We start from the raw sequence: 115,343 nt of genomic DNA, 5'->3' as shown, positions 1-115,343 counted from the left end.
TATTATTAAAATAGCTCAAAACTACAATTTAACAAGAGAGAGCTTTTTTCTTGCTGCATTACGTTCGTACCAAGAGGCACACAATAACTATTTTGAAGATATTGAAACAAAGGTTACTGACTTTATTAAAGCATACCAAATAAACCCAAACAAAGCTATTACTTCAAGAGACTTAGAAGAAATTTTAATTGAAGAATATGGTTATACTATTGATAGTGAAGAACTATCTAAACATCAAAAACTATCTGAATTAAGAAACATCTATATTCCAAAAAATAAAACATTACTTATATATAATGATATAAACGAAGCGCAGAAAACATTCATTTTTGCTAAAGAAATAGCTTATAATTATTTACAGATAGAAAACAGATTATACACCTTTCCTTGGATTAAATTTGACAGTTTTGATGAAGTATTAAACAATTTTGTTGCTTCCTACTTTGCTGGTGCTTTAATTATTCCGAAAGATGATTTAATTCAAAAATTAACACAGCTTTTTTCTTTAGAAACCTGGCAACCTATACAATTGCACAAAATTATTAGAAGCTATAACTGTTCTGATGAGACATTCTATCAACGTTTAACTAACATCCTACCAAGACATTTTAATATTAAAAATTTATTCTTTTTGCGTTTTACACATAAAGAAGGCTCTCCTGTACATAGACTTTCTAAAGAGTTACATATTACTCAGCAACAATCTCCTCATGCAAATCGTAATAACGAACATTATTGTAGAAGATGGATTGCTATCAAAACAATTCAGGATTTAGAAGTATCAGAAGAAAAAAAATCTGCTTACGGAATTCAGATATCTTCATACGAAAACTCTCAAAAAGAATACTTAGTACTTTCTGCAGCTACTGCAGACCCTTTTAAAGAAAAAATTAATCGTAGCGTGAGCATAGGCATGTTACTTTCTCCACACTTAAAAAGAAAACTTCATTTTTTTGATGAAGATACTTTTATTAAAAAAACAGTGGGGGTAACTTGTGAAACTTGTGCTGTACAAAATTGTAACGAACGCGTAGCTGAACCGTATATTTTAATGAAGCAATCTAGAAACAAAGAAATAGAAAACACTGTTGAAAACATCATTCAATCGTACACCTAAACACCTTGTTTTATACATTGATTTTCTTATTTTAGCACACGCAAACAAATAACTTACCATGGATCTTAACTTCAATAAAAACGAAGACCACAATAAACTTTTAGTATCAGATTTACGCAGACGCTTTGCCAAAGTAAAATTAGGTGGCGGACAAAAACGTATTGATAAACATCATGAGAAAGGAAAATTAACTGCTCGTGAACGTATTGATTACTTATTAGACGATAAATCTAAGTCTATTGAAATTGCTGCATTTGCAGGTGAAGACATGTATCAAGAACACGGTGGATGTCCTTCTGGAGGTGTAGTTGTAAAAATGGGATATGTTAGCGGTAAGCAATGTATTGTTGTTGCTAATGATGCTACAGTAAAAGCAGGCGCTTGGTTCCCTATTACAGGAAAAAAGAATTTAAGAGCACAAGAAATAGCCATTGAAAATAAACTACCTATTATCTATTTGGTAGATTCTGCTGGAGTGTACTTACCAATGCAAGATGAAATTTTTCCTGATAAAGAACACTTCGGAAGAATTTTTAGAAATAATGCTGTAATGAGTAGCATGGGAATTACCCAAATTGCTGCCGTTATGGGAAGCTGTGTTGCTGGTGGAGCTTACTTACCTATTATGAGTGATGAAGCTTTAATTGTAGATAAAACAGGAAGTATTTTCTTAGCCGGTAGTTATTTAGTAAAAGCTGCTATTGGTGAAACCATTGATAATGAAACGTTGGGTGGAGCAACCACACATTGTGAAGTATCTGGGGTTACCGATTACAAAGCAAAAGATGATAAAGATGCTTTAGACACCATTAAAAACTTAATGGATAAAATTGGAGATTACGACAAAGCTGGTTTTAACCGTAAAGAAGCTTTCCCTCCAAAAGAAAATGAAGATGATATTTTCGGAATTTTACCAAAAGCTCGTAATGAGCAATACGATATGATGGAAATCATTAAACGTTTGGTAGATAATTCTGAATTTGAAGAATACAAGGCCGGTTACGGTCAAACAATTATTACAGGATACGCTCGTATTGATGGATGGGCTGTTGGTATTGTTGCCAACCAACGTAAAATTGTTAAATCAAAAGGTGCTAAAACGAAACCTAGCGAAATGCAATTTGGTGGTGTAATTTATAACGATTCAGCCGATAAAGCTACTCGATTTATTGCTAACTGTAATCAAAAGAAAATCCCGTTAGTTTTCTTACAAGATGTTACTGGTTTTATGGTAGGAAGTAAATCTGAACATAGCGGAATTATTAAAGACGGAGCTAAAATGGTGAATGCTGTAAGTAACTCTGTAGTTCCTAAGTTTACGGTGGTTATTGGTAACTCTTACGGAGCAGGAAATTATGCTATGTGTGGTAAAGCCTATGATCCACGTCTTATTTTTGCATGGCCTAGTGCTGAATTAGCTGTGATGAGTGGAGCCTCTGCTGCCAAAGTATTATTACAAATTGAAACAGCTGCTTTAAAGAAAAAAGGAGAAGAAATTACTCCTGAAAAAGAAGCTGAATTATTTGACAAAATAAAATCGAGATATGATAATCAAATATCTCCTTATTATGCTGCAGCAAGAATTTGGACAGATGCTGTGATTAATCCTCTAGATACTAGAACTTGGATTTCTATGGGAATAGAAGCTGCTGACCACGCTCCTATTGAAAAGCCTTTTAACTTGGGAGTGTTACAAGTTTAAAACATAGAAAGCAGCATGAAGAGGAAGGTATTTTGGGCTATTATTGCCCTTGTAATTGGTTTTGTAATCTATCAGGTTTATATTTTCACCTTATCTGAAAATGACAATATAAAATCTATTTACTTAGTTCCTGATGATGCTGTTTTTATAGTTGATACTGAAAGACCTATTGATACTTGGGATGAAATAAGTTCAAGTCAAATTTGGACACATCTTCAAAAGAATCAACAAATCAATAAACTATCTGAAGGTATAAATAGTTTAGATGAAACCTTTAAAGCAAAAAAGGAAATTTTCGACTTTATTGGAGAACGTAACCTAGTTATTTCTGTACATGTATTTAGCCCAAAAAAATACGGGTTATTATATATTGCTGATTTACAAAAGTTTTCTAAACTTATCTTTTTAAAAAGGGCTATCAGTAATTTAGCTGGCGAAGGTTATAAAGTTACCAAACGAGTATATAAAGAACATGAAATTATTGAACTTTACAATAAAGAGACACGGGAAACCTTACACCTTTCCTTTATCAAAAATCAGGTAATTGCTTCCTATACTCATATTCTCGTTGAAAAATCAATAGACCAATACGTATACCCTGTTATTGGTCGTGATGTAAATTTTGTAGAAATAAAAGAAAAAACAAATAACGATGGCTTTTTTAACATCTATCTTCAACATAAATATCTAAAAGACTATTTAAATTGTTTTACAAGTTCTAGCAATTTAGATTTCTTAAACAAAGAAACTTTTTTCTACACAGGGTTAGATATATCAATTATAGAAGGAGTTATAGTTCAAGCCACAGGTTATACAAATGTTGATAGCAACTCACAAACCTACCTAAAAGTATTACAAAAATCTGGAGTTGGTAAGCGTAGTGTTGCTAAAATAGCTCCTAAAAATACATCTTTATACCTTAGTTTCGCTTTTGATGATTTTAAAACATTTAATAGCAACTTAGAAAAGCTTCAACAAGAAAATCCAGCTGAATTTAAAATGTATACTGATCAGCTAGCTATGATTGAGGATAAATTAGATATAAATGTGTCTGAAAATATTTATAGTTGGATTGGTAGTGAAATAGCTTTAATTCATTTTAATACTGAGCTCTCAAAAAACAAAAAAGATATTGCCGCTATTATTAAAACTGATGATATTGATGATGCTAAAGAAAATCTTCAGCTTATTCTTTCTAAAATTAAAGAAAATACCCCTTTAAAATACAAGCAAATAAATTATAGAGGCTACCCTATTAACTTTTTTGATTTAAAAGGATTCTTTAAAATGTTAGCTGGAAATATGTTTTCTAAAATGGAAAAGCCTTACTTCACCATCATTGATGATTTTGTTGTTTTTAGTACTAGTCCTAATACTATTAAAGAAATCATTAATAATCACTTAATAGGGTACACACTTGAAAGTTCTGAAAAGTTTAACGATTTTAATTATCATTTTGAAAAGAAATCTAGTGTATTTGCTTATGTAAACACTCCTAACTCATACAAAGATCTTTTAAGCTTGGTTGATAATAAAACCCGACGTCAACTTCAAAAAGACAAACCTTTTATTACATGTTTTTCTCAAATAGGCTTACAACTTATTTCAGAAGAAGATCTATTTAAAAGTAATCTTTCCTTTGTTTACGAGCATCCAGATGAAATTGAAATCAACAATAAAAAGGAAGAGGAATTAAAAAAGAAGTTACTTGAAGAATTAATTCCTTATAAAGACTCTATAAATACTCAAAGTTCAGCAAACTTTTTCAATCTTCCTCCTATACATCCGTCAGATTTAAGTGCTAAATCATATAAAGAATTTTATGGAAACGGAAACATCAAATTTGAAGTAGATTTAAACGATGGTTTAAAAGATGGTTCTTATAAATCTTACTATGAAAACGGAAATATAAAAGTCAAAGGGCATTATAAAAATGATAAGCAAAGTGGAACTTGGAAAGCTTATGACGAACAAAAAAGTAATGTAATTTTCAAAAAACAATTTTAATTGTAATATTTTATAGCATTAATTACATTTGCCAAGCAAAATTAAAACAGAATACACATGGGAAGAGCATTCGAATTTAGGAAAGCAAGAAAGATGAAACGTTGGTCAGCTATGGCTAAAACCTTTACTCGTATTGGTAAAGATATTGTTATGGCAGTTAAAGAAGGAGGTCCTAACCCCGAAACCAACTCTCGTTTACGTGTAGTTATTCAAAATGCGAAAGCTGCCAACATGCCAAAAGACAATGTTGAGCGCGCTATTAAAAAAGCATCTGATAAAAACACAGAAAACTATAAAGAAGTATTATTTGAAGGATATGCGCCTCACGGAGTGGCTGTTTTAGTTGAAACTGCCACCAACAATAATAACAGAACAGTAGCTAATGTTCGTGCTGCTTTTAATAAGTGTAACGGTAACTTAGGAACTTCTGGTTCTGTAGCTTTTATGTTCGACCATGTTGTGAACTTCAAAATCAAAGAAGAATCATTAACAATGGACTTAGAAGAGTTTGAAATGGAAATGATTGACTTTGAAGTTGAAGAAGTATTTACTGATGAAGAAGATAATTCTATAATGTTATACGCTCCGTTTGGTCAATTCGGATCTATTCAAAAATATTTAGAAGAAAACAATATTGAAATTATTTCATCTGAATTTGAACGTATTCCAACTACAACTACTGCCCTTTCTGAAGAACAAAAAGAAGAGGTAAATAAACTTTTAGAAAAATTAGAAGAAGATGATGACGTTAACAACGTGTATCATTCTATGGAAGAATAATTATACTTCATCTCTATAAAACCTAAAAATCCAACGATAATATCGTTGGATTTTTTTATATATTTACTCCAACCAAACCTCTCATAATCATGATATTCTACGGAACTAAAGGGACACATTTACACAGCGAAAAAGTTAGCGGTGTAAAATGTACCCATTGCGAACAGCAAAATGCTCATACCATTAGTATTTTTGGTAAATATTTTTATATCTACTGGATTCCAATTTTTCCTCTGGGTAAAAAAGGAGTTTCTGAATGTAACCATTGTAAAGCTACTTACGAACGTAAAAACATGAGCGAACAGTTAAAATTAGCTCACGACAATGTAAAACGGAATACCAAAACTCCATTTACACACTGGATAGGTTCTCTTTTGGCTGGTGTTCTTATACTTTTTGTAATTTACTCTGTAAAACAACATGATAAAGATGTCGATATCTATATCAATAATCCCAAAGTAAATGACATTATTAAATATAAATCTTCCAAAAAAGCTTACTCTACTATAAAAGTTACAAACGTAACTACCGATTCTATTTTCTTTGTGGCTAATTCAATGGAAATTAGTAAAAGGAGTAAACTTTATAAAATAGATAAAGAAGAAAATTACAATGCTGAACGATTTGGTATGAGTTTATCTGACTATAAAGATGCTTTTGACAACAATGATTTTTTAGATGTTAATAGATAACAAGAATTATTTAAACTATTTAGATTCTAACTTTTACAAATAGTAAACTCAAAATCTAATTTTTTTTTTTATTATTTGTACTTTCGCACGGTCATACCAAAACAAACTAGTCTATGGATTATAGAATGACTATCATCATTCCAGTTTTTAATGAAATTGATAATTTAGATAGAATACACAGTACATTCACTGATTACTTTTCTAAAAGCAAAACTAAAAGTAAAGTTTTATTTATTGATGATGGTTCTACCGATGATAGCTTCAATAAAATTTCTAAAATCTGCACAAACAACCCTGACTTTGAATACTTAAAATTTAAAGAAAACTGCGGATTAAGTGCTGCTATAAAAGCAGGAATAGATCATATAAACACCGAATTAATCGGGTACATTGATGCCGACTTACAAACTACTCCTTATGACTTTGACATCTTATTAGAAGATATTGATAATTATCAAGCAGTTATTGGGTATAGAGGTAAAAGAAAAGATACTTTAAGTAAAAAAATACAATCGTTAATTGCTAACAGCATACGCCGTAGTTTAATTAACGACGGAGTTATTGATACTGGTTGTCCGTTAAAAGTACTTCGTACTGATATTGCTAAAAAAATTCCTTTCTTTAAGGGAATGCACCGTTTTATTCCTGCCTTAATTTTATTACAGAATGGAAAAATAAAGCAGTTAAAAGTGCAACATTTTGAGCGCATAGCAGGTACTTCTAAATTTAACATTTTCAATAGATCTTTAAAGGCGTTACGTGATACTTTTGCTTACCGATGGATGCGAAAAAGTTATATAAACTACACTATTGAAAAGTCTAAAATTAGCTAATGAGCGACTGGCTTTCATATAAATATTTTGTATACATTATCGGTTTTGCTGCTCAGATTTTATTTTCAGCAAGATTGCTATTACAATGGATTCAATCTGAAAAAGTAAAAAGAGTATTAACACCTGAATTGTTTTGGCAATTAAGTTTAATTGCTTCCTTTTTACTATTTGTTTACGGTTGGTTACGAGACGATTTTGCCATTATGTTAGGGCAATCGCTAACCTACTTTATTTATATTAGAAACATGCAATTACAAGGATCATGGATAAAACTACCTAAATTCGTACGTGGTTTTTTACTTATTTTTCCTTTTTTGATTGCCTTATACTCTTTTAAGAATAACCAAATTGATGTAGAGCGATTGTTCCGTAATGAAGATGTTCCTATTAACTTACTAATCTGGGGAAGTATTGGTCAAATTATTTTTACGTTGCGTTTTGTGTATCAGTGGATTTATTCTGAGCGTAAGAAAGAATCTTCATTACCATTAGGGTTTTGGTTATTAAGTCTCGTTGGCTCTCTAATGATTTTAAGCTACGCTATTATCAGAAAAGACCCTGTATTATTTATTGGTCAATTATTCGGTTTTGTTATTTATATCAGAAACGTTTTTATCTTATTAAAACAAGATAAAGTGTTAAAAACTAACTCATAAACTTATTCTATTTTCAGAATGAAAAACAAACTAACTTTTAATATCTTTTTAGTAATCGCAACTATTAGTTTACTCATTAACGTGGGTTCGTATGGGGTTATTGAAAGTAGCGATGCTAGATATGCCGAAATTGGTAGAGCTATGCATGTCTCTGGTGATTATATGCATCCTAACCTGTTAGATGTTCACCATTATCACAAACCTCCATTTACCTATCAAATTACAGCGTTAGGTTACAAAATATTTGGTATTAATGCTTTTGGAGCTCGTTTCTTTCTACAACTAGCTGTTTTACTTCAACTTATATTAGTGTATCGTTTAAGTATTTCATTATTCAACAATAAAAAAACGGCACTTTGGTCTGCTATTATTTATTTTAGTTTTCCGTTGGTTTTAATGTCTTCACGAAACTTAACAACCGACGCTTTTTTAGCAACCTTTGCTTTATTAAGTATTTATAGCTGGGTAAAATATCGCCAAACGGGAATTATAAAATGGCTCTATGCCTTTACCTTGAGTTTAGCTTTAGGCTTTTTAACAAAGGGACCTGTAATATTTATTGTTCCGGTAATTTTTATTTTATTTTATAATCGTACAGAAAAATCGAAAAGAAGCTTTTCTATACATCATATTGCAGCATGGTCATTATTTTTAGCTATTGCAGCATCTTGGTTTGTATATTTAGGCTATAGTAATCCTGCCTTTTTAGATTATTTCTTAGGAAAACAAACCGCAGATAGATTCTCTAAAAATGCCTTCGGAAGAACAGAACCTTTTTGGTATTTCTTAGCTTTTGCTCCACTAGTTGGTTTACCATGGTTTTTAGCATTCATTTATTTACTTAAAGATCAAAAAGAGCTATTGAAAACAAAAACAAGTCATTTCGCTATGCTAATGGCATTTATAATTCCTTTGATTTTCTTTTCAATTTCTTCTTCAAAACGAATTTTATACATCTTACCATTATATGGCTTGCTTGCTATTTTAATAGCCGATTTATTTTCACGAATCAATACAGAAAAAATTAAACCTATCAATGGTTTTATTCTTGGTTTTTCTAGTTTAATTCTATTAACTTTTATAGTAGCTCCATTTATCAATACTGGAATGAATTTTCCGTATTATTTAGCTATTGCTAGTTGTACTGTCGCAATCATAGTATTCTTTATTTATAAATCTAAAGAAGAAGTTAAATTTAAGCCCGTACTTACCTCTTTTGTTGTGACGGTATTTTTATTGATCAGTGCTTCAACTATTTTAGCTAAAAATGAATTAAAAGTAAATGCTTCAAAACCTGTAACAGACTTTATTATTAGTGAAAATCTTAATTCTAGAGATATTTTAGTCTATAACATCAGAAAGTCATCAATTGCTTTTGGGTTGAATAAATCGATTATTTCTTTATACGATGGGCATGAATCTTTAAACAGAGAAACTCAGTTTGAAACTGATTCAAATTGGAAAAATCACTTAATCAATCTTAAAGATGCTACTGAGTTAGAAAGTTTACATGAAATTGTAGAAAAACCTAGTGTGCTAATACTTTATAAAAAGCAACTTCCAGAAAGGTTAGATTGGTTAGCATCCAAATATTCCTATAAAAAAGAAATGGGAAAATGGACTATCCTATACTAACGATAAAGTTATAAAAAATTTATATTTGAGTAATATTTATAAAAAAACAGGGCTTTTAGCCCTGTTTTTTTGCTTTTAATTATATGTTTTAATCAATCTAACGAATTCTGACCTATAACCGTCCTTATCTTCTCCTAACTCTCCCTCTACCAACTTAAGAACATCTTCTATTTTAGATTTGTTTTTGAATTTTGATTTACTTAACTGCATCCCAAATAATGCTACTGCTGAAATAAAGTTCATATCATTTGTGGGTGCCAATACTTCATCTTTTACAATTTTTACTAACTCTATACTTTTTGTTTCTTTTGGTAGTTTATACCTAAACTTCACAGTTAGCAATTCATCATCAAAATTATCTAACTTCTTATTTTGAGTGTATTTTAACTTAGGTAAATTCTTTAAAAATTTACTTTTTACTCCTACAGGAATTACCTCATACAATGCTGTTACTGTGTGACCACTTCCCAATTCTCCTGCATCTTTTGTATCGTCTACAAAGTCTTCATCATTTAATAATCTATTTTCATATCCTATTAAACGATACGCTTGCACTTTCTTTGGATTGAATTCTACCTGAATCTTCACATCCTTTGCTATTGTATGTAAAGTACCTCCAAACTCTTTACCTAATACTTTTTGTGCTTCTTGCATCGTATCGATATATGCATGATTTCCATTTCCTTTATCTGCTAAAATTTCTAGTTTATCATCTTGATAATTTCCATAACCAAAACCTAACACTGATAGAAATACTCCTGATTTTCTTTTTTCTTCTATTAACTCTTCCATCTCAGCATTGCTTGAAGCTCCTACATTAAAATCACCATCCGAAGCTAAAATAACACGGTTATTTCCATCTTCTATATAATTTTCCTTTGCTAGTTTATACGCCAACTCAATTCCTTCCCCTCCTGCTGTTGAGCCTCCTGCTTCTAATTGATTCAAAGCCTCTACTATTTTTCCTTTTTCATTTCCTGATGTAGGTTTTAAAACTACTCCTGCTGCCCCTGCATATACAACTATAGCCACTCTGTCTTTTTCTCTCAACTGATTTACCAACAACTTAAAAGCTGATTTTAATAACGGTAGCTTATTTTGTTCTGACATAGACCCTGAAACATCTATTAAAAAAGTTAAGTTTGATGCTGGTAACTTCTCTTGCTTGTACTCTTTTCCTTTTAATCCGATTCTTATCAACTGGGTGTCTTTATTCCATGGAGTAGTAACAACTTCTGTATTGATTGAAAAAGGGTGTTTTCCTGTAGGTTGTGGATACTTATAATCAAAATAATTAATCATTTCTTCAATCTTAACTGCTTCTTTTGGTACTTTTTGACCGTTATTTATCATTCTTCTTATATTACTATAAGAAGCTTTATCAACATCAATAGAAAATGTAGACAAAGGAGAATTAATTGGGCTTTTAAAAACATTCTCGTTTCTTCCTGCATACGAATCTCTACTTTCGATTTGATTATGCCCTCTTATTTTAATTTTGCCCACTGAAAATCTTTTTCTTTTAAAAATACCAAGCCCTTTCGTAATTACAACTTCTTCTAAAAGATTATCGCTCTTCATTATTATATTAATCACAGAACTTTCTTTTACCTTTTCTTCTAGAGTTTTCATACCTACAAAAGAAAACACTAGTACGTCTCCTTTATTAGCAGAGATAGAATATCTTCCATCAAAATCAGTTTCTGTACCATTGGTAGTTCCTTTTATCACAATAGTAACTCCAGGTAATGGACCAGACTCATCTGAAACTACACCTGTTATTGTTCTTTGTTGTGCTACAAGTGTTATTGAACTCAACAATAACATTGCATAAAATAGTTTTTTAAACATAGCTTTTCGTTTTAAAGTTTACTTAAAACTACTCAACTCTATACTTCTATAAAAACATAAATGAGGGAATAGACTTATTGGAAAAGTGAAAGATACTTTTTAGTGAGGTAAAATTTTAGCGAGTGTTTTTTTACGTTGGATTTTTTTTGTTTCTGTCTCAACAAATTCTTCTACAAAATAAATTTCTTTAGGAGTTTCGTATTTAGAGAGCTCATTAAGATTTCTCACTTTGTTCGAAATGACACTATCTTTCTCTCCTTCTATTACTAAAATTAATTTCTCTCCTAGTTTTTGATCAGGAACACCAGCAACAAAAAAACGATTTGAGATGATTTTAGATAGTTTTTCCTCTATTTTTTCTGGATGCAGCTTAACTCCTCCAGAATTAATTACATTGTCATAGCGCCCTAACCATTCAAATTCTGTTTCAGAAATTAAATGAACTACATCATTTGTTACAATTCTTTCCTCAGATACTTTAGGCGCATCAATTATCAAACAATTTCGATTGTCTTGTGAAAGGTATACGTTGGGTAATGTTTTATAGTGAGGTGTTTCATTATCAATAGATTGCTTCGTCATTCCTCCTCGCAATGGTGCACAGTTATTTAAACTCTTAACTGCGATATGTGTAATTGTTTCCGTCATTCCATAGGTAGCGAAAACTTGAGTAGACAGGTTCTGAATTGCTGAAATCAAGTCATTAGATACCACTCCTCCTCCTACAATTAGTTTTTTAACCTTATGTAAATCTTTTAACGAGTTTTGCAACTGCATTGGTACCATTGCAGAAAAATCATACACTTTATCCATTCCTTCCAATGGATTAGAAATTGCTTCTACAACATCAAGCTTCCACCCTAACGTTAATGCTCGGACTAACATCATTTTTCCTGCAATATAATCGGTAGAAAGACATAATAAAGCAGTGGTATTTTCTTTCAAACCAAAAAAAGTTCCCGTTGCCTCAGCTGAGTTTTTCATAAACTCTTTTTTTAACGGAATTGGTTTCGGTCTTCCTGTAGATCCTGAAGTTTGAACTATAATAAAATCTTCAGTATTAAACCAATCTGATAAAAATGAAAAGACAGAATTATTTATTCTTTTAGAAAAACTTAAGAGTTCTTCTTCTGAAGAAAAAGACTCTCCATTTAACTGAAAACTTTTATGAAAGGTATTTTTTTTCACAATATCATGATCAATTCATTATTGAATTTCTTTAGTAATCACTGGTTTTTCAATCTTACCAAACAACTTTTCTTTCCAGTTTTTCCAGCCATATTTTTTTTGCAAAAACATTATATATAACGGATAAATGAAAAACACAGGAATAATCATTTGATATATTAAATTCGGTTCAGAATGATCAATAAATAAGGCGTCAGTTTGAAAAACTGCCCAATTTGAAGCTACTAAAACAGCCGCTGCAATATTATTTGCTGCGTGAATTCCTAAAGCTAGCTCTGCTCCTTCATCTAACAAGGTGATAATTCCGAATAAAAAACCTGTACCAATATAAAAACCCATAATTCCGTAACCTAACTTGGATACTTCTGGATTTAAAATATGCATTAAACCAAACAACGTTGAAGTTACGATTAGTGGAACCCATCTAGTCTTAGTTAAAATTCCTATTCCTTGCATTAAATAACCTCTAAACAACAACTCTTCTAACGATGTTTGAATCGGAATTAAAATGATACAAATCGTTAATAATAGAAAAAACGGAACTGGTTTAAAATTCCACACGAATTCTTCTGGTGCTAACAAATAGCCTATAAAGAGAAAAAATACCGTCATTAAAAACCAAGTAACAAAACCATAAAAAAAGCGATTCCAATCTACTTTCTTTCTACTTGTTACTACAGAAGTGAATGACCGTAAATGCACGAACTTCACAAATACTATCAACAAAACTAAAAGTACTGCAAATGGTATTAAATTTTCAATTAGGAAAATATTTTTGTTTCCTTGAAAATTGGCTGTATCTTCCATTAACCCTTTATATACTTCTGGTAATAAAAAATAGATTGCGAAGTTTAATAAAAAAGGAGACATTACTATTAAAATTGTAAGTAACCACCTCCACCAACTATTTTCGCCTTTATATACTTGTTGTATAAAATCCATTGTTAAATATTAAAGTCCCAATGTTTATTCGTGTTATAACCTAAGCTACCATTTGTAACTTCTAACGGACTTTCTATGTTATTTGTAAACAAACTTCCTGTTCCCAGTCCTTGTGGTAATGGATTATTCAACGTGTACGTCCATTGTGCTATGGCATTTAATCCAATATTACTTTCTAATGCCGAAGTAATCCAATTACCTGCATTATGGTTTGTTGCTATTTGAATCCATTCGTTACTTCCTTGAAAACCTCCAACCAAGCTTGGTTTTAAAATAATGTATTGAGGTTGAATTGTAGTAATACATTTTTCTTTTTCTTCGGAAGTAAACACGCCTATCAACTCTTCGTCTAAGGCAATTGGCAACGGAGTTTCCTCACACAATCTCGCCATTTCTTGCCACTGACCTTGTTTGATAGGTTGTTCTATTGAATGTAACTCTAACTCGGCTAATCTTTGTAATTTTTCTAAGGCTTTTTTTGGTAAGAAAGCTCCGTTAGCATCTACTCTTAACTCTATTTCTTTGGCTGAAAACTCTTTTCTGATAGACTGCAACAATGCTATTTCTGTATCGAAATCAATAGCTCCAATCTTCATTTTTATTGTTGTAAATCCTTGCTTTAACTTATCCTTTATTTGTTGTTGCATAAAGGATTTGTCACCCATCCAAATCAATCCGTTTATTGAAATTTGCTCTTTTCCTTTAGAAAAATCTGATGGAAATAATTCAAACGGATTTTCACTTTCTAATGATAAAAAGGCTTGTTCTAATCCAAATTGAATCGATGGGAAGCGTACCAATTCTGTCAATAAAATATCTAATCCAAGATTAATATTGTTACATACCCACTGCAATTTCTCCTCATAATCAGGTCTGTCATCAGCACTTAGTCCACGAAATAAACCACATTCACCAAAGCCTTGTTTTCCTTCTCTTTCTAAAACTAAAAACCAAGTTTCTTTGGTTCTTAAAATTCCACGAGAAGTTCCACTAGCTTGTTTAAAATTCAATAAATATTTTTGATAGATAGCTTTAATCAACTGTTTATTTTTTTAGTTATGAGCTTCAGATGCTTTTTTAAATTCGTCTAAATATTGTTGACTCATTTTTTTCAATGCTCCTTTAAAATACGGGAACAAACAACTCATTACGTACGACTCACTTGTACAGGTAGTTGTTTGTACTATCTTAGTTATATTTCCTTCAGAAGTAAATACATAATCATCTGTTTTTAACATATTTTCTGCATCGAAATGAAAAGTAAGTCTTTCATTTTCTTCAAAAGCTAATACTTCTTCAGTCATAGTCACCAATTTCCCTTGGTTTTCAACTACAACTTTATATGTACTTCCTACTTTATTTGGCTTTTCTTCTAATACATCAATCGATTTTACTTCTGGCATCCATTGCTTCATCAATTCTACATTTTGAAAGTCGGCAAAAACTTCTTTTACAGGCTTGTTAACCGTTATCTCATTCGTGTATACGACCTCTTGAACAACCAATCCTGTTAAAAAAAACGCAAGAATTAAAGCAGTTATAATTCCTAAAATTATTTTGATTTTTTTCATACTTCTAACCTAAAACAACCTCTTAAATAGTTATTGTTTCTCCAATTTCTAAAATCACTAATTCTTTTTTAGCTTGTGTAAACTTTTCTTTCGCATCATCAACATCAATTGTTATTGGAGGGAAAGTGTTAAAGTGACAACCTATTACTTTATTACAAATTACCAAATCACTTGCTATAATAGCATCATCTACTCCCATTGTGAAATTATCTCCTATTGGAAAAATTGACGCTGTAAGGTTTGTTCCCATCGGTATTAACTGCATATCCATAGTAACAGCTGTATCACCTGAAACATATAACGACTTTTCTCCTGCTGTAATTACAAATCCACCTGGTTGACCACCATAACTTCCATCGGCAAAAGACGAAGTATGAATAGCATTTACATATTTAGCAGAAAATGTATCGTTTGTATAAGTACCTCCATGATTTACTGGGTGTCCTTTTAAATCCTTAGCACCATAATACATAACAATTTCGTAATTTGAAACTATCGTAGCTCCTGTTCTTTCTGCAATACGCTCAACATCTAATACATGATCTTGATGCGCATGTGTAAGTAATATATAGTCTGCTTTTACTTCATCAACATTAATGTGCGATGCTAAAGGGTTTCCTGTTATAAAAGGATCAATTAACACATGAGTTCCATTAATTTCTACTCCAAAACACGCATGACCGTAAAAAGTGATTTTCATCTATTTGTTTTTAGTTTTAATATGATAAGATATTACCTTAAACTCTAAGGTTCTATTCTTTCTTTCGTTTAATTCGCTTTTTTATAAATATAATTAGGATGATGATTAACAATATGAATGGCCAAATATTTACCAAACCAATAAAGAACCATTTTATATTATCTATTCCACTACCAAAAGCTTCTGTTAAGCGTTTTCCATAACTTTTTGAATATGCTTTGCTTATTTCTGTTTTATAAAATCGGATTGTTAAGGTTGAATAGGATACCTGGTTTTGCAAATACTTCAGGCGACCTTCTATCGATTCTATTTCTGATCTTACATTGTTTAATTCTCTTTCTACTTCTATAATTTCTTTTACTGAAGACGCTTTTTTTAATATCTCACTATAACGCTGTTCTAACTCTTTTTTTACTTTTAAACGAACTTCAACATCTAAGAACTGCTCAGTTACATCATTTACCGATATATTCTTATTATCGAATCGTGAAACTTTTGATGAAATTTCATTTAAAAAATCATCAAAACTTTTAGAAGGAATTCTAACCGTTAAATTTGTTGTTATGCTTTGTGAAGATTTGTATTCATTATCCGTAGCAATATAACCGTTGTATTTTTTTAATACTTGTTCTATATGGCTTCTTGTTGCAGATAAATCACTTGTTTCAAAAGATACATCTCCTGTTTTAATTAATTTTCTTTCAACTACTGGAGCTTCATTATTTCCTTTTAACTCAACTGATTCTTCTACTTCTTCTATAGTCGCTACATCTCTTAAAGCACTGTTACTGCCATAAGATTCAAGGTTTTTACTCCCGTCATTACAAGCTGTTAGTAAAACAAAAGCTACAAAAAGATTTAAAATTTTTTTCATCATATTTTTTCAGGGAAGTTACAAAATTTGCCCCAATCCAAATAAAATTGAAAATAAAAAGGTACTTAAAGCTACTTTTTTTAGCTCACCATCTAACAAAGCCTCTTCTTTATTTTTGTATACAAAAAATAGGTGTTTAGCTAAAGGAATGTAAGCTATAATAAATAAAAATTGAGTTGGTGAATGATACTTTGTAACTACGTATAACAATGCAAACACGAAAGATGCTATAATTAAAAAATAATGATACATTTTTGCCGATTCTGCCCCCATTTTTACCACTAGCGTATTTTTTTCTGACACCGCATCATTCTCTCTATCTCGCATATTATTTAGATTTAGTACCGCAGTACTTAACAATCCTACGGTAATTGCTGGTAGAAAGATTGTAAAGTTTAGCTGTTTTGTATACAGGAAGTAAGTTCCAACTACGGCTAACAATCCGAAGAAAACAAATACAAAAACATCTCCAAATCCGCTATAACCATAGGCTGATTTACCTACCGTGTATTTTATTGCCGCAACAATAGAAGTAATTCCTAATCCGAAGAAGATAACCGAGTATAAAAAGTTGTCTTTTCCAAAAGAGATATAAATGAGTAGCAAAGCAATAATAGTCGTAACGACCCCTGTAACAATCATTGCATTTTTCATTTGTTTTGGTGTAATTGCTCCTGAAGCTACCATACGTGCTTCTCCTTCTCTTTCATTATCCGTACCTTTTACTCCGTCTCCATAATCATTAGCAAAATTAGACAATACTTGAAAACCAATTGTTGTTAGAATTGCTAGCCAAAATATTGAGGATTCCAGAATACTTTTTCTTCCAACACAAATAGTTGTATTAAAAAGGGCTGAGGACACTTTCAAAAAAGAGTCATTTAACCCTAGAAAAGCTCCAATAATTATTCCTGAAACAGAAAGTGGTAGAGTACGTAAGCGAGCCGCTTTTATGTAGTTTTTAATCATTCTTAAAAAATAAGATTCCCGCTTTCGCGGGAATAACACAATTTATATTTTTTGCTATTACAAATTATTTGCCTCTGCAATTAATTCAGCAATATCTTTTACTTCTATTTGTGCTTCTTTCTCTTTAAATTTAACACCGTCAGTCATCATGGTATTACAATAAGGACATCCCGTAGCAATAATCTGCGGATTTGTTTCTAAAGCATCTTCTGTTCTTAACACGTTGATATCCTTATCTCCTTTTTCTGGTTCTTTAAACATTTGTGCTCCTCCAGCACCACAACATAATGCCGTTGATTTATGACGCTTCATTTCCGTCATTTTTACTCCTAAACGACGAATTAATTCACGCGGACTTTCATATACATCATTTGCGCGACCTAAATAACATGGATCATGATACGTTAAACGCTTACCTTTTAAATTTTCATCTTCAACAGTTAAACGTCCTTCTTTAATTAACTTGCTAATATATTGAGTGTGATGATATACTTTATACTTTCCTCCTAATCCTGGATACTCATTTTTTAAGGTATTAAATGAATGTGGATCACAAGTAACAATTGTTTTTACTTCGTAAGCGTTTAAAACTTCAATATTAGTAACAGCTTGCATTTGAAATAAGAATTCATTTCCTGCACGTTTTGCTGCGTCCCCTGTTGAACTTTCTTCGGTACCTAATACAGCAAAATCTACATTAGCTTGTTGTAATATTTTTACGAATGCTCTTGTTATTTTTTTTGCTCTATCATCATAACTTCCTGCAGCTCCTACCCAAAACAACACTTCTGGTTGCTTTCCTTGAGCCATCATATCTGCCATTGTTGGTACGTTCATAATTCTTTATCGTTTAATTGTTGAACTGTTTTGTTTAGTTTTTTTGAGAATCGAATAATTAATGATTATTCTTCGTCTTTCCAGTTTAATCTATCCATTTGACTATACTGCCATGGAGCTCCGTTATTTTCTATATTGGTCATCATCATATTCAACTCTTGAGGAGCTGCTGATTCTTCCATTACTAAATAACGACGCATTTCCATAATGATTGATAAAGGATCGATATTTACAGGACATTCTTGCACACAAGCATTACAACTTGTACATGCCCATAATTCTTCTGGAGTAATATAATCGTTTAATAATTGCTTTCCATCATCAACAAACTTACCTCCATTTGCATCCATATTTTTCCCAACCTCTTCTAAGCGGTCACGAGTATCCATCATAATTTTTCGAGGAGATAATTCTTTCCCCGTTAAATTTGCAGGACAAGAAGAAGTACAACGTCCACACTCTGTACAGGTATATGCGTTCATTAACTGTACCCAGTTTAAATCGGTAACATCAGATGCTCCGAATTTTTCTGGTTCACCCTCTTCTGCTCCTTCTTCCGGCATAGCATACGGATCTGCATCTGGATCCATCATCATTTTTACTTCTTTAGTAACAGCTTCTAAATTATTAAACTGTCCCTTTGGATTTAAGTTTGCAAAAAACGTATTAGGGAAAGCTAATAAAATATGTAAGTGCTTAGAGTAGTATAAATAGTTTAAGAAAATTAAAATACCTACAATGTGTAACCACCATGCAGATTTTTCAATTGTGTGTAATGCTTCTGGTGAAAAACCATCAAACCAAGGCGCTACAAATTGAGAAACTACATTCCCTACTCCTGCTTCTTGGAAATAAACATCAGTAGCGTTCATGACCAAAAATAAAGTCATTAATACCATTTCGAAATATAAAATAATATTTCCATCGTTTTTTGGCCACCCTTCCATTTCCTTATTCCAGAAACGTTTTACTTTTTCAATATTTCTACGGAACCAAAAAACTGTAACCGCTAGCAATACCAAAAGAGCTAATATTTCAAAACTACCGATTAAAAAACCATATAAAGCGTCTCCTATAATTGGTTGAAAAACACGATGTGTACCTAATAAACCATCAATAACGATTTCTAACATTTCGATATTGATTAAAATAAATCCTACATACACGACAATATGTAAAATACCAGAAACAGGACGGCGTACCATTTTATATTGTCCTAAAGCAATTTTTGCCATGTTTTTCCAACGCTCTGGCTTTCTATCACTTCTATCAATATCTTTTCCTAATTTAATGTTGCGTATCAACTTACGAACATTCATTACAAAATACCCGATACCTGCAATTAAAATAAGTGCAAAAAAGATGTTTGGTACGTATTTCTCCATCGTTCTTTAATTATTAAGTTTTTTAGATTTTATAAATATAAGCTTATTTATTACTTACATTTTTCTCGTTATTCTCTTCGTTATATGGCTTTGCTTTTTTTCCAAACAATGAAAAATGTACAAAACGTTTTGGGTTTAGTTTCATTTCTCTTAACAACTCTTCTAATTCCTTTGAAGCATTCGTTAAGTTAGTGTACATTTTTTCATCGGTCATTAACTTACCTAAAGTACCTTTTCCTGACTTCATATCAGCTAACAAAGTATTTACATTCACTAAAGTTGTTTCTAACTTTTTAACAGTTTCTCCTAAATTAGCTTTCGCTAAATCTTCTGAAATTTTCGAAAAATTATCAGTAATATTTTTAGCGTTCTGTAATGTAGAATCTAGATTAGATTTATTGTCTGCTACTAAAGAGTTTACTGAAGATAATGTCTTACGAACATCATAAATAGTTCCTTCTAATCCTAGAATACTTCTATTTAAACTTTTACGAGACTTTTCATCCAGAACTTGGTTTATACCTATTAATAAAGAGTCTGCTCCAACTAAAACATTTTCTAGTTTTGCTTGAATAGGATTTAATTTTTCTCCTACTGATGAAAATATATCTGATTCAACCTCTCCTTTTAAATAGTCTCCAGATTTAGCTATTTCTCCATCATATTTAGGAACAATGGCTAAATTTTGACCTCCCATTAAACTAGCTGAATAAATTTTAGCAATACTATTTTTAGAAAATTCAAAATCGGTATCTAACGATATTTTCACTATTAGTTTACCTCTTTTTTCTGGTTGCTCATTAAAGTAAATTTGATCTACCTTACCTACTTTCAACCCATTAATTGTAACTAAACTCGCCTCATTAAGACCGTTTATGTTATTGTACTCTACAAAAAATTGTCTTGTATTAGCACTGAACAAATCTTGCCCTTTTAAAAAGTTATACCCCCAAATAAATAAGGCTATAACAATTACAGCAACAATTCCTGTTTTTAGTTCTTTAGACATATAAAATATTTATACGAGCGAAAATAATAATAATTTTGGGAGTATAAATATAGAACACCTCTAAATTAACGGTTTTTCAATGCTTCTTTGATAGAAATTCGTTTTCCGTTTTTAAAAGCCACTACCCATGCATCTTTATATCCATTACTTTTTACTTCTGGCAACAACTTTTTTATTCCTGAAAGACTTGGTGAATTTCCGTAATAATATTTGTAGTAACCATCTATAAATAAAACCTCTACATTTTTCACCCCTTTAAAAGTACTTGTAGATAACTTTTTTTTAGAAGCTGCAATTTGAATTTTAAATTCGACCTCTGAAGATTTTTTCTCTGGAGTTTTAGTTACTTTTTTAATTGGCTCCTCCTTTTTCTCATTTGTTTGAGTTACTTCTTTCTTCTCTACAGGTTTAGTATTTTCTTTCTTAACCGTTGGTTTTGATTCTTCTTTTTGAATCAATGGCGCATTTACTGTAATGGTTTCACTAATTGTATTCAGTTTTAATCTTTCAAAATACTTTTTTATAGCTTCAGCTATTGACTTTGCCATTTGAAGTTGTCCTTTTCTTGAATTAAGAAAACTCCCTTCCGCTTTATTAGTTAAAAAACCTAACTCTATTAAAACACTAGGCATTACAGTTTCTCGCAACACTAAAAAATTAGCTTGCTTTACCTTTCTATTATTTCTTTTAAGGGCTACAAAGTTATTTTGTACCAATCCTGCTATTCCTAAACTATTTTCTAAATTTTCTTCTTGAAGTACTGATAACCCTATTACCGATTCAGGAGAATTAGGATCATAATCATAGTTTTGCTTATAATTATCCTCTAATAAAATTACAGAGTTTTCCTTTTTTGCTATCTCTAAATTTTCTTTATTTCCACTAAGACCTAACACAAAAGTACTCGCTCCATGAGGATCTGATCTTCTAAAAGCATCGCAATGTATTGATACAAATAAATCTGCTTTCTTATCATTTGCTATTTTAGCTCGGTTGTGTAACTCTACAAAAACATCTTTTTTCCTTGTATACTCAACTTCAATATCTTTTGATGTTGATAACTCTTTTCCTACATCGAGTGCTACTCTAAGAGCAATATGTTTTTCTCTAAATCCGTTTCCTAAGTTACCTGGATCTTTTCCTCCATGACCTGCATCTAGCACAACTGTATATTTTTTTTGTGCAAAAACAGATGATATCTCTCCTAATAAAACAGTTAGAGAGGTTATAACAATTAATGATATTTTTGAGATATTATATTTACGGAAATTTAAGAATTGCATCAATAAAATTTAACTATTTTTGGATTTTAAAATAAGAGCGTTCAAATAGTACGCCAAAGTTTTTAAATATAACACAAAAATAGTATTAATAATATTGCGAGCAAATCCTACTTACATACTTTTAGCTTTCTGTCTTTTTTATTTTCAATTAAGCTCTGCTCAAGAATTTGGTAAGAAAGAAATTAATTCTATCAATCTTAAAAAAGATTCTATTTCTTCAAATCCTAAGGACTCTTTAATCGCGTTAAAAAACAATGCTCTTATTGGTAAAAGAGATACTATTGCTAACGACTCTATAAAACCAAAAGAAGTAATAGATGGTATAATTACACATAACGCTGAAGATTACACCATACAAGACGCCAAAAACAAAACTGTTACCTTATACAATAAAGCCCATGTAACTTATACCGATATTGATTTAAAAGCTGGTATAATTATACTAGATTATAAAAACAACATGGTGTACGCCAAGGGTATTAAAGATAGTACTGGTTACCATCAAAAACCTCAATTTAAACAAGGTGGGCAAGAATCTGAACAAGATTCTATTCTTTTTAACTTCAAAACAAAAAAGGCTTTAGTCTACGGAGTAAAAACAAATCAGGCGGGAATTATAACTTACGGAGAAAAAACCAAACGCATAAACGACTCTACCATATATATGCGTAGATTACGTTTTACAACCTCTCAAAAAGAAAATCCTGATTACTACATACAAACAAATAAAGCAAAGTTAGTTCCTGGTAAAAAAATTATTGTAGGAGGAAGTAATTTAGTATTAGCAGATGTCCCCACTCCTGTTTATTTACCTTTTGCTTACTTTCCTATGACTAATAAGAGAACTTCCGGTTTTATTATTCCTTCTTGGGGTGAAAGTAATAACCAAGGTTTTTTCTTACAGAACGGAGGTTACTATTTTGCTGTTAGCGATTATTTTGATTTAACAACTTTAGCAGATCTATACACCAACGGTAGTTGGGGCTTAAATGCTACCTCTAATTATTATGTACGTTATAAATTTAGTGGAAATTTTAGTATTCGCTATGAGAACATTATACGAGGCATTCGTGGTTTGAGTGATTATAACAAGTCAACAAATTTTAATATTCGTTGGACACATAATCAAGATTCTAAAGCAAGTCCGAACTCTCGTTTTTCTGCCTCTGTTAATTTAGGTAGTAGTAAATACTATCAACAATCTTTGAATGAATTTAATAGTTCTCAGTTTTTAACTAACACCTTAAACTCTTCTATTTCATATTATACAAAATTTGTAGGTACACCTTTTAATTTAAGTGTAACTGCAACCCATAATCAAAATACGAATACTGAAACTATCTCCATGACTTTACCTTCTTTACAGCTAAACATGGATCGTATTTATCCATTTGCAGGTAAAAATGGTGTAAAAAAGAATCCTATTCAAAAAATGGGATTGAATTATAGCATGCAAGGTCAGTATCAAATCAACACTACTGACGATGAGTTTTTTACTCCTAAAATGTTTCAAACAGCTAAAAAAGGAATACAACACAATTTGAGCACTAATACAAGCTTAAAGGCTTTTAAATACTTTACTTTATCTCCAAGTGTGAGTTATAAAGATGTTTGGTATTTTGATCAAATTAAAAAGAGATATGATCCTACAGCTGTAAACAAAGATGGTAATTTAGGAGCTGCAGTTAACGATACTATTAGCGGTTTTACGCGTTACAATGAATATAACTTTGGAGTTTCATTATCTACCAACATTTATGGTACATTTAACTTTAAAAAAGGGCGTTTAAAAGCAATCCGTCATACAATTAGACCTTCTATTTCATATGGATATCGTCCTAATTTTGCTAAAGATTATGATTTACAAGTACAACAAAGTTCTGATCCTAATGACTTGCTAACCTATTCTCCTTTTGAAGGAGGAATATACAACACACCTGGACGAGGAATAACAAACTCAATTGGAATTTCGATAAACAATGTTTTAGAAGCCAAAGTAGCTCCGAAAGACCCTGACAGTGATGAAGAAGATAAAAAAATTACGATTCTTAACAATTTAAACTTCAGCACAAGTTATAATATAGCTTTGGATAGTTTGCGATGGTCTCCTGTAAGAGCAAACGCTGGTACACGTCTTTTTAAAGATAAACTAGCTTTAAACATGAATGCTACTTTTGATCCTTATCAAGTAAACAGCAAAGGCGATAGAATTAATAAATTTAACGGTGGTCTTCTTAGAATGACTAATTTGGGAGTAACAGCAAACTACTCTATTTCTAGTAAAGATTTTGAAAAAAATAAAGACGGTAAAGATAATTCTGATAACAAAAATGGAAATGGAGCCCAAGATACCCCTGATGTTTTTGGTGAAAGTATAGGCGCAACTAATGGCTTTCCTAACAACAGCAATAAAAATAACGAAAGTGAAACAAAAGAAACTGAGTTATACAGAGCTAAAATACCTTGGACCCTTAATTTAGCTTACTCTATGAACTATACTAACAACGGACTAACAAGTCAAATAGGTAACAACGCATTAATGTTTAGTGGTGATGTTGAGCTTTCTCCTAAATGGAAAGTTAACTTTTCTTCTGGATACGACATTAAAGACAATGCTTTCACCTATACAAGATTAGGTTTTTCGAGAGATTTAGATAGTTGGCGATTCAACTTTAACTGGACTCCTTTCGGTATTAACTCTTCTTATAATTTCTTTATTGGGGTTAAATCTTCTGTATTAAGTGACTTAAAATGGGATAAAAACAAACCACCAGATAGAGTTTTATTCTAAAGTAAGAAAAATCTAACTTTTCCTTTTTAACAAAGCAAACAACTTTATAAACTCAAACTAAAATGAAAAAAATAATCACAACTGATAAAGCTCCAGCTCCAATTGGACCATATAATCAAGCTGTACTTAGCGGAAATACTTTATACACTTCTGGACAAATAGCAATTAACCCTGAAACTGGTGAGTTAGTTTTAGATTCTATTGAAGCAGAAACAAAACAAGTAATGCAAAACATGAAAGAAGTATTAGCTGCAGCTGATATGACGTTTGAAAACGTTATTAAAACTTCTATTTTTATTTCAGATATGCATAACTTTTCAAAAATTAATGCTGTTTATGGTGAGTATTTTGATGATGCTACTGCTCCTGCTCGTGAAACTGTGGAAGTAGCTAACTTACCTAAGTTTGTAAATGTAGAAATTAGTATGATTGCTGTTAAGTAAATTTAGTTTGATTCTTAACCTTTAAAAAGCTAACTTCGCTATCAGTGGATATAAGTCATTAAAACGAACTCATATCCTCAAACTTGTTACCTTGCATTTGAACTCACATAAATCTACAGAAGTTGAATAATAGAATTGAAATACCATTAAGTAAAAAGAAAATAGCAATGCTTTTATTAGGTTCAATTGCATTTGTTGTCGGCGGAATTTGGATTGCGACCAATCCCGAAAGGTTTATTCCTAACATTTTCAGAATAACTGACCCAGAAATTATCAGAATTGGAGGAATTACTGGAATATTGTTTTTTAGTGCAACAGGAATTTATGGAATTAAAAAACTATTTGACAAAAAAATTGGACTAATTGTTGACTCGGACGGAATAACTGACAACTCAAATGCGTCAAGTATTGGACTTATCGAATGGAACGACATTTCTGAAATCAGAACAAAACAAATAATGTCGACAAAATTCTTGCTGATTGACATTGTAAACCCTGAAAAATATATCGGAAAAGCTAAAAACGGACTACAAGCCAAACTTATGAAAGCAAATATGAATATGTACGAAACACCTCTTTCGATTACATCCAATACGCTGAAATATGACTTTGGAGAACTTGAAAAACTTATACAAACTGAATTTAAACGGAATAAAAACGCAAGGTAACACCGGCTATAGTTCATTGCTTCTGACTTTCCTCTCGGAAAGTCCTCGCAAATTTGCTATCTTCGGTTTACGGCGGAAAATCCTCACGGATTTTCACGCAACGAAACCATAGCCAAACCGATAGCGAAACATTTCAATAAATCACTAAAAAAGAGAAACAATTATATGTTTCTCTTTTTTCTTTTAAATCGCTTTGATTAATAATTCCGCTGTTGATGGATTTGTAGCTAACGGTACATCGTGAACATCACACAAACGCATTAACATAGAAATATCTGGTTCATGTGGGTGCTTTGCTAAAGGGTCTCTAAAAAACAACACCATTTGACATTTCCCCTCCGCTACTCTACCTGCAATTTGTGCATCACCACCAATAGGTCCTGATAAAAATTTTGTCACTTCAAAACCTGCTTTTTCCGCTTTTTCTCCTGTTGTTCCCGTTGAAATTAACTGAATTCTTTTTTGATGTAAAATTTCTTTGTGTTCGTTTAAAAACTGAACCATTTCAGCTTTCATTCCATCATGTGCTATAATTGCTATTTCCATAAATAGTGTTTAAAAAAATATTCCCGCCAAAAGCGGGAATACAATATTACAAAATATTTTATGCTTTTATAAAGAAGCTGAATACTCTAGTAAATCTACAATTTTAGTAGCATATCCAAACTCGTTATCGTACCAAGAAATTACCTTGAAAAAGTTTTCGTTTAACTCTAAACAAGCATCAGCATCAATTACTGATGTTCTTGTTTCTGAAACAAAATCTTGTGACACTACCTCATCTTCAGTATATCCTAAAATCCCTTTTAACTCACCTTCAGAAGCATCCTTTAATGCTTTTAAAATCTCCTCTAACGAAGTAGCTTTTTCTGTTCTAAAAGTCAAATCTACTAAAGAAACATCCGCTACAGGCACTCTTACTGCCATACCTGTTAATTTACCTTCTAGTTCTGGAATAACCTTTGTTACAGCTTTTGCTGCTCCTGTTGATGTAGGTATAATATTGTTAACTACTGAACGTCCTCTTCTCCATTTTTTGTTAGGTCCGTCAACCGTGTTTTGTGTTGATGTTGCTGCATGAACCGTAGTCATCAAACCTTCTTTTAACCCAAAGTTATCGTGAATTACTTTTGTTAATGGGCCTAAACAATTTGTTGTACATGAAGCATTTGAAAAGATATTTTCATCAGCTGTTAATTCTTTATGGTTTACCCCCATAACATACATATTAGCATCTTTAGAAGGCGCTGAAATAATTACTTTCTTTGCTCCTCCTGTAATATGCATTGCTGCCTTATCTTTATCTGTAAAAAAACCTGTAGATTCAATTACATATTCTGCTCCGGCTTCATTCCATTTTAAATTTTCAGGATTTCTTTCCGCAGTTATTCTTATTGTTTGTCCATTTACAACTAAGTTTCCATCTTTTACTTCAACATCTCCTTCAAAACGTCCATGAACAGAATCATACTTCAATAAATAGGCTAAATAATCTACATCTAACAAATCGTTAATAGCCACAACTTGAATGTTGTCTCTTTTCATTGCAGAACGGAATGCTAATCGACCAATTCTTCCAAATCCGTTAATTCCTATTTTTATCATTATTTAAAATTTTATATTCGTGTTTAAGTGGTCATAATATCAGATACGCGTAATAATTCGGTATCAATATTATGTTGACCTTTGATTGCTTTTTCTAAATCGGTAGAAATTACTTTATTATCTTTCAACCCTACCATCAAATTTGTTTTTCCGTCAAGTAATAATTCAACAGCACTTACACCTAATCTACTTGCTAAAACTCTATCGAAACAAGATGGAGAACCTCCTCTTTGCATATGCCCCAACACAGAAACCCTCACCTCATATTCAGGTAAATTTTCCTCTACATAATCAGCCAGTTCAAATACATTTTTTCCAGTTTTATCTCCTTCAGAAACTACTACTATACTTGATGATTTTCCTGATCTTCTACTTTTCTTTAACGATTCTAACATTCTTTCTAACCCTAAATCTTCTTCAGGAATTAAAATCTCTTCAGCACCTGCACCAACACCTGCATTTAATGCTATAAACCCAGCATCACGCCCCATAACCTCAACAAAGAAAAGTCTATTATGAGAAGAAGCTGTATCTCTAATCTTATCAATAGCCTCTACAGCTGTATTTAAGGCTGTATCGTAACCAAGCGTATGACTTGTTCCTGAAATGTCATTGTCTATTGTTCCTGGAATTCCTATAATAGGGAAATTGAACTCTTTATTAAAAATAACTCCTCCCGTAAAAGAACCATCTCCTCCGATTACTACTAAAGCATCTACATTATTCTTTTTTAAGCTTTCATAAGCTTTTTGTCTTCCTTCTTTAGTTCTAAAATCTTTTGATCGAGCCGATTTTAATATCGTTCCTCCTTTATGAATAATATTATTTACACTCCTAGCGGTTAAAGGAATTAAATCTCCTTCTATCAATCCTTGGTACCCTCTATAAATCCCCATACAGTCTGTACGATAATAGGCACAAGTCCTTACAACAGATCGTATCGCGGCATTCATTCCTGGAGCATCCCCTCCAGAAGTCATCACTGCTATTTTTTTTATTTTTCTCATAAAACGAATATCAAATTTACTCAATTTTAGTCATTTTTAAGTAAAAAACAACAAATTCATTTTTGCATTTTAATTGAAATTTAACGTTTCATTTTATTTGGTTACTTTAAGTCAAAAAATGAAACCAACTGTAATCTTTCATTGCTACAATAAAAAAGAGCCAGTTAAAAAACCAGCTCTTATACTTTAAAAAAATAATTTTATTTACTGTATTGCTTTATTGTATTTAGAAACAACATCTTGTACTTTTTCATTATCAAAAACAGTAGGATATAACTCTTTTATGATGGTATGATACTCAAAATCGATTTCTAAAGCACTTTGTAGGTGGGTTAAACTATATTCTTCCTTTCCTAAAATCATAAATAAACCACAAAGCCTATATTCAATTTCAGCAAATTCTTTATATGTCTTTTTAGCTTTTATTAAAGTAATTAATGCTTCATTAAACTCACCTAAAAACAACAGAATGTCTGCTAATGCTACATAAATTTCAATTTCTCTATCACCGAGAGCCAAACTTGTATTGAAAGCTTTTACTGCTTCTTCATAAAAACCTAGCTTTAAATTAATATCACCATAGCGTCTCCAATACAGTACATTTCCTTCATCTATTTGAATTGCTTTGTTGATGTAGTGTAACGCTTTTTGATAATTTTCTTGATTATAACAAGCATTGGTTAATAAAATCCACCCACGATCTAACAACGGATCTTCGTGTACTGCTTTTTTATAAAAGCTTATAGCTGCATTAACATTATCTAGTTTTTCATAACATTCACCTATTCTTACATAAGCGTATGCTGTTGGATCATCAAGTTCTAATGTTACCGAATAATTTTCTATAGCTTCTTCATAACGTTTTAACTCTTCTAAGGTTTTTGCTTTTTCTAAGTATCCTCCTATAAAACTATCATCAATAAGTACCGCATAATCAAAAGCTGTTAATGCTTCTTTAAACATTCCCAACTCAAAATATTGCTTTCCTAATTGATGCCACGCTACTTCACAATAGGGATTTCTATCTAAATAAGCATTTAAAAATCGTATTGCTTCTTCGTGGTTTTCTTCCATATCAAAACAATACACAATATTGTATAGCGAAGAATAATCCTCATAATCTACCTCAATACATTTTGCAAAGTTTAAACGCGCATTTTCAAAATCATCTAGATATAAATATTCCATACCTATCATAGACCAGATATCTGCAGGATCTTCAATATACTGCAATGACTCTTTTAAAATTGCTATGGCTTCTGTATGCTTTTTCTTTTTAGATAAGATAATAGCCTTCTGAATAAACACCTCATCGTTATGAGGTTCTACTGCTTCTATGTTAGATAGCATCTTGATTGCTTCAGGCAATTTATCTTCAAAAATTAAAATTTCTACTTTCATTAATTTTAATTGAATTGAAGAAGGATGCTGTTCCAACCCTAGTTGTACTGCTTTTTTAGCCAATGATTGTTTTCCTATATTTAAATAATGCTCTACGATTGTTTCAAACTCGACTGCATCAAAAAAATATACTTCATTGGTTTTCAACATAGATTCAAATTTTGATAATGACATAGGCTAAAGATTTGAATTCACATTAAAGTTACTACAAGAACAATACCCTTTTAACAAAAAAACTAATTGTTTTCAACAATTTAATTAACAAAATATACGTTAAGAGCTTATTAACTCTAAGATATTTGAAAGAACCAATTATTTTTCTATATTTGAAAGAATTAAAAAATTCAAGAGAATTTAACATCTAATTTTAAACAAAAAATCATGAGTAAATTTGACGAAAAAGTAGCACTTTATAAGAAATTTATGGACGATAGAGATATCCGTTCAAACACCGAATTATTAACCGCAGTAACTAAAGGTTTAGGTCCTTCTATCTACAAAAATGATGCTGAAACAGTATCTGGTAGCGATTCTAAAGAGTTAGAAACAGTAAAGAAAAACTTCTTAATGAAAAAATTAGGATTAGACGATAGTCCTGCTTTAGACAAAGCCATTGATGAAGTAATGGAAAGAATTGGAAGATCTGAAAGAAACAAATACCGTGCAGTAGTGTACTACATGTTAGTTAAGAAATTTGACAAAGAGTCTGTTTACGGAATGTAATACATACGTCTTTTTTAAATAAAAATTAAATCCTGTATTTACTTTTGAATACAGGATTTTTTTATTTTAGCCACCAACAAACAACTTATACTTATGTCGCAGTTTATTAGCGTTTTTGACATGCTTAAAATTGGGGTGGGACCTTCTAGCTCTCACACTTTAGGTCCTTGGAGAGCAGCACAACAATGGATACAAAAATTAAAAGAAACAAATGAATTTCTTTTAATTGAAGAAGTCAAAGTAGACTTGTACGGTTCTCTTTCTTTAACAGGAAAAGGACACGCGACTGACTTAGCTATTTTATTAGGATTAAGTGGAGCTGATCCAGAATATGTTCCTATTGAAAGTATTGACGTTATTATTAGCGATATTCAAAATAAAGAACAGTTGTTTTTCAACAACGAAAGAAACATTCCATTTTTAAAAGATTCTGTAAAATTCAACCGAGAATTTCTCCCTTTTCATGCAAACGGAATGACCTTTAGAGGTTATGCTCAAGGTGAAGAAATTTCTACTGAAACCTACTACTCTATTGGTGGTGGTTTTATTGTACAAGAAGATGATCATTTAGCAGAAGACATTGAAATTAACAAACAAAACTTCCCTTTTCCAATAAACAGAGCTACTGAGCTTGAAGCCTATTGTGAAAGAGAGAATTTAAATATTTCAGACATTGTTTATCAAAACGAATTGGTAATTAATTCTGCTGAAGAAATTGATAAAGAACTACACCGTATTTGGAATACAATGCTAGAGTGCATGTATATTGGTTGTCATACACAAGGTACTTTACCTGGTGGATTAAACGTAAAGCGACGTGCGTTTGAAACACATCAAAAACTAATTAAAGATGCTGAATACACCAATCAACAAGAATGGATAACTGCCATTCGAAGTACCGAAGTTAAATTCCGTGAAATTTTAAAATGGGTAAGTTGTTTAGCTTTATCAGTAAACGAAGTAAATGCTGCATTAGGAAGGGTGGTTACTGCTCCAACCAATGGAAGTGCTGGTGTAATTCCTGCCGTTTTAATGTACTATTTAGTAATTGAAAACCATGATGCAGATTTTGAACACGTTAAAAAATTCTTATTAGTTGCTGGAGAAATAGGTAGTATCTTTAAGAAAAATGCTACAATCTCAGCTGCTATGGGTGGCTGTCAAGCAGAAATTGGCGTATCATCTGCCATGGCTGCTGCTGCTTTAACCGAGTTGTTAGGCGGAACACCATCTCAATGTTTAGTAGCTGCTGAAATAGCTATGGAGCATCATTTAGGGCTTACATGTGATCCTATTGGTGGATTGGTACAAGTTCCTTGTATTGAACGTAACGCTATGGGAGCTATCAAAGCAATTAACGCTGCTGAATTAGCTTTAGAAACCAATCCGAAAGAATCGAAAGTTCCTTTAGATAAAGTAATTGACACCATGTGGGAAACTGCTAAAGACATGAACCGAAACTATAAAGAAACTTCTGAAGGTGGTTTAGCAGTTACAGTACGTTTAGCAGATTGTTAGTATTACACTATCTTAATTGGTTCTCCTAAAAACTTAGGCTTTACATTAAAGAGGATATCTACAAACACTTTTACTCTAGCTAGATATTCTCTTAACTGAACCTTTAGTGCTTTTTTTCCGGAAACTCCTTTAGCATTAAACCCCACTACATTAATATCAAAATGTTTAGCTAAATACAAAGCTCTTTCGTTATGAAATTGTTGAGAGATAATTGTTACTGAAGTTTGCCCGAAAATTTCTTTAACTCGCACAACCGAATCTAACGTTCTGAAACCGGCATAATCTAAAAATATTTTATCTTCAGGAATACCCAACGCTATTAAATCATTTTTAAAATCGGTAGGTTCATCATATCCTTTAGAACCATTATCTCCACTTACAAGGATAAAGTCAATTTTTCCAGATTTATATAATTCCACAGCTGCATCCAAACGAAATTGATAATATAAGTTTATTCTACCATCTGAAAGATACTTTACAGTTCCTAGCAACAGTCCTACTTTATTTTTAGGGATATTTTCTGTAGAATTAAATAGTTTTCCTTCTCCATTATTTTCTATAATTCTGTTAGAAAAATAAATAACAGCAACTATTAGTAAGCTTACTATAAGAAAAAACCTAGCAATTTTTTTCCGTTTCATTTATCTTGTAAATACTAATTCCGTTTCGGTAGACATTTCTTGAGAAAACCCATATCCATCCACATCAAAACCTTTTAATTCTTCTAATGTTTCAATGTTATTATCAATTATATAACGTACCATTAATCCACGTGCTTTTTTGGCAAAGGTCATAATAGTTTTATACTGTCCGTTTTTAAAATCTTTAAATACAGGAGTAATCATTGATACTTTCAAAACTTTTTTAGGAAGCGCTTTAAAATATTCTGAACTTGCTAAGTTTATTAACAATTCATTATCTGTCAATTCTTCATTTAAAGATTCTGCTAAAGTAGTATCCCAAAACTTGTACAAATTGTCTGCTCTTCCTACTTTTAATTTAGTCCCCATTTCTAAACGATAAGGCTGAATTAAATCCAACGGCTTTAACAATCCGTATAAACCTGACAAAATTCTTAACTTATCTTGCAATGTAGGAATTTTGTCTTGAGAAAGGGAATTTACATCAATACCTCTATACACTTCACCCGTAAAAGAGAAAACTGCTTGTTTTGCATTATCAAGTGTAAAAGGAGGCTGCCATTCTTGGTTTCTATCATAATTTAAACTTGCTAAATCATCAGAAATCTTCATCAACTCTCCTAGCTTTTTTCTAGAAATAGTTTTTAGTTTCTTATTTAACTTTTCAGATTGCTCTAAAAACCTAGGTTGTGTATAAACATCTGTCGTTGCCTTGTTTTCAAAGTCTAACGATTTGGCAGGTGAAATAATAATCTTCATTCAATAAATATTTATGGTAAAAATAAGAAGCAATTTTAAATTCATCAATTACTTTGAGTAATTAATATTGATACTGGTATTGATAAATTAAATGTTCTACTAACTATTAATTCTCAATCCATCATAAGCTAAAAACACATTTTCAGGAAGCTCATTTTGCACCTCATCATGCAGCCCTAACAGCTCGCTTATGTGTGTTAAATAGGTTCTCTTAGGCTTAATTTCTTCAATAAAACGCAAAGACTCTTCTAAATTAAAATGTGTATTGTGTGGTTCTTTTCGTAAACCTGTTACAATTAAAATATCTAAACCTTCTAATTTCTTTTTTTCTTCTTCTGAAATTGTTTTGATATCTGTAATGTAGGCTACATCATTAAAACGATATCCTAAAATTGGTAAGTTTCCATGCATCACTTCAATAGGAGTCACCTCTACTCCATCCAACATAAAATTTTCTCGATGTGAAATAACTGTTGGCGCCACACTTGGTGCACTTGGATACCTGTTTTCAGTAGCAAAAACATAATCATAACGCTTTTTTAAAACATTCAGAACTCGTTCTAATAAATAAATTGGAACAGATCCCATTTGAAAACAATACGGGCGAATTTCATCCAATCCTGCAATATGATCAGCATGTTCGTGAGTAAATAAAATCCCGTTAATAGATTGTACTTCTTCCCTTATCATTTGTTGACGAAAATCAGGTCCGCAATCAATTACGTAATTGATATTATTCCAAGACACTAAAATAGAAGAACGTAACCGCTTATCTTTCGGATTACTAGACAAAGCTACTGGATGTTTACTTGCAATCATTGGAACTCCTGTTGATGTTCCTGTTCCTAAAAAAGTTATTTTTAATTGATTTTTTTCCTTCATTTCTACTACAAAAGTACAACAAAAATTGTCTGTTCGTTCCTAATTTCAGTACATTTGTAATACGTAACAAAAAACTAGAAAATGGCAATTACGTTAAAAGGAGATCAAAAAATAAATACGGTACCAACTACGACAATGAAAGCGTTAAAAATTAATTTAAACGCTCACATTTATGGAACTTTTGCTGAAATTGGTGCTGGTCAAGAAACTGTTCGTAACTTTTTTAGGGCTGGTGGGTCTTCAGGAACCATAGCAAAAGCAATGAGTGCATATGATAAAGATTTCTCTGATGCCATTTACGGTATTGAAAAAGACAACCGTTATGTTACGGAACCTCGATTAAAGAAGATGTTGAAACATGAAATGGATTTGATTGAGGAACGTCTTACCCGTCAAAAACATCCTGACAAATTATTTTTTAGTTACGCTAACACTGTGGCAACCATAAACTTCTCAAAAAAGTTTAAAGGCCATGGTTGGGTTGGTATTCGTTTTCAACTAGATCCTTTAGAAGATTATAATGAAATTGTTTTACACCTTCGTTTTAAAGAAACAGATGCTCGTCAACAACAAGAAACCCTTGGTGTTTTAGGGGTTAACCTTATTTATGGAGCTTACTATTTAAACGATAACCCTAAAGATTTATTAAAATCTTTTTATGACAATATTGATAAGGATCGCTTAGAAATTGACATGATTAATTTCTCTGGACCTCGATTTATGTATGTAGACAATCGTTTAATGAGTTTACAACTTGTTAAAAACGGGATGACTAATGCCGTTATGTTTGGCCCTGATGGAAACAACATGCTACCAGCCCAAGTACTTTACAAAAAGAATATTTTAGCCCTACGTGGCAGTTACCGTCCTGTTACTAAAGTAAACATGGATATGTTTGAGCGCTCTAAACAGTTGTTCTTTGAAGAGAAAAAAGTAGACCCTGAAAAAACAAAAATAATCTTTGAAATAACCCTAAGTAATCTTCGTGCTGAAGGTGAAATTAATGAACGTGATTTTCTTGATAGAGCTGAACTACTTTGTTCTTTAGGCTTGAATGTAATGATTACAAACTACCAAGAGTATTTTAGATTGGTAGAGTACTTTAGTGAATTCACCAAAGAACGTATGGGGCTAGCTATGGGAGTTTATAACCTTATTCAAATTTTTGACGAGAAGTATTACCGAGATTTAAGTGGTGGTATTCTTGAAGCTTTTGGTAAATTATTTTATCGAGACCTTAAAGTTTATATGTATCCATACAAGGATGAAGAAACGGAAGAGTTTATTACTAGTGAAAATTTAAAAGTACACCCAAGAATGAAAGAGCTTTATAAGTTCTTTAAAAATAATGGTAGACTTATTGATATTAAAGATTTCAACCCTGAAATTTTACATATTTTCTCTAGAAAAGTACTACAAATGATTAAAGACGGTGAAGATGGATGGGAAGACATGCTTCCTAAAGGAGTTCCTCAAACCATAAAAGAAAAACGTTTGTTTGGATATACAAAAAGGTTGAAATAATTATTTTCTACCTTTTTTAAACCTTTTACTATCTTTAAAGTCTAACGACTAAACTATCTTTAGTTGATTGACGAAATTACTCTTATAGACCAATTGCAGCAGTCTAAAACAAAAGAGACTGCTTTCAGGCATTTATTATCGCAATATAAAGAGCGATTGTACTGGCATATCCGAAAAATTGTGATTTCTCACGATGATGCTGATGATGTTTTACAAAATACTTTCATTAAGATTTTTAAAAATATAGACAACTTTAAACGAGATAGTAAACTATACTCTTGGATGTATCGGATTGCAACCAATGAAGCTATCACTTTTATCAATAAAAAAGCTAAAGAAAAAAACATTGATATTAATGATTATCAACAACAGTTAGTTTCAAGCTTAGACAGTGACCTATTATTCACAGGTGACGAGGTACAACTAATTTTACAAAAAGCAATTGCAACACTACCTCAAAAACAACAGTTAGTCTTTAACATGAAGTATTTTGAAGAAATGAAATATGAAGAGATTTCTGATGTTTTAGAAACCTCTGTAGGCGCCTTAAAAGCTTCATATCATATCGCCGTTAAAAAGATTGAAAAATTTATAAAAAACTATAATTAAACCTTTTAACTAAAACATAGTCTTACTAAAGTAATGAACAAAAAGTTAAAACATAGCATAGATTTTTTAAACCAAAAAGTTGGTAAAAACACTGGTTTTTCTACTCCTGAAAATTATTTTCAAGAAGTAGAAGAAAACCTTTCTTCTATAAGTTTTATTACTAACTTTCCTAAAGAAAGAACGTTTACAACTCCTGATAATTATTTTGTAAGTGTAAACGATTCTATTCTCGAAAAATTAGCTCCTAAAAAAAACAAAGACGTAAAAATTATTTCGCTTAAAGAACGGTTTTTACAATACATACCAATGGCAGCTGCTGCTTCAGTATTACTTTTTATCGGAATTAATTATTTCAGCACTCAAAAAACAACTTTTGATGATATTACCATTACTGATATTGAATCTTGGTTCGAAAACGGATATGGAGAGACCTATACAGAAGAACTAGCTACAGCTATAAATACTTCTGATATTGAAGACGACTTATTCGCTTCTATTAGCGATGAAAGTCTAGAAAATTATTTACTTGATAGTACAACACCCTTAAACGACATAGAATAAGATGAAAAAAAACATACTTTTACTCTTGTTTTTACTCATAGGCAACTTGGTTACCCAAGCCCAAACAAGAAAAGGAGATTCCGAAAAAATTCGCGCATTTAAAGTAGCTTTTCTTACTGAAAAGTTAGATTTAACAGAAAAAGAAGCTGAGAAATTCTGGCCTTTATACAATGTATATGATAAAAAAATGATGCAACTGTATAGAGATGAACGACGTAGTATTAAAAAGAGAATTATGGTCGATGGAGGTCTCGATAATTTATCAGAAAGTGAGTCTAAGCAAATAATTGAAAAAATTAACGCTGTTTCAAAAGAACAATACGAAACTAAAAATGAATTTTACTCTAAACTGACTAAAATTCTACCCTATAAAAAAATACTTCGCCTTGAAGTTGCCGAATACGAATTCCACCGTAAACTTATACGTAAGCTTAAAGGTGAAAAGAAAGAAGACAAAAAATAAAAAAGGAGGCAATTTTGTGCCTCCTTTTTTATTTTTTATCAACTAAAGCTAAACAAACATATAAATCAGGTTTATTAGCTGTAAATTGTCTTAGCCAAATGGTTAGTTCATCTATTTCATAAGGAAGTAATCTCCCTAAAGCTTTTTCTAGCTCTTTACAAAACAAATCTGCGTTAAAACTAACCTTTTGAAGTACAGTTTTCGTGTACTCATACATAGCTCTTGCCATATTATTATTGGGGTTAAAGTTGTTTTATATCTGAACGTAATTTACAAAATTATATTCTTTACCGATGTTAAAATTTATCAAAAAAAAAAGCGAGACCATCATCTCGCTTTTATAATTCTCTACTTATAACATTACTTATAAGCTGTTTACTTTCTCTATTAAAGCATTTGCTCTAGACTCTAATTCAGCACTTACTGATTTGTAGTGAGCCTTTTTATTCTCAACATTTTTTGCGTTTACTTTTGAAATTAAATCATCAAAAGTTACAATAACCTCATCAACAATAGCATCTGCTTCTGCTTTTTTAACTTCAGGGTTTAACTCTGTAGCTATTTGACAGATACTGATAATGTCTCCTAGTGTATAGTTGATATCTTTCTTTAAATTTTTTACGCTTGACATAATTATAAATTTTGATGCAAAATTAATCGATTTTATCTAATTCTTGCTGAAATTTTTCAAAAAACTGTCCAACATGGTATCCATCAACTAAAGCATGATTTACATTGATAGCCACAGGAAGTAATATTTTTTCTTTTTCTTTTTTAAGTTTTCCAAAAGCTAGTTGAGGCACACTATTATCCTTATTACCAGAAAAAGGCTCTTTATGCCCCGTAAAACTCACCCAAGGAATTGCCGAAGAATGTATACAGCCTAACGAATATCTGGGAGGTAATAAATTTATTGAATTGTTTATTCGTTCCTTTTCTTCTAAATAATTTTGATTAAAAACCTCAAAATCTTCTGAATAATCAAAATAAGAAAAACCAAAAGTAGTATCTGGTCTAGCTACTGTTGTAGAAGCATTAATTACATCATAAATAGTAACCTTATCATCTTCAATTCTATATTTTAAATTCTCAACTGAATTTATAGCTTTCATACACGCATGTAGATATCGAACAAAAAATGAATCTCCTTTTTCTTTAGCTAATTTATATGTTTTTGATACTTCTACATCGGCAACCACCCCAAAAGTTGGATCTGCCATAGTTCTAAAATGTTTAAAAAGCTCTTTTCTATTCCAGTTTTCAATATCTAAATACTTCATCTATAAAAACTTTAACACATCTGTAATACTAGATACTGTTTTGTAATCATCCGATTTTTGCTCTTCACTTACTTCTTCGTGTGCCCATGTAGTATGAAAAGGCACATGAATAGCTGTTGCTCCAATTTCCAACAGTGGCAATACATCTGATTTTAGTGAATTTCCTATCATTAAGAACTCTGACGGATTAATATCTAACCGTTTTACTAGTTTTTTATAATCGGCTTTTTTCTTTTCACTCATTACTTCTGTATGGTGAAAATATTTTAAAATTCCTGATTTAGCCAACTTGCGTTCTTGATCTAATAAATCACCTTTGGTAGCAACAATTAGTTTATACTTTCCATGTAATTCTTCTAACACCTCTTCTACCCCATCTAGTAATTCTATAGGTTTTTCTAACATCTCTTTTCCTATTTCAAGAATTCCTTCCATAGTTCTTGGAGCTATTTTATAGTTAGAAATCTCTAAAGCACACTCAACCATTGATAACATAAAGCCTTTTACACCGTAACCATAAATTTTAAGGTTTTCTATTTCCTTTTTAAATAATTCTTGATGGATTTTGTTTTCGGTTTCATAATCTGATAACAATTTTGCAAAATCATCTTCGGCATCACGAAAATAAGTTTCGTTTACCCAAAGTGTATCGTCTGCATCAAAAGATATTATTTTAATATTATTCATAAATTAATGAAATTATACATCAAAGATACGTATTTATACACCGACAATAAAAGTTTATAAATACCAGGTTGACAAAACTTTAACATTAATTAATTCTTTGTTTTGTACAATCTTTAAAAAGTTTTACTATTTTTGAGCCATTATGAAGGCGCTTTTAGGCACATACACGTTTATTTTTAACACGATCAATTCGATTTCGTGTAATGCCCGTATGCAAAAACAGTATGTATATGTGACTCAAAGCACCCAAAACAATAGATATAAACATCGATTTTAATAAAATCAATTTTACTATAAACTTACAAAGGTGCTTTTTATAAAAAGCACCTTTTTTATTTACTAATATTTTAAATTTTAATCATTATGAACACATTAAAAAACAACATCCGATTTAACAAACACACAGCAGCAATTATGTACTCAGTACAAAATCCGTTTTACAGAGATCCTGAATTACTAATACTTAATCCATAATTATCATGCAATCATTAAACACTACACAAAACATAAAAGATCAGTTTATTGTTAGCAAAAAACAAGTTAGCAAAAACAAAGTATTAAAGACTTCTATCTTATTTGATAAGATTGAGTCTAATCTTCAATCTTCACTTAATTTACACAAAAACTCATCTAATTTGAGTTTTAAAAGCATTGATTTTGATCTTCTAGAAAATGCTTATTTAAATGATAAACTTATCATTAAAAACAATGTAAAAAAATTGAGTACTACTGAAGTTGTTTTAAACATAACAGTATCAAAAAAAGAAGAAAAGAAACAAGATATTATCTGTAAAGCTGTATTTAGCTATACTGTAAAAGAAGCTTCTTGATGACTTGGAAGATTGTTCTAGAATCAATCAATCCTTTATTAAGTTAGTCTGGTTTGTTATAAGCTTAGGGTAATACTACCTTAAGCTTATTTTTATTGAATATACGTTTCTAATAATTTAGACTGTTCTTTTGAAGAGATTGTAACAGTATCAATACAAGCTGGTATTAAAATGGTTTCTCCCATTTTTATAACTTCTTGTTGATTCTTATAATTAAATATTACCTCACCTTCTACACACATATAAATTACAAAGCTATCTTTTGAAGATAATTCAACTGTTACCTCTCCTTTTACAGGTAAAATATTTGTTGTGAAATAAGGACAAGAAACTACTTTATTAGAGGTATTACTTTCTTTTAAATAAGACGTTTTATAATTTTCTTTAGCAGTAAAATCGATCGTTTTTAATGCTTTCTCAGTATGTAATTCCCTATAATTACCATCAATATCTTTTCTATCCCAATCATAAATACGATAAGTAATATCTGAAGTTTGCTGTATTTCTGCAATTAACAAACCTGCTCCAATAGCATGTACTCTTCCTGGAGGTACAAAATACACATCGCCTTTAGCTACTTGGTCTACATTTAAAATATCAAGCAATGTTTTGTTTTCTAAATGATGTAAATACTCTTGTTTAGTAGCATCATTTTTAAATCCAATGATAATATTGGCATCTTCATCTGCTTGAACAACATACCACATTTCGGTTTTTCCAAAAGAATCCTGAATTCCTGCCAAATCATCATCAGGATGAACCTGAATACTTAACACCTCTTTAGCATCGATAAATTTTATTAACAAAGGAAACTCGTCTCTAAAAGTTTTATAAACATAATTACCTACTAAATCGTACTTATATTCTTTTAAAAGACTTCTTAATGTTCTCCCTTTTAGGTTACCATTACTAACGATTGATTCATCTCCATCTACATCAGAAATTTCCCAACTCTCACCAATATTGGATCCGTCTGAGTTTTTATGAAATAGTTGGTTTAGTTTTTTTCCTCCCCAAATTTTTTGTTTTAAAATTGGGGTAAATCGTAGTAGTTGGTCTATCATAAATTAGGCACCTCTATAAGTTACGTAGTTTCTAGGAGTTTCGTATAATGTAACTTCTAAGTCTAATTTTTCAGGAATACTTACACGTAACTTATTATAAATTACCACAGATATATTTTCTACTGTAGGATTGACATTTTTAAACTCTTCAACTTCAATATTTAAGTTTTTATGATCTAAAACATCTTCAACCTTCAACTTAATTAAATCTTTCAGTTTACCTAAATCATACACATAACCTGTTTCTTGATCTATCTCACCAGTTAATGAAACAATTAACTCATAATTATGACCATGATAATTAGGATTGCTACATTTACCAAAAACCTCATGATTTTTCTCGTCAGACCATTTAGGATTAAATAACCTGTGTGCAGCATTAAAATGCGCTTTTCTATGAACTGTTACTTTGGGCATATTAAATATACTTAGATATTTTATCGTAAGATTCTTTAAAAATTATTTTAAACCAAGCTGTATATTCTTCTGGATGATTTTCTATATCATTTTTCACCTCTTCTAAAGGCATCCATTTATATGAAGCTACTTCTTCTGGGTTTACAATAGGTTCGTCGTTAAATCTACCAATCATTACATGATCATATTCATGTTCTGTCAAACCATTATCAAATGGTGCTTTATAGATAAAAGAAAATACTTCTTCTAACTCACAAGAAAATCCCATTTCCTCTTGTAGCCTACGTTTTCCAGCCTCTATATTCGACTCTCCATCTCTTTGGTGTGAACAACAAGTATTTGTCCATAGTAAAGGTGAATGATATTTTTCAACAGCACGTTGTTGTAACATCAATTCATTTTTATCATTAAAAACAAATACCGAAAATGCCCTGTGTAGTAAAGCTTTTTCATGTGCCTCAATCTTTTCCATTAATCCTATCGGATTGTCTTGCTGATCAACTAAAATTACTTGCTCTTTCATCTAGAAAATTTACGAAAAGCAAACTTACGAAATTGAGACCAGTTCAACAATTAAAACCTTTTGAACAGTTCGCTTTAAAATGTATCTTTGCAACCTTAAAATTTATAGATGAGTTTTTTAGAAGAAATACAGAAGAGACGTACATTCGGAATTATATCACACCCCGATGCTGGTAAAACTACCCTAACTGAAAAGTTATTACTTTTTGGTGGAGCAATTCAAGAAGCTGGTGCGGTAAAAAATAACAAAATTAAAAAAGGAGCTACTTCCGATTTTATGGAAATTGAACGCCAACGTGGTATCTCGGTAGCCACTTCTGTATTAGCTTTCATTTATAAAGACAAAAAAATAAACATTCTTGATACACCTGGTCACAAGGATTTTGCTGAAGATACCTTTAGAACTTTAACTGCGGTTGATAGTGTTATTGTAGTTATTGATGTTGCAAAAGGGGTTGAGGAACAAACCGAAAAATTAGTAGAGGTTTGTCGTATGCGTAAAATTCCAATGATTGTTTTCATTAACAAGTTAGACCGTGAAGGAAAAGATGCTTTTGATTTATTAGATGAAGTTGAGCAAAAATTAGGTTTAAAAGTAACTCCTTTAAGTTTCCCTATCGGAATGGGATACGATTTTAAAGGAATCTATAATATTTGGGAAAAGAAATTAAACATCTTTTCTGGAGACAATAAACAAACCATTTCTGAAGGTGTTGAATTTGATGATATAGATAATCCTGAGCTAGATAAAATTGTTGGAGAAAATTCTGCAAATACACTTCGTGAGGAATTAGAATTAGTGAATGAAGTATATCCAGACTTTGATCAAGAAGCTTATGTAAATGGAGATTTACAGCCTGTTTTCTTTGGTTCCGCTTTAAACAACTTTGGAGTGAAGGAATTATTAGATTGCTTTATTGATATTGCTCCAAACCCACAACCAAAACAAGCAGAAGAACGTTTAGTTGATTCAAAAGAAGAAAAACTAACTGGATTCGTATTTAAGATTCATGCAAATATGGATCCTAAACACCGTGATCGTTTAGCTTTCGTGAAGATTGTTTCTGGAACTTTTAAAAGAAATACTCCTTACTTACATGTTCGTAACGGTAAGAAAGTAAAGTTTTCCAGTCCTAACGCATTTTTTGCTGAAAAGAAAGAAATCGTTGAAGAATCTTTCCCTGGAGATATTGTTGGTTTACACGATACAGGAAATTTTAAAATTGGTGATACCTTAACTGAAGGAGAACAATTAAACTTTAAAGGAATTCCTAGTTTCTCTCCAGAACATTTCCGTTATGTAAACAATGCTGACCCAATGAAAGCTAAACAACTATACAAAGGTTTAGACCAATTAATGGATGAAGGGGTTGCTCAGTTATTTACGATGGAAATGAACGGACGTAAGATTGTAGGAACTGTGGGAGCTTTACAGTATGAGGTAATTCAATATCGTTTAGAGCATGAATACGGAGCTAAATGTTCTTATGAAAATATTGCTGTACACAAAGCTTGTTGGGTTCAACCAGAAGATCCAAAAAATGAGGAATTCAAAGAATTTAAACGTGTAAAGCAACGTTATTTAGCTAAAGACAAACAAGGTCAGTTAGTATTTTTAGCTGATTCACCGTTTACAATTCAAATGACACAGAGCAAATATCCAACGGTAAAATTACATTTCACTAGTGAATTCTAAAAAACACTACATAGTATTTTTTCTTTTCTCTTTTTTCTCTTTTTCCTCAATACACAGTCAAGAGAGTTTATCGAGTTTACAAGGAAAAGAATTACATAATAAAGTTCGTTTGAATTTTATTCCTGTTGAAATGCCTACGGATGAATTTCCTAGCTTAAAACCAACAATGGGACTAACTGGTTTGCACTATCAAATTCCTATTAACGATTGGCTGTATGGTGGGGCTGCTTTCCATTTTGCAGTAACAGGAGATCAAGGAGGATTATTTACGTTAGGTGCTGAATTAGGAATTAACAAACAGTTATATAAAAACATATACCTAGATGCTAACTTCCATTTTGGTGGTGGTGGTGGGTATCGCTACTTGGTAAACGATGGAGGATTTATCAATCCGAATATTGGATTACAATACAAAAAGAACGATTACTCCTTAGGAATACAATACAGTCATGTTAATTTTTACTCTGGAGAGATTAAAAGTAATTCGGTTTCATTCTTTGTAGAAATACCAAGTATTTTACGTTTTACTGACTACGATAAAGCGCATCAAAAATTTGTAGCAGACAATCTTTCTCCAGATAGTTTTTGGAGCAAACCTGCAGTAAAAAATGTACAACAAGTCCGTTTTGATTTCTTTAAACCTATTGGTAATTCTAGGAAAGATGACACCAATAATCAAGAACCTCTTACAGAAACATTATATGTTATCGGTTTTGAGTATCAAAAATATTTGAACGAAAACACCTTCTTATTTGCTCATACTGATGCTATTTATAAAGGTTTACGCGCTGGTTTTATGGATTTATTTGTTGGTGCTGGATATCATCCATACCAATCAAAATACATTAATATCTTCGGAAAATTAGGAATTGGTGCTGCTGGTGGTCGTGTGGCTCCTGAAGGCGGATTAATGATTTATCCTTCTGCCGGAATCGATTTAAAAATATTTAAAAATATTGCTATTAGTGGTCATGGTGGATATTATCGTGCAATAGCTGGTGATTTAGAAGCCTACACCTACGGTTTCGGTCTGAAATATTTCGGATTGAACGGCGGAACTTCTTCGGAAGAAAATGAGACTTATCACACTCAAGGATTACGTTTTGAAGTACAAAATCAAACCTATTTTGACGTTGCTAAATTCGATTCACCTGATAATAGATATACTGTCGATTTACAGTTAATAGGTTTAAAGATAAACTACGATTTAAACAAATGGCTCTACATTGCTGGTGAGGCAGGTTTTGCGTATGATGGTCGCTCAGGTGGTTATGCCCACGGATTGGTAGGTGGTGGTATTTACAGTCCTCGTTTTTTTAATGATAGAATGAGAGGATTTTTAGAGATTATGGCAGGTGCTGGTGGAGGTGCTGGCGTAGATACCGATGAAGGAATTATTACACGCCCTACTCTTGGCTTAAGTTACGATGTAACAAATCAAGTTTCTATAATTGCTTCTGGGGGTAGATATTATTCTCCTTTTGGCAATGTAAACTCAAACAATATTAACATAGGTTTAAGCTTTAACCTTTCAACTTTGTCTGTAAAGAACTAACTTTGCTTTTTCTTCGGAAAAAGTAGTTTCATATATAAATAAGAGAAAAATGGATAACGGAATTTATGCAAAGTTCACCACTCCAAAAGGTGATATTTTAGTAAACTTAGAATACGAGAAAACCCCTGGAACTGTAGGTAACTTTGTTGCTTTAGCAGAAGGAAACTTAGAAAACTCAGCAAAACCACAAGGAACTCCTTATTATAATGGTTTAAAGTTTCACCGTGTAATTGCTGACTTTATGATTCAAGGTGGTTGCCCTCAAGGAACAGGAACAGGAAACCCTGGTTATAAATTTGATGATGAAATTCACCCTGAATTAAAGCACGACGCTCCAGGAAAATTATCAATGGCAAATGCAGGACCAGGAACTAATGGTTCTCAATTTTTTATAACACATGTTGCTACTCCTTGGTTAGACGGAAAACATACTGTTTTTGGAAGTGTTATTGAAGGACAAGATGTTGTTGACGCTGTTGAGCAAGAAGACACTATGGATGTTGAAATTATCCGTGTAGGTGAAGTAGCTGAAAAATGGAACGCTGTAGAAGCTTTTAGAACTTTTGAAGGTGCTCGTGAAAAACGTGAAGCTGAAGCAAAAGCTAAACAAAAAGAATTATTAGATTCTGTTGCGGCTGGATACGATGAAACTCCAAGCGGATTACGTTATAAAATCTTACAAAACGGAGACGGAAAACAAGCTACTAAAGGAGCTATGGTTTCTGTACACTACAAAGGTCAGTTATTAGACGGAACTGTATTTGATTCATCATACAAACGTAAACAACCTATCGATTTTGCTATCGGTGTCGGTCAAGTAATTTCTGGTTGGGATGAAGGTATTCAATTATTAAAAGTGGGTGATAAAGCTCGTTTAGTAATTCCTTCTGACTTAGCATACGGTGCACAAGGAGCTGGTGGAGTAATTCCTCCAAATGCAACCTTAATTTTTGACGTAGAATTAATGAATGTAAAGTAACTATTTACTTCTCAAAACTTTAAAACCTCTTCACTAACCATGAAGAGGTTTTTCTTTTAATTCTTGTTTATATTTAATTAACATTCATAACATTAAAAGAAACTTTATTTAATAGATTTATCATAATTCCTTAAGAAGTAAAAGGTAAAAAAGAATGACTTTTACAACACTAAACTACTTCTTAATGCTATATGAAAACAAGACTACTTTTAATTACTTATTTTATTATATCTCAAACAATATTTTCTCAAGAAGTTTGTACAGCTCCTGAAGACAATACGATTGATTTAAACATTATTAGTGTTAATAAATGTGACGTTACTGATGAAGCCCAAAAATTGCCTCAGAAGAACACAAGAACATTAACAGCTAGAAATAGAATTAAAAAAGTTAGAAAACAAGCTCAAGAAAATCAATCTAACCTTAATGCTAATTCTAATGTAACTATAATTACCACCAATAATGATCTAACTTTAAAAAACACTTTAACGACACAAACCAAAGAAGTTTTATTTTCGGTTGTAGAGGAAGTTCCTTTATTTCCTAATTGTGAAAATAGCATAGGACAGGACGCTAAAAAATGTTTTAAGGATAATATGCAAAAGCATTTTTTAAAAAATTATTATCCTGAAGTTTTTTCTCAAGAAGGTATACGTGGTAGAATCTTAATTCAATTTACCATTGATATTTATGGAAATCCAAAAAACATTCAAGTAGTTAGTTCTAAGCGCAGTGAAATTATAACAGATGAAATTAATAGAATTATAAATAAACTTCCACAATTTTCAGCTGGTAAAGAAAAGGGAATACCAGTGAATGTTACTTATTCATTCCCTATAAACTTAATATTAAATTAACATCTCGCTATATTAATTTAATTCTATATAATTTTATTTTTGCAACTCAAACCCCTTATAAAATCTAGGATGAAGCTTATTTTAAAAGTATGTCTATTTTTATACATTTCTCTTTCTTACTCACAAGAAAAATGTGAAACATCTAAAGATCAAGTTCAAGATCTTAACACTATTAGCATTACTAAATGCTCTATAAACGATGTAAAAGAATCTCTAGAATCAGAAGAAATTAAAGAAATTTCTACTAGGCGAAGACATAGAAAATTAAGAAAAGTTAATACTATTTCAACGGCAACTCCTAATGAGGTTAAAAACTTAAAAAACAAAGAGTTACTAGTTGAAAAATTAAATATTGAAGAAGATATCTTAACTACTATTGAAAAAGTTCCTTTTCATCTTGTTGAGCAAATTCCTTTATTTAAAGACTGTAAAAAGAAACCTATCTTACAACAATCAAAATGTTTTGAAAAAGAAATGATTGAACATATTGTAAGAAATTTTGATTACCCTAAAGAAGCTATTTCTAAAGGAATTGAAGGAAAAGTGCTTGTTCAATTTACTATCGATAAAGAAGGAAATGTATTTGATATTAAAGAAAAAGGACCAAAAAATACTGAAATCTTAGAAGAAGAAGCTAATAGATTAATCTCTACTCTTCCTAAATTTATTCCAGGAACCCACAAAGGTAAAACCGTAAATGTAAAATACGCATTACCTATAATTTTTAAAGTTCCTAAAAAATAACCTTTTTACAATTAAAAACATCTGCTCTTATTAGTAATTTCAAAATAATTTTGGAATTACTTTTTTTTTTGTTAAATTTACCGCGTTGGTTAACATTAATTTAACTTACCAAACCTTTAAAATAGAGCACAATGATGAAAAAACTCCCCTCAGTAGTAGCTGCTATGTTACTTTCTTTAGCAGCTGTAGGTCAAGAAGTATGTACTACTCCTGACGAAACGGTAGCTGATCCAAACAGTATAACCAAATGTGCAGTTGAAGACACCGATAATGGTGCAGGAAAACAATTATCTATTGAAGTATCAACAAGGAGACGTGTTGTTCGTAAGAATAAAGAAGCAGTATCTGCTATTGGAGGAATTAATTCTTCTCAAAAAGTAGCGGATATTAAAAAGAATTCTTTACTAGTTGGTAAATTAGAACTTGAAGATAACTCTGCAACTATTGAAAAAATTCCTTTTAATTTAGTTGAAGAAATTCCGTTGTTTGATAAATGTAATAATGTGCCTTTAATTAAACAAGCTAAGTGTTTTGAAACTAACATGACCAAACACATTGTAAAAAACTTCAACTACCCACAAGAAGCCTTAGATGCAGGAATTCAAGGAAGAGTTTTAGTTCAGTTTACAATTAATGAACAAGGTGATGTAGAAAGCATATTAATGCGTGGACCTGAAGGAGGAGAATCTTTAGAGAAAGAAGCTAGTAGAATTATTAACAACCTTCCTAAGTTTATTCCTGGTAAACACAACGGAAAAAATGTAAAAGTAAAATACGGAGTTCCAATTACTTTTAAAGCTCCAGGTGCTTCAAATACGAAGACTACAAACGTAAACAAAACTTCTGTAGTTAAAAATACGAAAGTTATTAAAGAAAGAGAAATTACTGACTTTGTAAAGTTTGCTGAAGTGCAAAGTATACCTCAGTTTAAAGCTTGTACAAAAGTAGCTGATATGCAAAAATTAAACTGTTTTAATGAAAGAATGATTAGCCATATTCAAAGAAACTTTAATTATCCTGCTGGAGCTGCTGAACAAAATATTGAAGGTAGAGTTTGGGTTCGTTTTATTATCGATAAAAACGGTGATGTTTCTAACATTAAAATGAAGGGACCTGAAAACGGACAATTATTAGAGCAAGAGGCTAAGAAAATGGTAGCTAATCTTCCTACTTTTATACCAGCTAAACACAACGGAAAATCCGCTAACGTAGAATATTATATTCCTATTAACTTTAAGTTACACGAATAAAGATATATTATCAATAAATAATAAAAAAGCTTTAAACATTATGTTTAAAGCTTTTTTATTATACAAGAATTAAACTGTTTCTATTTCCTTTTCAAGACCTAGAAGCACCATATTAAAAAGGAACTCATGAATTTCAACAAATAGACTCCATTGCCTATTATCCCAATTATTTTTTTGTTTAAAGAAAGTTCCGTGAGCTAAAAGATTTCTCATATCTGATAAATTTTCCTTCTTCCCTTTTGTTCTTTCGATAAAAATTTTAAATTTTTCTTTAAACTCTACATAATCTGGATCTTTTCTATCATATACTATAGCTCTTAATCTCTTTAAACTTTCAGCTAATTCATTGTTATTCTTTTTTTCACCCTTCCAATGTTGTTCTACAAAAGACCACAAAGCCAGTTCACTAATAAATAAACTAGTTTTTTTAATTTCACTCAGGTATTCGAAAACATCTAAATAATCAACTAAGTTTAGTTCATAAATTCTTTCAGTAACATCTAAAACTCTTATCAATTTTTCATCTGTCAAATTCTCACTTCCAGAAGTATTTTTATTACTTGGAGTTGATGGTTGCTCTACTACATCTCCATTACTTAACATAATAATAACTCCTGGTGGAGAAAGGTATGAATTACAAAACGCTTCTGACACTGCTTTTAAAACTCTAGAAAACCTATAGCAGTTATTATGATCAAACTCTTTATTACTAAAAATCCACAAATTATGGTCATAAAGACTTACCATATTATGCGCCATTCTAAAAAATTCCTCTCCTAACTTACTTAAAGGAGACTGTCCTTCAATAACTTCTTCAGGCGAAAAAAAGCTCCATTATCCATAAGTCTTAATAGTTATGTTATTCGTTAAAGGGTTTAATATCCAATATGGAGAATATTTATGATTAGTATTCACTAGGCTCTATATGAATTAAAACATGACCTAAGTTTGGGAGTTTTTCTCTTAAATAGTCTTTTAATTTATGAGCAATTTCATGTCCTTCTTTTACTGTAATGGTACTGTTTACAATGGCATGTAAATCTACATGATATTTCATTCCTGCTTTACGAACAAAGCATTTTTCTGTTCCTAAAACACCTGCTACTTCCATAGATTTCTCTCTTATTTCTTCTATCAAATCATCATATACATGTTCATCCATTATTTCACCCAGCGCTGGTCTGAAAATTAGATAACTATTGTATAGAATAAAAAACGAAGCCAATAAAGCTGCCCAATCATCAGCTGTTTCATAACCTTCTTTAAAAATAAGTGCTATAGAAATTCCTATAAATGCCATTACAGAAGTAATTGCATCACTTCGATGGTGCCACGCATCTGCTTTTAAGGAAGAACTATTAGTTTCTTTACTTTTTCTGATAACCACTTGAAAAGATATTTCTTTCCAAATAATAATTGCCCCTAAAACGAGTAAAGTCCATGGTTTCGGAGTTTTGTGTGGTGTTTGGATATTCTGTATACTTTCATAGGCTATAACTGTAGCTGAAGTTACCAAAAAGGCTACTACTACAAAGGTTATTAAAGGTTCTATTTTTCCGTGTCCGTACGGATGGTTTTTATCTGCGGGTCTTTTCGCATATTTCAAACCTAATAACACTAAAAGCGAAGAAAAAATATCGGTAGTAGATTCAATTGCATCTGCTATTAATGCGTATGAGTTTCCAAAAATACCTGCTAATCCTTTAATAATTGCTAAACTAGCATTACTAAGAATACTAAAATAGGTGGTTTTTATAGCTAACTCTTCTTTACTCATTGAATTATGATATTACAATCTCTTTTTATGAGGTATTACGAAGGTACTTGAAAAGTATTGAAAAACCCTAGATTGTACAATAGAAAATCTATTACTAAAAAAAGACTCGCCAGTTAGCGAGTCTTTTGGATAGTTAATAAAACTACCACTTTAACAACAATTAATATTTAATAACGAATGAAAAAATTAGTTCCAGCCTCCTCCTAAGGCTTTATATACTTTTACGTTTGCTAATAATTGATCTCTTTTAGTTTCTATAATTTCAATTTTAGATTCTAATGCTTCTCTTTGCGTTAACAACACTTCTGTATATTCTGCCCTTGCCGATTTAAACAGACGAATTGAAAGGTCTATAGATTCGTTTAACGCTTCTACTTGTTGCTTTTTTAAATCATAACTGTTTTTCAAGTTATCAATTTTCGAAAGCTCGTTCGCTACTTCTAAATACGCATTTAAAATAGTTCTTTCGTATTCGTAAACAGCTTGTAATTGTTTATTGTTGGCTGTTTTATAAGCTGCTTTTATAGCATTTCTATTGATTAAAGGCCCTACAATATCACCTGCTAAAGAATACACTAACGATTCTGGTGTTGATGTTAAAAACTTAGGTTTAAATGCTTGTAACCCTACTCCTGCTTTTATACCGATTGATGGATAAAAATTAGCTCGTGCTATTTTAGTATTTAATTTGGCTGCTGCTAGTTCGTATTCAGCTCTCCTTAAATCGGGTCTGTTTTGTAACAGTTGTGATGGAATTCCTGCTTTTACTCCTTCAATAGGTTTATCTATAAAATTATCTGAGTTTCTTTCTATAGGTTGTGGGTATCTTCCTACTAAAAAGTTAATTTTATTTTCAGTTTCTACTATCTCTTGTTGAAGTTCATATAAGTAACTTTGGTTTTTAAGTACACTCGCTTCAAACCTACGTACTGCCAATTCAGTTGTTCTTGCTGCTTGTTTTTGAAGCTTCACCATTTGCAATGCATTTTTTTGAATTTCTAAGTTTTGTGAAACCATAGATAATTCATTATCTAATGCTACTAATTCGTAATATGAATTTGCAATTTCTGAAACCAAATTAGTTACCATAAAGTTTTTTCCTTCAACACTAGCTAAGTATTCTAGTACTGCTGCTTTCTTCTCATTTCGTAACTTCTTCCAAACATCTAACTCCCATGAAGCAGAAAGTCCTATTGAAAAATCAGTTAATGGCTCTGGAAATTTTTCATCTTCGCGAATATTTAAATTTTCTTCAACGGCTCCATTTCTAGTATACTTCCCTACCTTTTCTACTTCTGCCCCGGCATACATATTTACAAATGGTAAATACTCACCTTTTTTTGCCTTGATATTATTTTTTGAAATAGCTACTTGTTGTAACATTATGTTCAACTCTTGGTTGTTTGATAAAGCTGTATCTATCAGAGAAATTAAATGTGAGTCTGAAAAAAAGTCACGCCATTTAATAGTAGCTGTATTTAATGAATCTGCAGGTTGGTTCTTAAAATTCTCTGGTACCGCCTTATTTTCTTCTCTTACTACTTGATTTGATACACAAGAGCACAAAACTAAGAGGGTAAGCACACTTAAAAAGTGTGCTTTTTTTATTACAAATAAACTTCTTTGTTTAGTTTTCATTGTTTTCTCTTTTAATTATTTTCTTTAGAAGTTTTTTAAGCTCTGCTATTTTAGCTTTTGTTTTACTTCCTTCAACTTCATTTATTCTTATAAATTCTTCAGAAACTGGTTCGCTCGATTCGTCTTTAATTAAGCTTCTTCCATCACTCATTTTAGCAAATATGTAATAGAGACCTGGTATAATTAAAACTCCGAAAATTGTACCTATTAACATTCCTCCTAAAGCCGATCCACCAATAGTTCTGTTACCTATAGCTCCTGCTCCGTGAGCTATAACTAACGGTATTAACCCTGCGATAAATGCAAATGAAGTCATTAAAATTGGTCTGAATCGTTCTTTAGCTCCTTCAATAGCTGCTTCAAAAATTGTAGCTCCCTGACTTCGTTTTAGTACCGCAAATTCTACAATTAACACTGCATTTTTACCTAATAAACCGACCAGCATTATTATACCAATTTGTGCATATACGTCATTAGCTAAGCCCATTAATTTTAATAGTGTAAATGACCCATACACTCCTACTGGAAGTGATAAAATCACAGCTAATGGCAGTATAAAGCTTTCATATTGTGCTGCTAATACAAAATATACAAAGGCTAATACAATGATGAAAATATACACTGATTCATTACCTCTTCTTGCTTCATCATAGGTAAGTCCTTCCCAAGCTACATCATAACCTCTTGGTAATTCTTTTGCTGCTACTTCTTTAATTGCGTTAATAGCATCTCCACTTGTGTATCCTGGTGCTGGTAATCCTCTAATAGCTGCTGAATTATATAAATTGTATCGTGTTATCTCATTAGGTCCTAGTTTTTTTTCTAAACTCATGAACGCTGAATAAGGCACCATTTCTCCCTCTTCATTTTTAACATATAGTTTTTCTAAATCTGAAGGAATTCTTCTGTATTCTGGTGCTGCTTGTGTATATACTTTAAAGAATCTACCAAAACGAATAAAACCTTGTTCATAGGTACTACCTATTAAAATGTTTAGGTTTTCCATGGCTTTACCAATGGTCACTCCTTTTTGCATCGCTTTTTTATTGTCGATTTTTAATTCGTACTGCGGATAGTTTGCAGAATAAAAAGTAAATAACCCTGTAAGCTCTTTTCGTTTTGATAACGACTCCATGAATTTGTTATTGATACGTTCAAACTCGTGGTAGTCTGTTGAGTTTGTTTTATCTAATAAACGCATTGAGAATCCTCCTGAAGATCCAAAACCTGGTACTGCTGGTGGTTCAAAATATTCTATAACCGCTCCTAAGTCTTTAGTTTCTTCTTCTAGTTCTTCCATGATTTCATGAACTGAATGATGACGTTCTGACCATGGTTTCAAGTTAATTAAACAGGTACCTGCGTTTGACCCTCTACCTTCGGTCATAATTTCATATCCTGCTAAAGATGAAACTGACTCTACTCCCTCAGTTTCTTCACAAATTTGTTGTAGTTTTCTTGCTACTTCGTTTGTACGTTCTAAGGTAGCACCTGGTGGTGTTTGAATGATTGCGTAAATCATTCCTTGGTCTTCACTAGGAATAAAACCTGCTGGTAATGTTTTATTGGTAATAAATATTCCTGCACAGAAAGCTAGTAATACTCCAAAGGTTAACATTCTTCGTGCTACGATTCTGTGTAACACTTTTACATATCTTCCTGTAAGCTTTTCAAACCCTTTGTTAAACCAATCAATAAATTTATCTACTATTGATTTTTTTCTTTCTTTTCCGTGGTTGTTCTTCAACATCATTGCACACAATACTGGTGTTAATGTTAATGCTACCACTGCTGAAATAATGATAGATCCCGCCATTGTTATAGAGAACTGTCTGTAGAAAACTCCTACCGGTCCTGTCATAAATGAAATTGGCACAAATACAGAAACCATAACAAATGTAATTGCTAAAATGGCACCTCCTATTTCTCCTAATGCTGCTTTAGATGCTTGATAAGGTGTTAGATGTTCTTTCTCCATTTTTAAATGGACTGCTTCTACAACTACAATAGCATCATCTACTACAATACCAATGGCTAACACTAATGCAAACAGGGTAATTAAGTTTATTGAAAGCCCAAAAAGCTGCATTATAAAGAAAGCTCCGATTAAGGATACTGGTACTGCTATAATTGGAATTAAGGTTGATCGTAAATCTCCCAAGAATAGGAATACCACGATAGCTACTAAAATAAAAGCATCTCTAAGTGTATGTATTACTTGTTCTATAGAGGCGTCTAAGAAGTTAGAAACGTCATAACTAATTTGAAAATCAATCCCTGGTGGTAGATCTTCTTTTAATTCTTTTAGTTTTTCTTTTACCGATTCTATTACATCACTACCATTACTTCCAAAGGTTTGTTTTAAAACAATAGATGCTGATGGATGCCCATCTAAGTTTGAGTAAATATCGAAGAATTCACTTCCTAATTTTACTTCGGCAACATCTTTTAGCTTTAAAATTTCTCCTTCATCATTTGCTCGAATAATAATGTCTTTGTACTGATCTGGTTCGTTATACCTGTTTTGATAGGTCAGTACATATTCTAGTGATTGTGATTTAATCCCTGAACTTCTTCCCAATCTTCCAGGTCTTGCCAAAATACTTTGGTCTTCCATCGCTTCTAAAATTTCTTCCGCAGAAATATTATAGGCTCTCATTCGGTCTGGTTTTAACCAAACTCTCATCGCATATTTTCTACTTCCTAAAATTTGAGCACTTGCAATACCATCAATTCGTTGAATTTCTGGTACCATTTTCGTGTAAGCATAGTTGTATAAGAACTTTTCATCATTATTTTTTTCTTTACTGAAAAGGTTCACATACATTAACATACTTGGTTGTACTGGAGTAATAATTACTCCCTCGCGTTGTACTAACTCAGGTAATAAAGGCATTACTTGATCTACCCTTGTTTTTACCCTGACTACCGCTTGGTTAGGATCTGTACCTGGTTCAAAAATTACACGTAGGGTTCCTTCTCCTGCACTTGTTGCATCAGAAGCGATATAACGCATTCCTTGTACTCCATTGATAGCTGTTTCTAGGGGAATTAATGTTGAGTTTACCAATACATCTGCACTTGAACCTGGGTAAGCTATAAATATGTTTACCGTGGTTGGTGCAATTTGTGGAAACTGAGAAATAGGAAGCTGTTTTATAGCTAACAATCCTGTAAAAACAATCATTACCGAAATAACTATTGCTAGTACGGGTCTTTTTATAAATTGACTAAACATGTTTTGTTAATTTTAATTTTAATTACTCTGCATACAAGTCTAAACTTGACAAAACTGCATTTGGTTCTTCAAACTCAACATGTATCTTTTGTTGGTCTTTTACCATTCTAATTCCTTCTAACAATATTTTATCGTTTTCTGTAAGTCCATTTTCTACTATAAATAAGTGTGGTAATTCCGCCTCTACAGTAATTTCTCGTTGTTTTACTGTATTATTTTTATCTACCACAAAAACATATTTTTTATCTAGTACTTCAAAAGTTGCTTTTTGAGGAATGATTAGAGCTTCTTTATAAGGAACTTTCATTAAAATACTTCCTGTTTCTCCATGCCTTAAAATTCCATCTGGATTTGGGAAAGTTGCTCTAAAGGCAATATTTCCTGTTTCATTGTTAAACTCTCCTTCAATCGTTTCTACTATTCCTTTTTGATTGAATGGTTTGTTATTTGCCATTAAAAGTGTTACTTCTTTTTTCTTGTCTTTATCTTGACTCATTATGTAGTCTAAATATTCAGTTTCTGGCACATTAAAATACACCCACATTTTACTGTTGTCTGACAGTGTTGTTAGGAGTTCTCCTTCATCTAACAAACTACCATTCCTAGCATGTAAGTGATCCATTAAACCATCAAAAGGAGCCTTTATACTTGTAAAACCAAGATGTGTTTTAGCTAACTCTACTTCTGCTAATGCTTTTTCATAATTTGCTTTTGCTAAAGCCAATTCATTTTCAGAAACAACATTTCCCTCTGCTAATAATTGCGTGTTTTTATATTCAATTTCAGCTGCTTTTGCTTCTGCTGTAGCTTTTTGTAAATCTGCTTTATACACATTTGGTGATATTTGAAACATGCGTTGTCCTTTTTTTACATGTTGCCCTTCATCTACAAATATTTGTTTCAAATATCCTTTTTCTAAAGCTCTTAATTCTATATGCTGGCTAGCATGAATTTGGCTTACATAGTCTTTTGTAATTGAGGTGTCTTTTTTAATTGGGTTGGTTACAAGGAATTTTGTTTCTGGGTGTTTAGATTCCTTTTTTGATTCGCAACTAACGTGAGTGAATAGCGCAAATAGGCTCATTAAAATGAAGCTTTTTTTCATTTTCTTATATGTATTTAAAAAATTAGTAGGATGGGCAACCAAACACGTAGAATCATCGCAATTATTCACATAGAATGATTGCCCAAAAGATTTAATTGATTTCTTGAGTTTTGAGAATTAAAATAATAACCTATAAAAGCACTTAGGTTTTACTTTAAAAAAAGGAGTGCATCAAATTATAAAAACTTGATGTTTTACATGCAATTTTAAAATAGAAGTAAAAATATACTCTTTACTTCTTTGTGTTTTTTCTTTAACTACACAAAGTTGATTTTCAAAAAATTGAGCATGCAAAATGGCAGAAAAGTAGCCACCAAACTTAGATAAGCTTCTGTCTATTTCATCTTCTTCTTGAGTTTTGTCTTCAACTTCGTTGATTTCAAAATAATTTTCTCTTTCAGGATCTTGATGATTTTTGTCAAAAACTAAGTTATATGTTGTATTTTGAGTAATGAATTGAGTTTGTACACAGGCTGAATTTAATACAGGTACCGAGATACCCTTATTAAATTGACCATAATCTGCATACGATGTAGACCATCCTTTTAATAAGAATATTACTAAAAAAAGATATTTATTGAATACATTACTCATTTCGACCGGCAAAATTAGATATATATATTCATATGACAAACAAATACTTTAGTAAAAAATAGTAACCAATAAAAAACTCGCCAATTGGCGAGTTTTAATTTGTTTTAAGGATATGTTAAAGACTATTCTTTAAATACTCCCATATTTGCATATTTTTCCATACGCTGAGCTACTAAATCAGCTTCAGTTAGTTTATTTAACTCTTTATAAGTTTTTAAAATTTGTTCTTTAACAGCTTCGAAAGTTGCTGGTCTATCAGAATGAGCACCTCCTAATGGTTCTTTAATGATGTCATCTACTATATTAAGCTTCATTCCATCTTTAGCTGTTAACTTTAACGCTTCAGCAGCCTTCTCTTTTTGCTCCCAGCTTCTCCATAAAATTGTTGAACAGTTTTCAGGAGAAATAACTGAATACCATGAATTTTCTAACATATATACTCTGTCTCCTACTCCAATTCCTAAAGCTCCTCCCGAAGCCCCTTCTCCAATAATTATAGTGATAATTGGAGTTTTTAAGTAAGTCATTTCAAAAATATTACGAGCAATTGCTTCTCCTTGTCCACGTTCTTCAGCTTCTAATCCTGGGTAAGCACCTGGAGTATCTACAAAAGTAACAACTGGAATTCCGAATTTTTCAGCCATACGCATTAAACGCAATGCTTTACGGTATCCTTCTGGGTTTGCCATACCAAAATTACGATACTGACGCGTTTTCGTATTATACCCCTTTTGCTGACCTATAAACATAAAAGACTGGTCTCCTATTTTACCTAAACCACCTATCATGGCTTTATCATCTTTTACACTACGATCTCCGTGTAACTCCATAAAAGTATCTCCACAAAGCGCCTTGATATAATCTAATGTATACGGACGATTTGGGTGACGAGATAACTGTACACGTTGCCATGCAGTTAAATTTTTATATATGTCTTTCTTCGCTTTTTCTAATTTTTCTTCGATTTTTTTACATGTTTCCGTTACATCTACTTCACTTTCTTCTCCAATAATCTGACATTTTGCCAACTGATCTTGTAGTTCTTTAATTGGCATTTCAAAATCTAAATATTCCATTATTGTATATAATTTGATTTTCTAATTTTATAGTTAGTCGTTTGTAAAGGCAAACATACTAAAAAATTGTACAGTTTACCTTGATCGTATTTCTTAAAATACTATTTTTTAATCATTTTCTTTTTTATGGAAGATGCGTTTTTTAGAACTCCGTTAAGCAACACTACAAATAAAACTATGAAAGCACCGTAGTAAAACTCTGGATTCATTTGTTCTTTTTCACCAAAAATTATGAGTGCTAAAATAATAGCGTATATAGGCTCTAAATTGATTGTAAGCATTACTGTATAGGGTGTTAAATACTTCATCACTTTAACAGAAGCTATAAAAGCATACGCTGTACAAATACTACTTAACACAAATAAATATATCCAATCGCTTGTTTTAATTTGGAAAAACTCTATTGAAAATTGTTGCGTAAATAACATGTATAATGTTACTCCTAAAACACCAAACAGTAATTGATAAAAGGAAATTGTATTTGCATCATGCTTTTGGATAAATAATCCGTTTAATACTGAAAACAATGCTGATAAAAAAGCCGATATTAACGCATAAACAATCCCTAAAGTATATTGGCTTTCAAAATTGAATATAATATACAAACCTGCAATTACGAGTAAGCCTAAAACAATCTCAATAAGCTTTACTCTTCTCTTAAAGAAGAAAGGTTCTATTAACGAGGCAAAAAAAGCTCCTGTACTCATTGTAACTAATGCTACTGATACATTCGATACTTTAATAGCCTTGAAAAAAGTTATCCAATGCACTGCTATAATTATTCCAGAAATAGCAAACTTTAACAATGCTTTCTTCTCAATTTTAAATGTTTTTTTTCTGATTAAAAAATACAGTGCTATAAAAATAACAGCTAAAAACATTCGATACCAAACTAACGGAACAGCATCAATTGATATTAATGCTCCTAGTATTGCTGTAAATCCCCAAATAAAAACGATTAAATGTAGGTGTAGGTAGTTTCTTAATTTATCTCCTTGCATTTATATATAAGTAAATAGCGTATAGACCAAAAACAATATTTGGTACCCAAACATTCAACAAAGCATTAGCGCCCGCTACTGCTCCTAATACCTCTGCTACTTTTAAAAAGAACACATAAATAAACATTACAGCGATTCCTATCGCCAAATTAGCTCCAATACCTCCACGAGTTTTTTTATGTGCTAAAGCAACAGCAATCATGGTTAAAATATAACTAGCAATAGGCAAACTAGTACGTTTATATAATTCAACTAAATAAGCATTTAAGTTTTTGATTCCTCTTTTTCTAGACACATCAATGAATTTTATTAATTCTGGAGAATTCATTTCTTGAGCCATTACGTTTTTATAATTGAAATCGGTAGGAGTAAAAGTGAACGTTGTATCTATACTTCTTCCTGAAAAAATACTATCTCTTCCCTTAAAGATTTTTCGAAGTTTCCATGTACTTAATTTAAACGTACTATCCTTTTCATTCCAGTTAATGTTATCTGCCATCAACTTACTTTTTAGTTTTATACCATCGTATAAATCTATTGAAAAGTTATATCCTGAATTTCGTTTTAAATTATACCTCTGTAAGTAGACATAAGTACTATCATTTAATTGTAAACTGAACTCTTGTATTGAAGTATCTGAATATTTTTGCTTTTTAAGGTACTCTTTTTCAAATGCTTTTCTTGTTTTACTACTAGTAGGGACAAAAAAGTGATTCATTGAAAGTGCTACCAAACACACAATAGAAGCTCCTATAAAGTATGGATATAGAAAACGAGTAAATGATACTTGAGAACTATTTATGGCTATAATTTCAGTATTACTAGCCAATTTTGAAGTAAATAAAATTACTGCAATAAATAACGCTAATGGCATGAAAGTATTAGCGTAGTAAATAATAAAATTCTTATAATAATCATTCGCTACCTCAAAAAAAGTTAAGTTTTCATGACGTAAAAACTTATCTATTTTTTCAGCAATATCAATCGCTACAGCAATAGGAATTAGAATTAATAAGGTAAACAAAAAAGTTACCAGATAACGCTTTAATATGTACCAATCTAGTTTTTTCAAGTTACAAACGTTTATCCATTTGTTTTACCATTTTGTCTTTCCACGTGGCAAAATCTCCTGCTATAATATGTTTACGTGCTTCACGTACCAACCATAAGTAAAATCCTAAATTATGAATAGAAGCGATTTGTTTTCCTAACATTTCTCTTGAAGCAAATAAGTGGCGTAAATAGGCTTTTGAGTACATGGTATCTACCCAAGTAATTCCCATTTCATCAATAGGAGAAAAATCGTTTTCCCACTTCTTATTTTTAATATTAATACTACCGTGTGCCGTGAATAACATTCCGTTACGAGCATTACGTGTTGGCATTACACAGTCGAACATATCTACTCCTAGTGCAATATTCTCTAAAATGTTGATTGGTGTACCTACCCCCATTAAATAACGAGGTTTATCTTCTGGTAAAATTGCTGTTACAACCTCAGTCATTGCATACATTTCTTCAGCTGGTTCACCAACTGATAACCCACCTATTGCATTTCCTTCAGCCCCTGAATTTGCGATATACTCTGCTGATTGTTTACGTAAATCTTTGTAGGTACTTCCTTGTACAATTGGAAATAAGGTTTGATTGTATCCGTATTTTGGAGGTGTGTTATTGAAATGTTTTATACAACGATCTAACCAACGATGTGTCATGTGCATAGATCGTTTTGCGTAGTTATAATCGCAAGGGTATGGTGTACACTCATCAAAAGCCATAATTATATCTGCTCCAATGGTACGTTGTGTATCCATTACATTTTCAGGAGTAAAAAAATGAGTTGATCCATCAATATGACTTTTAAACTTTACCCCTTCTTCGTTTATTTTTCTTCTTCCTGATAACGAGTATACTTGATATCCTCCACTATCAGTTAAAATATTACGATCCCAGTTCATAAATTTATGTAAGCCTCCTGCTTGTTCTAAAATAGAGGTTTGAGGGCGTAAGTATAAGTGATAGGTATTTCCTAAAATGATATCAGGATTTATCTCTTCTTTTAATTCTGATTGGTGTACTCCTTTTACTGTAGCTACTGTACCTACAGGCATAAATATTGGAGTTTCTATGGTTCCGTGATCGGTAGTAATAACACCTGCTCGTGCTTTACTTTTAGGATCGGTTATTTTTAAGTCAAATTGCATAAGTGGCAAAGATACGCATGTAAGTTGAATGTTAAAAAGTAGAAAGTTAAAAGTTTCTTATTACTGATTTTTAATTCTTTCTTCTTCTCCCAAACTTGTTCTTAAATTCTCCTTTTTTATTAGGTGTTGTGTTCTTCTTAGGAAAATTTTTGTTTTTAGTTTCTGTTGAAGGACTCTTCTTTTCTGTTGTTTCGTACGTTTTTGACGAACCTGCTACAAGTATATTTATTTCATCCATTTCTTTGGATGTTAACTCTCGCCATTCTCCTACTTTCAGGTTTCCTAAAGTTACATTCATAATACGTGTGCGTTTTAATTTTGTTACGTTGTAACCTAAATATTCACACATACGTCGGATTTGACGATTTAAACCTTGTACTAATATTATCTTAAAGGTGGTATCATTAACACGTTCTACTTTACATTTTTTGGTAACAGTTCCTAAAATCGGTATTCCGTTACTCATCCGTTTCATAAAACGTTCATCAAAAGTTTTATCTACCGAAACTATATACTCCTTTTCATGATTGTTCCCTGCACGTAAAATCTTATTTACGATATCTCCATCATTGGTTAAAAAAATTAACCCTTCTGAGGGTTTATCTAAACGTCCAATAGGAAATAATCTTTGTGGATGCCCTACAAATTTTACGATATTTTTACGCTCTTTGCTATCGGTAGTACAAACAATTCCTACAGGTTTATTTAAAGCTATATATATCGTTTTAGGCTTAGTTCTTAATGGTTTTCCATCAATTTTCACTACATCTCCTTCATGCACTCTATTTCCTAACTGTGTAGGTTTACCATTTATAGTTACTCTACCCTCAGTAATAAATCGTTCTGCTTCACGACGTGAACAGATGCCTGTACTACTTATGTACTTGTTAAGATTTATTGATGTGTCATTATTATTTTCCATTAATGCAAAGAAAAAGAAAATCCTCAAGCTAACACTTGAGGATTTAATAATTTATACTTTAAAAATATTAGAACATAATCATTTTTTGTGTACAACGTGCTAAACTTTGTCTTCTTTCATAATCAAAACCTAATGTTATCATGTGTGTACCGTAATTAAAGTCTTGTGTTTTGTTCATATTAACACTAAATCCGTATGACAAATAAAGATTATCTTTCTTTAAACCAAATAATGGCGCAATGGCGTTTGGTTGAAAAAACTGATCGTTTAAGAAGGTATAACTTAAACCTGCCCAAACATACCCTCCTCTAATACCTTTTCTGGCTTTGAAGTTTACATCGGTTTTAGAACGCCCTGTAGCTTCTCTATATTCGTACAAAATAGAAGGTTCAAGTTCATAATCTCTACTTATTCTTGACATAATATAAGAGGCAAAAAGAGTATATTTTCTTAACTCTTCAGGATCACCTGTTCTAAAATTTTTAATATCCCTATTTAATATGTTCACTACATTCGCTGTAATACTAAATTTTTCAAAACGGTATAATAAACCTACATCGAAATTCGAATGATTTTCTTGTATTGAAGGTACATCTTCAATATCTGTTACATTACTATTTGAAGTGTCAATTCCAAATTGAATAAAACTATAACTTAATGCAAATGATAGGAAACTATCGTGAAAGTCACTTAATGTTAAGTGACTTGCAAACGATAATTTTGCTCCTTTATGAGTGGTAAATCCATTACTATCATTAAACAATGAAATACCACCTCCAAAAGTATCTGCAATACGTGCTTCAACAGTTAATGATTGTGTGTCTGGTGCGTCTTTAACTCCTATCCATTGGCTTACACCATTTAAGCGTATTTGTAAACCTGGACCAATACCTGCATAGGTTGGTGAGATTACAAACGGATTGTCTGCTAAATGATTTACATATGTTGGTAACTCTATTTCTTGTGCAGTTACTTTTACACTACAAAATACTACACTTAAAATTATTAAAATCTTTCTCATTTTTCTACTTTCTATATAGTGTAAAGTGTCCCATTATTTTTTTCTCTTGTCCTGATAACTCTTTAAAATAAATTGTATACCAATAATCTCCTGATGGTAATGGTTTGCCATCATAAGTACCATCCCATCCTTCTACAACTCCACTAAAGTTAGTTATCTGACGAGCATATCTATCATAAATAAACACTCTAATATCATGGTAATCTTCTACCTCTCTTGGATACCAGTAATCATTTGTTCCATCACCGTCTGGTGTGAATAAATTAGGCACAAAAATAGAAATATACTCTCCTCTTACTGTTAACGTAACCTCACAACCTCTCGCATCTCTTACCGTAATAGTGTAATCTTTTGTTTGTAAGATTGTAAACTCATTATCAGGCCCAAAATCTCCTCCATCAACACTATACTCATAAGGCTCTAACCCAAAATCTGCATTGGCTATTAAAGTGTTTTTAACCGAATCGTCAATTTCTAAGGTTAACGCTTCGATATTTTCAATACTAATAGGTGTGCTAATAGAGCTTTCATTACAACCTGTTGCTGTATGTGTAGCTACAACATAATATCCTGTTCCAGCTGGAATATCTTCAAATTCTCCATCAGGTTCTGTTGTTGTTGCTACTATATCTCCATTTCCATTATATAACGTATAAGACATCGAATTCTTATACTTATCATCTACTATTGCTTTGATTATATTTCCAACTTCACAGGTATATGCAAAATCTACTGTTAATTGTAAATCTACCGGTTCTTGAGTTGTTAAAGTTATTGGTGTTGCTGGATTACATCCTGCTTCATCTCTTACTGTAATATAGTAAGACATGCCACCTTGAATGTTTTCGGCAGCTCCTAATACAATTGTATTTGTTGTATATGGAGTTGGCAACTCAATATTATTAATACTTACATAGTAAGGATTAGTACCTCCTTGAACATCTAACTCTATACTTGGTGTTGGATCTGCACTACATGCTTGTTCAGTTACTCCTACTAATCTTACTGTAAACTCTTCAGGCTGCCTTATTTCAACATCAATCGCTTCAATACATCCTAATTTATCTTTAACAGTAATTATATAAGTACCAGCTGTTAAGTTTGTAAACACGTTATTAGTTACGAACTTATTCGTTGGATCAGTACTAATATTGTACTCATACCCTGTTAAGTTTCCTCCTGAGGCTAATACCGTAATAGTACCATCGTTTCCTCCATAACAAGTTACATGAGTACGATCAAAATCAACATCTAATGGTGTTGGCTGTTCAATTGTATGTGCAGCGGTGTCTGCCGTACACACTTCTCCAAATCTATTAGTACTTCTTACTCTAATCTTATACGTACCAATATCTAAACCTCCAAACATATTAGATGCTTGCCATGTTCCGTCAACAGGAGTATCACTACCATCTAATAATTGATATTCATAATTTCCAAAACCTCCTATAACGCTAGCTGATAATACTCCATTAGCATCACCAAAACAAGTAACAAAACCTGATTCTACATTTAAAGTAGGTACTAATGCCTCGTAAGCTGCTACTGTAACAACAACATCATCAACACACTTGTTTTCATCACGTACATAGAATGTATGTGTACCAGCACTAACACTGAATATATTCACAACACCATAAGTAACTCCATTATCACTAAACTCATAAGCTCCTGTTCCTCCTATAGCTGATACTTCAACTGTTGCTTGTGGATTGTTACATGTAATATCTGAAGTAATATTTGCTGAAGCTACCACTTCAGAAGGATCAATAATATCTCTAGAAACAGTGAACTGACAGTTATACTTGTTGTCTCTAACAGTTACTTGATAGCCTGTACCTGCTGGTAAGTTTGTAAAGATGTTAGATGATTGCTCTACTTGTGTTCCGTTAGGATATGTTAAAATATACGTATAGCTAATCGTACTATCTTGTATCTGACCACCTGCTACATTGGTTACTTCAATACTTGCTGTATACTGACCTTCACATTGGTTTTCAACTACGTTTACATCAGCAGTCATTGGTACAGGGTCATTTAACGTAAAGTCGAATGTAGCTAAACAGCCATTTGCATCTTGTACTGTTGCTGTATAACTACCTGCAGCTAATCCTGTAATTCTTCTATTTGTACTGAAGTTTTGAATTGGCGTTGCTGGTGTAGCATTATTTACCAATTCATATTGGTAACCACTCCAACCACCTGCAGCAGTTAATAAGATTTCTCCTGAAGTTGACACATTACAGTTAATGTATGTTGGCGCTCCATTTAATGTTAAATCTGCTGTTGGTTGTACAATTTCAAAGTTAGCTGTTGTAGGCTCACAATATGGTGAATCTGACATTACTACATTTACATAATACGTTCCAGGATTTAAATTTCCAATTGTTGTTGGTGTTCCTCCCGTTCCGTTTCCTGTTATTCCTGTTGAAGCTCCACCCGCTACAAATACTTCATAAGTATAAGCTCCTGTGTAAGTAGTTGCTGTACCAAAATCAATCGTTGCAGTTCCTGTACCACCAAAACATGCTCTTGTAGTTGTTGCTAATACATCAAATACTGGTGCTGGGTTTACAGTATGGTATACTTCTAACACACAACCTGTTGCTGGGTTTAAAATAGCAATGGTATAGTTATCAGCTGCTAAATTAGTAAACATAGCTACATCTGTTGGGTTTGCAGGTGTTACTACATCTGTATATCCCGTATTCTCTCCTGTAATGGTATACTGTGCTCCTGCGATATCAGGGTTTACTTTTACCGTAATAGTTTCTCCCGTAGCACAATCAATAGGCTTAATTGTATCATCAATTGTCGCATCAATCATTGCTATAAATGGATTGATTACTACCGTTTCAGTATCTGAACATCCTGAGCTATCAAATACAGTTACCACTACACTACCACCTGCTACATTGCTTACAGAGAAGTTAAAGCTTCCTCCATCTTGCGTAACATCATCAGAAGTATCTGCTGGTGTACCGTTGTCATATACAAATATTGCTCTTGTATAATTTCCTGTACCTCCAATAATAGCTAATTTATCTACCGTTATAGTGGCATTGTTTGTAGTATTTCCTGATGTACAAGCAAATTGAGTTTCATTTATAGCATTTAAAATATCAATCTCATCATATTGATCAATCGTTACAGGCACACCCGTTGTACAACTATTTGTTCCTGTTGCTGTTACAATATAATCACCTGCTGGTAAATTAGTAAATACAGTATCTCCTGCTGGTAATGTTGCATTATACATTGGGGTTCCTGGTGCGTTATTAATTTCATACGATAACGGTAAAATTCCATTATTAGTCGCTGAAACCGTAACCTGACCTGTTGATGTTCCGAAACAAATATTATCTACTGTTGCCGTAGCTGTAAATACAGGTCTTATTTCTGGTTGAATTTCTATTGTTTTAGATACATCACATACTGGCGAAGCTCCTGTATCACGTACCGTAACTGTATAGTTTTGTGGCGTTTGGTTTACACTTGGTATTGTAATAGTAAAAGGATCATTCATTACTGGTTCTGCTGTAAATAAAGTTCCATCTACAGTACCTACTACATCATACACGTAGTTACTTACTCCTGAAGTCCAATTTACCAAGTCAACCGTTATAATTCCATCTGGTGATGCAGAACAATCAACTTTCTTAGTTTCTACTAACGAGAAGTTTACCAATGGATTGATTGTAGCTGTTTGATCTGGCGCAGGACATCCGTTAGTATCTGCAACACTAATTGTATAAGTATCTGCTGGTAAATTACTAAATGTATATGAAGCTGCATTTAGTGTTTGTGTATTTGAATACCCTAGAGTACCAGAAATAGTGTATGTATACGTACTTGTACCTCCATTAGCATTTACGGTAATGCTACCTCCTGTTGAAGGATCACATGCATTATCGTTTTCAACAAGGTTAAATGTTACTTCTAGTGGATTATTTACTGTTACAGGATCGGATATTGAACAACCACTTCCGTCTCTTGCACGTACTCTATATTCTCCTGGAGGGATTCCTTCAAACCTATTATTACTACTGTAAGTAAATCCTCCGTAAGCAACATAAGGTGTTGAATATAATTCTAATTGATATTCATAATTACCCCAACCACCTGTTGCATTTCCTATAATGGTAGCATCTGAACCGTTATTACACGTTACTGATACATCATCTGCTGTAACTTCTATCTGTTGTGCAGGTTGGTGAATTGTAAAATTAGGACTTCTTACCACACAATTAGGTGAATTATCCATAGTTACAATTACGTAATATGTACGAGAAGTACCACTTCCTCCATCCAAGTTAGCTATTGGAGATTCTAATGTTACATCAAATACCTCTCTATAAACAGAATCATCACTAGCATCGTACACAACATAATCATATTGTCCTGTGTAAGGTGTTGATGGGCTGAAGTCCATAAGCACACTACCATCATCATTATTTCTACAGGTTTCATTCGTTACATCCGTAATTAATAAATCAAATACTGGTGGTTCTCCTACAGTGTGGAATGTTTCTAGCACACAACCTGTTGTTGGGTGTGTAGCTGTTACTGTATAGTTTCCAGTATCTAACCCTGTAAACGTTGCTGACAATGTTGGGTCTGCAATTGTTTGTGTTTCATTATACCCTCCTGGGCCTACTACAGTATAGGTAATGTTAGCAATATCAGGAGATACTTTTACTTCAACACTTTCAGGTGTAGTACACGTAATTTTTGTACCTGGAACCATATCAGCACTTAAACCTGTTATTGCTTCAAAAGCTGGTATGCTTGTTGAAACAGAACCTAAACATCCTTTGTCATCATACACTGTAATGTTTACCGGACCTCCTGAAGTATTCGTTGTACTAAAACTTGCATTAGTTCCATCTACTGTTATTGGTCCAGTACCATCTGCTGGTGTGTAGGTAAACACATAACGTACGTAGTTCCCTGAACCACCTGCTACGCTTGGTACTGTTACTGTAGCAACATCAGGTGTATTACCTGAGCTACATCCAAACTCTGTTATGTTTGGTGTAGCGGGTATAATTTCTAAATATTCTTCAACTATAATATTACTTACAGTAAACGTACATCCATTAGCTGCTTCTCCTTCTACACTATAAGTACCAGGAGGTAAGCCAGAGAATGTATCTGTTCCGTTAAAACTATATTCTGGGTTAGTTGGTAATGGTAATATTGAATAACTTATTGGTTCTGCACCATTAATAACTGGTAATAACTTTATAGTTCCTGAATTATCTCCAAAACATAAGCTATTTCCTACTTGAGCCGTAAAATTAGGTATTACAGGATCTTGAACTGTAATTTGTTTTGTTTGTGAACATCCTGAAGTTACATCGGTAACAGTTACGCTATGTACCCCTGGTGCTAATGAACCTACATTCTGGATATTAGTACCTGCTGGAATGGTATTAACTGCTCCTCCATCAACTGAATAGCTATAATCACCACCTGTTCCTAAGGTTACATTTATTTGTATTTCTCCGTCGTTACCCGGAACACAAGTAGCATTACTTACTGGTGTTAAGCTAAAATCAACATTAGGGTGTACAATAACTGGATTTAAAGTATCGGTACAACCATTCGTATCTCTAACAACTATGTTGTAGCTACCTGGTGTTAATCCGTTAAAGGTATGCGCGCTAGATGTAGGTGAAGAAAAACTTCCTCCATTTATAGAATATCTATAAGGAGCTAAACCAGCTGATGCTGAAACTGTAATTGATTTGTTTACATTACAACTTACTACATTATCTAAATTAATTACTGGTGGTTGACTTACTGTTAACGTTTCAGTTAGTGTTAATGTACAACCTTTAGAATCTACTACTTCAATAGTTACTAAAACAGGTTGTGTTGGGTCTTGTAAATCTCCGTATGCTACTTCAAAAGTAGTTCCTGTTATTGTTGTAGGCGTTAACGTTGTATTTGATGCCGATATTAAATTATACGTATATCCTGGGAAACCTCCTCCTATACTATCAATACTTAGTACTCCGTTGGTACTACAAGTAATATTATCTATTACATTTAAAGTTCCTGTAAGAGGTGCTCCATCTTTAATTTCAACATCACCACTTCCCCATTTACATGTTGGGAATGAAGTAGGGTCTTCTATAATTAAATAATAAGTTCCTGCTCCAAGACCTACTGTAGTTGTAATATCAAACGTAGCTCCTGCAGGTATATCTCCATCTTCAAGAGAGTTAGTTATTGTTGGATTTGAAATAGGAGTTCCTACTTCATAAAGATACCATCTACCTACTCCACCTGATGCTACATTTCCGTAAGAATTATCTACCGCAAATGTTATTACTCCTGAGCTAACACCACATCCTTGTGTAGTTACTGTTGGTACTATAGGTACATTATCATCTGGTACTGGCGGTGTATATTCACCTGTTTCCATTTCAATACAACCAGTGGTTTTATCTATAACATAGAATGCATAGGTTCTTCCTGGTATTAAATCTAAAAACGTTTTTGTTGAGTCACCAACTACATCAGGATCTTCCCAACCAGCCATTGTTGTAGGTACATTATCTATAGCAAAACCATAGTCACCTGAACCTCCACTAACTCCAATTTCCACAGCCATACCGTCTTGACAGTTTCCTCTGTCATAAGTAATACTGATAAATAAAGTTCTAATATTAAAAATTGTTTCGTAATCATCAAGTTCACGAGAACAAATTACAGTGGCCCCATCAACTATACGAACCGCAGGAGATACAGTTGTACCTGGTGGTATACTTGTAAACTCATTTGTTCCGTTTTCAGCAACCCAGTTTCCGTTTTGGTCTCTTACCTCTACTGAATAAGGTGCCGCTATTGAAGTTAATGATGCTGGTAAAGTATATTTGAAACCAAAAGAACTTTCATTACCTACATAACCAACACAGGTAGCAGGTAATACCTCATCAATTGTAGCGTCTATTTCTGGTAACGTATCAATTATAATTGTTTCTATTAATGGTGATGGGCTTGGACAGTTGTTAGCATCTACTAATGTTACCGTATAAGTATCTGATGGTAAACCTGCAAAATTTACTGAAGTGTTATTCGTTGTTACACTATCTACTAATACTCCTCCTGAATTAGAAATTTCTACAGTATATGGTGCTAAACCATCTGTTATATTTACTGTTACCACTGCATTTTCTCCAAAACACCTTGGTGAATTATCTGAAACTACAATTTTTGGGTCTAGTATAGTAGCTACTACCACATTTTCGATAATATATTCACAATATGGTGCTACTCCGTTATTATCTCTTACGTATATATCATAAGTACCTGCTGGTCTTGTAACAGAGTTTGCAGTATCAAAAGTTCCTGCAGGAGATCCGTCGTTTACTACTGAGTACACATATGTTCCTGCACCAGTTCCTCCCGTTGCATTTATTAAAATTTCTCCATCGTTACAACTTGCATCTGTTGGCGTAGCTGTAGCAAATAATTGAGGGTTAATTGTTACTGCATCATCTAAATAACAACCTTTACCATCTTGTATTCTTATGTTATGGTTTCCTGGTGATAATCCTGAAATGGTAAATGAAGTTGAACTTACTGTAGTAAAAGTGGTTCCTCCATCTAAACTATATGAATAATTTCCATTTCCTGAATTAATTGTTACATCAATTAGCCCGTTAGAACCATCATAACATTGTGCAGTTGCATCAAAAGTTACTGCTTCAGTATCGGCTATAGTAATTGTTTCTGTTACGCTACAACCATATACTGCATCTGTTGCAGTTACAGTATAGACACCTGGTTGTTGTAGTATGTTATTATATTCTAAACCACTTTGTGCCCCTAGTGAAGTACCTATTGGGTCAAATAACTCATAAATATAGGTTGTACCTCCATTACCTCCTGATAAACTTAATCTAATACTAGCGCCTATAGGTGCAGCACAAGTAAGTTCTTTGGTTAATTCTAATGTTAACACCATTGGGTCAGGGTCTACCAATGTTACTGTTGCTAAAGGTACGTCACAATCTAACGTTGTTCCTTGTGGTTGTACTAAAACATCATACGTTCCTGCTGATAAACCTGAAATAGTAAACGGATTTGAAGTTACTTGAGTATAAGTTGTACCTCCATCTAAAGAGTATTCTAAATTCCCTGTAAAGTTAGCACCTTCAATAGTAATGGTTCCATCAGAGTTCCCAATACATCTAGGATTTGTTTGTGCTGTAACCGCTGCTGTAAATTGATTATTAGGTTCTACATTTACTGTTATTTCTGTAGAACAACTACCTCCATATTCAACCGAAATAGTATGCGCCCCTACAGCTACATTATTAAATACATTATTTCCTGTTTGTGGTGTACCTCCATCAAGAGTGTAAATATATGTTGGGTCTGAAGGATTTATCGTAATATTTCCTGTTCCATCACAGTTATAGTCTACCGAACTTGCTAATGTTGGTTCGGTTGGCAAGTCTGCAATCGTTACTTGATTTAAGTCTAAGAAACACCCTTTAGCATCTATTACCCTTGTATCATAAGTTCCAGGGTCTAAATTTGTTACCGTAGTGGTAGCTGCTTGTGTATATGTTCCTGAACCTGCTACTGCATAAAAATAGGTATATGGTTGTGTACCTCCGCTTGGAGCTGTAAATGTAATTGTACCTAAAACAGTTCCTGAAGGGCTACACATTAAATCAGTTGCTGCTGCACTACCTCCTGTTAATACTGGTGGTACTGTAATTGGTTGTCTTGTAGATGAATAACACCCATTAACATCAGTTACTGTAACGGTATAAGTATCATCTCCTAAACCAGTAAAAGAATAGCTTAATCCACTTGAAGTTTGCGATGTAGAAGATCCTAAATCTCCTACTACTGTTACCGTATAATCTGCTACTCCGTTAGCTACTGTAACATTAATTTCACCTGTTTGTCCACTACAGTTTGGTTGTACTGCTGTAACTGTTAATGTTGGATCAGCAATTTGATTTACTGTAACTGTTTCACTGTATTCACAATAATCAGTTCCTCCATCTTTATCTCTTACATACACCGTATAGGTACCTGCAGGTACTGCTATCGGGCTAGAATTATAGGTAGTTTGTGCACCTAATGAGTCTTCTACTACAAAAACATAACTTCCGTTACCTCCACTTGGCGTTATTTGTAATTGACCAGGGTTACACGTTGCGCTCACTGGTATTATTGTAGCAGTAACTTGTGGAAGAATAATTGCTTGTTGTGTATCTGTACATCCTCTACTGTCTAATACAGTAATATCATAAGTACCATCTGTTAAATTGGTAAACACATTAGATGTTTGCCAAGTTGTTCCTCCGTCTTTACTATATGAATAACCTCCATTTCCTGTAGCTATATTTACTGTTACAGTTCCATTAGTACCATCATAACACAATACTGGATCTAAAGTAAATGTTAAAGCTGTTATAGGGTTAACACTAATAGGGAACGGATCAGACTCACAACCCTGTGAATCAGTTGCTACTACTGTATAATCTCCTGCTGCAATATCAGTAAAAGTAGTTGTTGTAGTTCCTTGAGATCCACCTCCTACTAAAAATAATTCATACGAATACGGTGCTCCGTTACCTCCATCACCAACTGGTAAAATTGTTGCTCCTGTAGCAGGATCACAAGTAATTTCTTTTGTTACAGATGCAGTAACTGTTACTGGGGTTGGATTCGCAATAGTAATTGTACCAATAGGTAACGTACAAGCTACTACTGAAGCGTTATTAGGACGCACTTGAACATTATAAGTCCCGTCTGGAACAGTTACTACTGTTGGGTTATTAGTTGTAGTAACCCAATTAGTGCCTCCATCTGTTGAATATTCATAAGAAACACCTCCATAGTTTGAAGCATCTATAGTAATGGTTCCGTTTTCACTTTCATAACAAACGTTTGGTGTACTACCAGTAATTGTTGCTGTGAATTCATTGCCCGCTACTACATTTTCAGTAATTTCAACGGTACAATTACTTCCATAAGCTACAGAAATTGTATGAGAACCTACTGCTACATTGTTAAATACTCCTGTTGGATTAGAATCTGCTCCTAAAGTATATGTATAACTACCTGCTGGATTTGCTGTAACAGTAATATTTCCGGTTCCGTCACAGTTATAAGTTACATTACTTGTTAACGTTGGTGCTATTGGTAAACCAATAATTTGAACTGTATCTAAATTTACAGAACATCCATTAGCATCTACAACTCTTGTTTCATAAGTACCTGCTGTAAGACCTGTTACAGGGTTAGAAGTTGCTACTGTGTAATTAGTATCACCTACTAACCTATACTCGTAGGTATAATCTAAAGTTCCACCTGATACATCTGCAAAAGTAATTGTTCCGTAGGTAGTTCCTCCAGAAGTATTACATTCCATATTAGTAGATACTGCTGTACCTGGTGTTAATGCTTCTGGCTCATCTATCAGAACATTAGGAATCTCATATAAACATTGGTACGAACTCTTCGTTGCTCTTATATAAATTGTATAAGTTCCTGCTGCTAAATTGTCAAAATAACCATCATTAGGAAGGTTCCATGTATTATTATCAATACTATATTCTATAGAATAACCTAAGTTATCTCCATCTACATTTACAGTAGTTGTTCCATCTGATAAACCATTACATGAAACATTAGTTTCAGTATGTGTAAATTGTAACTCTGGTTCAACAATAACCTCTACAGGACCTGATATTATATAACAACCGTTATGATCAATTACAACAAACTCATAAATACCCTCACTACCCACAGGCACACTATAACTATAAGTATTTGTGCCTGATGTTAAACGTTCAGTCGTTTGAATTTGTGAAATATCAGTGTATAAATCTGTTCCGTCTTTTGACCATACTGCAAAAGTGTATGAATTTCCAGGAATTGTAATAGTACCTCCTCCTGCTGTTAACTCAATAATTCCTGGTGAACTACCATTTTCACATGATATGTCTTTTGTTTTAACTGCAGTTAACGTTAACTCTGCAGGTTCTACTATTGTTACTGTATCTGATGCTGTACAATCTGCAGTAGTTACTTGAACTGTATAGACTCCTCCATCATTAACTGTAAATGCATAATTATTATCAGCTGTTGTTTGGGTTCCAACCGTTGCTCCACCTGAGTCAAGTAACGTATAAGTGTAAGGACCTGGTACATTATTTACTTGTGCTCTTACAGTTGCTGGTCCATTAGCACATTCCATGTTTTCACCAGTTACAATTAACTCTATATCTGTAGCACTTACATAGATTAAATCGAATGAATAGGTACAAGATGCTCCTACTTCTGCAGGGTTTAAACGAACTGTTAAATCATAGTCTCCTGCTTGAGTAACAGAAAACACATTACTATCTTGAAAATCTACAAAATAACCATCAGTTGCTGTTCCTGGAATTCCACTTAAGCTATATTGATACGTTGAAGGAATATTATTAACTGTAATTGTTCCTGGAGAACTACAAATAATATCATCAACTACAATTGTTGGAGCTAATGTAGCCTTGTAAACGTTAAAATAGTAGCTTTTTGGACATTGTCCATCATATAAAACATCTAAACGAAACTCTCCTGCATCAGTAAAGTCTCTAGAAAATTCTCCACTACCAATTTCATTCCAAGTACAGTCTGTATTTACATTTGGACATCCTTGTGTCACGGTATTAGTACAAGAAGCCTCATCTAACTGAAACCATCTTACCGTAGTAGCTGTAGAAATATCAAAAGGTAAATTTATTGTACGATTATCACCTGTACATAAATAAATTTCTGCTAACTCTAATCCATTATCTGTACAAGTAAGTGTTTGATCTGCAAATGGTGTTATTGGATTCGGTTCGGTATCGTATGAAATTACATTTATGGTTTCTGTTTCTCCAATACAACCTACAGGAGCGACTCTTGTTACTTGGTATGTTCCTGGTGCTGTTACAACAAGAGTTTGATCTCTTCCTATAATTTGACCAGGGTTTGCTGTATTAACCCAAGAATAAGAATCAAAACCGCTACCTGCTACTAATGTAGTACTTGTACCACAAATTACTTGATCTCTTATAAAAGTACATCCATTAGCGTCTATTAAAAAGTTAGAAGCTCCTATTACACCAAAACCACAATCATCAATATCTGCAAAACTTTCTTCACCATTTACTTCCATACCAGAAATAACTCCTTTATAGTTAGCAGTTGCTTGGTTTTCAATAATATTAGAACACACATCTCGTAACTGAGTACAATCTGGTGCTACTTGAACTCGAAGCCTTATATGATAAGCAGGATCATTCTGTTCTACCATCCCATCTGGGATTGTAAAACGTAATTCCCCTCTAAAATCATTCGCTGACGTGGGTGGGTCATATGTATAAGTAACCCCTGCTGGCACTATTACATCACTCTCTATTAGATATACGTTTCTAGGTAATTTATCTACTATTACTGTTTCAGTAGCATCATCTGTTCCTAGATTTTGATAACTGATATCGTACCATAAATAATCTCCTAAGGTTACATCTGCTCCTCCTAAGTTATTTGATCCTTGATCTATACCATCATCAATTGTTTTAACTAAACGAATACTAGGCTCAATTACCTCTACCGATAACCCTAATAAGAAAGGCCAATAAGTATCTTGTGAAGAAGAAAATCGTAGAGTTCCTTCTGTCTGGTTATTCCCTATTAAACTATTTCCTGCATTGTTTAACTCAAAAAAATCAACATCTACTCCTAAAGTATTTTCACTATCTGGAGTTCTTCCTCCTAAATATGAATTATTATGAGTAATTGAACTATTAAAGAAGTTATTAATAGGGTTAAGACCTCCAGTTGTTAAACTCTGAAAGTTCCCAGAAGTATCTTCTAGTTGTAATCTATCGTTTTCAATTTTAAAATCTCCTTCTAAAGCCCCTACTAAGAAATTAGCTCCTACAGCCCCATTAGGTATGGTTGTAAAACCAGAAAAAGGTACATCATAATACCCTGCGTAACCATTAGATTGAACTTTAATAGTTCTAAAACCATCAAAAACAAAGAATTTTTTTCTTGACTCTGTTTCATTTTCATAGATAACTACTAATACCCAACCCGCTGAAGAACCTAAGCTAGAACCGTAATCATCTACTCCTTTTGTAGCTTTTATATTAGCTCCATAATACACTCCATTAGGATTAGTTAACCCTTGTAATAAACCTGTTACATCTTTATAACATACATATGGCTTTTCTGTAGGTATACCATCATCGTATATCAACTCTCTTGCTGAAGCATCAAATTTATCTGCTGTGATATCAATATAATTACCACCAGGTATTTTGAATTTCATTGTATTGAAATCATCATCTCTAGTGTTAATTCCATCTTCTTCATCTTCCCAATTTTCATAAGGATAAATACCAGCCCAATATAGCCCTGCATAGGTTATTTGTGAACAATTTGGTAAACTTAAGGTTGCGCTACTTGAAGAAAATGTATTTGGATCATTATCAATATCGATATAATCCATGTTCATACTTCCATTAGTATCACTATTATCTCCTTTACCATCGTAGGGGTTATTAGCTGCTTGACCACTACCTTTACCAGATCTATTCAAAGTATTATTGGCAATAAAAGTCATGTTTCCTTTTAAAGAAAATTCAGTTCTTAACTGAAAAGGTTGATCAGCTTTTGCTTGTCCCTTTTGCATACGCCCCTCATCAACTCTTACTTCTTGAGAGGATAAGGTGGTTATTTGTAGTAGAATTATTAGTAGCGTAATTATTCTTTTCATAATATCATTTGGGGGAATTAATTAATCAAGTTCTTCTGTTATATATTTTATTTAATTTGTATGATAGCTTTACGATCGTAAAAAGCTCCATTTAAATTTGTATTGTACATTTTTATAGCTTCATCTCTATCATTCGTTTTAAAAATGTAAATATGCATAAATCCTGTTTTGGGATCTACAAAATAATCTGCATCTATATCATCATTTCGTAACTCATCTACATTTCTATCAGCTAATGCTTTTTGAGAGTTAACATATACTCGTATATAATATCCTGGTTCAACACCTGCCGCCTCCATAGGGTACACTTTCGCTGGTGGCTGTGTTTTAGGCTCTTCGTAACTTCTAAGCTCTCCTCCTAAAGTAATTTTCACCACATATACAGGATCTTTAGTAGTCTTTTTAACTTTTATAGTTGAATTATCTTTTTTCTCGTCATTCTTTTCAAACAAACGAGTTTTATCGTTAAAATCGTCTACTTTTTCTTGGGCGTCTTCCTCTTTTGCAAACCTATCTAAGTACACGTAGTATAATTTTTTATTTGGCTCAAACACATACTTTGCTTCAATATCTAAACGTTTCCATTTTTCTATTAAGGCTTCTGCATTTTCTTTACTTCTAAACTGGTCTGAAATAACATAATACATAGTACCACCTCCTCCAGAACGCGTTATTGTACTTCTACGCCATGGTTTATTTGATCTTCTTCTTAACGAAGTATCTTTAGCTTCAGCACTATCTTTAATAATTACAGTATTTGTAATTGTTTTTGGTGCTGGTTGATTTTTTAAGATTCGTAACACTTCATCTATCTTCTTATTTAAAATATCAATAGAGTCTTGTGCTTGTTGAATCTCATCTGATAAATCGTTATGTTCCTGATTTTTATATTCTACTTCTTTCTTTGGAGTTCTTTCAGGTAAACTAACTTTTACATTACCAGTTCTTCTTGTTGGACGTTCTCTTGTGTATGATTTTTTACCAAAATTATAAATTAGCCCTACCTCATTTGTTGCGGCAAAGCTACTTTTTTCATAACTAATTCCTATGGCTAAATTTTCTGATAAGTTTATTCCCATTCCTGCAGAAATTCCATAAGTTTTATCATAGCCTGCTTTTATCCAACCTGCTTTGGGTAAATCTACAATAGCACTTCCACCAAAGCCAAATTCATCATTCCCTGGCTTTCTTGCTGTTGCTAAAAACCTTACATCTGCTCCTTCAAAAAGACCTTGTGCATAGGTAAACTCATGAGAATACATTAAATGACCTGAAAATGTTTTTTCTCCAAAAGAAGTAATCATTTCACTCTTTTTGAGATTAAAATCTAGTAAGTTTTCGAAAAATACCCCAACATCAAACTTACCTATAGATAATGTAACTGCTGGTTGAAAATTAACCGCTGGATCATCTTGGTAATTACTTAAAAAAGTGTCGTCTGCATCAGTTACTAGAACTTTACCCCAATTTAAACTTCTTCTACTATATAAAAAATTAAAACCAAAGGTTAAATCCATGGTTTCATTTAGTTGTAAACGATGTGCGTAATTTGCAAGGGCTCCAAAATCTTTTACCGATCCAACATCTTGTTGATACACAGCTACACCTGCTCCAACATTTTCTCTCATCTTACCTGAATAGGCAAGCACATATAAACGAGGATTATCTTCAAAATCTACATTACTATTTCTTACAATAGCTGAAAGTGACGTTTTATTTTCGCGCAGAGCTGAAAAAGTAGGAACGGTTAAAAAGCGATTAAACTTCATGAAATTACGAGAGCTAAAACTATTGTATTGCTGTGCATTACTGGAAGTTTGCGCTTGTAAAGCAAACACATTCAGTACTATTATTATAAATAAAGTAATTTTTCTAATCATTCTAACTTTTTAGTGTAAAACAGATATAGTTCCAGCTTTAATCAACTTATCCTCTCTTATTATTTTATAATAAAAGACTTTTTGATTTCCTAAATCCTCTGTAGGCCAATCATTTCTATATTCAGTTGTTTTTAAAATTTCTTTACCATTAGCGTTGTACAACATTATTGTTACCAATGGTTGAAACGCATATTTATTTGATATTTTCCACGTGTCATTTTTCCCATCTCCATTAGGAGTTAAGGTATTTGGCACTATAACTTGATCATCTGGCTCAACTACCTCTATTGTTCTTACAACCGAACAATTTCCTACCTTTACTAGCACTGTATAAAAACCTAAAGACGTAACTGTTAACTGTTCTGTTGTTGACAATGGTGTTCCTGACACACTTTCTCCTAGGTACCACTCATAAGACTCTCCACCTGCTGCAACCACTACTTCCGAGCTTCCTTCTTCCATTACAACTATTTCTGAAGGCGTTATAGTTACCGCTGAATCATCAAATGGGACTACGTTTATAGGGGCTAACTCATTATCACAACCAAAACCAGAGTATCTTAACACATACTCTCCTACTTCTGTTACCGTTAAAGTTTGAGGGTTAGAAGGGGTTACATCTTCTGTCCCGTCTTTTGTCCACTGATACGTATAACCTGCAATAACATTATTTATTGTATACGTAATTGAAGATCCTGCACACAAAGAGTTCGAATTAGTGTCTGAGGAAACATTTGGCACTTCTACCAATTGTACAGGTAATTCATCTGAGCTCCCTTCAACTAAACCTACTTTAACTGTTAATTGATAAGAGCCACTATCTAAATAAGAACCTAACGACAATTCTTCACTTGTTGCCCCTGAAATAGCAACACCATCTTTACTCCATTGATAATTCAACATGGCAACTTGTGCTGCTGTTAAATCATATTCATTATCATCTGTACCTATGGCTTTTACACCAACAATACTTAAAGTGGTGCTTACCGAATTACACGCTTCATAGTTAGTTGCTGTTCTAATTGTTGCTTTAAATGATTTAACATCTAAAAGCTTGTATTTATCTGAATCAACCACAGCATCACAAGATGAACCCGTACTTTGAGTTACTCTTGCATAATACTCTCCTGCTAACGTATCTCCAGAAGTAGTAGCAGCTGCAGAAACACATAGTTGATTTGCCGATATGCCCATAGACTCATCGTTCTTGTACCATTGAACGGTTCCAGAAGATGCGTCGTGCTCAATACATAACTCTCTATCTTCTCCTGGCAAAATTACTGTTACTAAGGAACCCACTGTATTTACACTAAAACCTGCTGTAGTTTGTTGCTGCAATACCACATTATTTGAAGTCGTTGTACATTCTCCTGTATCAATTACTAAATGGTATGTCCCAAATTGTCCCGTATTAGGCGTTGTGTAAGTAGGTGAATTAGATTCATATACTACCTCCCCATCTTTATACCATTTATATAATAAACCAGGATATGAAACTTTGGCATTAAACTCATATGAATCACCTCCACATATCTCAACTGTTGAAGGGGCATCAATCTGACTATTTTCAGGAGTTAAGATAACAACATTTGTTATTGTAGAAACATTGTTATAACCACAAACACCATAATCAACTTTCACTTGATATTTACCTGACTCAGAAACTATCAACCTAGGTTCTTCTGTCGTGGTAACTAACACATCATCTCTATACCATTCGTATGCTCCATTTTGATTAGTATTTAAGGTGAGTTCTGTATTTCCTGCACCGCAAAGCACAACATTTTCTTGGTAATTATTTATCACCAAATTTCCTGTTGAATACTTATACGCTTCGAATGAATCTGAATCAGGACTTGTCATAACCGGCAAATCTGATACTAAACGTATTTTATAATTCGCGCCAAATGTATTATCGGGTAATTGAAAAGTTCTTGAAAAAGTATATGATGAGTTTTCATTCGTAAAAGAACCTACATTTTTCGGATCACCCCAATTCCCATCAGCATCTGATAATTGAATAGTATAAGTATTACCACTATTAGGTAATGCTGTAACTTTAAAAATCACTGAAAAATCCGTTTGGTATCCACTACAAGCATTTACAAATTGTAGCTCAGGCTTTAATAAAGTCTGGGCCTCTATACTTGTGCTTGTGCAAAAGAGAAGTAGTGCTAAAAGTATTAATATGCTTTTAGTTTTTCTTTTCATTTAAGGGATTTTTAGGGGTTGCCAAATTTATAGTTTTTCTTAACAAAAATATAATAAAACCTGTTAAATTAATAGGGAAATATATAAAATCTATTCTTAACAGACAACTAAAGTTTTTTTCTTCAAAAAAAACATCCTTTGTTTATTCCTGAAAAAACATAAATAATTAACTAACAACGCCTTAAAAAAGAATTATTCTTTCTTAAAATTTCAACACTCTTACCTGTAAAACTATATTAAAAATCTGCCGTATATTTGTTGTTCATTACACTATTTTATGACTAAGAAAATAACTATCGCTATTGACGGCTTTTCATCAACAGGAAAAAGCACTATTGCTAAACAATTAGCAAAAGAATTAGGTTATATTTATGTTGATACAGGCGCTATGTATAGAGCAGTTACTTTGTACGCTATGCAACAAAACTATATTTCCGAAACTTTTTTTAACTCTAACGAGTTGATTGCTGATTTAGACAATGTTTCTTTATCATTTACCTTCAACGAACAACTTGGTTTTGCTGAAATGTTTTTAAATAACATTAACGTTGAAAAAGAAATTAGAACTATTGAAGTTTCTAAACTAGTAAGTAAAGTTGCTACTATTTCTGATGTGCGAAAAAAACTAGTAAAAGAGCAACAAGAAATGGGAAAAAACAAAGGAATTGTAATGGATGGTCGTGATATTGGAACCGTGGTTTTTCCTAATGCTGAATTAAAATTATTTATGACCGCCTCTGCCGATAAACGTGCCACACGTCGCTACAAAGAACTACTTGATCGTGGTGATAAAGTTAATTATGAAGAAATTTTACTAAATGTACAAGAGCGTGATAGAATTGATTCTACCAGAGAAGATTCTCCTTTAATCAAAGCTAATGATGCTATTGAATTTGACAATTCAGATATGGGACTTAAAGAACAATTTGAACGTATTATGAGTCTTGTAAACGCAAGAATTTAACACTCATAAAACAACATGAAATATCATTGAACCGTGCAAAATTTTGCACGGTTCTTTTTTTGGGTTACTATACATAAAATTGTATATTTCCTACATGAAAATACTAGAAAAAATCCTTAATGTTTCTCAAACAAGAGAAGCAGATAAACACACTATTTTAAAAGAAGACATTTCTTCTTTCGCCCTTATGGGACAGGCTTCTCTTGCTTTTGTTAAAGCTATTGAACCTTTATTACAACGTTCACAAAAAATTGCCATTGTTGGTGGTTCTGGAAACAATGGAGGTGATGGATTTGCCATAGCTAGAATTTTAAGAAACAAAAAATACAATATACAGCCCTTTTTAGTTCAGTTTAAAGATATACTTACACCCGATTGTATTATTAACTATGAAAAACTACATGATACAATTGTTATAAATTCAACTAGCGAAATTCCTGATTTTTCTGAGTATGATGTTATTATTGATGGAATTTTTGGTTTTGGACTTTCAAGACCCATTACAGGTTTTACAAAACAAGTTATTGAAAACATCAACAAAGCTAAAAAAACAGTATATGCCGTTGACGTACCTTCTGGATTGTATTGTGATAAACTACCTGACTCTGAAACCATTGTACAAGCAGATATTGTAGTTAGCTTTCAACGCCCTAAACTTTCTTTCTTTTTTCCTGAAAATGGAAACTATGTAAAACACTGGAAAACAGTTGATATTGGTTTAGACGAAAAGTTCGTACAACAACAAGACAGCAAACACTTTATTCTTAATGAGAAAATTGTTGAGATTCTAACTAATAGACCTCGCCAATCTCATAAAGGAGATTATGGACATACTTTACTGATTGCTGGTTCTTATGGTAAAATGGGAGCCGCAACACTATCATCTAAAGCTTGCTTACGAAGTGGAACAGGACTATTAACTACGTATGTTCCTAAATGTGGTTATCAAATTATACAATCTTCCATTCCTGAAGCAATGTGTATAACCGATGAGAATGAAGAATTCGTGGCCCAACTTCCAGAAATTTCCAAATACGACGTTATCGGAATAGGTCCTGGACTAGATACAAACGAAAAAACAATACAAGTTGTAAAAAAACTACTTTCTGAAAGTAAGAATCCGCTAGTTATTGATGCTGATGCCATCAATATTATTGCGCAAAATGAAGAATTAAAATCGTTACTTCCTAAAAATTCTATTTTAACCCCACATGTTAAAGAGTTTGATAGATTGGTTGGAAACTCTGACACCTCAACGGAACGTTTTCAGAAGCAACTAGAGTTTTCTGCAAAATATCAATGTGTGGTAGTTTTAAAAAATGCGTACACTGTGATTTCTTCTCCTGAAGGAAATTTGTACTTCAACACTTCTGGAAACCAAGGAATGGCAACAGGCGGTAGCGGTGATGTACTCACAGGAATCATAACTGGATTATTAGCTCAAAACTATTCGTCTTTACACGCTGCTTTATTAGGTGTATATTTTCATGGAAAAGCAGGTGACGAAGCTGCTAGTAAAAAAGGACACAATGCTTTAATAGCTTCTGATATTATTGATGCTTTACGAATAGAAAAAAGTTAGTTTTCTTTAGAAAATGTTTGGATTATTGTTGCTAATAACATTACTAATCCACACCCTAAAGCATTTAACCACAAATACGGCAACCAATCAATATACCAAACTGCTATGATTATTAGTTGTGTGATTATTGCTGCAACAAATACCGCATTTCCTTTTACGTATTTTATAAAAAAGGCTAATAAGAATATCCCCAGCACGTTTCCGTAGAAAATGGAACCTATAATATTTACGAGCTGAATTAAATTATCAAATAAATTAGCTACACAGGCGACTAAAATTGCTAAAATCCCCCAACCTAAAGTGAACCATTTTGACATTTTTACATAATGCTCTTCGCTATATTCTATTTTAGTATTTCGTTTGTACAAGTCAATCGCTGTTGTACCTCCTAAAGCATTTAATTCAGATGCTGTAGAAGACATGGCTGCTGATAAAATTACTGCTAATAATAGACCTATTAATCCTTTGGGTAAATTATTTAGAATAAAGTGAATAAACACATAATCTTTATCGTTTGTTTCTACTAACGGATCTACTTCTGAAATAATAGTTTTCGCTTCTTCCTTTAGTACTTTATCTTGTTCATTAAACTCTTGAATCTGTGCTACATTATCAGGAGTTAACCCTTCAAAAATCAGCGCTTTTTTTCTTCCTTCAATAAAACGATGCTGCTCTTCTAATTTTACATATTGTTCTATTGTTTCAAGGTTGGAATTTGCTATTGCTTCTCCTGATTTTGGGTTAAAATTTAACGGTGACGGATTAAACTGATAAAATACAAACACCATTACTCCAACTAACAGAATAAAAAACTGCATCGGTACTTTTAACAGCCCATTAAAAATCAATCCTAATTGACTTTCTCTTAATGATTTCCCTGATAAATAGCGCTGTACTTGGCTTTGATCAGTTCCGAAATAAGATAGCATTAAAAAGGTTCCTCCTAAAATACCTGTCCAAACAGTATAACGATTATTTAAATCCCAAGAAAAGTCTAGCACTTTCATTTTATCAGAAGCACCTGCAATTTCTAGTGCTTTGGTAAATGTAATATCGTCTGGTAAATATTGTAATATCAAGTAAAAAGCAACAAACATTCCTGCGAAAATTACAGCCATTTGTTGTTTTTGCGTAACACTCACTGCTTTAGTTCCTCCTGAAACGGTGTAAATAATTACCAAAACACCTATTATTATATTTAGCGTAACTAAATCCCAACCTAAAACTGCTGACAAAATAATAGCTGGGGCAAAAATGGTAATTCCTGCAGCTAATCCACGTTGAATTAAAAACAGAATTGCAGTTAAGGTTCGAGTTTTTTGATCGAACCTTCCCTCTAAATATTCGTAAGCTGTGTAAACTTTTAATCGGTGATAAATAGGAATAAACACCAAACAGATAATTACCATTGCTATTGGTAACCCGAAGTAAAACTGTACAAAGCCCATTCCGCTATGAAACGCTTGTCCTGGAGTAGATAAAAAAGTAATGGCACTGGCTTGTGTTGCCATAACCGACAAACCAATCGTCCACCATTTACTTTCGTTTCCTCCTTTTATATAATCTTCTACATTTTTACTTCCTCTGGTTTTCCAAGCTCCATATAAAACAATAAACAATAAGGTTATTGAAAGAACAATCCAATCTACTATTTGCATGGTTTACTTTGTATATATGTTAGTGATTATATAAAATAACACGATGTATACTAAATTAGCCACTAAGACTAACGTGTATTCTTTTTTCCATACATACTTTTTATCCATACTTTGTTTGTTTATTAGTTGATTATTGTTTTGGTTTTTCGTAAAAACTATTGGCTAAAGATGCTTCGTTTAACAAAGGCATTTTAAACTGAATTGGTTCTCTTGCTGGTTCTGTTGGTTGCCCGTTTTCATCTTTAGCATACCAAGTTATGGATTTTGGCAACAACAAACCGTTAACATTTTCCCAATCGTTGTATCTTATAATTTTATACGCATCTGTTGGTTCTTTACTAAAAAAGGTAACCGTATACCCTAACCAAGCCATTTGTTTTGTTTCTGGATGGTAAAATATAAAATAATTATCATCTGGTGAAGTTCCAACGTTGGCTTTGTATGAAATTTTTATTCCTGGGTAGGTTACTCCTTTATAAATTAGTGGATTTGTTTCTGAATATACAATACCATCATCTGCTAACACAAAAGGCATTGCATAGAAATAAAAATATAGATTATAATAAAACTTAGGATTCCCTTTAAAAGCTGTTGAATCTTGTTGTTGTAACCACACTTCTTTTCCGTCAAATCCTAAAGAATATTCTGGTGAATTTACTACTGTTTTTCGTGAATGTAAATCTGTAGTATGCTCTTCATTTTTTAGTGTGAATGACAATGTTTTCATTTTCTTCCATTGTTCAATTCCTCCATGTTTTTTTAAAACCTCTTCTAAAGCTTTTGGATATTTTAACGTTGCTACTTCTTCTTTTTTACTTGTTTCCTTTTTAACTTCTTTTTTACATGCTATTGAAACAAGAGTTATAGCTATTAGTACTAGTATTTTTTTCATGATAATTGATTTGTTCTAATTGGTCGAAACAATCGTTTAAAATTACACTTAAAAAGAAAACCAACACATTTATAAATGTATTGGCTTTAAAATTTTACTGTTTATTTATTTTCTACAACTAAAGTCTTTCTTTTATAATGTTTTGCACAACCTCTGGGTTTAAGAGCGTAGATACATCTCCTAAATTATCTAATTCGTTGTGTGCTATTTTACGTAGAATACGTCTCATTATTTTTCCTGAACGCGTTTTAGGTAATCCTTCAACAAATTGAATTTTATCTAATTTTGCTATCGGGCCAATATGTTCAGTTATTATTTGATTTATTTCTTTTCGAAGATTGTCTTGATTTCTTTCTTCTCCTGTTTCTTTTAAAATCACATAACCGTACAACGCATTTCCTTTAACATCATGAGGGAAACCTACAATAGCACTTTCTGCTACTGCTGGATGTTCATTTACAGAATCTTCAATAGGAGCGGTTCCTAAATTATGACCTGAAACAATGATTACATCATCTACACGACCTGTAATTCGATAATAGCCTACTTCATCACGTAGCGCTCCATCTCCTGTAAAATACATATTATCATACGCAGAGAAATAAGTTTCTTTATAACGTTGGTGATTTCCCCAAATTGATCTTGCCATAGAAGGCCAAGGATACTTTACACACAAACGACCATCTACCTGATTTCCTTTAATCTCTTTTCCGTTTTCATCAATTAAAGCCAATTGAATTCCTGGAAGTGGTAAAGTTGCATATGTTGGTTTTGTTGGTGTTAAATATGGTAATGGTGAAATCATGATTCCTCCTGTTTCTGTTTGCCACCAAGTATCTACAATTGGATTTTTCTTTTTTCCTACATTATCATTATACCAATGCCATGCTTCTTCATTAATTGGCTCTCCTACCGTACCTAATACTTTTAATGATGATAAATCGTGGCTATCTACAAAATCTAAGTTCTCTTTTGCTAAAGCTCTAATAGCCGTAGGTGCTGTATAAAACTGAGTTATTTTGTGCTTTTCAACTATCTCCCAAAAACGACCAAAATCTGGGTAACTAGGCACACCTTCAAACATTACTGTTGTAGCACCATTAGCTAACGGACCGTATACAATGTAACTATGCCCTGTAATCCAACCAATATCTGCCGTACACCAATAAATATCATTTTCTTTATAATTGAATACATTTTTAAACGTGTATGCTGTATACACCATGTACCCTGCTGTGGTGTGTAACATTCCTTTTGGACTTCCTGTTGAACCAGATGTGTACAAAATAAACAATGGGTCTTCAGCATCCATAATTTCAGGAACACAGTCTTGATAAGCTTCTTCTAATAAAGGCTGTAACCATTTATCACGACCTTCCTTTAATTCAATATCTGAATGAATTCGTTTAGCTACCAACACTGTTTCTATTGATGAACAACTTTCTAATGCTTCATCTACAATACTTTTTAAATCAATTGTTTTAGCTCCTCTGTAAGAACCATCGGAAGTAATTACCATTTTTGCTTCACAATCGTTAATTCTTGTTGCTAAGGCTGTAGATGAGAATCCTGCAAACACTACAGAATGTACCGCTCCTATTCGGGCACAAGCTAAAATAGAAATTGCCAACTCAGGAATCATTGGTAAATAAATACAAACTCTATCTCCCTTTTTTATCCCTTGTTCTTTTAACACATTAGCAAACTTACAAACACGTTTGTGTAATTCCTTGTAAGAAATATGTTCTGCTTCTTCATCTGGGTTATTAGGTTCAAATAAAATAGCTGTTTTATCTCCTCTAATATGTATGTGACGATCTATACAGTTTTCTGTAATATTTAGTTTTGCTCCTTCAAACCATTTAAACTCTGGTTTTGAAAAATCGTACTCTACAACTTTATCCCATTTTTTTCTCCAAACGAAGTGCTCTTCTGCTATTTCTTCCCAAAATAACTCTGGGTTTCTTACTGACTTTCTATATAATTGAAAATATTCTTCTAATGTTTTTACGTGGTAGTTACTCATTCTTATACATCTTTTATTTTAGCTTAAGCCACTAAAATAAATCATTTTTAATTGTTTATCAACTTATTAATTCCTTCTTCTTAAAACATAAACTAATCTTCATCATTTTGCAATAAGCGAGAATGCACAATAAAACGAACTCCTAAAGGTATTTCTAATGAGAAACTAGAACCTCTACCTTCGGTTATATCTATTGTTAAATGAGTATGTTTCCAATATTCGTATTGGTCTTTATTCATATAAAAAGGGACTTCTTCTAACACTCCTAATAAAACATCACTATCATCTAAATACATTTCATCCTTAGGAAAAATCATTGGTGATGAACCATCACAACAACCTCCACTTTGATGAAAAATTAAATCTCCATGTTCTTTTTTTAGTTTTTCAACTATCGCTTTTGCCGCATCTGTTATTGCTACTCTTTCCATCTTTTTTAATTATAAAATACTGAGCTTTTTCAAGCTCAGTATTTTCAAACAACTAAAAGAACCCTAACTTGTTTTTATCGTACGATATCAACATGTTTTTAGTCTGACGATAGTGGTCCATCATCATTAAGTGGGTCTCTCTACCAAATCCTGATTTTTTGTAACCTCCAAATGGCGCATGTGCAGGGTATGCATGGTAACAGTTTACCCAAACTCTACCTGCTTTAATTGCTCTTGGAATTTGATACAACTGATGCGCATCACGTGTCCAAACCCCTGCTCCTAATCCGTACATTGTGTCATTCGCTATTTCTAAAGCTTCTGCTTCATCTTTAAACTTTGTAACACAAACTACAGGTCCGAAAATCTCTTCTTGGAACACACGCATTTTATTATGCCCTTCTAAAATAGTTGGCTTGATGTAAAAACCATTTGCTAAATCTCCATCTAACTTATTAGCTTCTCCACCACATAATACTTTTGCTCCTTCTTCTTTTCCTATATTAATATAGGCTTGAATTTTTTCGTATTGATCGTTAGATGCTTGTGCACCAACCATTGTATTAACATCGTATGGACTGTTTTGTACGATAGCTTTTGTTCTTGCTACCACACGTTCCATAAACTTATCATAAATATCTTCTTGTACTAAAATACGTGACGGACAGGTACATACTTCTCCTTGATTAAAAGCAAACAAAACAGCTCCTTCAATTGCTTTATCTAAAAATGCATCATCTTCATCCATTACACTATTAAAGAAAATGTTTGGAGACTTTCCTCCTAACTCCATTGTAACAGGGTTTAAGTTTTTAGAAGCATATTGCATAATCAATTGTCCTGTAGTAGTTTCACCTGTAAAGGCTACTTTGTCTATTCTTGGACTCGATGCCAATGGTTTTCCTGCTTCAGGCCCAAAACCGTGCACTACGTTTAAAACTCCTGGAGGAAAAACACCTGCTATTTTTTCCATTAATAATGTTGCAGATGATGGTGTTTGTTCTGCTGGTTTTAACACCACACAGTTTCCTGTTGCTAATGCAGGAGGCAACTTCCACGATAACATTAAAAGAGGGAAATTCCAAGGAATAATTTGTCCAACAACTCCTAAAGGCTCTTTAATGTTCATTGATAAGGTATTTTGGTCAAGCTCGGTAGCACTACCCTCTTCTGCTCTAATTGCTGCAGCAAAATAACGCCAATGATCTGCCGCTAGAGGAACATCTGCATTTAAGGTTTCTCTTATAGGTTTTCCATTATCACAAGTTTCTACTAGTGCAAATTCTTCTAAATTCGCTTCAATAATGTCCGCTACTTTATTTAATAAAGAAGCTCTTTCTGCAGCAGAAGTATTTCCCCAACTCTCTTTAGCTGCATTTGCAGCATCTAAAGCTAACTCTACATCTTCTTTTTGTGATCTTGGATATTTTGCAATGATACTATTATCTATTGGAGACCTATTCTCGAAATACTCTCCTCCTAACGGAGCAACAAACTCTCCATTAATAAAATTAGCATACGTGTCTTTAAACTTTGGTTTAGTATAACTCATAAACTTTGTATTTTTGTGTTTTATTTGAATTTAGTCAACGAAATAACATTTTCTTAATTAATCATATGTAAAAATGAATATTTCGTAATTTTGGTAAAAGTATAATATCAGATAACCAATACATTGAACATATTTATTAAATTGTAACACATATCTATTATTCCCCAAAAAACACAAATCGAATTTTGTACTATTGATTATGAATCATTTATTAAGTCGCCATAAAGAAAGCCGAAAACTCACTACTTTAGTTGAAAACAGAACTACATATAACGCTGAATATGCTGAGTTGAATATTTTTGAAACTCACAAACATGCTGAACAAGTTTCGTTAACTTTTGACTTTCCTGTGATTGCGAGTATGCTAACCGGAAAAAAAATAATGCATTTAGAAGGAATGGATCCTTTTGATTTTTTCCCTGGCGAATCTGTAGTAATGCCAAAAAACAAAGAAATGATTATTGATTTTCCTTTAGCAGATAAAAACAATCCTACTCAGTGTTTAGCTTTAGGAATTGATTCGCATAAAATTGATGAAATTGTAGAAAAATTCAATCATAATGTAGCTATAGAGAGAGAAAATAACAACTGGAGCTTGAATGATAATTCGTCACATTTGGTTCATAATACGGATATTAATCATTTAGTTGGACGTTTAGTACACACTTTTACTGACCAAAATAAATCTAAAGACATTTTATTGGATCTTATGATTCAAGAATTAATTGTTAGACTTTTACAAACTAAGGCTAAAGCTTTTATTTTAAATGATCCTACCGATACGTTTTCTGATACTCGAATAGGTATGGTTATTAAATTTATAAAAAACAACCTTACTAATAAAGATATTACAGTTGAGCTTTTAGCTGAAAAAGCTTGTATGAGTACTTCTCATTTTCATAAAAAGTTTAAAAACACCTTAGGAATCTCTCCTATTGATTATATCAATTCTGAAAAAATTAAATTTTCTAAGAAACTGATAAAACAATCTAAAAACCTACGAATCTCTGAAATAGCTTACAAATCTGGTTTTAATAATATTAGCTACTTTAACAGACAGTTTAAAAAAATGGAGATGATTACTCCTCAGCAGTTTAAAAAGTCTTTTCTAAAAGAGTAAATCATCAGCTTTTTTCAAAAAACTTTTATAGTTACATTTGTTTAATATGATGATATCTCTTTTTTTAGATGTTTTAAGCACTAATTGGTACATAATCTTACTTTTTTTTATTGTTGCTGTTCTATACTCCTCTGTCGGGTTTGGTGGAGGTTCTAGTTACTTAGCTGTTTTAGCGCTTACAGGATTACTTTTTACACAAATAAGAGCTACAGCTTTACTTTGTAATGTGATGGTTGTTACCGGAAATGTTTTACTATACACACAACAAAAACAATATAACTGGAAAAAGGTTATTCCACTCACTTTGTTTAGTATCCCTTTAGCATTTTTAGGTGGCTATTTAAAAATAAGTCAAACATTTTTCTTTATTCTTTTAGGTTTTACACTACTTTTTGCTGCTATTACCATGTGGATTTCTAACAAAGTAGTTACCAATAATAGTAAAACTAAAGATTTAAACTTAGCTAAAAATGCGGGTTATGGTGGAGTAATTGGTTTTATTTCTGGAATGGTTGGTATTGGTGGTGGTATTTTCTTAGCTCCGTTACTTCATTTAACCAATTGGGACACTCCTAAAAAAATAGCAGCAACTGCTAGCTTTTTTATTTTGGTAAACTCTATATCTGGCTTGATAGGTCAATACACAAACCCTGAGTTTTATATTGATTGGAAACTTACTTCTATTTTATTAATTACCGTTTTTATTGGCGGACAAATTGGTAGCAGAATGAGCAATCAGCTCTTTACTCCTACTCAATTAAAAAAGGCAACCGCTATTTTGATTGCCTTTGTAAGTATTCGTATTTTAATAAAATATTTATTCTAATTATTGCCTTACCCCTTTCATTTCTCTTCCTCCTTGATACAATGTTAACGCTGTAATTATTCCATTTTCATTCCCATGAAATTCTATACTCGCTTGCACTACTTTTAAAAAGAATTTTGTTTGGTTTTCTGCAAATAATTCAAATTGTGATTGCCCAGTAGCTTGAGCAAATAATTGGTTTCCTTTAGAAGTTACTGTAATTACAAACCCTGGTTGTAACTCATATTTACCTTCATATCTTTTTAAAACATCTGGAGCTACCAAAACTTCCTTCTTCTCCTTTGGCGCTTCTTTATCTGTAAAAACACCTATTTCTTTATTAATTCTGTTTTGAAAAATAGCTGTTTTCTTTCCTCTTTTTTCTGAAAACTTATACGTATAAAATCCGTCTTCAAAAGAAAATTCATTAGATGAAGTTGGATACATTTTAAAATTACTTGAACTACCTTCTCTTTGACTATACAATTGATTATCTTTTAAACTAATGAAACGAATCCCTCCATCTTCAAACTCATAAGCGCCTACCCATTTATTTAATTCTTCTTTTGATATAGAAAAATTACTATCGGCTACAGAAAAAGGTTTATTAATAGCTAAAGCCGCAATTTTTATAGCTAAGTCTGTTGGTGATTTACACCCACAATTAGAAAATACAATTACATACACATCTTCACTCGGAACATACACTCCCATAGATTTATAACCAGGTATTGAACCTCCATGCTCCAAAGTTGGCACACCTTTTATTTCGTTTAAATTCCAACCATATCCATAATTCATTTTCTTTCCGTTATTCAGAGTGTAATTGGTAAACGCTTTATCAATTGTTTCTTTTTTTACTAATGTGTTATTACGAATGGCTGTTTGCCACTTTAACATATCATCTACATTTGACATGATTGAACCTGCCGCATAAGGTAATGTCATACTTATATATTGGGCATTTGAATATTCTCCATTTCTCATTCGATAACCTGCTGCTCTATTCTTAATCAGTTTGGAACGACTTCCATAATAAGAAGAATTCATATTTAATTTCTTAAAAATTCGAGTTTCAACAAACTCTGGATAACTCATTCCGCTAGTTTTTTCTATAATATATCCTAAAATAAAATACCCTGAATTGTTATATAAATACTTTTCTCCTGGCTCAAAATCCATTGGTTCATTTTTAAAGAAATCAATAAATTTTAAAGGCTCCATATCTTTTGTTGTTACTTCACCAAACTTTTGCATTGATGTATAACTTTTAATTCCAGAAGTATGAGTTAATAAATGGTGTATTGTAATTCGTTTTCCTTTAGTTGGGTAATCAGATATATATTTTGTAATATCATCTTCTAAACTTAGCTTACCTTCTTCTAATAGCATTAATATTGAAACTGATGTAAATTGTTTTGTTATTGAACCTACTTCAAAAACATTTTCTGGCTTCATGTTTACATCTAACTCTATATTAGCTTTCCCAAAAGCTTTTCTGTAAATAACATTTCCTTTTTTTGCAACCAAAGCTACTGCTCCGGTTTCATTATTTTTGAATTTCGATTGTAAAACTTCATCTATTTTTAATTCTAAATTCTGAGCTAATATCACGTTTGTTAACAACAGACACAAAAAGAAAACAAATGCTTTTTTAATTCGGTTTAGTGTTTTCATTATTCATTTTTTTGATTAGTATACTCATACGACGATAGATAAAAAAATAAGTTACAGATTTTTCATTTAAAACAAAAAAAGCAACGCGTACACGTTGCCTTTGTATCCCCTAAAAAATAGGTGAGTAGTTCTTAGCCTAACCAAGCATTCATCATCCATATCGTTTTTTCTTGTTCTGCAATAAAATCACTCATCATTGAGTTTGTACCTTCATCTTCAGCTTCGTCAGACAAATCAAGAATTGTACGTTCTATTTTTAATAATTCAGACAATGAGCTTATAATTAATTTAACTGCTTCAACATCGTTTGAAATATTTTTCCCTACAGGAACTTTTGATACACTTGTATAATCATCAAAAGTATGTAAAGGCGTACCTTGAAGTGTTAAAATACGCTCTGCTATTAAATCTACTTTTTCCTGTGCATCTGTATAAAACTCTTCAAACTTCATATGTAACTCAAAAAAGTTTTTTCCTTTAATATTCCAGTGCAAACCTCTTGCATTTTGATAATATACTTGAAAGTTAGCTAACAAAGTATTTAACTCATTTACTAAAGTTGTTGTTTTTTGTTTGTCTAACCCTAAAATTGTAGTCGTCATAGTGTATTGATTTTAAGTTTTTTACTTTTTCTATTACAAATTTAGCGCAACTTTTCATGTTTTAACTATAAAGGTTATTGATTGTTTTAATATCTTTATCGAAAATTATTATACAAATGACTATAACGCAATTAAAATATACACTTGCTGTTGCTGAATATAAAAACTTTACAATTGCTGCAGAGCATTGCTTTGTAACTCAACCAACACTTAGTATGCAAATTCAAAAGTTGGAAGAAGAATTAGATGCTAAAATTTTTAATCGCTCAAAAAAACCTATAGAATTAACAGAAGTAGGAAAACGTATTGTAGAACAAGCTAAAGTTATTGTTGATGAAAGTAATCGTATTATAGATATTGTTCATCAACAAAAAGGATATATTGGAGGAGAGTTTAGAGTAGGAATCATCCCTACTATTATGCCTACGTTACTTCCTATGTTTTTAAAAACTTTCAGCAAAAACTATCCTAAAGTTAAATTAATTATTGAAGAGTTAACTACTGAAGAAATTGTTAGAAAGTTAATGGATGGTTATATCGATGCTGCTATCGCTGCTACTCCACTAGAAAATGAAGCTATTAAAGAACGTGTTTTATATTATGAGCCATTTGTTGGTTTAGTTCCTAGTGAACATCGTTTATTCAATCAAAAGAAATTAAAAGTTGACGATTTAGAGGTTGATGATATTTTACTATTAGAAGATGGACATTGTTTTAAAGACAGTGTAATTAACCTTTGTAGAACAAATAAAAGAAGTGCTACACATCACTTTCAGTTAGAAAGCGGAAGTTTTGATACACTCATTAAGCTATCTAAAGATGGGCTAGGAATGACCTTACTTCCCTATTTAAACACCTTAGATTTAAATGATAGAGACAAAGCTCATTTAAGAGAATTTGAAACTCCACCACCTGCTCGTGAAGTAAGTTTAATTTATCATAAATCACAGTTAAAAATGCAATTGATAGAAGCTTTAAAAACTACAATTGACAGTGTTATTAGAGGAGCTATTGCTTTTAGTGATGTAGAAATTATAAGTCCACTTCAAAAAAACTAGTTTTTCAAAAAAAGGTTTATATCATAATAAAAAATCCCGCTATTAGCGGGATTTTTTATTTTTAATCGCTCAGCGATTAAAAACTATATTCTGATAATGGCTTTGGAAAATCTTCTGGATTTGCTGCTAAATGATAACGAGGATCATCTACCGCCTCTTCAATAACATCTGCAAAAATCGGGCTTGCTTTATAAAGCAATACCTTACAATCTTCACTTAAATGTTTTAAAGTTACCTTTTTCCCTGCCTTTTGATATTTTTCTACTAATATAAAAATAGCTTCTATAGCTGAATGATCAGAAATACGCGACTCTACAAAGTCAATCTCCACATTATCTGGATCATTCTTAATATCAAACTTTTCGTTAAAAGCAGTAATACTTCCGAAGAATAAAGGCCCCCAAATTTCGTAAATTTTGGTTCCATCTTGTTTAAAACGTTTTCTCGCTCTAATTTTTTTAGCATTTTCCCAAGCAAAAACTAATGCTGAAATAATTACTCCGACAAATACAGCAATTGCTAAATCAAAAATCACGGTTACCGCTGATACTATAATTAATACAATAGCATCTGATTTTGGTATCTTGTTCATAATTCTGAAGCTCGACCATGCAAATGTGTCAATTACCATCATAAACATTACTCCTACTAAAGCTGCAATAGGTACTTGTTCAATATATTTATCTGCAAAAAGGATAAAAATTAATAAAGTAACCGCCATCATAACTCCTGATAAACGTCCTCTACCACCTGCGTTAATGTTAATTACTGTTTGACCAATCATACCACAACCACCAGTTCCTCCAAACAAACCACTTAACATATTCCCTGCTCCTTGTGCTATACATTCTTTATTACCATCACCTCTTGAATCTGTTAACTCATCCACTAAATTCATCGTCATTAATGTTTCAATTAATCCAACTGAAGCAGCTAAAAAGGCATATGGCGCTATAAACTTCAACGTATCTAAGTTGAATGGTAAATTGCTCCAAAGTTCTGCTAAATTCATTTTTTTAGAAATCTCATCAAAACCATTTAAACCTACTCCTCCACCATCTCTAATAAAATCTCCAACATTGATAGACTCTAATCCTCCAATAATAGACACAAATGTTACAATTAAAATAGCTGTTAAAGCTGCTGGTACTTTTGTTGTTAATTTAGGTAGTAACCATATAATTAACATCGTTAACAACACTAACCCCACCATAGTGTATAACTTAGTTCCTTGTAAAGTAGATTTTACAACTCCGCTATCTTTTACTGAATAAAATCCGTCATTTTCTATATTAAAAACAACCTTTTTTGTTTTAGCATCAAAAACTTGTGTGTCTGATTTTACAAAAACTTCTTGGTTTGTTTGATTGTTGATAATTGAATTCCCTTTGATTGAAAATAATGCAGCATTTGATACTAGGTCTTGTACTTCATTATCTGCTATTTTATAAACTAGTTCTTTCGATTCGGTTTTACGCATGTTTTGTCCAAAAACATCTTTCTTATTTTCTTTAAACATTCCTAGTTGCGCAATAAAAATAACTACTGCTAAACCGTTTACGAATCCCATCATTACTGGATGTGGAATTAGCCTAACTAATTTTCCAAGTTTAAACACTCCTGCTAAAACCTGAATAATCCCCATTAAAACTACTGCTGCTAATAAGTAGAAATACCCCATATTTTCTACAGGTGTATCAAATAGCAATCCTTTTGCATGTCCTTCTTGAATCATAGTAACAAAAATTACAGCTACAGCTCCTGCTGCACCAGAAATTAATCCTGGTCTACCTCCAAAAATCGCAGAAATGATTCCTATAACAAACGCTCCAAATAACGCAACAATAGGACTTATTTGAGCTACAAAAGCGAAAGCTACTACTTCTGGTATCATTGCTAACGATACTGTAATACCTGCTAACGAATCATCTTTTATGTTAATCTTCTTACTTTTAATGTATTTCATCATAATTTCTAAGAGTCTTTTGTAAAAGTGGGCAAATGTAAAGATAATTTTATAGACCAAGTTTTACGTTTCATTAAGTTTAATTTTGTCAACTTTATTTTTTGCCGTAATTTTGAACGTTGAACTATCAAACCAATTTGGTAGCAACAAATGAGCAGAAAAACACTACTTACTTCGAAAGAAATTGAAATCATTCTGCATCGATTAGCCTGTCAGTTAATCGAGAATCACAACGATTTTTCTAATACCGTATTAATAGGATTACAACCTAGAGGTACTTATTTAGCTAATCGATTAGCTAAATTACTAAGAGATGAGTACAACATAAAGGACTTACAATTAGGTTTTTTAGACATTACTTTTTATCGTGATGATTTTCGCAGAAGACAAGAACCACTAGAAGCCACTTCAACCCAAATTGACTTTTTAATTGAAGATAAAAAAGTGGTAATTATTGATGATGTATTATACTCAGGAAGAAGCGTTCGAAGTGCTTTAACGGCATTACAATCGTACGGAAGACCTGATAACATTGAGTTGTTAGTATTAATTGACCGTCGTTTTAGCCGTCATTTACCAATTCAACCTAATTACCGAGGAAGACAAGTAGATGCCATCAACGAAGAAAAAGTAGTTGTTTGTTGGCAAGAAACTCATAAAGAAGACACAATTTACCTTGAACCCAAGCCCTCAAAGCTTGATTAGTTATGATTAAAAAAACAAACTAAAATGAAGCAGTTAAGCGTTGAACATTTATTAGGAATTAAATACCTTAACAAAAATGACCTTGAGCTTATTTTTGAAACCGCTGCTCATTTTAAAGAAGTCATTAACAGACCTATAAAAAAGGTTCCTTCATTACGTGATATTACTATTGCCAACTTATTTTTTGAAAATAGTACCCGTACAAAACTTTCTTTTGAATTAGCAGAAAAACGTTTATCAGCTGATGTTATTAATTTCTCAGCAGGACAATCATCCGTAAAAAAAGGAGAAACACTAATTGACACCGTTAATAACATTTTATCAATGAAAGTTGATATTGTTGTTATGCGCCACTCCAATGTAGGAGCAGGAATTTTCTTATCAAAACATGTAGATGCAAAAATTATAAATGCTGGTGATGGTACACACGAACATCCAACACAAGCTCTGTTAGATAGTTTTTCAATGCGTGAAGCTTTAAATAGCGATTTAAAAGGAAAGAAAATCTTGATTGTTGGTGATGTATTGCACTCACGTGTAGCCTTGTCAAATATTTTTGCTTTACAACTACAAGGAGCTAAGGTAAAAGTTTGTGGACCTACCACTTTAATTCCGCGTTATATTTCTAGCCTAGGAGTTGAAGTAGAAACCAATCTTAAAAAAGCTTTAGAGTGGTGTGATGTAGCCAATGTGTTACGTGTACAACACGAACGTATGGATATTAAATATTTTCCTTCAACAAGAGAATACACACAGCTTTTTGGTATAAATAAAGAAATTTTAGACAACCTTGATAAAAAGATTGTTATTATGCACCCTGGGCCGATAAACCGTGGTGTAGAATTAACAAGTGATGTTGCTGACAGTAACCAATCTATTATCTTAAATCAGGTAGAAAATGGAGTTGCTGTACGTATGGCAGTAATTTATTTGTTAGCGCAACAAATAAAAAGGTAACTATGAAAACAGAACATAAAACAGCTTATACATTAATAACCTCTGATGAAAATTCCTTTTCAAAATTCTTAGAAAGTTTTGAAAAAGAATATGTTACTCTTACAGGAAAAAACCTGATTCTTGTAATTTCAGAGCAATTTAATGCCTCTAACAAAAATATTTTGCTATTTTTGAAATACGCTCATGAACATCAAAACAATGGCATGTCTTTTGTAGTTGTATCTAAAGATGTAGACATTGATGAATTTCCTGAAACTTTTAACATCGTTCCTACTTTGATAGAAGCAGAAGATGTTATAGAGATGGAAGATATTCAACGCGATTTAGGTTTTTAACCTTATTTTTTAGTAATTATTCATTCCCCCTAAATGATAATCTATGGTAAAAAAAATACTATTTTTAACTTTTTTCTTAGCTATTTCCGTTGGTTTTTCTCAAGAAAAATCAATCGAGAAGTTGGTTGCATCCCCTAACCCTTTTACAAACAGTACTACTATTTATTTTGACGCTAAAAACGATCAAACAGTTATTTTAACTGTTAGAAATGTGTTAGGCAAAACAGTTTATAACAAAGAATTAAAAGTTGTTAAAGGACGTAATTCTTTTCCGTTTCAACGTAACGATTTAAAATCTGGAATGTACATTTACGCAATACAAAGCAATAAAGAAATTATTTCTAAACGCTTTGTAATAAAATAAATGAATGAGTTTACACTTGACTATTTTAGGTTGTCATTCTGCAACCCCAAGAGTTAATGCCTACCCTACTGCCCAATATTTAGAGATTAATAATCGACATTTTTTAATTGATTGTGGTGAGGGTACTCAACGACAAATGCGTAAATATAAGGTTGGTTTTTCTAAAATCAACCATATTTTCATTTCTCATTTACATGGTGATCATTTCTTTGGTTTAGTTGGTTTAATTTCAACTTTTGGTATTTTAAACCGTGAAAGAGAACTGCATATTTATGGTCCTAAAGGAATTAAAGAAGTTACAATACTTCAATTAAAAGTTTCTAAATCGTGGACCAAGTATCCTATTATTTTTCACGAATTAGACTCTAAAGAAAGTGAGCTTATCTTTGAAGATGATAAGATTTCTGTAAGAACTATTCCTTTAGATCATAGAATATATACCAACGGTTTTTTGTTCACGGAAAAACCAAAACCTAGAAAGTTACATATTGAAAATATTCAGCAATATGAAGAGATTGAAACTTGTGATTTTCATAACATAAAAGCGGGTAAAGATTTTATTCTTTCTACAGGAGAGGTTGTTCCCAACGAAGAACTTACTATTGATCCTCCTAAACCATTAAGCTATGCTTTTTGTAGTGATACAGCATACAAACCAGGTATTGTTTCTATCATTAAAGATGTTGATTTACTCTACCATGAAGCTACTTTTTTAAAAGATAGAGAAGATTTGTGTGAGAAAACAAAACATTCTACAGCCGAACAAGCTGCTTCTATTGCTAATCAAGCAAATGCTAAAAAATTAGTTATAGGTCATTATTCTAGCAGGTATAATAATTTGGAAGATTTTAAAGCTGAAGCTCAAACTATCTTTAAAAATGTAGAACTAGCCGAAGCAGGGAAATTATACAGTACAGACGATTTTCCTATCGAAATTTTAAATTAATACTGCCTTGTTGATAAGAGAACTAAAGTACAAGCTATTTCAGCTTTAATTCCATGATTTTCTAATTTTTTAATAAGCTCAACATTTTCCGTTCCTGGGTTAAAAATAACCCTTTGTGGTTGTAAGCTTACTATGTAATCATAATACTCTTTCTGACGTTCTGGATTCAAATACAAAGTTACCGTATCTATATCAGAAAAAAGTTTCTTTTCTACTTCTATAGTAACATTACCTACTCTACCTTCCCGAGCACCTAATGCCAAAGTTTCTATGCCATTACTTCTCAATCTTTTAATAGCGATATTGGAATATCTCGTAGGGTTTAAAGAGGCTCCGAGAACCAAAGTCCGTTTTTTCATCTTATGTTAATATTACGTTAAACAACGTTAACTAAAGTAACAAAAATACTCTATAGGTAGTCTATTAAGCATCAAAACAACCTAAATCTAAAAAACAACCAAATGAAAAACATATTCATCATACTCTTAACTGTGTTTAGCACAAGTGTATTTGCTCAAATGCCCAAGAGTAATCTTCCGAAACCGGGAATCGTCTCTGGTAAAGTAATTGACCAAACAACCAAACAACCACTACCTTATGTTAATATTATAATCAAAGATGCTGCCAAAAAAATTATTACTGGTGGTATTACTGATGATGCTGGGCTTTTTTCAGTAAAAAACATACCTGAAGGGAATAATTTTGTTGAAGTTCAATTTATAGGGTATAAAACTTTCTCAAAACCTATTTCAGTTAGTAATAAATCGAATAAAGTAGACTTAGGAACCATTTCTTTAGAAGAAGATAGCACTACTTTAGATGAAGTAGAAGTAAGAGCAGAAACTTCTTCGGTAACTCAAAAAGTAGACAGGAAAGTAATTAATGTTGGTAAGGATTTAACCTCTGCAGGAGCTACGGCTTCAGAGTTATTAAACAACGTACAATCAGTAAGTGTTGATAGTCAATCAGGAAATATTAGCTTACGTGGTAATGAAAACGTACGTGTACTGGTAGACGGAAAACCTACAAACATTCCTGCTTCTGAATTATTAAAACAAATTCCTTCTTCATCTATTAAAAGTGTTGAGTTAATTACGAACCCTTCTGCTAAATACAACCCTGAAGGAATGAGTGGTATTATTAATATCATTCTTAATAAAAATGCCAACATGGGATTCAATGGTTCTGTAAACACAGGGGTTGAAGCTGGTCATTTTGTACGTTACAATGCTTCTACTAACATGAATTATAAAACAGGAAAAGTAAACTTCTTTGGAAACTATGGCTTTAGAGGAGGTGATAATTATAATTATGGATACATTAATAGACCTGGTGAAAACTATCAAGACTTTGTTTTTCAGAATGATGATGAGTCACACTTATTTAAAATTGGAGCAGACATCTATTTAGATGATAAAAACACCCTTTCGCTTTATACAACCCAAAACTGGTTTAATGTTTTTGCTAAAGGACGCGCTATAATTACAGATAATAATGGTGATTTAATAGAGTACTCTCCTAACACCCAAAACAATGAAAGTCATAATCAAGCTTACAATGTAAATTATAAACACGATTTTGCTAAAGAAGGTCACTCTATTGAGTTTGAAGCTAACTATTCTATAAACGATGCGCCAAACTATTTAAATAACTATTTCTTAGAAGGTACTCAGCCTGATTACTTCAATGATATTAATAATGATAGAAAAAGTACATTATTAAATTTAGATTATACAAACCCTATCTCTAAAAACGGCAAACTTGAATTAGGTTTAGAGTATCGAGTAAACAGTACAGACAACATTAATCTTACAAACCAACAAATTGTATTAGAAGATATTAATGGTAATAAAACATTTAGAGATGTAGGAGACTCTTATTTTAGCTATGACAGAGATATCTATTCAGCTTATGTAAACTATGGCCACCAGTTTGGTAAACTATCTATGCAATTAGGAGCTCGTCTTGAGCAATATGAAATTGAAGGTAACTTTACAGGACTAGACGTAAATGGTGATGTGAAAAACGATAAAGTTACTGATAACATTTTTAGTGTATATCCTTCAGCTTTTTTCACTTATAATCCTAATGAGGCAGATCAATTTCAATTAAGCTATAGCAAAAGGGTAGACAGACCAGGAATACAACAAGTTAACCCTATTAGAGAATGGAGTACTCCTTTAATCACATCAGTTGGTAACCCCGAGCTTGTTCCTCAGTTTACGAACTCTGTTGAATTCAACTATACTCGAAAAGTAAAAGGAGGATCTATAACATTAGGTAGTTTTTACAGAAATATTACTGATGTAATCAATAGAGCTACTTACATGGATTCTTTAGATGAAACCAACACTAAACAAATATTAACTTTTGCTAATTTCGATGACACAGATGCTTATGGTTTAGAGTTCTCTGTAAACTATAAAATAGCTAAATGGTGGAGAGCTAACGCTAGTATGGACTACTATTCTCAAAAACAATTTGGAACCACTGATTTTAGCGACCCTAACGCTTCTACTATTGAAGTTAAAACAGACATTTTTAACGCACGTATAAGCAATAGCTTTACAGTATCTAAAAAATTACGTTTACAATTATTTGCAATGTATAGAGGACCAAGAGAAGACATTCAATGGGACGTAGACCCTATGAAAATGGTTAACATCGGAGCTAACTATACCATTCTTAAAGGAAAAGGAAATATTAATCTTAGAGTTAATGACATTTTTAATGACATGAGATTTAAGTTTAACTCTGAAAGACCTTTTGTTCAAAACGGACGTTTTAAATGGGAAAGTAGAACTGCTTATATTGGATTCAACTACAGGTTTGGTGGAGGAAAAAACAAAGCTCGCGCAAGAAAACAACGCGATAATAACGAAAACCAAGGAGGAGGAGGCTTCATGTAACATTAACCTTCTTAAATTATTTAAAAAAAACGAAGTATTTTACTTCGTTTTTTTTTATTTTTAGCGCAATTTCATTCCCTTCAACATATGAAAAAATTGCTTATACTAATTTCATTCCTAAGCACTTATTTGTGTTTAGCTCAAAATTCACAGCTAACAGGAACCATTTTAAACAAAAAAAACAATCAACCAATACCATTCGTTACTATTACTTGTAAAAACACTTCTAACGAAATAATAACAGGGGGTGTTTCTGATGAAAAAGGTAATTTTAAAATTGAAAAACTTCCTAAAGAAAGTTTACTCTTGTCTTTTCAATTTATTGGTTACAAACCGCTCGAAAAAAAAATTGATCTCAACAAAAACAGTAAAATAGGAACTATCTTTCTTGAAGAAAATACTACTCAATTAGATGAAGTTGAAATACAAGGAGAAACTTCAACTATTGTTCAAAAAATTGATAGAAAAATTATTAATGTAGGTAATGATTTAACTGCTGCGGGAGCTACCTCTTTAGAAATGCTTGAAAATATTCCTTCAGTAGATGTTAATCAGCTTTCGGGTACTATAAGTTTACGAGGAAATGAAAACGTTAGAGTTTTGGTAAACGGAAAACCTTCCAACATAAATACAGCTCAATTATTAAAACAAATACCATCTAACTCTGTAAAAAGTGTTGAAATAATTACAAACCCTTCAGCAAAGCATACACCTGAAGGCATGAGTGGTATTATCAATTTAATTCTTAAAAAGAATACCAAAATTGGTTTTAATGGAAGTTTGTCTGCTGGTATTAAACAAAGTAGAAATTTAAGACCCGAACTTTCCTTAAACACAAACTATAAAACAGGAATTACTAATTTTTATCTAAATTATAATACGAGCTGGGGAGACTATGAAACATTTAATGATTTTGAAAGAACCGACATTAACTTAACTCAAGATTTTGACTTTTTTAACAACTCAAAAAATCATAATATTAAGTTTGGTTTAGACATAGATATTACTGCTAAAAGTATACTGTCTATGTATACTTCTCTAAATTTTGACAACAATAGCTTGTCCACAAATACCCTTGTCCATGAAAACAACTCTTTAGTTTTCAACAACAAAAGTATTTCTAATTACAATCAAAAAAACGAAACTTACAATATTGATTATGTCTATAATTTTGATGATAAAGGTCAGAACTTAGAAATTGAGCTCAACCATTCTCTTACAAGAAATCCTGAAAAAACTATTAATAAAGAACTTATCAATCCTAGTTCAAAAGAATACAATTACACAAACAATATAAAAGACACACGAAAACTTTGGTTATTGAATGTTGATTATGTAAAACCTATAAAATCTGGAAAATTAGAATTAGGATTTGAATTTAGAAAACAAGATTTTTATAATTTAATACTTACTGATAGAGAACACATAAATAATTCGGCTGCTCTTGAACCTGTAGGAAATACAACGTTAAGTTATGACAAAAATATTTATTCAGGATATCTAAATTTTAACAAGGAGTTCAAAAAAATTTCAATTCAAGCAGGTATAAGATTAGAACAATTTAATTTAGATGCTCTTTTTTCGAATACTGAACAAGGAAACACCATTTTAAGAAATAATATTTTTAGTTGGTATCCTTCAGCATCAGTTCTATACAGCTTTACTGAAAAAGACAAGTTACAATTTGCTTATAGTAGAAGAATTGACAGACCTTCTGCTTATCAAATAACTCCTATTCAAGAATGGTTTTCGCCTCTAACTATATCAAGAGGAAACATTAATCTACAACCACAATTTACTAACTCTCTAGAGCTTAATTATACTAAAACAATCACTAAAGGCTATATATCGTTCGGAACATTTTATCGAAGAACAAATGATAAAATTGGCCGATTATTACAGCAAGATGAACAAAATTCAGACAGAATCATTACTTCATTTACCAATTACGATTATGCCGATAGTTATGGTATTGAACTTTCTGCTAGTCTTAAACCAACCAAATGGTGGACGTTAAACCCTTCTTTCGAAACATATATACAAGACTCTCAAGGTGTTTTAAACGGTAACTTTGAAACGGTAAAAAACACCTTAGTAAAAGGACGTATAAGTAACTCTTTTAAAGCTTCAAAAAAACTGAGTTTCCAATTATCAGGTATTTTTAGAGGTAAGAGTGAAAACATTCAATACATAGTACAACCATATACAATGATTAATGCTGCAGCTAGATTAAAGATATTAAACGGTAAAGGAAGTATCACCTTAAGGGGTACTGATATTTTTAATAATGTAAACTTTGATTACATATCAAATAATCCATTTACACAAAAAGGAAAATACATCTTAGAATACAACTCAATTTACCTAGGTTTCTCTTATAATTTTGGGAGTGGTAAAAACAAGAGTAAAAACAGAAAATACAGAGATAATAATGAAGCCCAAGGAGGCATGTTTTAATAAAAAAGCCGAAGTATTAACTTCGGCTTTTTTGTTTTTATATATAGAGTAAAATTACCAACGAATCACTACCGATCCCCAAGTAAATCCACTACCAAAAGCAGCTAATACTACCAAGTCACCATCGTTTATTTTTCCTTTTTCCCAAGCCTCTGTCAATGCTATGATAACTGAAGCAGCAGTAGTATTACCATACTTCATAATATTATTATATACTTTATCATCAGACAACTGGAATTTCTTCTGAATAAATTGTGCAATACGTAAGTTTGCTTGATGAGGAATTAACATATCAATATCTTCTTTTTGCAAACCGTTAGCCTCTAAACCTTCCATAATAGCTTCTGAAAAACGAACTACTGCATGTTTAAATACAAATTGTCCATTCATATATGGATAATATGAAGTATCATCAGGGTCGTTTTCTTCAATAATAGTATCAACCCATCTTCCTGTTGAAGGTCCAATTAACGCCAATTCTTTAGCGTGCTTTCCTTCCGAATGTAAATGAGATGATAAAATTCCTTTACCCTCTTCTTCACTACGAGATAAAACTGCTGCTCCAGCTCCATCTCCAAAAATTACGGTTACTCCCCTACCTCTAGTAGATTTTTCTAAACCTCCAGAATGATTTTCAGATCCAATTACCAAGATATTCTTATACATTCCAGTTTTAATAAACTGATCAGCAACAGACATTGCATAAATAAACCCAGAACATTGATTACGAACATCTAATGCTCCAATAGTAGGCATATCTAACAAGTCTTGAATTTGTACTCCTCCTCCAGGGAAATATAATTCAGGACTCAACGTAGCAAAAACAATAAAATCTATATCATCTTTTGTTAAACCAGCACGCTCTATAGCTATTTTAGCTGCTTTAGCACCCATAACTGATGTAGAGTCATCAGATGTCTTTGGATCAATCCAACGACGTTCTTTAATACCAGTTCTTTCTTGAATCCATTCATCACTCGTCTCCATGAACTGAGTCAAGTCATCGTTAGTCACTACGTTCTCAGGAACATAATAACCTAATCCTGTAATTTTTGAATTATACATATTTTTTAAAGTTGATTATTTTGTTGTTGTCAATTGCAGCCTGTAAAAATAGTAATTAATTAATACCTTTACAAAAAGACATAAAACTACAAATATTAACTAATTATTTATGAACAGAAAAGATTTCCTCTCATTATCAACCAAAGCTGCTATGTTTTTTGGGTTGTCTACTGCTATTTCGTGTAAAGAAGAGACGAACGACAAAACCATTCCTCTATTAAATAAAACTGCAAAAGGAAGTGCTTTTGCTTTAACTGTACCAAAAATAGACAAAGTTAATGTTGGAATTATTGGCTGTGGAAACCGAGGACAAGTATTAGTGCAAATGTTTGATTGGTTGGTAAAAAATGATAACGCTGAAATTGTAGCTGTTTCTGATTTACGTAAAGAAAAAACAGACAAACTAAACGAACATCTTCAAAAAACACATGGTAAAACAGCCGATGCGTATTATGGAAATCCTGAAGAATGGAAAAAGGTTGTTGAACGTGATGATATTGATTTATTAATAATTGCTACTCCTTGGGAATGGCATACACCAATGGCTTTATACGGAATGGAACAAGGTAAACATGTTGCCTGCGAGGTTCCAGTAGCTTATACCTTAGAAGATTGTTGGAAGTTGATAGAAACAGCAGAGCGAACTCAAAAACATTGTATGATGTTAGAAAACTGTTGTTATAACAACGAAGAACTATGGGTATTGAATATGGTTAATCAAGGTGTCTTTGGTGATTTAACACATGCTGAAGGTGCTTATATTCATGATTTACGCAAACATTTATTAGATGAAAAATACTATGAAGATCAATGGAGAATAAAACACCACTTAAATAAAGATGGTAACTTTTATACTACACATGGATTGGGACCAATAAGTCAGTATATGGATATTGGTCGTGGTGATACATATGACCATGTGGTATCTATGAGTTCTCGTGAAAAAAGTTTAAGCGACACTGCCAAACATGCAGGAATAAATAAGTTTTCTAATATTAAGTGTGGTGATATGAATACCACCATGATAAAAACTAAATTAGGAAAAACTATTATGCTTCAATTTGATGTACATACAGGTAGACCTTACGATCGTTTAAATACCGTTGTTGGTACAAAAGCTGTACACGAAGGGTATCCTTCTAAATTATATATTAATGATGAAGAATTAGCTTGGTGGGGACACGAATGGTTAAAGCCTGAAGAATACAAAGAATATAGAGAAAAATATAATCATCCACTTTGGGACAAACTAAAAACACAAATCTCGGATAACTCAGTAGGTCATGGAGGAATGGACTTTGTAATGATTTACCGCTTAATTAGATGTTTAAATCAAGGATTACCTTTGGATATTAATGTGTACGATAGTGTTTTATGGAGTGCGATTACACCTCTTTCAGAGTTATCAGTAGCACAAAACAGTAGTTCTATTAAAGTTCCAGATTTTACTGGTGGAACTTGGAAAAACAACAACAAATCAGAAATGTTAAGAGACATTTAATCTATAATCAAAAAACACTAACTTGTAATGAGCTAGTGTTTTTTTAGTATTTATTTTAATCTGTTTTATAAAAAATTCACTTTAATCTTCTTCCACAGGCTAAGTAGAATATATACTGTTATGAATGCAATTCCTGTTAACACCATAGCAATTGTATAGTTTCCATAAATCCAATTTCCTGTAGCAAACAAACTGCTAAAAACTAAAATACAACCCGTAAAAGCAGCTAGTAAACCATTTCCTAAATTAACCGTTTCTGTTTGCTCATCTATTCGTATATTTTTCTCTTTTGCTTTAGCTAACACATACAACCATCCTGCCTTTTTAGGTTGAATTCTCTTATAAAAATTAATCAGCACTTCATCATCTTCTGGTTTCGTTAATAAAGTTACCAACACCCAAACAATAGTAGTACAGAACACCACTAATGGAAATTGCCAATAGCTTTCAAATACTCCTTCATTTCCAAATAAATATTCAGAATTAAAATAAAATATTAAAGAAAAAATTCCTGATGCTATCATTGCCGAAATTTCACTCCACGCATTGATACGCCACCAAAACCAACGTAATAAAAATATAAGTCCAGTTCCTGCACCAAACATTAATATAAATTTAAAAATCTCTAACGCATTGGTAAATAGTAAAGCTAATATTGCGCTAAAAATCATTAAAAAAACAGTGGCTAATTTCCCTACATTTACTAATTTTTTCTCACTAGCATTTGGATTTATATTTTGTTTATAAAAATCATTTACTATATAAGAAGCTCCCCAATTTAAATGAGTAGAAATTGTACTCATGTATGCAGCTACTAATGATGTAAGTACAACTCCTGCTAATCCACTAGGCAAAAATGTTAACATGGCTGGATACGCTAAATCATGTCCTAATTTATCATCTGACACATTAGGGAAAGCCTCTTTTATACTAGCCAAATCAGGAAAAACAACTAATGAAGCCAATGCTACAATAATCCATGGCCACGGGCGTAAAGCATAATGTAAAATATTAAAGAAAAAAGTTGCTCCAATAGCATGGTTTTCATTTTTAGAAGCCAACATTCTTTGAGCGATGTATCCCCCCCCACCAGGTTCAGCTCCAGGGTACCAAGCACTCCACCACTGCACTGCTAAGGGAATAATAAAAATTGATATAAGCAATTCCTTATTATTGAAATCTGGCAAAATTGATAACTTATCTACGACGTTAGGATGTGTTAACAAATTCTCTAACCCATCTACTTCAGGATGATTTACAGAAACCACTGCAGCCCCAACAGCTCCTATCATAGCGACAAAAAATAATAAAAAGTCGGTATACACTACTCCTTTAAATCCCCCAATAGCACTAAAAATTACAGTAACTACAGAAGCAATCCCTATTGTTTGAATCGGTGTTAAACCTAACATTACCTCTCCTATTTTTATAGCAGCTAAGGTTACACCAGCCATTGCTAAAACATTAAAAAATATCCCAAGGTATAATGATCGAAATCCTCTTAAAAATTTGGCTGGTTTCCCTCCGTACCTAAGCTCATAAAACTCTAAATCTGTCGTTGATTGACTCTTTCTCCATAGTTTCGCATAAATAAAAACGGTTAGCATTCCTGTTAGTAAAAAGGCCCACCAAACCCAGTTTCCAGAAACTCCATTGGTTCTTACTATATCTGTTACTAAGTTAGGTGTGTCTGTAGAAAAAGTTGTGGCTACCATAGAAACTCCTAATAACCACCAAGGCATATTTCTACCAGATAAAAAATACTCAGAAGTACTTTGCTTTGATTTTTTCGAAACCCAGATTCCTATTCCTAATGTGATGCTGAAAAAAATAAAGATAAAAGTATAATCAATCGTAGTTAAGTTCATGAAATAAAATTTAATGTCGACCAAAATAATCAATCAGATTAAATTATATTGGGCTTTTTTAAATAAATGTTATGACTTTAGTAATTCTTGCTGCTGGTATGGGAACTCGATATGGCGGATTGAAGCAATTAGACACTATTAGTAATGAAAAAGAAGCTATTATCGATTTTTCGATATATGATGCTATTAAATATGGTTTTAAAAAAGTAATTTTTGTGGTTCGAAAAGACTTTTTAGAAACAATAAAAAGCTTATACCTACCAAAGCTTCAAAATAAAATTAAAGTCGAATTTGTTTGTCAAGAAGTAAGTAATATTCCAACAGAGTTTAAAAACAATAACAGAATAAAACCTTGGGGAACAGGGCATGCACTTTTATCTGTTAAAAATGTTGTGAACGATAATTTTTGCGTAATCAATGCTGATGATTTTTACGGAGCCAATGCTTTTTTTAAAATAGCTAAGTTTTTAAAAAACACACCTATATCTTCAACTAAATATGCAATGGTCGGGTTTAAAATTCAAAATACACTTTCTGAAAACGGAACCGTTTCAAGAGGAGAATGCTATCTTGACTCAGGTAATTATTTAAAAAGAGTTGTTGAATGTACTAACATTAGTTTAGTTAACAACCGTATCGTTTATTCCGAAAACAACCAAGAGAAGGAAATTCAAAAAAACAGTTTAGTTTCCATGAATTTTTGGGGATTTACACCTACCATCTTTCAAGAAATGGAGACACTATTTCATCAATTTTTAAAGGAGAATTACCGAACAGAAAAAGAAGAGTTTTACCTGCCAAGTGTAGTAAATTACTTACTAGAAAACCAAATAGCCACTGTAAAAGTTTTAGAAACCAGCTCTAATTGGTTAGGAGTTACCTATAAAAAAGATAAAGCGGCAGTAATTTCAAAAATAACTGAATTAAAAAAAGACGGTGTATACCCAGAAAGCTTATGGAATTAGAAAAAAAAATAGCCACTATTTTTCAGCAATTTCAAACCGAACACACTTTCAAGGGTTTTAAAACATTTAATTCTGGCCATATCAACGATACTTTCTTAATTCTTACTCAAGAAAAAGTAAGCTATGTACTACAAAGAATAAATACAACTGTTTTTAAGAAAGCTACCGATGTTATTCATAACAAAATAAAAATCACCCAACATTTATCCAAAAAAGGAATACAAACAATTCATTTTATTCCTACCAAAGAAAGTAACTATTCCCTAATAGATGATGATAACCATCTTTGGAACTTGTCTGAATTTATTGAAAACTCTCAAACCTATTTAAAAGTTGAATCTAACGATATTGCGTATCAAGCAGGCTTAATTACTGCTGAATTTTTAGTACAAACATCTGATTACGAAAACGATTTGGTAGAAACATTACCCAACTTTCATTCAATACCTTTCCGTTTTCAAGAATTTCAAGAAGCTTTAGTTTCAGCTTCAAAAACAAGAAAACAACAAGCCCAAAAATGGATTGATTTCGCGTTAGCCAACAAAAAAGAAATGATGGTACTTGAACATGCTATCAATCAAAAAGAAATTCCGTTACGAGTAACTCATAATGATACTAAAATTTCTAATATTTTATTCGACACCAACAACAAAGCTATCTGTATGATTGATTTAGACACTGTAATGAAAGGATGTATACATTTTGATTATGGAGATGCTTTACGAACCATTTGTAATACTGCTAACGAAGATGAACCGAATGTTTATAACATAAACTTTAACCTTGATTATTTTAAAAATTACACAGAAGGTTTTCTTAAAAATTTAGCTGATAATATTTCTAAGCAAGAAGCAAGCTATCTTCCTATAAGTATCCAAGTTATGACTTTTATTATGGCGCTTCGCTTTTTAACAGATTACTTAAATAATGATGTTTATTATAAGACTAAACACCCTGAACATAATTTAGATAGAGCTAGTAACCAATTTACTCTAGTTGAAAAAATTAAAGAACAAAAACCTTTTATTGAAAACTTTATAAAAACCATTTACAATAAACCTTAAGTTTATTTTAACATTTACAAATTTTCATCTATAAATCAAGGACTTATATTTGAAGTTAAACATTTACAATTAATATGAAAAAAATTAGCTTACTACTATTACTTGGTATCTCCTTTTTCAGTTTTTCTCAAGAAAACATAGGATATCAAGAACCACCTAAAGAAATTTTAAACCTTGCTGATGCTCCATCTACTCCTAGAATTAGAATGAGCGATAATGCTGAAAATATTGTCTTTTTATACGCTAACAACTATAAAAGCATTGAAACCTTATCAGAAAAGGAAATGCGTTTGGGAGGATTAAGAATCAATCCTAAAACCAATATTAATAGCAGACAAAGTTATTACAACGATATAAAAGTAAGAATTGGTAGAAAAGGAATTGAAAGTACTGTTACTGGATTACCAGCTAAAGGTCGCTTTGCTAACTTTTCTTGGTCACCAGACCAACAAAAAATGGCTTTTACAAATACAACTACTACTGGTGTAGAATTATGGATTATAGATATTAACGCTAAAAAAGCAAAAAAACTTACTTCAGCTACTCTTAATGCTAATATGGGTAGACCTTTTTCTTGGTTTAAGGATAGTAACTCTTTATTAGTTAAATTTATTTCTAAAGAAAGAAAAGAGTTAATCGACACTAAAACTAGCATTCCTTCTGGCCCAACTATTTCTGTTAATCAAAAAGGAAAAAAGGCACAAAACAGAACTTATCAAGATCTTCTTAAAAACAAAACTGACGAACATAATTTTGAGCAGTTAGCTTTGTCTGAACTACAAAAAGTAGACCTTGAAGGAAATAAAAGTTCTTGGATGAAAGATGATATGTATAGAAATGTATCTTTTTCTCCTGATGGTAATTATATTATGATTACCATTATTCAAAAGCCATTTTCGTATTTAGTTCCTTATTATAGGTTTCCTGCCAAAACTAATATTTATGACACCAATGCTAATCTAATTACTACAACTCTTGAAGTTCCTTTGATAGAAGATTTACCTAAAGGTTTTATGGCTGTTAGAAAAGGTAAAAGAAATTTAAGTTGGCGTAGAGATAAACCTTCAACCATTTTCTGGGCTGAAGCTTTAGACGAAGGAAACCCTGAAAACGAAGTACCTTATAGAGATGAAGTTTTTGAATTAGAAGCACCCTTTAATGGTAAGGCAAAATCACTAATCAAAACTATTGGTCGTTTTAGTACTATAAATTGGGGTAATAACAATGCTGCAATAGCAGAAGATTATTGGTGGAATACAAGAAATACTAAATCTTATTTCTTTAATCCTTCAAAAAGTTCTATAAAACCTATTACTATTTATGATAGAAATTACCAAGATAGATACAGCGACCCAGGGTCGTTCGTTACAAAACGTAATGAGTATGGTCAATATACACTAGAAATAGTTGATAATAATGTTTTCTTAATTGGAGATGGTTATAGTAAAAAAGGAAAATTCCCTTTTGTTGATAAGTTAAACTTAAAAACACAAAAGACATCAAGATTATACCAATCTAAACTAACGGATAAAGTTGAGAGTATAGTAACTTCTTTAGACATGAAAAAAGGAGAAATTATAGTTGGTATAGAATCTAAAAGTGAGTTTCCAAATTATTTTGTAAGAAATATCAAAAAGAAATCTACTCCTATCACTCCGTTAACAACATTTGAAAACCCTTTCAAAAGCCTTCAAAATATTTATAAAAAAGTTATTAAATACAAACGTGAGGATGGGTTAGAGTTATCTGGTACTTTATACCTACCTAGTAACTATGAAAAAGGAAAAAAGTATCCTATGATTATGTGGGCCTATCCAAGAGAATTTAAAGACAAAAGTAGTGCTGGTCAAAGTACATCTAGCTCTAATGAATTCACCTATCCTTGGTACGGATCACCTATTTACT

At 32.1% G+C, this 115,343-nt stretch carries 92 protein-coding genes (2 of these 92 only partly in view); 40 read left to right on the top strand and 52 right to left on the bottom strand.

Features of this window, described 5'->3' with window-relative positions; all coding sequences use genetic code 11:
• From N534_RS0103040 to N534_RS0103005, 8 genes are all read left to right on the top strand, one after another.
• Positions 1–1,117, top strand: the 3' portion of a protein-coding gene (locus tag N534_RS0103040) for a helix-turn-helix domain-containing protein (RefSeq protein WP_028891069.1). The gene continues 362 nt to the left of window position 1, outside the view; 1,117 of the gene's 1,479 nt are visible here — the last part of the coding sequence; its start codon lies beyond the left edge, outside the window; its stop codon occupies positions 1,115–1,117.
• A gap of 58 nt (positions 1,118–1,175) precedes the next feature.
• Positions 1,176–2,819 (top strand): acyl-CoA carboxylase subunit beta, encoded by a 1,644-nt coding sequence (locus N534_RS0103035; protein WP_028891068.1) that lies wholly within the window; start codon positions 1,176–1,178, stop codon positions 2,817–2,819.
• A 15-nt stretch (positions 2,820–2,834) separates the two neighbouring features.
• A complete protein-coding gene (locus N534_RS0103030; RefSeq protein WP_038005265.1) occupies positions 2,835–4,826 on the top strand; it encodes a DUF3352 domain-containing protein in 1,992 nt (663 codons plus the stop codon).
• A 57-nt stretch (positions 4,827–4,883) separates the two neighbouring features.
• Entirely contained in the window at positions 4,884–5,606 is a 723-nt protein-coding gene (locus N534_RS0103025; RefSeq protein WP_028891066.1) for a YebC/PmpR family DNA-binding transcriptional regulator, read from the top strand.
• An 89-nt stretch (positions 5,607–5,695) separates the two neighbouring features.
• Complete coding sequence (locus N534_RS0103020) at positions 5,696–6,298, top strand: hypothetical protein (protein ID WP_028891065.1); 603 nt, start codon at positions 5,696–5,698, stop codon at positions 6,296–6,298.
• 113 nt (positions 6,299–6,411) lie between these two features.
• A complete protein-coding gene (locus tag N534_RS0103015; protein ID WP_028891064.1) occupies positions 6,412–7,131 on the top strand; it encodes a glycosyltransferase family 2 protein in 720 nt (239 codons plus the stop codon).
• Positions 7,131–7,787 carry a lipid-A-disaccharide synthase N-terminal domain-containing protein gene (locus N534_RS0103010; protein ID WP_028891063.1) on the top strand — a complete coding sequence of 219 codons (657 nt, stop codon included), beginning with the start codon at positions 7,131–7,133 and terminating at the stop codon, positions 7,785–7,787. The genes N534_RS0103015 and N534_RS0103010 overlap by 1 nt, the downstream gene beginning before the upstream one ends.
• Positions 7,788–7,805: 18 nt before the next feature.
• A complete protein-coding gene (locus N534_RS0103005; protein ID WP_028891062.1) occupies positions 7,806–9,422 on the top strand; it encodes a glycosyltransferase family 39 protein in 1,617 nt (538 codons plus the stop codon).
• Between the two features lie 75 nt (positions 9,423–9,497).
• Here the strand turns inward: N534_RS0103005 and N534_RS0103000 are convergent, their stop codons facing one another.
• The 12 genes from N534_RS0103000 to N534_RS0102945 all read right to left on the bottom strand — a co-directional run bounded on the left by N534_RS0103000 (position 9,498) and on the right by N534_RS0102945 (position 22,031).
• Positions 9,498–11,273: a VWA domain-containing protein gene (locus N534_RS0103000; RefSeq protein ID WP_028891061.1), complete on the bottom strand. Its 1,776-nt coding sequence runs from the start codon at positions 11,271–11,273 to the stop codon at positions 9,498–9,500.
• Between the two features lie 99 nt (positions 11,274–11,372).
• The gene (locus N534_RS0102995; RefSeq protein WP_028891060.1) at positions 11,373–12,461 is read right to left on the bottom strand and encodes an AMP-binding protein; all 1,089 of its coding nucleotides are present in this window, start codon (positions 12,459–12,461) and stop codon (positions 11,373–11,375) included.
• 18 nt (positions 12,462–12,479) lie between these two features.
• Complete coding sequence (locus tag N534_RS0102990; RefSeq protein WP_028891059.1) at positions 12,480–13,403, bottom strand: CPBP family intramembrane glutamic endopeptidase; 924 nt, start codon at positions 13,401–13,403, stop codon at positions 12,480–12,482.
• Between the two features lie 2 nt (positions 13,404–13,405).
• Positions 13,406–14,443: an o-succinylbenzoate synthase gene (locus N534_RS0102985; RefSeq protein ID WP_028891058.1), complete on the bottom strand. Its 1,038-nt coding sequence runs from the start codon at positions 14,441–14,443 to the stop codon at positions 13,406–13,408.
• 12 nt (positions 14,444–14,455) lie between these two features.
• Positions 14,456–14,974 carry an SRPBCC family protein gene (locus tag N534_RS0102980; protein WP_028891057.1) on the bottom strand — a complete coding sequence of 173 codons (519 nt, stop codon included), beginning with the start codon at positions 14,972–14,974 and terminating at the stop codon, positions 14,456–14,458.
• Positions 14,975–14,996: 22 nt separating this feature from the next.
• Positions 14,997–15,674, bottom strand: a complete 678-nt coding sequence (locus tag N534_RS0102975; protein WP_028891056.1) for a metal-dependent hydrolase — start codon at positions 15,672–15,674, stop codon at positions 14,997–14,999.
• A gap of 52 nt (positions 15,675–15,726) precedes the next feature.
• The gene (locus N534_RS0102970) at positions 15,727–16,551 is read right to left on the bottom strand and encodes a DUF4349 domain-containing protein (RefSeq protein WP_081728267.1); all 825 of its coding nucleotides are present in this window, start codon (positions 16,549–16,551) and stop codon (positions 15,727–15,729) included.
• A gap of 15 nt (positions 16,552–16,566) precedes the next feature.
• Positions 16,567–17,517 carry a 1,4-dihydroxy-2-naphthoate octaprenyltransferase gene (gene menA, locus N534_RS0102965; RefSeq protein ID WP_038005260.1) on the bottom strand — a complete coding sequence of 317 codons (951 nt, stop codon included), beginning with the start codon at positions 17,515–17,517 and terminating at the stop codon, positions 16,567–16,569.
• Between the two features lie 57 nt (positions 17,518–17,574).
• The gene (locus tag N534_RS0102960; RefSeq protein ID WP_028891053.1) at positions 17,575–18,354 is read right to left on the bottom strand and encodes a (Fe-S)-binding protein; all 780 of its coding nucleotides are present in this window, start codon (positions 18,352–18,354) and stop codon (positions 17,575–17,577) included.
• A gap of 65 nt (positions 18,355–18,419) precedes the next feature.
• A complete protein-coding gene (locus tag N534_RS0102955) occupies positions 18,420–19,739 on the bottom strand; it encodes a (Fe-S)-binding protein (protein ID WP_038005257.1) in 1,320 nt (439 codons plus the stop codon).
• A 43-nt stretch (positions 19,740–19,782) separates the two neighbouring features.
• Complete coding sequence (locus N534_RS0102950; protein ID WP_028891051.1) at positions 19,783–20,748, bottom strand: MlaD family protein; 966 nt, start codon at positions 20,746–20,748, stop codon at positions 19,783–19,785.
• Positions 20,749–20,813: 65 nt separating this feature from the next.
• Positions 20,814–22,031: an N-acetylmuramoyl-L-alanine amidase gene (locus N534_RS0102945; protein ID WP_028891050.1), complete on the bottom strand. Its 1,218-nt coding sequence runs from the start codon at positions 22,029–22,031 to the stop codon at positions 20,814–20,816.
• Between the two features lie 94 nt (positions 22,032–22,125).
• On the opposite strand from N534_RS0102945, the gene N534_RS0102940 reads away from it, so the two are divergent.
• The 3 genes from N534_RS0102940 to N534_RS0102930 all read left to right on the top strand — a co-directional run bounded on the left by N534_RS0102940 (position 22,126) and on the right by N534_RS0102930 (position 25,933).
• Complete coding sequence (locus tag N534_RS0102940) at positions 22,126–24,822, top strand: putative LPS assembly protein LptD (RefSeq protein WP_028891049.1); 2,697 nt, start codon at positions 22,126–22,128, stop codon at positions 24,820–24,822.
• 62 nt (positions 24,823–24,884) lie between these two features.
• Positions 24,885–25,265, top strand: a complete 381-nt coding sequence (locus N534_RS0102935; RefSeq protein ID WP_028891048.1) for a Rid family detoxifying hydrolase — start codon at positions 24,885–24,887, stop codon at positions 25,263–25,265.
• A gap of 122 nt (positions 25,266–25,387) precedes the next feature.
• A complete protein-coding gene (locus N534_RS0102930; protein WP_028891047.1) occupies positions 25,388–25,933 on the top strand; it encodes an STM3941 family protein in 546 nt (181 codons plus the stop codon).
• 183 nt (positions 25,934–26,116) lie between these two features.
• On the opposite strand, the gene N534_RS0102925 is transcribed toward N534_RS0102930, so the two are convergent.
• The 4 genes from N534_RS0102925 to N534_RS0102910 form a co-directional block, all read right to left on the bottom strand.
• Positions 26,117–26,479 (bottom strand): methylglyoxal synthase, encoded by a 363-nt coding sequence (locus N534_RS0102925; RefSeq protein ID WP_028891046.1) that lies wholly within the window; start codon positions 26,477–26,479, stop codon positions 26,117–26,119.
• A 66-nt stretch (positions 26,480–26,545) separates the two neighbouring features.
• On the bottom strand, positions 26,546–27,538 hold the full coding sequence (gene gap / locus N534_RS0102920) for a type I glyceraldehyde-3-phosphate dehydrogenase (RefSeq protein WP_028891045.1): 993 nt from the start codon (positions 27,536–27,538) through the stop codon (positions 26,546–26,548).
• Between the two features lie 23 nt (positions 27,539–27,561).
• On the bottom strand, positions 27,562–28,545 hold the full coding sequence (pfkA, locus tag N534_RS0102915; protein ID WP_028891044.1) for a 6-phosphofructokinase: 984 nt from the start codon (positions 28,543–28,545) through the stop codon (positions 27,562–27,564).
• A gap of 204 nt (positions 28,546–28,749) precedes the next feature.
• On the bottom strand, positions 28,750–30,120 hold the full coding sequence (locus N534_RS0102910; protein WP_028891043.1) for a tetratricopeptide repeat protein: 1,371 nt from the start codon (positions 30,118–30,120) through the stop codon (positions 28,750–28,752).
• A 207-nt stretch (positions 30,121–30,327) separates the two neighbouring features.
• On the opposite strand from N534_RS0102910, the gene N534_RS0102905 reads away from it, so the two are divergent.
• Together N534_RS0102905 and N534_RS0102900 are read left to right on the top strand one after the other, a co-directional pair.
• Positions 30,328–30,669: a DUF2853 family protein gene (locus tag N534_RS0102905; RefSeq protein ID WP_028891042.1), complete on the top strand. Its 342-nt coding sequence runs from the start codon at positions 30,328–30,330 to the stop codon at positions 30,667–30,669.
• A gap of 93 nt (positions 30,670–30,762) precedes the next feature.
• Positions 30,763–32,187 (top strand): L-serine ammonia-lyase, encoded by a 1,425-nt coding sequence (locus N534_RS0102900; protein WP_028891041.1) that lies wholly within the window; start codon positions 30,763–30,765, stop codon positions 32,185–32,187.
• Positions 32,188–32,189: 2 nt separating this feature from the next.
• Here the strand turns inward: N534_RS0102900 and N534_RS0102895 are convergent, their stop codons facing one another.
• The 3 genes from N534_RS0102895 to N534_RS0102885 form a co-directional block, all read right to left on the bottom strand.
• Positions 32,190–32,828, bottom strand: coding sequence for a vancomycin high temperature exclusion protein (locus N534_RS0102895; RefSeq protein ID WP_028891040.1), 639 nt, complete (start codon positions 32,826–32,828; stop codon positions 32,190–32,192).
• A complete protein-coding gene (gene yaaA / locus N534_RS0102890) occupies positions 32,829–33,587 on the bottom strand; it encodes a peroxide stress protein YaaA (RefSeq protein WP_028891039.1) in 759 nt (252 codons plus the stop codon). It abuts the gene before it with no gap.
• Positions 33,588–33,686: 99 nt separating this feature from the next.
• On the bottom strand, positions 33,687–34,469 hold the full coding sequence (locus N534_RS0102885) for an MBL fold metallo-hydrolase (RefSeq protein ID WP_028891038.1): 783 nt from the start codon (positions 34,467–34,469) through the stop codon (positions 33,687–33,689).
• 81 nt (positions 34,470–34,550) lie between these two features.
• Here N534_RS0102885 and N534_RS0102880 point away from each other — a divergent pair, with 81 nt between their 5' ends.
• The 4 genes from N534_RS0102880 (at position 34,551) to N534_RS0102865 (ending at position 37,626) form a co-directional block, all read left to right on the top strand.
• Positions 34,551–35,993, top strand: coding sequence for a hypothetical protein (locus tag N534_RS0102880; RefSeq protein ID WP_028891037.1), 1,443 nt, complete (start codon positions 34,551–34,553; stop codon positions 35,991–35,993).
• A 63-nt stretch (positions 35,994–36,056) separates the two neighbouring features.
• A complete protein-coding gene (locus N534_RS0102875) occupies positions 36,057–36,602 on the top strand; it encodes an RNA polymerase sigma factor (RefSeq protein WP_028891036.1) in 546 nt (181 codons plus the stop codon).
• A 33-nt stretch (positions 36,603–36,635) separates the two neighbouring features.
• Positions 36,636–37,163, top strand: coding sequence for a hypothetical protein (locus N534_RS0102870; protein ID WP_028891035.1), 528 nt, complete (start codon positions 36,636–36,638; stop codon positions 37,161–37,163).
• A gap of 1 nt (position 37,164) precedes the next feature.
• Positions 37,165–37,626: a hypothetical protein gene (locus N534_RS0102865; protein ID WP_028891034.1), complete on the top strand. Its 462-nt coding sequence runs from the start codon at positions 37,165–37,167 to the stop codon at positions 37,624–37,626.
• Between the two features lie 28 nt (positions 37,627–37,654).
• Here the strand turns inward: N534_RS0102865 and N534_RS0102860 are convergent, their stop codons facing one another.
• The 4 genes from N534_RS0102860 to N534_RS0102845 all read right to left on the bottom strand — a co-directional run bounded on the left by N534_RS0102860 (position 37,655) and on the right by N534_RS0102845 (position 39,593).
• Entirely contained in the window at positions 37,655–37,855 is a 201-nt protein-coding gene (locus tag N534_RS0102860; RefSeq protein WP_028891033.1) for a hypothetical protein, read from the bottom strand.
• A 135-nt stretch (positions 37,856–37,990) separates the two neighbouring features.
• Positions 37,991–38,257 carry a hypothetical protein gene (locus N534_RS0102855; RefSeq protein ID WP_028891032.1) on the bottom strand — a complete coding sequence of 89 codons (267 nt, stop codon included), beginning with the start codon at positions 38,255–38,257 and terminating at the stop codon, positions 37,991–37,993.
• A 22-nt stretch (positions 38,258–38,279) separates the two neighbouring features.
• Complete coding sequence (locus N534_RS0102850; protein WP_028891031.1) at positions 38,280–38,906, bottom strand: CatA-like O-acetyltransferase; 627 nt, start codon at positions 38,904–38,906, stop codon at positions 38,280–38,282.
• Positions 38,907–39,593: an HAD family hydrolase gene (locus tag N534_RS0102845; protein ID WP_028891030.1), complete on the bottom strand. Its 687-nt coding sequence runs from the start codon at positions 39,591–39,593 to the stop codon at positions 38,907–38,909. It abuts the gene before it with no gap.
• Positions 39,594–40,072: 479 nt separating this feature from the next.
• Here N534_RS0102845 and N534_RS0102840 point away from each other — a divergent pair, with 479 nt between their 5' ends.
• Entirely contained in the window at positions 40,073–40,423 is a 351-nt protein-coding gene (locus tag N534_RS0102840) for a hypothetical protein (protein WP_028891029.1), read from the top strand.
• Between the two features lie 92 nt (positions 40,424–40,515).
• Here the strand turns inward: N534_RS0102840 and N534_RS0102835 are convergent, their stop codons facing one another.
• The 3 genes from N534_RS0102835 to idi are packed head-to-tail and all read right to left on the bottom strand — an operon-like array spanning position 40,516 to position 42,427.
• Entirely contained in the window at positions 40,516–41,487 is a 972-nt protein-coding gene (locus N534_RS0102835) for a type I phosphomannose isomerase catalytic subunit (RefSeq protein WP_028891028.1), read from the bottom strand.
• Positions 41,488–41,490: 3 nt separating this feature from the next.
• The gene (locus N534_RS0102830) at positions 41,491–41,904 is read right to left on the bottom strand and encodes a 6-carboxytetrahydropterin synthase (RefSeq protein ID WP_028891027.1); all 414 of its coding nucleotides are present in this window, start codon (positions 41,902–41,904) and stop codon (positions 41,491–41,493) included.
• A 1-nt stretch (position 41,905) separates the two neighbouring features.
• The gene (gene idi, locus N534_RS0102825; RefSeq protein ID WP_028891026.1) at positions 41,906–42,427 is read right to left on the bottom strand and encodes an isopentenyl-diphosphate Delta-isomerase; all 522 of its coding nucleotides are present in this window, start codon (positions 42,425–42,427) and stop codon (positions 41,906–41,908) included.
• 108 nt (positions 42,428–42,535) lie between these two features.
• Between idi and N534_RS0102820 the strand changes: the two genes are divergently transcribed.
• The 6 genes from N534_RS0102820 (at position 42,536) to N534_RS14970 (ending at position 49,507) form a co-directional block, all read left to right on the top strand.
• A complete protein-coding gene (locus tag N534_RS0102820; protein WP_028891025.1) occupies positions 42,536–44,122 on the top strand; it encodes a peptide chain release factor 3 in 1,587 nt (528 codons plus the stop codon).
• Positions 44,112–45,677 (top strand): hypothetical protein, encoded by a 1,566-nt coding sequence (locus tag N534_RS0102815; RefSeq protein ID WP_038005249.1) that lies wholly within the window; start codon positions 44,112–44,114, stop codon positions 45,675–45,677. The genes N534_RS0102820 and N534_RS0102815 overlap by 11 nt, the downstream gene beginning before the upstream one ends.
• A gap of 49 nt (positions 45,678–45,726) precedes the next feature.
• A complete protein-coding gene (locus N534_RS0102810) occupies positions 45,727–46,656 on the top strand; it encodes a peptidylprolyl isomerase (RefSeq protein WP_028891023.1) in 930 nt (309 codons plus the stop codon).
• A gap of 191 nt (positions 46,657–46,847) precedes the next feature.
• Positions 46,848–47,513, top strand: coding sequence for an energy transducer TonB (locus N534_RS14980; RefSeq protein ID WP_051435827.1), 666 nt, complete (start codon positions 46,848–46,850; stop codon positions 47,511–47,513).
• A 69-nt stretch (positions 47,514–47,582) separates the two neighbouring features.
• Positions 47,583–48,257, top strand: coding sequence for an energy transducer TonB (locus N534_RS14975; protein WP_051435826.1), 675 nt, complete (start codon positions 47,583–47,585; stop codon positions 48,255–48,257).
• A gap of 131 nt (positions 48,258–48,388) precedes the next feature.
• Positions 48,389–49,507 (top strand): energy transducer TonB, encoded by a 1,119-nt coding sequence (locus N534_RS14970; RefSeq protein ID WP_081728266.1) that lies wholly within the window; start codon positions 48,389–48,391, stop codon positions 49,505–49,507.
• Positions 49,508–49,576: 69 nt separating this feature from the next.
• Here the strand turns inward: N534_RS14970 and N534_RS0102790 are convergent, their stop codons facing one another.
• The 15 genes from N534_RS0102790 to N534_RS0102720 all read right to left on the bottom strand — a co-directional run bounded on the left by N534_RS0102790 (position 49,577) and on the right by N534_RS0102720 (position 81,969).
• Entirely contained in the window at positions 49,577–50,254 is a 678-nt protein-coding gene (locus tag N534_RS0102790) for a hypothetical protein (protein ID WP_231517296.1), read from the bottom strand.
• A 157-nt stretch (positions 50,255–50,411) separates the two neighbouring features.
• The gene (locus N534_RS0102785) at positions 50,412–51,284 is read right to left on the bottom strand and encodes a cation diffusion facilitator family transporter (RefSeq protein WP_028891021.1); all 873 of its coding nucleotides are present in this window, start codon (positions 51,282–51,284) and stop codon (positions 50,412–50,414) included.
• Positions 51,285–51,470: 186 nt separating this feature from the next.
• Complete coding sequence (locus tag N534_RS0102780; RefSeq protein WP_028891020.1) at positions 51,471–52,922, bottom strand: TolC family protein; 1,452 nt, start codon at positions 52,920–52,922, stop codon at positions 51,471–51,473.
• A complete protein-coding gene (locus N534_RS0102775; protein WP_028891019.1) occupies positions 52,912–56,160 on the bottom strand; it encodes an efflux RND transporter permease subunit in 3,249 nt (1,082 codons plus the stop codon). Before N534_RS0102775 ends, N534_RS0102780 begins: the two co-directional genes overlap by 11 nt.
• Before the next feature lie 22 nt (positions 56,161–56,182).
• Positions 56,183–57,265 carry an efflux RND transporter periplasmic adaptor subunit gene (locus N534_RS0102770; protein ID WP_028891018.1) on the bottom strand — a complete coding sequence of 361 codons (1,083 nt, stop codon included), beginning with the start codon at positions 57,263–57,265 and terminating at the stop codon, positions 56,183–56,185.
• Positions 57,266–57,436: 171 nt separating this feature from the next.
• A complete protein-coding gene (locus N534_RS0102765; RefSeq protein ID WP_028891017.1) occupies positions 57,437–57,859 on the bottom strand; it encodes a hypothetical protein in 423 nt (140 codons plus the stop codon).
• A 122-nt stretch (positions 57,860–57,981) separates the two neighbouring features.
• Complete coding sequence (locus tag N534_RS0102760; protein WP_028891016.1) at positions 57,982–58,935, bottom strand: acetyl-CoA carboxylase carboxyltransferase subunit alpha; 954 nt, start codon at positions 58,933–58,935, stop codon at positions 57,982–57,984.
• A 101-nt stretch (positions 58,936–59,036) separates the two neighbouring features.
• Positions 59,037–59,936, bottom strand: coding sequence for a DMT family transporter (locus N534_RS0102755; protein WP_028891015.1), 900 nt, complete (start codon positions 59,934–59,936; stop codon positions 59,037–59,039).
• Positions 59,923–61,008, bottom strand: a complete 1,086-nt coding sequence (locus N534_RS0102750; RefSeq protein WP_028891014.1) for an LptF/LptG family permease — start codon at positions 61,006–61,008, stop codon at positions 59,923–59,925. The genes N534_RS0102755 and N534_RS0102750 overlap by 14 nt, the downstream gene beginning before the upstream one ends.
• Before the next feature lies 1 nt (position 61,009).
• Positions 61,010–62,140 carry a tRNA guanosine(34) transglycosylase Tgt gene (gene tgt / locus N534_RS0102745; protein WP_028891013.1) on the bottom strand — a complete coding sequence of 377 codons (1,131 nt, stop codon included), beginning with the start codon at positions 62,138–62,140 and terminating at the stop codon, positions 61,010–61,012.
• Between the two features lie 70 nt (positions 62,141–62,210).
• Positions 62,211–63,062, bottom strand: a complete 852-nt coding sequence (gene rluF / locus N534_RS14325; RefSeq protein WP_038005244.1) for a 23S rRNA pseudouridine(2604) synthase RluF — start codon at positions 63,060–63,062, stop codon at positions 62,211–62,213.
• Positions 63,063–63,129: 67 nt separating this feature from the next.
• Positions 63,130–64,083: a type IX secretion system membrane protein PorP/SprF gene (locus N534_RS0102735; RefSeq protein WP_028891012.1), complete on the bottom strand. Its 954-nt coding sequence runs from the start codon at positions 64,081–64,083 to the stop codon at positions 63,130–63,132.
• Positions 64,084–64,087: 4 nt separating this feature from the next.
• Entirely contained in the window at positions 64,088–77,878 is a 13,791-nt protein-coding gene (locus tag N534_RS0102730) for a T9SS type B sorting domain-containing protein (protein ID WP_028891011.1), read from the bottom strand.
• A gap of 47 nt (positions 77,879–77,925) precedes the next feature.
• Complete coding sequence (locus N534_RS14965) at positions 77,926–79,758, bottom strand: PorP/SprF family type IX secretion system membrane protein (protein ID WP_028891010.1); 1,833 nt, start codon at positions 79,756–79,758, stop codon at positions 77,926–77,928.
• A gap of 9 nt (positions 79,759–79,767) precedes the next feature.
• The gene (locus N534_RS0102720) at positions 79,768–81,969 is read right to left on the bottom strand and encodes a gliding motility-associated C-terminal domain-containing protein (RefSeq protein WP_081728265.1); all 2,202 of its coding nucleotides are present in this window, start codon (positions 81,967–81,969) and stop codon (positions 79,768–79,770) included.
• Between the two features lie 277 nt (positions 81,970–82,246).
• On the opposite strand from N534_RS0102720, the gene cmk reads away from it, so the two are divergent.
• Positions 82,247–82,933: a (d)CMP kinase gene (gene cmk, locus N534_RS0102715; protein WP_028891008.1), complete on the top strand. Its 687-nt coding sequence runs from the start codon at positions 82,247–82,249 to the stop codon at positions 82,931–82,933.
• 94 nt (positions 82,934–83,027) lie between these two features.
• Entirely contained in the window at positions 83,028–84,515 is a 1,488-nt protein-coding gene (locus N534_RS0102710) for a bifunctional ADP-dependent NAD(P)H-hydrate dehydratase/NAD(P)H-hydrate epimerase (RefSeq protein ID WP_028891007.1), read from the top strand.
• On the opposite strand, the gene N534_RS0102705 is transcribed toward N534_RS0102710, so the two are convergent.
• From N534_RS0102705 to N534_RS0102685, 5 genes are all read right to left on the bottom strand, one after another.
• A complete protein-coding gene (locus N534_RS0102705) occupies positions 84,512–86,173 on the bottom strand; it encodes a sodium:solute symporter (RefSeq protein ID WP_028891006.1) in 1,662 nt (553 codons plus the stop codon). The two genes, N534_RS0102710 and N534_RS0102705, sit on opposite strands and share 4 nt — an antisense overlap.
• Before the next feature lie 130 nt (positions 86,174–86,303).
• Positions 86,304–87,065, bottom strand: a complete 762-nt coding sequence (locus tag N534_RS0102700; protein ID WP_028891005.1) for a DUF6503 family protein — start codon at positions 87,063–87,065, stop codon at positions 86,304–86,306.
• 118 nt (positions 87,066–87,183) lie between these two features.
• Positions 87,184–89,091, bottom strand: a complete 1,908-nt coding sequence (gene acs / locus N534_RS0102695) for an acetate--CoA ligase (RefSeq protein ID WP_028891004.1) — start codon at positions 89,089–89,091, stop codon at positions 87,184–87,186.
• A gap of 92 nt (positions 89,092–89,183) precedes the next feature.
• Positions 89,184–89,522: a DUF779 domain-containing protein gene (locus tag N534_RS0102690; RefSeq protein ID WP_028891003.1), complete on the bottom strand. Its 339-nt coding sequence runs from the start codon at positions 89,520–89,522 to the stop codon at positions 89,184–89,186.
• A gap of 52 nt (positions 89,523–89,574) precedes the next feature.
• Positions 89,575–91,074 (bottom strand): aldehyde dehydrogenase family protein, encoded by a 1,500-nt coding sequence (locus tag N534_RS0102685; protein WP_028891002.1) that lies wholly within the window; start codon positions 91,072–91,074, stop codon positions 89,575–89,577.
• A gap of 199 nt (positions 91,075–91,273) precedes the next feature.
• Between N534_RS0102685 and N534_RS0102680 the strand changes: the two genes are divergently transcribed.
• Both N534_RS0102680 and N534_RS0102675 read left to right on the top strand, forming a co-directional pair.
• The gene (locus tag N534_RS0102680; RefSeq protein ID WP_028891001.1) at positions 91,274–92,194 is read left to right on the top strand and encodes an AraC family transcriptional regulator; all 921 of its coding nucleotides are present in this window, start codon (positions 91,274–91,276) and stop codon (positions 92,192–92,194) included.
• Positions 92,195–92,240: 46 nt separating this feature from the next.
• On the top strand, positions 92,241–93,020 hold the full coding sequence (locus N534_RS0102675; protein WP_028891000.1) for a sulfite exporter TauE/SafE family protein: 780 nt from the start codon (positions 92,241–92,243) through the stop codon (positions 93,018–93,020).
• On the opposite strand, the gene N534_RS14960 is transcribed toward N534_RS0102675, so the two are convergent.
• On the bottom strand, positions 93,021–94,676 hold the full coding sequence (locus N534_RS14960; RefSeq protein ID WP_081728264.1) for a serine hydrolase: 1,656 nt from the start codon (positions 94,674–94,676) through the stop codon (positions 93,021–93,023).
• A gap of 131 nt (positions 94,677–94,807) precedes the next feature.
• Entirely contained in the window at positions 94,808–95,278 is a 471-nt protein-coding gene (locus N534_RS0102665) for a Dps family protein (RefSeq protein WP_028890999.1), read from the bottom strand.
• A gap of 116 nt (positions 95,279–95,394) precedes the next feature.
• Between N534_RS0102665 and N534_RS0102660 the strand changes: the two genes are divergently transcribed.
• On the top strand, positions 95,395–96,336 hold the full coding sequence (locus tag N534_RS0102660) for a hydrogen peroxide-inducible genes activator (RefSeq protein WP_028890998.1): 942 nt from the start codon (positions 95,395–95,397) through the stop codon (positions 96,334–96,336).
• A 76-nt stretch (positions 96,337–96,412) separates the two neighbouring features.
• Here N534_RS0102660 and N534_RS0102655 read toward each other — a convergent pair whose 3' ends face one another.
• Positions 96,413–98,305, bottom strand: coding sequence for a SulP family inorganic anion transporter (locus N534_RS0102655; RefSeq protein ID WP_028890997.1), 1,893 nt, complete (start codon positions 98,303–98,305; stop codon positions 96,413–96,415).
• 147 nt (positions 98,306–98,452) lie between these two features.
• On the opposite strand from N534_RS0102655, the gene pyrR reads away from it, so the two are divergent.
• From pyrR to N534_RS0102630, 5 genes are read left to right on the top strand one after another with little or no spacing between them, the layout of a single operon-like run.
• On the top strand, positions 98,453–99,007 hold the full coding sequence (gene pyrR, locus N534_RS0102650) for a bifunctional pyr operon transcriptional regulator/uracil phosphoribosyltransferase PyrR (RefSeq protein WP_028890996.1): 555 nt from the start codon (positions 98,453–98,455) through the stop codon (positions 99,005–99,007).
• Positions 99,008–99,031: 24 nt separating this feature from the next.
• Positions 99,032–99,964, top strand: coding sequence for an aspartate carbamoyltransferase catalytic subunit (locus tag N534_RS0102645; RefSeq protein WP_028890995.1), 933 nt, complete (start codon positions 99,032–99,034; stop codon positions 99,962–99,964).
• 2 nt (positions 99,965–99,966) lie between these two features.
• Positions 99,967–100,299: a hypothetical protein gene (locus N534_RS0102640; RefSeq protein WP_028890994.1), complete on the top strand. Its 333-nt coding sequence runs from the start codon at positions 99,967–99,969 to the stop codon at positions 100,297–100,299.
• Positions 100,300–100,342: 43 nt separating this feature from the next.
• On the top strand, positions 100,343–100,663 hold the full coding sequence (locus tag N534_RS0102635) for a T9SS type A sorting domain-containing protein (protein ID WP_028890993.1): 321 nt from the start codon (positions 100,343–100,345) through the stop codon (positions 100,661–100,663).
• 4 nt (positions 100,664–100,667) lie between these two features.
• Positions 100,668–101,609 carry a ribonuclease Z gene (locus tag N534_RS0102630; RefSeq protein ID WP_028890992.1) on the top strand — a complete coding sequence of 314 codons (942 nt, stop codon included), beginning with the start codon at positions 100,668–100,670 and terminating at the stop codon, positions 101,607–101,609.
• On the opposite strand, the gene N534_RS0102625 is transcribed toward N534_RS0102630, so the two are convergent.
• A complete protein-coding gene (locus tag N534_RS0102625; RefSeq protein ID WP_028890991.1) occupies positions 101,606–101,968 on the bottom strand; it encodes a CoA-binding protein in 363 nt (120 codons plus the stop codon). The genes N534_RS0102630 and N534_RS0102625 overlap by 4 nt on opposite strands.
• A gap of 102 nt (positions 101,969–102,070) precedes the next feature.
• Between N534_RS0102625 and N534_RS0102620 the strand changes: the two genes are divergently transcribed.
• The gene (locus N534_RS0102620; protein WP_028890990.1) at positions 102,071–104,518 is read left to right on the top strand and encodes a TonB-dependent receptor domain-containing protein; all 2,448 of its coding nucleotides are present in this window, start codon (positions 102,071–102,073) and stop codon (positions 104,516–104,518) included.
• A gap of 87 nt (positions 104,519–104,605) precedes the next feature.
• Positions 104,606–106,975, top strand: a complete 2,370-nt coding sequence (locus N534_RS0102615) for an outer membrane beta-barrel family protein (protein WP_028890989.1) — start codon at positions 104,606–104,608, stop codon at positions 106,973–106,975.
• Between the two features lie 54 nt (positions 106,976–107,029).
• Here the strand turns inward: N534_RS0102615 and N534_RS0102610 are convergent, their stop codons facing one another.
• Complete coding sequence (locus N534_RS0102610; protein WP_028890988.1) at positions 107,030–108,040, bottom strand: 3-oxoacyl-ACP synthase III family protein; 1,011 nt, start codon at positions 108,038–108,040, stop codon at positions 107,030–107,032.
• A gap of 109 nt (positions 108,041–108,149) precedes the next feature.
• Between N534_RS0102610 and N534_RS0102605 the strand changes: the two genes are divergently transcribed.
• Positions 108,150–109,541, top strand: coding sequence for a Gfo/Idh/MocA family protein (locus N534_RS0102605; RefSeq protein ID WP_028890987.1), 1,392 nt, complete (start codon positions 108,150–108,152; stop codon positions 109,539–109,541).
• 65 nt (positions 109,542–109,606) lie between these two features.
• Here the strand turns inward: N534_RS0102605 and N534_RS0102600 are convergent, their stop codons facing one another.
• Positions 109,607–111,409 (bottom strand): sodium:solute symporter family protein, encoded by a 1,803-nt coding sequence (locus tag N534_RS0102600; protein ID WP_028890986.1) that lies wholly within the window; start codon positions 111,407–111,409, stop codon positions 109,607–109,609.
• Between the two features lie 71 nt (positions 111,410–111,480).
• On the opposite strand from N534_RS0102600, the gene N534_RS0102595 reads away from it, so the two are divergent.
• The 3 genes from N534_RS0102595 to N534_RS0102585 all read left to right on the top strand — a co-directional run.
• Positions 111,481–112,374: a sugar phosphate nucleotidyltransferase gene (locus N534_RS0102595; RefSeq protein ID WP_038005233.1), complete on the top strand. Its 894-nt coding sequence runs from the start codon at positions 111,481–111,483 to the stop codon at positions 112,372–112,374.
• A complete protein-coding gene (locus N534_RS0102590; protein ID WP_028890984.1) occupies positions 112,365–113,438 on the top strand; it encodes a phosphotransferase enzyme family protein in 1,074 nt (357 codons plus the stop codon). The genes N534_RS0102595 and N534_RS0102590 overlap by 10 nt, the downstream gene beginning before the upstream one ends.
• Before the next feature lie 74 nt (positions 113,439–113,512).
• On the top strand, positions 113,513–115,343 hold the 5' portion of the coding sequence (locus N534_RS0102585) for a S9 family peptidase (protein ID WP_028890983.1). The gene runs 590 nt beyond the window's last position; 1,831 of the gene's 2,421 nt are visible here — the first part of the coding sequence; the start codon lies at positions 113,513–113,515; its stop codon lies off the right edge, out of view.

The organism is Tenacibaculum sp. 47A_GOM-205m (assembly GCF_000518405.1).
Lineage (GTDB): Bacteria > Bacteroidota > Bacteroidia > Flavobacteriales > Flavobacteriaceae > Polaribacter > Polaribacter lutimaris.
The sequence above is the reverse complement of the archived record's forward strand: the minus strand, read 5'-3'. Positions and strand labels throughout refer to the sequence as shown.

Excerpts from the sequence above, each read along its gene's own strand:
- N534_RS0102645 (WP_028890995.1), top strand. The coding sequence starts at position 99,032 with ATGAAGCAGTTAAGCGTTGAACATTTATTAGGAATTAAATACCTTAAC.
- N534_RS0102605 (WP_028890987.1), top strand. The coding sequence starts at position 108,150 with ATGAACAGAAAAGATTTCCTCTCATTATCAACCAAAGCTGCTATGTTT.
- N534_RS0103000 (WP_028891061.1), bottom strand. The coding sequence starts at position 11,273 with ATGTTTAAAAAACTATTTTATGCAATGTTATTGTTGAGTTCAATAACA.
- N534_RS0103030 (WP_038005265.1), top strand. The coding sequence starts at position 2,835 with ATGAAGAGGAAGGTATTTTGGGCTATTATTGCCCTTGTAATTGGTTTT.
- N534_RS0102600 (WP_028890986.1), bottom strand. The coding sequence starts at position 111,409 with ATGAACTTAACTACGATTGATTATACTTTTATCTTTATTTTTTTCAGC.
- N534_RS0102770 (WP_028891018.1), bottom strand. The coding sequence starts at position 57,265 with ATGAAAAAAAGCTTCATTTTAATGAGCCTATTTGCGCTATTCACTCAC.
- N534_RS0102850 (WP_028891031.1), bottom strand. The coding sequence starts at position 38,906 with ATGAAGTATTTAGATATTGAAAACTGGAATAGAAAAGAGCTTTTTAAA.
- N534_RS0102975 (WP_028891056.1), bottom strand. The coding sequence starts at position 15,674 with ATGAAAATCACTTTTTACGGTCATGCGTGTTTTGGAGTAGAAATTAAT.
- N534_RS0102990 (WP_028891059.1), bottom strand. The coding sequence starts at position 13,403 with ATGGATTTTATACAACAAGTATATAAAGGCGAAAATAGTTGGTGGAGG.
- N534_RS0102855 (WP_028891032.1), bottom strand. The coding sequence starts at position 38,257 with ATGTCAAGCGTAAAAAATTTAAAGAAAGATATCAACTATACACTAGGA.
- tgt (WP_028891013.1), bottom strand. The coding sequence starts at position 62,140 with ATGCAATTTGACTTAAAAATAACCGATCCTAAAAGTAAAGCACGAGCA.
- gap (WP_028891045.1), bottom strand. The coding sequence starts at position 27,538 with ATGATAAAAATAGGAATTAACGGATTTGGAAGAATTGGTCGATTAGCA.
- N534_RS0102905 (WP_028891042.1), top strand. The coding sequence starts at position 30,328 with ATGAGTAAATTTGACGAAAAAGTAGCACTTTATAAGAAATTTATGGAC.
- N534_RS0102820 (WP_028891025.1), top strand. The coding sequence starts at position 42,536 with ATGAGTTTTTTAGAAGAAATACAGAAGAGACGTACATTCGGAATTATA.
- N534_RS0103020 (WP_028891065.1), top strand. The coding sequence starts at position 5,696 with ATGATATTCTACGGAACTAAAGGGACACATTTACACAGCGAAAAAGTT.
- N534_RS0102970 (WP_081728267.1), bottom strand. The coding sequence starts at position 16,551 with ATGATGAAAAAAATTTTAAATCTTTTTGTAGCTTTTGTTTTACTAACA.
- N534_RS14960 (WP_081728264.1), bottom strand. The coding sequence starts at position 94,676 with ATGAAAACACTAAACCGAATTAAAAAAGCATTTGTTTTCTTTTTGTGT.
- N534_RS0103010 (WP_028891063.1), top strand. The coding sequence starts at position 7,131 with ATGAGCGACTGGCTTTCATATAAATATTTTGTATACATTATCGGTTTT.
- N534_RS0103015 (WP_028891064.1), top strand. The coding sequence starts at position 6,412 with ATGGATTATAGAATGACTATCATCATTCCAGTTTTTAATGAAATTGAT.
- N534_RS0102590 (WP_028890984.1), top strand. The coding sequence starts at position 112,365 with ATGGAATTAGAAAAAAAAATAGCCACTATTTTTCAGCAATTTCAAACC.
- N534_RS0102790 (WP_231517296.1), bottom strand. The coding sequence starts at position 50,254 with ATGGTAAGTCTTTATGACCATAATTTGTGGATTTTTAGTAATAAAGAG.
- N534_RS0102765 (WP_028891017.1), bottom strand. The coding sequence starts at position 57,859 with ATGAGTAATGTATTCAATAAATATCTTTTTTTAGTAATATTCTTATTA.
- N534_RS0102860 (WP_028891033.1), bottom strand. The coding sequence starts at position 37,855 with ATGGCAAGAGCTATGTATGAGTACACGAAAACTGTACTTCAAAAGGTT.
- N534_RS0102950 (WP_028891051.1), bottom strand. The coding sequence starts at position 20,748 with ATGTCTAAAGAACTAAAAACAGGAATTGTTGCTGTAATTGTTATAGCC.
- N534_RS0102925 (WP_028891046.1), bottom strand. The coding sequence starts at position 26,479 with ATGGAAATAGCAATTATAGCACATGATGGAATGAAAGCTGAAATGGTT.
- N534_RS0102660 (WP_028890998.1), top strand. The coding sequence starts at position 95,395 with ATGACTATAACGCAATTAAAATATACACTTGCTGTTGCTGAATATAAA.
- N534_RS0102620 (WP_028890990.1), top strand. The coding sequence starts at position 102,071 with ATGAAAAACATATTCATCATACTCTTAACTGTGTTTAGCACAAGTGTA.
- N534_RS0102710 (WP_028891007.1), top strand. The coding sequence starts at position 83,028 with ATGAAAATACTAGAAAAAATCCTTAATGTTTCTCAAACAAGAGAAGCA.
- N534_RS14975 (WP_051435826.1), top strand. The coding sequence starts at position 47,583 with ATGAAGCTTATTTTAAAAGTATGTCTATTTTTATACATTTCTCTTTCT.
- N534_RS0102775 (WP_028891019.1), bottom strand. The coding sequence starts at position 56,160 with ATGTTTAGTCAATTTATAAAAAGACCCGTACTAGCAATAGTTATTTCG.
- pyrR (WP_028890996.1), top strand. The coding sequence starts at position 98,453 with ATGAGCAGAAAAACACTACTTACTTCGAAAGAAATTGAAATCATTCTG.
- N534_RS0102980 (WP_028891057.1), bottom strand. The coding sequence starts at position 14,974 with ATGAAAAAAATCAAAATAATTTTAGGAATTATAACTGCTTTAATTCTT.
- N534_RS0102625 (WP_028890991.1), bottom strand. The coding sequence starts at position 101,968 with ATGAAAAAACGGACTTTGGTTCTCGGAGCCTCTTTAAACCCTACGAGA.
- N534_RS14980 (WP_051435827.1), top strand. The coding sequence starts at position 46,848 with ATGAAAACAAGACTACTTTTAATTACTTATTTTATTATATCTCAAACA.
- cmk (WP_028891008.1), top strand. The coding sequence starts at position 82,247 with ATGACTAAGAAAATAACTATCGCTATTGACGGCTTTTCATCAACAGGA.
- N534_RS0102945 (WP_028891050.1), bottom strand. The coding sequence starts at position 22,031 with ATGCAATTCTTAAATTTCCGTAAATATAATATCTCAAAAATATCATTA.
- N534_RS0102830 (WP_028891027.1), bottom strand. The coding sequence starts at position 41,904 with ATGCCCAAAGTAACAGTTCATAGAAAAGCGCATTTTAATGCTGCACAC.
- N534_RS0103005 (WP_028891062.1), top strand. The coding sequence starts at position 7,806 with ATGAAAAACAAACTAACTTTTAATATCTTTTTAGTAATCGCAACTATT.
- N534_RS0102870 (WP_028891035.1), top strand. The coding sequence starts at position 36,636 with ATGAACAAAAAGTTAAAACATAGCATAGATTTTTTAAACCAAAAAGTT.
- N534_RS0102655 (WP_028890997.1), bottom strand. The coding sequence starts at position 98,305 with ATGATGAAATACATTAAAAGTAAGAAGATTAACATAAAAGATGATTCG.
- menA (WP_038005260.1), bottom strand. The coding sequence starts at position 17,517 with ATGATTAAAAACTACATAAAAGCGGCTCGCTTACGTACTCTACCACTT.
- N534_RS0102705 (WP_028891006.1), bottom strand. The coding sequence starts at position 86,173 with ATGCAAATAGTAGATTGGATTGTTCTTTCAATAACCTTATTGTTTATT.
- N534_RS0102700 (WP_028891005.1), bottom strand. The coding sequence starts at position 87,065 with ATGAAAAAAATACTAGTACTAATAGCTATAACTCTTGTTTCAATAGCA.
- N534_RS0102760 (WP_028891016.1), bottom strand. The coding sequence starts at position 58,935 with ATGGAATATTTAGATTTTGAAATGCCAATTAAAGAACTACAAGATCAG.
- N534_RS0102730 (WP_028891011.1), bottom strand. The coding sequence starts at position 77,878 with ATGAAAAGAATAATTACGCTACTAATAATTCTACTACAAATAACCACC.
- N534_RS0103025 (WP_028891066.1), top strand. The coding sequence starts at position 4,884 with ATGGGAAGAGCATTCGAATTTAGGAAAGCAAGAAAGATGAAACGTTGG.
- N534_RS0103035 (WP_028891068.1), top strand. The coding sequence starts at position 1,176 with ATGGATCTTAACTTCAATAAAAACGAAGACCACAATAAACTTTTAGTA.
- N534_RS0102780 (WP_028891020.1), bottom strand. The coding sequence starts at position 52,922 with ATGAAAACTAAACAAAGAAGTTTATTTGTAATAAAAAAAGCACACTTT.
- N534_RS0102630 (WP_028890992.1), top strand. The coding sequence starts at position 100,668 with ATGAGTTTACACTTGACTATTTTAGGTTGTCATTCTGCAACCCCAAGA.
- N534_RS0102595 (WP_038005233.1), top strand. The coding sequence starts at position 111,481 with ATGACTTTAGTAATTCTTGCTGCTGGTATGGGAACTCGATATGGCGGA.
- yaaA (WP_028891039.1), bottom strand. The coding sequence starts at position 33,587 with ATGAAGATTATTATTTCACCTGCCAAATCGTTAGACTTTGAAAACAAG.
- N534_RS0102910 (WP_028891043.1), bottom strand. The coding sequence starts at position 30,120 with ATGTCATTATCAAAATTTGAATCTATGTTGAAAACCAATGAAGTATAT.
- N534_RS0102960 (WP_028891053.1), bottom strand. The coding sequence starts at position 18,354 with ATGAACGTACCAACAATGGCAGATATGATGGCTCAAGGAAAGCAACCA.
- N534_RS0102785 (WP_028891021.1), bottom strand. The coding sequence starts at position 51,284 with ATGAGTAAAGAAGAGTTAGCTATAAAAACCACCTATTTTAGTATTCTT.
- N534_RS0102880 (WP_028891037.1), top strand. The coding sequence starts at position 34,551 with ATGGCAATTACGTTAAAAGGAGATCAAAAAATAAATACGGTACCAACT.
- pfkA (WP_028891044.1), bottom strand. The coding sequence starts at position 28,545 with ATGAGAAAAATAAAAAAAATAGCAGTGATGACTTCTGGAGGGGATGCT.
- N534_RS0102685 (WP_028891002.1), bottom strand. The coding sequence starts at position 91,074 with ATGAGTTATACTAAACCAAAGTTTAAAGACACGTATGCTAATTTTATT.
- N534_RS0102900 (WP_028891041.1), top strand. The coding sequence starts at position 30,763 with ATGTCGCAGTTTATTAGCGTTTTTGACATGCTTAAAATTGGGGTGGGA.
- N534_RS0102665 (WP_028890999.1), bottom strand. The coding sequence starts at position 95,278 with ATGACGACTACAATTTTAGGGTTAGACAAACAAAAAACAACAACTTTA.
- N534_RS0102675 (WP_028891000.1), top strand. The coding sequence starts at position 92,241 with ATGATGATATCTCTTTTTTTAGATGTTTTAAGCACTAATTGGTACATA.
- N534_RS0102615 (WP_028890989.1), top strand. The coding sequence starts at position 104,606 with ATGAAAAAATTGCTTATACTAATTTCATTCCTAAGCACTTATTTGTGT.
- N534_RS0102640 (WP_028890994.1), top strand. The coding sequence starts at position 99,967 with ATGAAAACAGAACATAAAACAGCTTATACATTAATAACCTCTGATGAA.
- N534_RS0102885 (WP_028891038.1), bottom strand. The coding sequence starts at position 34,469 with ATGAAGGAAAAAAATCAATTAAAAATAACTTTTTTAGGAACAGGAACA.
- N534_RS0102635 (WP_028890993.1), top strand. The coding sequence starts at position 100,343 with ATGGTAAAAAAAATACTATTTTTAACTTTTTTCTTAGCTATTTCCGTT.
- N534_RS0102840 (WP_028891029.1), top strand. The coding sequence starts at position 40,073 with ATGCAATCATTAAACACTACACAAAACATAAAAGATCAGTTTATTGTT.
- N534_RS0102720 (WP_081728265.1), bottom strand. The coding sequence starts at position 81,969 with ATGAAAAGAAAAACTAAAAGCATATTAATACTTTTAGCACTACTTCTC.
- N534_RS14970 (WP_081728266.1), top strand. The coding sequence starts at position 48,389 with ATGATGAAAAAACTCCCCTCAGTAGTAGCTGCTATGTTACTTTCTTTA.
- N534_RS0102735 (WP_028891012.1), bottom strand. The coding sequence starts at position 64,083 with ATGAGAAAGATTTTAATAATTTTAAGTGTAGTATTTTGTAGTGTAAAA.
- N534_RS0102935 (WP_028891048.1), top strand. The coding sequence starts at position 24,885 with ATGAAAAAAATAATCACAACTGATAAAGCTCCAGCTCCAATTGGACCA.
- N534_RS0102865 (WP_028891034.1), top strand. The coding sequence starts at position 37,165 with ATGAAAAAAAACATACTTTTACTCTTGTTTTTACTCATAGGCAACTTG.
- N534_RS0102690 (WP_028891003.1), bottom strand. The coding sequence starts at position 89,522 with ATGGAAAGAGTAGCAATAACAGATGCGGCAAAAGCGATAGTTGAAAAA.
- N534_RS0102680 (WP_028891001.1), top strand. The coding sequence starts at position 91,274 with ATGAATCATTTATTAAGTCGCCATAAAGAAAGCCGAAAACTCACTACT.
- N534_RS0102810 (WP_028891023.1), top strand. The coding sequence starts at position 45,727 with ATGGATAACGGAATTTATGCAAAGTTCACCACTCCAAAAGGTGATATT.
- acs (WP_028891004.1), bottom strand. The coding sequence starts at position 89,091 with ATGAGTAACTACCACGTAAAAACATTAGAAGAATATTTTCAATTATAT.
- N534_RS14965 (WP_028891010.1), bottom strand. The coding sequence starts at position 79,758 with ATGATTAGAAAAATTACTTTATTTATAATAATAGTACTGAATGTGTTT.
- N534_RS0102835 (WP_028891028.1), bottom strand. The coding sequence starts at position 41,487 with ATGATAGACCAACTACTACGATTTACCCCAATTTTAAAACAAAAAATT.
- rluF (WP_038005244.1), bottom strand. The coding sequence starts at position 63,062 with ATGGAAAATAATAATGACACATCAATAAATCTTAACAAGTACATAAGT.
- N534_RS0102895 (WP_028891040.1), bottom strand. The coding sequence starts at position 32,828 with ATGAAACGGAAAAAAATTGCTAGGTTTTTTCTTATAGTAAGCTTACTA.
- idi (WP_028891026.1), bottom strand. The coding sequence starts at position 42,427 with ATGAAAGAGCAAGTAATTTTAGTTGATCAGCAAGACAATCCGATAGGA.
- N534_RS0102610 (WP_028890988.1), bottom strand. The coding sequence starts at position 108,040 with ATGTATAATTCAAAAATTACAGGATTAGGTTATTATGTTCCTGAGAAC.
- N534_RS0102955 (WP_038005257.1), bottom strand. The coding sequence starts at position 19,739 with ATGGAGAAATACGTACCAAACATCTTTTTTGCACTTATTTTAATTGCA.
- N534_RS0102755 (WP_028891015.1), bottom strand. The coding sequence starts at position 59,936 with ATGCAAGGAGATAAATTAAGAAACTACCTACACCTACATTTAATCGTT.
- N534_RS0102845 (WP_028891030.1), bottom strand. The coding sequence starts at position 39,593 with ATGAATAATATTAAAATAATATCTTTTGATGCAGACGATACACTTTGG.